Origin of the sequence: Nocardia sp. NPDC046763 (assembly GCF_040645495.1) — a bacterium.
GTDB lineage: Bacteria > Actinomycetota > Actinomycetes > Mycobacteriales > Mycobacteriaceae > Nocardia.
In genome coordinates this window covers 452253-564343 of sequence record NZ_JBEYYI010000001.1, presented here as the reverse complement: position 1 = coordinate 564343, position 112091 = coordinate 452253, and the positions used below count along the sequence as shown (strand labels likewise).

Sequence of the window (112091 nt, the reverse complement as noted above, 5' to 3'; positions counted from 1 at the left end):
GAGTGCGGCAATCACCAGACACCCGACCCCGCCGACCGCGATCGGGGTCCGCTGGCGCGCGGCATGAGTTCCTTCGGCCTGCGCCAAGATTCGTTCGACAGCAGGCGATGGACGTCGTGGTGGCGCAAGTAGAGTCCATAGCGTGACCACCGAATCGAAGAACACGGGCCCGGGGCCCGAGCGGGATGCGGCTTACGATTCGGCGGCCAATCGGGGGAACCTGAGGCCGTCGGACGCACCGGTGCTGGGGCCGCGGCCGGTGCTGCGGCCACATGTGGACACCCACACCGCGCGCGCCTTCCGCCGCCCGAACGGTCAGCACGGCTCGTTCGCCGCGCGGCAGGCGGGTGCCGCCGGGGCGGCACCGCGGGGGGATACCGAGATTCAGAATCGCCCGCCGGACGCGGTGCTGGCGGAGGCGTTCGGTCGTCCGGAGGGTTCGACCGACCTGCTGCAGCGGGATCCGGAGGCCAGGACCGAGGCGGCCGCACCGGCCGCACCCGCCGATCCGTGGCGCGACCCGAACTCGGCGGCGCGCCTGGGCACTCCGGCCGTGGCGCAGGCCAGGCCGCAGGCGCTGACGCCCGGACCCAAGCTGGGCGCCCGGGAGGTGCTGTTCGGTGGCCGGGTGTCCTGGCAGGCGCTGGCGCTGCTCGCGGTCATCGCGGCGGTCATCGGATTGCTGGGCGGGTTCGTCGGGGCGTTCACCGGCTCGTCGGCCTCCGCGCTGACCTCACGCAAGGTGGCGCTGCAGTCCGCGCCCGCGGGCAGCGAATCGCACAATCAGATCACCAAGGTGGTCAATGCCGTCATGCCCGCGGTGGTCACCGTCCGGGCGTGGCTGGGCGACACCGGGTCCACGGGCTCGGGGGTGGTGATCGACGGGGCCGGCTACATCGTCACCAACAACCACGTGATCTCGCTGGCCGCCAATGACAAGTCGGGCAAGGCCAAGCTGGACGTGGTGTTCTCCGACGGCTCGCGGGTGCCGACCCAGATCGTGGGCCGCGACACCAAGTCGGACCTGGCGGTGCTCAAGGTCGATGTGAAGAACCTGGCGGTGATCCAGCTCGGCAATTCCGGCGATGTGCAGGTCGGGGACGACGTGCTGGCCTTGGGTTCGCCGCTGGGCCTGGAGAAGACGGTCACCTCCGGCATCGTGTCGGCGCTGCACCGGCCGGTGAAGGTGGGCGGCGAGGGCACCGACACCGACGCCACCCTGGACGCCGTCCAGACCGACGCCGCCATCAACCACGGCAACTCCGGTGGCGCGCTGGTGGATATGCAGGGCCGGCTGATCGGCATCAACTCGGCCATCAAGTCCGAGAGCGGCGGTTCGGTGGGTCTGGGCTTCGCGATTCCGGTGGATCAGGTCAAGCGGATCTCGCAGGCGCTGATCCGGGACGGTTCGGTGCACCACCCGCGGCTGGGTGTGAGCGCCAAGACCAAGATCGTCGCCAATGACGTGATGAGCGGTGCGGCGGTAGCCGATGTGCAGGCCGGTAGCCCGGCGGCCAAGGCGGGCATCGTGGAGGGCGACGTGATCGTGAAGGTCGGCGATCGCGATGTGTCGGGTCCGGAGGAACTGACGGTTGCGGTGCAGTCGCACGAGATCGGGCAGACCGTGACGGTGCGCCTGATTCGCGACGGGCGTGAAGTTGATGTCCCGGTCACCCTGGAGTCGGACTGAGAGACCCCACCTGAAAGATAGAACGACCCAGAGTTCGCGGCCCGCCCCGGTCTGGACTGCGGCTTGATAGACCTCCGCCTTGGAGCGGGGGAGCGAAGCGGAGGAGAGAAGACCGGGGTCGATGTGCCGGCCACATTGGAGTCGGACCGAGGGACCCCACCCGAAAGATAGGAACGACCCAGAGTTCGCGGCCCGCCCCGGTCTGGACTGCGGCTTGATAGACCTCCGCCTTGGAGCGGGGGAGCGAAGCGGAGGAGCGGAGGAGGGAAGACCGGGGTAACAGGGCCGCGAACCGCCTGGAGCGAAGCGGAAGGCAAAATAGATACAGTGTTCAGCAATATCGGCTGGGGCGAGATGCTCATTCTGCTCGTCGCCGCACTTGTGATTCTGGGTCCGGAGCGACTGCCCGGCGCCGTTCGCTGGACCGCGCACGCTCTCAAACAGGCGCGCGATTACGCCACCGGCGCGACTCAGCAATTGCGCAGTGAGCTCGGCCCGGAATTCGACGAGATCCGGAAACCGTTGGAGCAGTTGAACGAACTGCGCAGTATGAATCCGCGGTCGATGGTTACCAAACACCTGCTCGACGGGGACGACTCGATCCTGAACAGCTTCAGTGACCTGACCAGTTTCGACAAGCCGGTGAGCACCCCGAACAGCGGAAACGGTTACACCAACAGCGGATCCGGCCCAGTTTCGATGCCGAAGGAACAAAAACCGCTGGAGCGCAACGAACGTCCGCCGGTGGATCCGGACGCCACCTGAGATCAAATATGTCGACCGTACTTGACGCATGATGCTGTCCAGCTATCTAGACTGCGCACATGTCGGCCGACGAGGTGGCCCGGGTATTCGCGATCGAGGACAAGGTCGAGCGCCTGAAAGCCGCCACCGAAGGCGTGGCAGCCGCGCAGCAGCAGATCAATGAGCTGACTCGCATCCGCCGCGCCGTCATCCGCGAACTGCATGCCGAGGGCTGGACGTTCGCGAGAATAGGTGCGGCCGCGGGACTTTCCCGCGCCCGCATCCACCAGGTGAGCACCCAGGGGCCAGTACCGGAAGGTTTGTTCTTCGGGCACGGGCCGCTCACCATCCTCACCCCGGACGTCCGCAGTACGACGCGCGCCATCGCCCTCGTGGGCGCGCCCGATGCCGCGGCGCCGCACCGGTTGGTCGAGCTACTGCGGGAACTCGGCTTCACCGCCAATGTCCAGCGCTTCCTGCCGGGCCGCCCGCTCGACCTCGACCGGGACGGCCTGATCGTGCTCGGCGGACCCGAATTGTCGCCCAGTCTGCGGTATCTGGTGGCCGCGGACCCGCGCCTGCGCCGCACGGTGGCGCGCGCCGGACGGGTACGCCGGGGCATCGAGGACCGGGCCGCCCGCCGCGTCTACCGCCCGGGCGGCACCGAACCCTACGACATCGCCTACCTGGCCCGCCTCCCCCGCCCGGACGGCAAGGGCAGCGTGCTGGTCATCGACGGCCTGCACCCGCCCGCCTCGCTGGGCGCGATCCGGTTGCTGGCAACCAGACTCGCGACCCTGCACGAGCGCGCGAGCACCCACCCTTTCTCAGCGGTGGTCGGTGTCCGGTACGACCGCTCCACCGGCGAACCGATCGAGGCCGACCTCCTGACACCGATCTACCGCCACGACCGATAGCCGGATCCATGACCGACACGATGGCAGCGATGGCCGACATGATGGCGCGCAACGGAATTCAGCGAGGTGGCGCGGGCGATGGCAGTGCGCCGCCGCCCGGCCCCTCGAGGTCAGGCGGCGGCCTCCTCCGGGCGGAGGGTGTTCATCGGGGGACGGTCGGCCAGCGAGACTTCGGTGGCGTGGGCGATGAATTCGCCTGCGACCATGGGGAACTGGGTCAGGGCCGCGCCGGAGTCCTGAATTCCGCTGCGACCCAGGACGGTGCCCAGGATCTGGCGGCTCATGACGCCCAGGTCGGCCAGCGGGCGGTTGCGGTGCTGGCGGACACCGAGATTGACCTGGCCGATGCTGGACAGGCCGAGGAGGTCGTAAGTGTCCAGCAGCAGGCCGATTTCGACGCCGTAACCGGGCGCGAACGGCACCGAGGTGAGCAGTTCGCGGGTGCCGGCGTACTCACCGCCCAAGGGCTGCAGCACATTCGACAGTTCGGGGCGCAGTGCGGCCAGCAGTGGGCGGGCCACCAGTTCGGTGACGCGGCCGCCGCCGTGGTGGTCCACCGACTCTCCGGTGCGCAGCGGGCGGCGGTAGTAGGCCTTGACCAGGTGCATGCCGTCGACGGTGAGCAGCGGGCCCAGCAGCCTGGGGACGAAGGCGGGGTCGGGGTCGATGAGGTCGGAGTCCACGAAGGCGATGATGTCGCCGCTGGTGACGGCCAGCGAGCGCCACAGGCATTCGCCCTTGCCGGGGACGGGGTCGAGTTCGGGGACGGCTTGTTCGCGGGTCACCACGGTGGCTCCGGCGGCCTGTGCACGGGCGGCGGTGGCGTCGGTGGACCCGGAGTCCAGGACGACGAGTTCGTCCACCAGCGTGCCGAGCAGGGGCCGGATGCTGGCCACCACGGCGGCGACGGTGGCTTCCTCGTTGAGGGCGGGCAGCACCACCGAGACGGTGCGGTCGCCCTTGGCGGCGGTGAGTTCCGCTACCGTCCAGTCGGGGCAGTCGAAGGTGTTGGTGTTCACCCAGTCTGTTTTCATGCGAGACCTCGCAGGGTACGGGCGGGTGGGCGGTGACCCTGGATGGCGGCGATCATGTCCACCACCCGGCGGGTGTGAGCCACCTCGTGCACTCGAAAGACGCGAGCACCCGCGGCGGCCGACCAAGCAGTCGCTGCCAATGTGCCCTCCAATCGTTCGGACAGCTCGACACCAAGAGTCTCTCCGATGAAATCCTTATTGCTCAGCGCCATCAAGACGGGCCATCCGGTTTTCACAAGAACGTCTATCGCACGCAACAATTCGAGCCCGTGATAGGTGTTTTTGCCGAAATCATGGGTCGGATCGATCAAAATCGAGTCCTTGGCCACCCCTGCCGCCGCAGCATTTTCGGCCGCGGCCACCACCGTCTCGGTGACCTGGGTCACCACATCCGCGTACCGGACCCGGTGCGGACGGGTCCGCGGAATCGCACCCCCGGTGTGAGAGCACACGATTCCTACGCCCAACTCGGCGGCCACGCCGACCAGTTCCGGGTCCGCCCCCGCCCAGGTGTCGTTGATCAGATCCGCACCTTCGGCGATCGCGGCCCGGGCCACGTCGGCACGCCAGGTGTCCACGCTGATGAGCAGATCCGGGTAGCGCTCGCGAATGGCCGCCACGAACGGCACCACCCGGCGGGCCTCCTCGACGTTGTCCACCTCGGCGCCCGGACCGGCCTTCACCCCGCCGATATCGACCAGATCCGCGCCCTCGGCGACGGCCTTGTCGACGGCCCGCATGGCGGCCTCGTCGCTGAACGTCGCGCCTCGGTCATAGAAGGAGTCCGGCGTCCGGTTCACGATCGCCATCACAAGCGCCCGATCCGTCGCCACCGGCTTCCCGCACAATGTCGGCAACGGCGCACACATGCCCTCGACTGTACCGAGGGCTATGGCAGCGCTGCTGGGCAGCCGACCGGAACCGGGCTCCGACCGGCTGCTGTTCAGTTGCCGGGCGCGCGCCCCGCGGCGACGTCGGCGGCGTATTCGGAGTACGCGGGAACGTAGCCCTCGGTGCGGTCCGCGAGGACGTAGAGGGTGCTCTCGTCGTCGGGGGTGTAGCCCTGCTTGCGCAGTTCCACCTTCCGGTTCTTGAAGGTGGAGGTCTGCTCCAGCTCCGGCACCACGCGGATGAACAGCGGCACGGCGTAGGTCGGCAGGTGGTCGTAGAGCACCTTGGCGGCGACCCTGCCGTCGAAGTGCGCACCCTCGTGCAGCGTCACCGCGGCCATGCCCGCCTTGCCGTCGGTGCCGGGGATGTCGACGCCGAAAACGACCGCCTGCGTGACGGAGTCGATGCCGTCGAAGGCGCCCTCGACCTCGGTGGTCGCCACGTTCTCGCCCTTCCAGCGGAAGGTGTCGCCGAGGCGGTCCACGAACGCGATGTGACCCCAGCGCTGATCGCGCACCAGGTCACCGGTGTCGAACCAGCAGTCGCCCGGCTCGAAACCGTCTCGCACGAGCTTGGATTCGGTGGCGGAGGCGTCGGTGTAGCCGTCGAAGGGCGAGCGCGTGGTGACCTTGGCCAGCAGCAGCCCGACCCCGCCCGGCGGCACCCGGCGCAGGCGGCCGTCCGGGTGCCGCAGCGCCTTGCCGGTGGCGTCGTCGTATTCGACGATGGCGAAGGGCAGCGGGGTGAAGCCGGCGGTCCGGGCGACCGAGAAGGCGTTGATGAAGGCGACGTTTCCCTCACTGGCCCCGTAGAACTCGACGATCCGCTCGATGCCGAAGCGCTGCTGGAACTCGTCCCAGAGCTCGGGCCGCAGGCCGTTGCCGACGCAGAGCCGGATGGTGTGTGCGCGGTCGGCGGGCCTGGCCGGCTGGTTCAGCAGGTAGCGGCACAACTCGCCGATGTAGATGAAGGCGGTGGCCTGATCGGCGATGGCCTCGTCCCAGAAGCGGGTGGCCGAGAACTTGCGGCCCAGCGCGAAGGTCGCGCCGCCGGCGATGACCGAGGACAGCGCCACCGTGAGGGCGTTGTTGTGGTACAGCGGCAGACAGCAGTACAGCGTGTCCCGGCCGTCGAGCCGGACGCCGAGCCCGCCGATGCCGGCCATGGACTTGGTCCAGCGCAGGTGGGTCATGACGCTGGCCTTGGGCAGGCCGGTGGTGCCGGACGTGAAGATCAGGTAGGCGCGTTCCTTGGCCGTGATCTGTTCGGTCACAACGGGATTCGAGGCGTCGGCGGTGCGCGCCTCGGCGGCCAGCTGCTCGGACCAGAGCAGGGCGGGCCGGGTCTCGGTGAGAGTGTCGAGGGCGTCGGCGCATTCCTCGCCGATCACGTCGAGCACCGAATTCAGCAGCCCGAAGCTGTGCTGCAGCACCACGTCCCGCTGGTTGTGGTTGAGCAGGCCCGCGGTGGCGCCGAGTTTCACGGTGGCGAGGACGGTGAACAGCGCCTCGGCGCGATTGACCATCAGGATGCCGACCACGTCGCCGCGCTCGACCCCGTGCGCGGCCAGCACCTTCGCGTACCGGTTGACCTCGGCGTTGGCCTCGCCCCAGGTGTACACGCGCCCTTCGAATTTCAGAAAGGGCCGGTCCGGATGCTTGGCCGCGCCGCGCTGGAAGAACAGCCCGATGGATGCCTTGTCGCCGGATTTCACCAGCATGTGCGCGACGTTGCGGAGCATGCCGGGGGCCTGCATCACCATGCTGGGCAGACCGCGGGCCAGGTCGAACAGGCTCACCGTCGATCGGACGTCGGTATTCACTTCGCTGTGCTCCTCGCGCTCACGTACCCCGACGCCCACCCTTACCGATTCGCCCGATCTTGTCGAGTGAAACCAGATGGTTCTCAACGGCCGGGACGCAGCGCCTCGAAAGCGGAGTCGAAGTCCTTGGTCACCAGCACCCGATCGACCGCTTCGCGGCCCGTGTACCCGCGCAGCCGCAGCTCTTCGACCCACTCGAACAGGCCCCCGTAGTGGTCCTGCGGATCGAGCACCACCACCGGCTTGGCGTGCACGCCCAGGTAGGCCCCGGTCCAGGTCTCGAAGAGTTCCTCGAGCGTGCCGATGCCGCCGGGCAGGGTCAGGAAGGCGTCGGCGCGGTCGTCCATGACCTGTTTGCGCTCGCGCATGGTGTCGGTGACGATCAGCTCGTCGGCGTCGGTGTCGGCGACCTCGCGGTGCACCAGCTTCTTGGGGATCACCCCGACGGTCCGGGCCCCGGCGGCCCGCGCCGCCTGCGCGACCGCGCCCATCATGGACACATTGCCGCCGCCGGACACCAATTGCCAACCGCGACGGCCGATCTCGTCGCCCACCCGGGTGGCCAGGTCGAGCGCCACCGGATCGTCCACGCTGGCAGAGCAGTACACGCAGATCGCGTAGGCGTTATTCACCACTGATCCTCCACGCCCGCCTCGTCCAGCTCGCGCCGCGCCTGCGCGGCCTCCACCACGATCCGCACCACCTCGTCCACGCTGTCGGTGACGTGCAGGAGCCCGAGATCGCCGGGGGCGACCTTGGCCGAGCCGAGCAGCGATTCGCGCATCCAATCCATCAGTCCCGCCCAGTATTTGGTGCCGAACAGGATGATCGGGAAGCGGGTGATCTTGCGGGTCTGTACCAGGGTCAGCGCCTCGAACAGTTCGTCGAGGGTGCCGAAACCGCCGGGCAGGCAGACGAAGGCCTGGGCGTACTTCACGAACATCGTCTTGCGCGCGAAGAAGTACCGGAAGTTGATGCCGAGGTCGACCCACTCGTTGAGGTGCTGCTCGAAGGGCAGCTCGATGCCGAGGCCGATGGAGTATCCGCCCGCCTCCGACGCGCCCCGGTTGGCCGCCTCCATGGCGCCGGGTCCGCCGCCGGTGATGACCGCGAAACCGGCTCGGGCCAAGGCACTTCCGATGGCCATGCCGGTCTGGTATTCGGCCGACTCGGCTGGGGTGCGGGCGGAGCCGAAGACCGCCACCGCGGCCGGCGCCTCCGCCAAAGCGCCGAAGCCCTCGACGAATTCGGCCTGGATGCGCAGTACGCGCCAGGGGTCTGTGTGCACCCAGTCGGTCGGCCCGCGCTCGTCCAGCAGATGCTGATCGGTGGTGCCTATCCCCTTCTTGCGATCCCGCCGCAGCATGATCGGCCCGCGGAATCGTGGCGTCTTGGGCGAACGCACACCCTCGTACTCGGCGTCAGCAGACATGCAGGCAGTATCCAATTTGCCCTCCGCTTCGCTACCGGCGGGGTTCGCTGCCGTGTTTAATTTGCCCTCCGCTTCGCTACCGGCGGGGTTCGCTGCCGTGTTTAATTTGCCCTCCGCTTCGCTACGGGCGGGGTTCGCGGCGCTGAAGGTCTCGTTCTTCCCTCCCTCCGCTCAGTCCAGAACGAGCGCTCCGCCTCCCCGCGCTTGCGCCGCGAACCTTTGGATCGGTCAGTGTTTTGCGCCAGTCAGGTAGCTGCGAAGCATTGCGGTTACCTGGGTGACCTGGTCGACGGGCAGGTGCTCGTCGCGCTTGTGGGCCAGGTTCGGATCGCCCGGGCCGAAATTGACGGCCGGGATGCCGCGGGCGGCGAACCGCGAGACATCGGTCCAGCCGTACTTGGCGCGGACGCCGCCGCTGCCGTGCGCGTGCACGATCTCGATGAGGTCCTTGGCTGCCGGATTGGACAGGCCGGGCAGGGCGCCGGGCGCGCCGTCGGTGCGCTCGAAATCCAGTTCCAGACCGGCGAATACCTCGCGCACGTGCTCGGTGGCCTGGTCCAGGGTGCGGTCGGGAGCGAAGCGGAAGTTCACGTCCACGGTGGCCACGTCCGGCACCACATTGCCGGCCACGCCGCCCTCGACGCGAACCGCGGACAAGCCCTCACGGTAGGTGCAGCCGTCGATCTCGACCTCGCGCGCCCGGTAGCTGGCCAGCCGCTCCAGGATCGGGGCGAGACGGTGAATGGCGTTGTCGCCCAGCCAGGCTCGCGCGGTGTGCGCACGCACGCCGGAGGTGGTCAGGCGCACCCGCAGGGTGCCCTGGCAGCCCGCCTCGATCCAGCCGCCGGAAGGCTCGCCGAGGATGGCCAGATCACCCGCGAGCCACTCGGGCAGTTCGCGTTCGATGCGGCCCAGGCCGTTGAACTCGGCCGCGATCTCCTCGCAGTCGTAGAAGATCAGGGTCAGGTCGTGCACCGGCTCGGCCACGGTGGCGGCCAGGTGCAGGAAGACCGCGTCGCCGGATTTCATATCGACACTGCCGCAACCCCACAGCTGCCGTTCGCCGTCCGCGGTGGTCTCGAAATGGCCGGGGACATTGTCGGCGATGGGCACGGTGTCCAGATGTCCGGCGAGAATGACCCGGGTGGGCAGCCCGCGATTGGTGCGCGCCAGCACAGTATTGCCGTGCCGCAGGATTTCGAATCCGGTGGTCTGTTCGTGCAGCGCCGTTTCGACGATGTCGGCGATGACCTTCTCGTTCTTCGACACGCTCGGAATGTCCACCAGCGCGGCGGTGAGTGAAATGGGGTCGGCACTCAGATCGATGGTCACTCGATCCACCATAAAGGAAGGAATAACCCCCGCTCTTCGCACGGCCGCTGCGTTGGCACAAATCGGCACCGCATGCGGTATGAATTCACAGCCCGGTAACGTAGGGGGACGTGAGTACACAGGGAGCATCTGCAGTCGGCCTAGCCACCATCACCGTGAACGGCACAGTCCTGGACACCTGGTACCCGTATCCCAGCCTCGGGACCTTCTCCGCCGACGAGGTCGGCACCGTCCGGCTCGACGCCTCGGATCCCGAATTCGCGAAGTTCGCCGCGTCGGTCGGCTCGGACGAGGCACGCCGCGTGGAGATCGTCGCGGTGCGCACCGTCATCGCCGATCTGGCCGATGCGCCGATCGACACACACGACGCCTACCTGCGTCTGCACCTGCTCTCGCACCGGCTGGTCCGCCCGCACGGCGCGAACCTGGACGGCATCTTCGGCCTGCTGGCCAATGTGGTGTGGACCAACCACGGCCCCTGCTCCAACGAGGAATTCGAGCTGACCCGGCTGAAGCTGCGCACCCGCGGCCCGGTCACCGTGTACGGCGTGGACAAGTTCCCGCGCCTGGTCGACTACGTGCTGCCGTCGGGGGTGCGTATCGCCGATGCCGACCGGGTGCGCCTGGGCGCGCACCTGGCCTCGGGCACCACGGTCATGCACGAGGGCTTCGTCAACTTCAATGCCGGCACGCTCGGCAATTCCATGGTGGAGGGCCGGATCTCGGCCGGTGTGGTGGTCGGCGACGGCTCCGACGTCGGCGGCGGCGCGTCCATCATGGGCACCCTGTCCGGCGGCGGCAAGCAGGTCATCTCGCTCGGTGAGCGCTGCCTGCTGGGCGCGAACTCGGGTCTGGGCATCTCGCTCGGCGACGACTGCGTGGTGGAGGCGGGCCTGTACATCACCGCCGGCACCAAGGTCGCGCTGCCGGACGGCGCGGCCGTGAAGGCCGGTGAGCTGTCGGGCAAGTCGAACCTGCTGTTCATCCGCAACTCGCTGACCGGCGCGGTCGAGGTCCGGCCGCGCAAGGGCACCGGCATCGAGCTGAACGCGGCGCTGCACGCCAACGACTGAATCAGATACGCGAAAACCCCTGCCGGCTTCCGCCGCAGGGGTTTTCGTCATTTCGCGCTCAGTGGTACAGGCCGCACCAGGGCGCCGCGGAGCCGTCCATGACGGGGAACGGGATGCCGCCGGAGTTGCACTGGCCCGAGCCGGTCTGGAACGCCTTGATCAGGTTCGACGAGCCGGTGGACGACGGGTCGAAGGATCCGGTGCCGGTGGGCCCGGTGTTCACCGAGCCGGTGCCGGTGGGGCCGGCGATCTGCTCGGCAGGCTGCTGCACGGGGGTGAGGGGCAGCGCGTCGGCGGTGGCCGCCGCGGCGGGAGCGAGCAGCCCGGCGAAGACGGCGGCGGCCGCCACGGCGGTGCGCAGAGAGGTGTGCATCGGGCGAATCTCCTTGGAACGTGACTATTTCGCTTCACGTAAGCTAGATGTTCGCTCGCGGCCCCGGCGAGACCCCGAAACCTCCGGCACCGGAACTCCGGTGTCAGAGACCGAAGGCGATGACCCGTTCGGGGGTGATGCGGATCAGCTCCGGGGACAGGCCCGGGTACCACGGCTCCACGTCCCGTAACGCCTGTGCGGTGCCGCGGATTTCGAGGCACCGCACCGTCCAGGGGTCCACGGAGGTGACATCGTCGACCACGAAGGCGACCCGCTCCTCCTTCAGCAGATTGCGGAACTTCTGGCTCGCGCCCAGATCGCGTCCGCCGATGTCGATGGTGCCCAGGGCCGCGTTGTAGCGGAAGCCCACCGGGTTGTTCTGCGGTGAGCCGTCGGGGCGGATGGTGGCCAGCCGCCCCAGTCGCTGGCTGTTCAGGTACTCGATCTGGGCGGGCGACAGAGTTGCGGTCATACCGATCACGGTAGGACCTCGAGTGCACTCGAGGTCAAGACAGCAGTTTCTTCTGGACCTTGCCCATGGCATTGCGAGGCAGGCCGTCCACCACGCGCACCTCACGCGGCCGCTTGTGCGCCGAAAGTTCGCCCGCCACATGGGCGATGAGCTCATCGGCGATCGCCGCGCCCGCCCCGGCGCGAAGCACGACATAGGCGACGATCCGCTGCCCCAGATCGTCGTCCGGGACGCCGACGACCGCGGTCTCGGCCACCGCCGGATGCCCCAGCAGCGCGGTCTCGATCTCGCCCGCCCCGATTCGGTAGCCGCCGGACTTGATGAGGTCCACCGACTCCCGGCCCACGATGCGGTGGAAGCCCTCGGCGTCGATGACCGCCACATCGCCGGTCCGGAACCAGCCGTCGGCGGTGAAGTTCTCGGCGGTGACCTCGGGCTTGTTCAGATAGCCGTCGAAGAGCATGGGGCCGCGCACCTGGAGTCCGCCGACGCTCTCCCCGTCGTGCGGCACCGGGTCGCCCGCCTCGTCGCGCAGCCGGGTCTCGACGCCCGCGACCGGGGTCCCGACCCAGCCCGGACGGCGTTCCCCGTCGGGCCGGGTGGAGAGGGTGATCATGGTTTCGCTCATGCCGTAGCGCTCGATCGGGGCGTGCCCGGTGAGCTCGGCGAGCCGCTCGAACACCGGCACGGGTAGCGGCGCGCTGCCGGAGATCAGGATCCGCGCCTTCGCCAATTCCCGTGCGGCGTCGGGATCTTCGGTGATTCGCGACCACACGGTGGGCACGCCGAAGTACATGGTGCCGTGCGCGTCGGCGTACGCCCTCGGGGTGGGCTTGCCGGTGTGAACGAGCGGGCTGCCGGCCCGCAGCGGGCCCAGCACGCCGAGGATCAGACCGTGCACGTGGAACAGCGGAAGACCGTGCACCAGAACATCTTTCGATGTCCAGCCCCACGCCTCGATCAGCGCGTCCAGACCTGCCGCGATGGCGTCACGGCTGAGCATCACGCCCTTGGGCGCGCCGGTGGTGCCGGAAGTGTAGAGGATGAAAGCCGTTGCCTTCCCGGCGGGTTCGGCGTATCGATGCCAGGACCGCGCGTGCTTGCGCACCGGGATCACCGGCAGGTCGGAGCCCTCGGGAGCCTTGCCCAGCCAGGCCTGCGCACCCGAATCCCGCAGGATGTGCGCCAGTTCCGCACTGCCGGAGTCCGGCGGCACCGGCACCACGGTCACCCCGGCGATCAGGCAGCCCACCACGGCGAGCACGGTGGCGACGGTCGGTTCGGCCAGCACGGCCACCCGGCGCGCCTGGGCGACACGTTCGGCGACGGAGGTGGCCGCGCCGAGCAGATCACTGCGCGACAACGTCTCCCCGTCGATGGTGACGGCATCCGGGATATCGGCTCCGGCGGCGATGGCGGCCGGGTTCAGCGAGCTCAGCAACAGCGGCGACACGGGCCCACGCTACCGGAGCCGCTCGGCAACGAATCGCTTGCGAAGCCACCGAGCCGGTTGACAGACGACCGAGTGGGTAAGAAAGTTTCTATATAACCTTCTCAACCGAGGATGTGGTCAACGATGACCAGACCGCTGCACGACCCATTCGACAATCACGCCGCCGAGGCCGCCGCCCCCGAGATCGATCTCCGGAGATATCTCGACGGCGCGGCCGGATTCTTCGGCGCGGCGGCGAATGTCATCATGCAGCTCTCCAACCGCCCGGTCGGATACGGCGTGGTGGAGAGCCCGGTGGAGTCCGGGAACGTCATGGTTCACCCGATCAAGCGGCTGCGCACCACCCTCACCTACCTGGCCGTCGCGCTACTGGGCAACGAGGCGGATCGGGCGGCGTACCGGGAAGCCGTCGACTCCGTGCACAAGTATGTCCGCTCCCGCCCCGGCAGCACGGTGAAGTACAACGCCTTCGACCCCGAACTCCAGCTCTGGGTGGCGGCCTGCCTGTATTGGGGTGCGCGCGACCTCTACGAGCGCATGCACGGCCCGATGGACGACTACGACGCCGACGCCTTCTACCTGCACGCCGCGCGCATGGGCACCACGCTGCAGGTGCGGCCGGAGATGTGGCCCGCGGATCGCGGCGCCTTCGACCGGTATTGGGCCGAGAACCTCGCCGCGACACGCATCGACCCCAAGATCAAGGCGTACTTCGAGGACCTCATCGACCTGAAGATGCTGCCGCGCCCGTTCCAGCTGGCCTTCGGCGGCACACACCGGTTCTTCGTGACCGGGCTGCTCCCGCAACATCTTCGGGACGAGATGGGCATGACCTGGACCCCGCGCCAGGACCGGGCGCTGGCCCGGATACTGCGGGTGGCCGGCGCGGCCGAGTCGGTGGTCCCCGCCCCGATCCGCGCCTTCCCGCTCAACGCGTATCTATTGGATATGCGCCTGCGCCGCAGGCTGGGCCTGCGGCTGGTGTGAATCCCGGTGCGGGTCAGAGGATCCGGAATCCGGGGATGATGTGGTCGCGAGCGAACTGCCGCAGCGCGACGGGATCGTCGAGCGGGATGACCGTCTGCGGCGTCAGTGCGAGCGACAGCGCCGCGCGGGCGATCATCTCGGCCAGCGGTAGCGGATCATATTGCGGCAGTTTGTCTTCCGCCTGCAGGCGGGCGATGAACTCGGCGAGGTAATCGCGGCCGAGCTCGATGACCGGCGCGCCCTGCACGGTCAGATAGGGCAGCACGACCTCGGGTTCGGTCTTGAGCAGGCGGACCAGCAGCTGATTGCCGCGCAGGCCCTCGATGAACGCGATGAACAGGACGGTGATCTGCTCCTCGGCGCTGGCGTCGCGTTCGATCGGAACCCGCACCGCGGCGTCGACTTCCTCGACGAGCTGGCGGGCCTGCCGCAGGCCGACGGCCTGGATGAGGTCGTTCTTGCCCGCGAAGCGACGGTAGAGGGTGGCCAGTGAGAGCCCGCCGCGACGGGCGACCTCCACCATGCTGGTGCGTTTGATGCCGAAGTCCAGGAAGGCCATGAGCGCGGCGTCGAGGACCTTGGCCTGGTTGTGATCCTCGGGGCCGGATCCGCGGACGAGCGGTAGCAGTTTGGCCAGTTTGGCCATGGTCCGGGCCCTTTCCGGTCGCAAAGAAACGGTGAGGCACTAATCTTCGCACATTGACATGGCCACCCCCACGATGAGAAGGTGAGTGGCGAAATTTCTCACACTCTCCTCAGGGCGAGGAGTGACGACGAGGAGCCGAGTCAACGATGACCGCCCCCCTGCGCAAGTTCGACGAGTTCCCGCCGGCCCACGAGCCGATGACCCCCGAATCCGTGCGAGAGCACATCGACGGCGTCACGGCCTTCCTCGGCGGCGCGGCCAATGTCGTCATGCAGCTGTCGCTGAAACCGGTCGCGTACGGCGTCATGGAGAGCGACGTCGACAGTGGCAAGGTGACGCTGCACCCGATCAAGCGGCTGCGCACCACCCTCACCTACCTGTCGGTCGCGCTGCTCGGGAACGAGGACGACCGCCGCGACTACCGCGAGGCCGTGAACCGCTCGCACCGCAGCGTCCATTCCAAGCCCGGTAGCGCGGTCAAGTACAACGCCTTCGACCCAAAGCTCCAGCTGTGGGTGGCGGCCTGCCTCTACTGGGGCGTCGACGACCTCTACCACCGCATGCGCGGCCCCATGAATCCCGAACTGGCGGAAGCCTTCTACCAGTACTGCGCGCGGCTGGGCACCACCCTGCAGATGCGTCCCGAGATGTGGCCCGCCAGCCGCGACGAGTTCTACGTGTACTGGGAGGAGAACCTCGCGACCAAGTCGATCGACGGCCCCACCCGCAAGTACTTCAACGACCTCACCGATCTGAAGATGCTCCCCTGGCCCCTGCAGATCACCCTGGGCGGCCTGCACCGCTTCATCGTCACCGCCCTGCTCCCCCCGCACCTGCGCGAGGAGATGGCCATGACCTGGGCCGCCCGCGACGAACGCATCTTCGCTGGCTTCCTCCGCTCGATCTCCGCGATCTGGACCCGCATGCCCACCCCGATCCGCCTGTTCCCCTACAACTTCTACCTCGCCGACATGCGCCTCCGCCGCCGCCTCGGCCGCCCGCTGGTCTGAACCAACTCTCGGGACAACCCGCGACCGCGATTCTCAGGCGCGGTCGGTCAGGGCTCGGAAAAAGAAGGCGAGGTTTGCGGGGCGTTCGGCGAGGCGGCGCATGAGGTAGCCGTACCACTGGGTGCCGTAGGGGATGTAGACGCGCAAGGAGTGGCCGTCCGCGGCGAGGCGGCGCTGTTCGGCGTCTCGAATGCCGTAGAGCATCTGGAACTCGAAATCGCCGGGGTTGCGGTGGTTTTCGGTGGCGAAAGTGAGGGCGGCGTCGATCATGGCCGGGTCGTGGGAGGCGATCATGGGGTACCACGCGCCGCGAAAGAGGACGTCGAGGCAGCGCAGGTACGAGGCGTCGATCTCGGCGCGGCGCTGGTAGGCGACGGTCACCGGTTCCTGGTACGCGCCCTTGCAGAGGCGGACCCGGGTGCCGTCGGCGGCCAGGTCGCGGGCGCGGTCCTCGGCCTGACGCAGGTAGGTCTGCAAAGCGACGGCGAGCCAGGGGAATTCGGCGCGGGCCTGGCGGACCGCCTCCAGGGTGCGGGCGGTGGTGGTGTGATCCTCGGCGTCGACGGTCACCCAGACGTGGCGCTCGACAGCCTTGGCGCACAGCTTGTGCAGGTTCTCCGCGGCGATGGCCGGACCGTCCTGACCCAGCGATTGGCCGAGCGCCGACAGTTTGACCGAGACCTCGACCCGGGGGATGTCGGTGTGTGCGCCGGGCCCTGTCTGGTCGGCTTCGGCCAGGTCGTCGATGAGCGAAAGATATTCCGCCACCGCGGCATCGGCCTGCGCATGCTCGGTGGTGTACTCGCCGAGGAAGTCGACGCTCACCGCGCGGCCGCTCGCCAGCAGCTCACGCGCCACCGGCACCAGCTCGGCCCGGGTTTCCCCGGCCACGAACCGCCGGACCACCGCGGCGGTGACCGGCACCCGGGTGATGGCGTCCTTCATCCGCGACGATCCGGCCGCGGCCAGAATCGCGGGCCGCAGTGGGTTCATCGCGTCTCCATGTGGGGGTAGCGGTAGTCGGTCGGTGGAACGAAGGTCTCCTTGAGCGTGCGGGGCGCGACCCAGCGCAGCAGGTTGAGGTAGGAGCCCGCCTTGTCGTCGGTGCCGGAGGCACGGGCGCCACCGAAGGGCTGCTGCCCCACCACCGCGCCGGTGGGCTTGTCGTTGATGTAGAAGTTTCCCGCGGCGAATCGCAGTGCGTCCGAGGCGGATTCGACGGCCTTGCGGTCGCGGGCGAAGATCGCGCCGGTGAGGGCGTAGGGCGAGGTCCCGTCCACCACTTCGAGAATCTCGGCGAACGAGTCGGGGGCGCTGTCGTCGTAGACGTACACCGACAGAATCGGCCCGAAGTACTCGGTGGCGAAGGCATCGTCGCCCGGGTCATCGCCGAGCAGCACGGTCGGCCGGACGAACCAGCCCTCGCCGTCGTCGTAGCCACCGCCCGCTGGGACCATGAGCCCCCGGTCCTTCGCCTTCTCGATGGCGGCCACGCACTTGTCGTAGGCGCGGTTGTCTATCACGGCCCCACCGAAATTCGACAGATCGGCGACATCGCCGTAGGTCAGCGACTCCACCTCGGACAGGAAATCCTGCCCCATCCGCTGCCACACCGACCTGGCGACATAGGCGCGCGAGGCGGCCGAGCACTTCTGCCCCTGATATTCGTAGGCGCCGCGAATCATGGCCGTGCGCAGGGCATCCGGGTCGGCGGACGGGTGGGCGAGGATGAAGTCCTTCCCGCCGGTCTCCCCCACCAGCCGCGGATACCCGTGGTAGCGGCCGATATTCGAGCCGACGCTCTGCCAGAGGTACTGGAAGGTGCGGGTGGAACCGGTGAAGTGGATGCCCGCCAGCCGCGGGTCGGCCAGCGCCACCTCCGAGAGCTGTACCCCGTCACCGGTCACCATATTGATGACGCCGGGCGGCAGCCCGGCCTCCTCCAGCAGCTTCATGGTGTAGTAGGCCGAAAGTGTCTGTGTCGGTGAGGGTTTCCAGATGACGGTATTGCCCATGAGCGCGGGCGCGGTGGGCAGGTTCCCGGCGATGGCGGTGAAGTTGAACGGCGTGATGGCGTAGACGAAGCCCTCCAGGGGCCGGTAGTCCATCCGATTCCACACGCCCGCCGCCGATTCCGGCTGGGCCGCGAGAATCTGCCGGGCGAAGGCGACATTGAAGCGCCAGAAGTCCACCAGCTCGCAGGGTGCGTCGATTTCGGCCTGCTGCACCGTTTTCGACTGGCCGAGCATGGTGGCGGCGGCCATGGTCTCGCGCCAGGGCCCGGCCAGCAGGTCGGCGGCCCGCAGCAGAATGGCGGCCCGTTCCTCGAAGGGCACGGCCTGCCAGCCGGGCGCGGCGGCCGTCGCCGCCGCGATGGCCGTGCGTGCTTCATCGTGGGTGGTGTGGGTGTAGGTCCCGAGTGCGTGGCGGCGCCGGTGCGGCATCACGATGGTGTGCCGCTCGCCGCCGCCGGGCTGATGCTTGCCGCCGATGACGAGCGGCACATTCACGGGGTCGGCGGCGAGAGCGGCGAGCCGGCCGGCCAGCAGCTCGCGTTCGCGGCTGCCGGGGGCGTAGGTGTGCACCGGTTCATTGCCGGGAGCAGGGACAACCGTGACAGCGTCCATATCCAAGGCTAACGCGATCGCCGCTGCCCGACCGGAACGAACACGCCCCGGCCGGCCCCGCCGACGGAATTTCTCCGTCAGCGGGGCCGCTTCCTCAGTGGAAGTCCTGCGAAATGATCGTCTCGATATTGCGTTCCGCCAGCGCGGTGATCGTGACGAAGGGGTTGACGGTGGTGAGGCCCGGAATCAGGGAGCCGTCGATGACGTACAGGCCCGGATACTGGGTGAGCCGCCCGTAGTTGTCGGTGGACACGTTCAGCACGCAGCCGCCGAGCGGGTGGTAGGCGAAATCGTCGCCCCAGGTCTTGTATTCGCCGAACAGGTCGGTCCGGTAGATGGTGGCTTCCGTACTGTTGATCTTGTCGAAAATGCGCTTGGCGCAATCGATACTGGGCTGGTTCCAGGCGGTCTGCCAGTTCAGGTCCACGCCACCGGTTCCCGAGTTGTAGGAGAAGGTGCCGCGGTTCGGGTTCTTGGTGATGGCCAGGTACAGGCTGGCGAAGGTCTCGATGCCGGCCGGGAACGGCGACACCTCCGCGAAGGCCGGGCCGCCGCTGTCGGCCCAGTTGTCGATGCCGACGCAGGGGATGCAGGACTGGAGGCTGCCGGTGGCGTCCCAGGCCTGGTTCTGCCGGGCCACCATGACATTGCCGTTGTTGCCCCAGCCGGCGCCGATCGAGTCCGGCAGATTACTCAGCTTGCCGGTGGCCTTCTGCGTAACCAGCAGCTTGCTGGTGCCGACACTGCCCGCCGCGAAGAAGACCTTCTGCGCCGTAACGGTTTTCGCCTTCACGGTATTGCCGCTGGTGTCGATCTGGTTCATCGACACCGAGTAGCCGCCGCCATTGGCCGGCGCCACCGTGGTGACCACGTGCTGCGGCACGATGGTCACCTTGCCGGTGCCCGACGCCGCCGCCAGATAGGTCTTGTCCAGCGAGTTCTTGCCGTAGTTGTTGCCGTAGATGACCTCGGCGTTGAGCGCCGAGCGCGGGGCGGTGCTGGCCTGCTCCTGCTTCATGTAGTTGAAGTCGTAGACGTTGGGCACGAAGGTATACGCGAACCCGGACCGCTGCGCCTGCTTGATGCCGACCCGCGCGAACTGATAGCAGTCCGCGCCCTGGAACCAGGTCTGGTCGATGTTGTTCACTTTCAGCCCGGCATTGGCGCGCGGGTAGTAGGTGCTGTACATCGAGCCGGCGTCCACCGACGGCAGGATGCTGGCGAAGTTCTCCTGCTTGGGCGTCACCGCCATACCACCGTTGACCAGCGAGCCGCCGCCCACGCCGCGGCCCTGGTAGATCCGGATGCCGCTGAACTGCTCGGAATCCAGCACGCCGGTGTAGCTGGAGATGGACTTGTTGTAGGGCGCGCCCATGAAGTGGTTGATCGGCTGGTCGGTCTCGGTACGCAGCCAGAAGGACCGGCCGTCCGGATTCAGCATGTTGCAGAAGACCTTGCCGTCGGACCCGGGCTGGGTCCAGGACATGCCCTTCTCGACCATGATCACGTTCTGCCCGGCCTGCGCGAGCCGCAGCGCGGCGACCGCGCCGCCGTAGCCGGTGCCGATGACCAGAATCGGCATCGTGTCACCGTCATTGATCGATCCCGTGGGTAGAGCTCGAGCCAGAGGCGCCTTCGGTAGTAGCGCAGCCGCCCCTAGAATGACACCTGTTGCAGCTAGGAACCCGCGTCGGCTGACATTGCTGCCATAGACACTCTTGCCGGGGGTTTCATAAGACAGACCACGCACTGAAAGACTCCTCATCGAGTTGCGATGAGAACCTGTTATAGAGGCTGTGAAGTGAACGCGTATCACTTTTTGAGAAAATGCGTGGTCAGCAGACAACGCTGCGACGGGTGGCGAGAGCGCCTGGAGAGAACTTCGAGATTCGAAGAAAAAATATGCGACCCTGACGGGACTCGAACCCGCGACCTCCGCCGTGACAGGGCGGCGCGCTAACCAACTGCGCCACAGGGCCTTGCAATCGCTCGGCCGCCGGGCCTTGCAACGTCGTAGACGCTATCACGGGCCCGGCGGTAACGGGAAATCAGCTGGTCAGACGATCAGCGGCCGCGGTGATTCGTTCGTCCGTCGCGGTAAGGGCAATGCGCACATGCTGATTGCCACGCGGGCCGTAGAACTCGCCGGGGGCCGCCAGGATGCCGCGCTCGGCCAGCCAATCCAGGGTCGTGCGGCATTCCTCACCGCGCGTCGACCAGAGATACAGACCCGCCTCGGAGTCGTCGATCCGGAATCCCGCGCGCTGCAGGGCATCTCGCAGCACGACCCGCCGCGCCCGGTAGCGGTCCTTTTGCTGAACCTCGTGCGCGTCATCGCCGAGGGCCGCGGTCATGGCCGCCTGGATCGGGAAGGGCAGCATCATGCCGGAGTGCTTGCGCACCTCCAGCAACTCCGCCACGAGCGCCGGGTCACCGGTCACGAAACCGGCCCGGTAACTGGCCAGATTCGAGGTCTTGGACAGCGAGTGGATGGCGAGCAGGCCGGTGTGGTCGCCGTCGCTGACCTCGGGGTCGAGGATCGACACGGCGCGGCCCTCCCAGGCCAGCCCCAGGTAGCACTCGTCGGAGGCGACGATGGCCCCGCGCTCGCGGGCGAACTGCACCACCTTGCGCAGATGGTCGACGCCCAGCACCTTGCCGGTCGGATTCGACGGCGAGTTGAGGAAGATCAGCGCGGGCCGCTCCGGGCCGAGCTGCGTGGTGCCGTCGGCGCGCACATAGCGGGTCCCGGCGAGCAGCGCGCCCACCTCGTAGGTCGGGTAGGCGACCTCGGGGATGACGACCAGATCCTGCGATCCCAGGCCGAGCAGCCGCGGCAGCCCGGCGATGAGCTCCTTGGTGCCGATGGCCGGCAGCACCGCCGCCGGGTCCACACCCGTGATCCCGAATCGCCGCTTCAGCGCCGCGACAACGGCTTCGCGCAATTCGGGCGTGCCGTGCGTGGTCGGGTAGCCCGGCACCTCCGCCACCGACGAGAGTGCCGTGCGGATCAGCGGATCCACCGGATCGACCGGCGTGCCGACCGAGAGGTCGACGATGCCGTCCGGATGCGACGCCGCCTTCGCCTTCACGGAAGCGATGGTGTCCCAGGGGAAATCGGGTAGCAGAGCGCTGACCCGGCCACGCGCGGTCAAATGCTCGTCCTATTCGCCGGCCATCGGCGGCAGCGCGGCGATGAACGGCGGGTCGTAGTCGACCTTGCCGACCTTGGTGGCGCCACCCGGCGAACCCAGGTCGTCGAAGAAGTCGACATTGGCGTTGACGTAACCGGCCCACTGATCCGGGGTGTCGTCTTCGTAGAAGATGGCTTCCACCGGGCAGACCGGTTCACATGCACCACAGTCCACGCACTCGTCCGGTTGGATGTACAGCATGCGGCCGCCCTCGTAGATGCAGTCCACGGGGCACTCCTCGATGCACGCCTTGTCCTTCACGTCAACGCACGGTTCAGCGATGATGTACGGCACTGCCGCTCTCCTAGTCTGTCCTCACATGCGGGATACTCCGCCGGAAAAACCCTATCCTGGCCAGCCAACATTACTACTGCACAGCCTGCCCTAACTTCCGACCGCCGCACTCCGGGTGGGTTCGTACCCGCGGTGCAGCGATCGGAAACGCAACAACTGATCTCGCTGCGCCGGGGTACCTCGTCAGGTACCCCCAAAATCGGTTCGGCTCTCGGCCGTTGGCACGGGTTGCCAACGGTGAGCGGCTCTCAGCCGTCCGCCAAAGTCACGGAGAGGCGGGTCCGTGGCACACCGTAGGTGGTGGTGCGCTGCCGGACCGGGCGGCCGATACCCGACGCGATCTCCGTCAGTTCCCCGACCGTCTTGGCTGATCCATGTTCGGAACCGGCCATGCGGGAGATGGTCTCCTCCATCAGCGTGCCGCCGAGGTCGTTGGCGCCACCGTTCAACATGAGCCGGGTTCCGGTGATACCAAGTTTGACCCAGCTGGTCTGAATATTCTCGATCCGGCCGTGCAGCATGATCCGCGCCAGGGCATGCGCGGCGCGATTCTCGCGCACGGTCGGGCCGGGCCGGGAGGCACCCGCGAGGTAGAGCGGGGCGCTCTGGTGCACGAACGGCAGCAGCACGAATTCGGTGAAACCACCGGTCTCGTCCTGGATTCCGCGCAGAACGCGCAGGTGGCCCACCCAGTGCTTCGGATTGTCCACGTGGCCGTACATCATGGTCGAGCTGGAGCGCAGGCCCAGCCGGTGCGCGGTGGTGACGACATCCACCCACGCCGAGGCCGGCAGCTTGCCTTTGGTCAGCACCCAGCGCACCTCGTCGTCCAGGATCTCGGCGGCGGTGCCCGGAATGCTGTCCAGCCCGGCCTCTTTCAGCGCCGACAGCCAGTCGTGCACCGACTGCCCACCGCGGGACGCGCCATTGACGATCTCCATCGGGCTGAACGCGTGCACGTGCATCCCGGGGACCCGAGCCTTGATGGCGCGCACCAGGTCCGCGTAGCCCGTGACCGGCAGCTCGGGATCGATGCCGCCCTGCATGCAGATCTCGGTCGCGCCCTCGACCCAGGCCTCCCAGGCGCGGTCGGCGACCTCGGCCGGGCTCAGGCTGAAGGCGTCGGCATCGCCCTTGCGCTGCGCGAACGCGCAGAAGCGGCAGCCGGTGTAGCAGATATTGGTGAAGTTGATGTTCCGGTTGACGATGTAGGTGACCTCGTCGCCCACGGCGTCGCGGCGCAGCTGGTCGGCCAGCGCGGTCACGGCCTCCAGGGCCGGGCCGTCGGCGGTGGCCAGGGCCAGGTACTGGTCGTCGGACAGGCCCGCGGGGTCCTTCTCCGCGGCGCGCAGGGCGGCCATCACGTCGGCGTCGACACGCTCCGGGGCGGAACCGGCCAGCTCGAGCACCTGCTCACGGATGCTCTCCCAGTCACCGAACGCCCCCAGCGAATCATTGGCAATACCTGCGTCACTGCGGGATTCGGTCAGGCGGCCCTCGGCGTCGATGGCGGTGTGCAGGTCGATGCGGCCGACCGATTCCCAATCCTGGTCGGGCTCCTGCCAGAGCAGGCCGGACGGCTTCACGTCGGCGGCCAGGCCGGTCTTCGGATCCATCAGTGCCGCAACATGTTCGGAAATCCGCGGATCGATCCACGGATGGCCCGCCAGCACGTACTTCGGGTGCGCGGTGATGCGCTCGGTGAGGACGTAGCCGCAGTCGGCGGTGATCTGCGCGAGGGTCTCCAGATTCGGCCACGGCCGTTCCGGATTCACATGATCGGGGGTGAGCGGCGAAACCCCGCCCCAGTCGTCGATGCCCGCCGCCAGCAGCGCCCGGCATTCCTCCAGCGACACCAGATTCGGCGGCGCCTGGATGCGCATCTTCGGCCCCATCAGCAGCCGGGTCACGGCGATGGCGGCACGGAACTCCTCCAGCCCGGCATCCGGACTGTGGCGCATGGCGGTGTTCCGCTTGGCCAGGAAGTTCTGCACGATGACTTCCTGCACATGCCCGAAAGCCTTGTGCACCTTGCGAATCGCGAGAATGGACTCGGCGCGCTCGACCACGGTCTCGCCGATGCCCACCAGGATGCCGGTGGTGAACGGCACCGACAGGCGTCCGGCGTCGGTGAGCGCGCGCAGCCGCACCGCCGGGTCCTTGTCGGGCGAACCGTAGTGTGCCTGACCGGGTTCGGTGAACAGCCGCGTCGAGGTGGTCTCCAGCATCATGCCCATGGACGGCGACACCGGCTTGAGCCGGGACAGCTCCTCCCAGCTCATCACGCCCGGATTCAGATGCGGCAGCAGGCCGGTCTCCTCCAGCACGCGAATCGCCATGGCGCGCACGTAATCCAGGGTGGAGTCGTAGCCGCGCTCGTCGAGCCACTGCCGCGCCTCGGGCCAGCGCTCCTCCGGGCGGTCACCCAGGGTGAAAAGCGCTTCCTTGCAACCGAGTTCGGCACCCTGCCGGGCGACCTCGAGAATCTCGTCCGGCTCCATGTACATGCCCTTGCCCTGCGCGCGCAGCTTGCCGGGCACGGTGACGAAGGTGCAGTAGTGGCAGCGGTCGCGACATAGATGCGTGATGGGGATGAACACCTTGCGGGAGTAGGTGATCGGCAGCACCTCACCCGCGTAGCCGGACTCCCGCAGACCGGCATCGCGCACCCGCGCGGCCGACGCGCACAGATCTTCCAGATCGGCGCCGCGCGCGTGCAGCAGCACCACGGCCTCGTCGAGGTTGAGGGTCGCACCGTCCCGGGCCCGGCGCAGCGCGCGGCGCATCGCGGAATCGGTGGGCACGGCAGTATCGGTGGACACAGCAGTATCGGTGGACACAGCGGAACCATTGCGTATGGCGGAACCCGTGGGCGTAGCCGAACTGCTGGTGGGCCTCGGCGGCAGGCTCGGGTTCGGTAGATCCGTCACGGTCTCGATCATGCGCCATCCATCCGGCTGTTCCGACTCGGGTGCCATGGAACGAGCCAACCTGCCGCCCACGTCCGATATTCCGAGGCGATTATTCGTATCATCGAGTTCATCTATTCAAATTTCAGTTCCGATGAAATAGCCTCGCGGGCGTCCACTTCGCAGAAGAAGAGGGAGAGACCTTCGTGCTCGCGAAAATCCGCCGCGCCGCAGTCGTCGCCGGCCTGGGCGCCACCGCCCTGCTGACCATCGCCACCAGCACCGCCTCCGCATTCGGACCGGTGCCGCCCGCCAATCCGTACCTGGGACCGGTGGGCACCGCGACCATGCACGGCGACGCCGAGGCCTCCGACACCACGCCACTGCCCGGCGTCGGCACCGGCGGCGTCAACGCCGACTTCCACGAGGAAGGCGCAGCCTGCCCGACGATTCTGCAGGGCGCGGACGGCTTCCCGCAGGCGCTGTGCACGAAGATCACCGATCGCGCGCCGGAAGTGCTGCTGCTGGACCCGAACAACGGCAACACCCTCGCGCACCTCGACCTCACCAAGGGCAGCCTGCTCGGCGGGGTCTACGCCTACCTGGACGACCACGACCGGATGGTCACCGTGGACGGCTCGGGCAGCCTGCTGCAGATCGGGCACCAGCGCGGCTCCGACGGCTCGTGGTCACTGTCGATTGCCTCGAAAACTGATGTGACACAGGCGATTTCCGGGCACTGCGGCGGTGGCACCTGCGACTCGGTCAGTTCCGTGTCCCCCGACTACCAGGGCCGGGTGTGGTTCGCCACCGACAATGCCGCGGCCGGCTTCGTCAACCTCGACGGCACCGCGCACTCGATCGTGCTGGCGCCCGGCGAGATCGTGGCCAACAGCATCGCGACCGCGCCCGAGGGCATGGCCGTGGCCACCGACCACGCGCTGTACCTGTTGACAGTCGACGGCAGCGGCAACCCTCGGATCGCGTGGCGGCAGGCCTACGACCGCGGGCCCGCCCGCAAGCCCGGCCAGCTGAGCTGGGGCACCGGCGCGACCCCGACCTTCTTCGGGCCCGGCGACGGCACCGAATATCTGACCATCACCGACAATGCGGTGCCCAAGGAGAACCTGCTGGTCTACGACACGAAAACGGGGAACCAGATCTGCTCGGTGCCCGCCATCGACGGCACCGAGAACTCGCCCATCGGATCGGGCAACAGCGTGTTCGTGGCCAGCACCTACGGCTACCCCTACCCGGCGCTGCCGCCCAACGCGGGGACCAGTCAGCCCGCGAGCGCACCGATTTCGGGCGGCATGACCCGCATCGACGTCACCGGCTCCGGCTGCACCGTGGTCTGGACCAACACCGTGCCCTCCTCGGCGGTGCCGCGACTGTCGGTGGCGGACGGCAAGATCTACACCTTCACCCGACACTCCCTGCTCGGCAGCGGCAGCGGCGCACTCGGCAGTGGCAGCAGCAGCGGCAGCAGTGGCCTCGGCAGCGGCAGCGCGGGGGTGACCGACAACTACAGCTTCGCGGTGATCGACGCCGATACCGGCAAGGTCGACACCGAGCAGTTCGTCGGCGCGACCACGGTGGACGACACCCTCCAGATGGTCGGTACCATCGCGCCCGGGCGAATCCAGTACCAGGGCACCACCACCGGACTGTTCCGGATAACGATGCGCTAGCCGACAAACGGCACATGCAATGTGCCGTCGTGACAACCGATCTCGTTCGGCGAGGGTAACTCGCCGGGTACGACCAGCATTGTTTCGGCACTCGACCGCCGGCACGGTTGCCAGCCGTGAACGGCTCTCAGCCGCCCGCTGAAGATACCGGGAGGCGGTACTGTGCCAGCATGTCCCAGCCCATCGCTCCCGGCGGCATCCTGGCCGATCCGTCGCGGCGTCCCAGCCCACGCGCCAAACTGCTGTGGGCGCTGAGCGCCGCGCTGTCGTGGGTGGTGCCGATCCTCGGAGTGGGGGTCTGGGCGCTGTTCGACACGCACCGCCGCGGCCCGCAGGCACTGGTGTTCGGAATCGTGCTGCTGGCAGCGATATTCAGCATCGTGGCCGTCCCGCTGTGGCGGTACGCCGTGCACCGGTGGGAGATCACCGACGAGGCTGTCTACACCCGGACCGGCTGGTTCACCCAGGAGAGCCGGGTCGCGCCCATCACCCGCGTGCAGACCGTGGACACCTACCGCGGACCGCTGGAACGGCTGCTCGGACTGGCCACCGTCACCGTCACCACCGCCTCCTCGGCCGGGGCCGTGCACATCAGCGCGCTCGCCCTGGCCGACGCGCGCGACACCGTCGCCCAGCTCACCGCCATCGCCGCACAACACCGGGGGGACGCCACATGACCCAGCCGCCACCCCCGGATCCGGACGTGTTCCCGGATTCCTCTCCGACGGAAGTGCTTTCACCGATCACCGCGGCACCGGGGACGGGGACGCCCCTCGGTCCGGACACCGAGAACTGGCAGCGGCTCGACAAGCGCATGCTGCTGGTCCATCCGGTCACCGAGCTCATCCGCTTCATCCCGGTGCTGATCGCCACGCTGGTGGCGGGCGCGAGCAGGGACAATCCCGGGTGGAGCGTGGCCGTGGTGGCGATCATCGTCGGCTTCGCGCTCACCCGCTGGTTCACCACCACCTATCGCATCACCCCCGACAATGTGGAGCTGCGCACCGGACTGATCCGGCGCAAACGACTTTCGGTGCCGCGCAACCGGGTCCGATCGGTCGACGTGCAGGCCGACCTGCTGCATCGGGCACTCGGACTGGCGGTGCTGTCCATCGGCACCGGGCAGCACGCGGAGAAGCGGGAACAGTTCAAACTGGACTCACTGGATGCGAAGCTGGTGCCGGAACTGCGGCTCGCACTGCTGGCGCACACCCGGGCGGGCACGGAATCCGTTGATGCCCGGTCGGTTACGACCGAAGGCGAGACACCGGACGCGGCACCCGGCCACCCGGTCGTGGAAATCGGGCACTGGCAACCGGATTGGGTGCGGTACGCGCCACTCTCGTTGACCGGCTTCGCAATTATCACGCCGGTCGTCGGTCTGGCCTTCCAGTACGGGTTCGCCCAGCTCTTCCTGAGATCCGGCACGGTCCAGGATGTCGGGCATCGCAGCGTGACCGTCATCGCGGGGGTGATCGCGCTGCTCGTCGTGATCCTCGTCGTGGTGGTCAGCCTCGCCGCCTGCGCGCGCTACCTCATGACCTGGTTCGGCCTGAACGTGCTGGACGACGGCAAGACCCTGACCGTGCGACACGGGCTGTTCACCACCCGCCAGACGACCCTCGACCTGGCGCGCCTGCGCGGCGCGACCGTCAACGAGCCCCTGCTGCTGCGCCTGGCCGGAGCCGCCGAACTCGAAGCCATCATGACCGGCACCAGCCCGCGGCAGAAGATCCTGCCGCAGGCTCCCCGCGCCGCCGTGCACCGCACCCTCGCCCATCTGCTGGGCACCTCCGCCGTTCCGGCCGGGGCCACCCTGCCGGTACCCCCACTGGTGACCGTGCCGCTGGTCCCCCACGGTCCGGCCGCCCACCGCCGCCGCTACACCCGCACCCTGGGTCCGCTCGCGGCCATCGCGGCGGTACTGCTCGTCATTTCCCTTGCGGGCGGCCACATCCCGCTCTGGATGTGGATCGCGCTCGCCATCGCCACCCCCATCGGCGCCGCCCTCGCCTGGGACCGCTACCGCGGCCTCGGCCACGCCGTGCTCCCCGCCACCGACGGCAAACCGGCCTGGCTCATCACCCGCAGCGGCTGCCTGGACCGCGACCGCGACTGCCTGGAGGCCCCCGGCGTCATCGGCTGGACGGTCCGCCAGACCCTCTTCCAGCGTCGCGCGGGCGTGGCCACGGTCGTGGCCGCCTCCGCCGCGGGCAAGAAGCGCTACCACGTCATCGACCTGCCGGTCGACCAGGCGTGGTCCCTGATCGACGCGGTCTCCCCCGGACAGCTGGGCAGCCCCGCCGGGCGGTGATCGAAACGGCTGATCGAATGCTCCACCGCCGGGCCGGAATTCGGCAGCGTCAGCCGAGCACCGGGAAGTTCGAGCGAATCACGTTCTGCGGGTCGCGCTCACGCTTGATCGTGCGCAGACGGTCCACGGTCACCGCGTCGAAAGCCGCGGCGGCCGACTCACCGGGGGCCAGGAAGGTGAAGGGCTTCTTGCCCGTCACCAGCGCACCGAACTCCGCCACCAGTGCACTTGTCCTGGCGTGCACCGCTTCTCGCAGGTGGGGCAGACCGAGGCCGAGGGTGGAGACGAGGTAGCGGTCGGACAGCGCACCGCGCGCACCCGCGGCCGGGCGGGCCAGCGCGCCGCCCAGATGGCGGACCTGAATGCTGACCAGCGGTGCGAGGGATTCGCCGAGAATGATCTTCTCCGCCGCCGGGGAAAGGTCGTCGAGGAGCTCGCCGCGGGTGATGGCCGGGCTGGGATCGACCGGCTCCTTGGTGATGTCGCCGAGGTCGGCCACCGACAGGGCGGCCCGCGTGTCGGTGAGCGCGCCGCCGATCCGGTCCAGCGCGGACACCAGGGTCCGGCCCTGCTCCGGATCGCCCAGATAGGCGAGGTCCACGCCCACCATCTCCGGCGCCTGCGGAAACTGGAAGCGGTTGAACCACACGGACAACTCATCGGGGGCTCGAGAAGTCAACTCGCGGAAGGCTTCCCACACCTCGGGCAGCCGATCGGCGGTCCAGGTGATGCGGCCGCCGTACAGTCCCGGCGCGGGGAAGAGCTCGAACTCGAGGCCCGTCACCACGGCGAAATCGCCACCGCCACCGGACAATGCCCAGAACAGGTCCGGATCACTGTCCGCGGTCACCCGGGCCGGGCGGCCCTCGGCGTCCACGATCTCGAAGGCGCGCACCGCGTTCGACGCCCAGCCGTATTTGCGGCCGAACCAGCTCTTGCCGCCGCCCAGCGTGTAGCCGGTCACGCCGACCACCGGATTGCTGCCCGCGAGCCCGGTCAGGCCGTGCGCGGCCGCGGACGCCTGCACCTGTCCCCACCGCACACCCGCACCGACCCGGGCCACCCGCGCGACCGGATCGATCTCGAGCCGGTTCAGCGCACCGGTCCGCAACAGGATCGCGGTATCGATGCCGCCCGCCGCGCCGTGCCCGGTCGGCTGGGTCGCCACCGGACGGCCCACGGCACACGCGTAGCGGACCACGGCCGCCACATCCGCGGCATCGGCGATCTCGGCGACCGCCGCCACCGGCTGCGTCACGGCCAGGCTCCACGGCCGCGCGACCTGCTCGAAGTCCGCGTCACCGGACTCCAGGACGCGGCCCCGGACAGCATTGCGCAGTTCGTCGAATCCCATCGTCTTCCCTCGTTCCTGATCGTGATTGCGATTCACGACGGGGACGAGACAGGGCGCCGAAGTGTGACACCGGGGTGAAAAGGAACCGGAAACGCAGGACGATCCGTTCAGGCTCCGGACCGGGCCAGGCGCACGGTCGCGCGGTAGTAGAGGTACATGCCCGCCGGCAGCAGGCCGCAGATGAGCAGCAGCATGGTCGGCCAGTCACCCATGAGCAGGGCATACCCGCTCGGGCTGAAACCCGCGCAGATCAGGAAACCCAGGACCCACACCAGAATCGGCAGGGCCATCACCCCGATCCGCTTGGTGATCACACCCATGCCCATCACCAGCAGCACGTTCACCACCGCGGCGGCCAGGGCCGTGAGCGGCACCGCGATCGCGCCGTCGGTCGTGCTCGAGGCCAGGGTGCCGGCGGCCAGCACCGGCGTCGGCTCCGGGATGTGGGCCCGACCGGCGTAGATCGGCAGGAACAGCACCTCGAACCCGAGCGTGATCACCGCATCGGCCAGCAGCAGCGTGCCGATCAATGCGGTCAGCACCCCGCGCACCGGTCCCGCCGCCATCACCGCATCGCCCGCCCGGGCGCCGACCGCCGCCGTCACGGCACCGGCGGGAATCCGAGCAGCGTCAGCAGCTGACTCTGCATGTCCACGAAGCCGTAGAGCACCGAGAGGTACAGCTCGTGCTGCCACTCGAAGTAGGGGCGCTGGCTCTCGACGAACGCCGCGATCGCGTTCTGCAGGTCCCAGTTGTACATAGCGTCAGTCTCTCATTCCAGGCCACCGAAAAGATCATGTTCGCGGCCGTCGGGGCCCAGCGGGCCGCGCTCGCCACGCACCAGAATGTAATGCTCCTCCGGCAGCACCGGCTGGGCGACATCGTTCGACAGCGAGAACTCCCGGCCCGAGGGGGCCACCGTAACCTGGGTGGCGTGCGCCCGCAGGGCCGCGCGCTTGGCCGCCAGCACATCCGAGACATCGATCGTGGTGGTCACGGATTCGGCGGGGACACAGGCCAACTCACCCGCATGCGGCAGCCGCCACCCGCGCGGCAGCGCACCCGGCAGCTGTTCCACCGTGCGGCGCTTCAACGACTCGGTGTGCATGGCCAGCACGGTCCGGTCGGTGACCGTCCAGTACACCTTCGGGACCGTCCAGCCCCAGTCCGAGGCGGCGTCGATGGCCGCCATGGTGATCTGGTGCGCACGAATGTGATCCGGATGCCCGTAGCCGCCGCGCGGGTCGTAGCCGATCACCACGCGCGGGCGCAGCTCCAAGATCATCTGCACCAGCGCGTCGGTCGCGGCGGTGCCCGAGTTCACGAAGGCGCGGGGGTTGCGCGCCGACGGCGTCCCGGCCATGCCGGAATCCCGCCAGCGGCCCGCGCCACCCAGGAAATTCGGCACCCCGGCATCCAATTCGGCCAGCGCCCTGGTCAATTCGAGAATGCGGTAACCGCCCAGCTGATCGGCCTGCCCGGCCACCAGATGCGCGTAGTCGTCGCCGATGACCTCACCCTCTTCGCCGAGCGTGCAGGTCACCACGGTGACCGGGAGGCCGCGCTTGCGATAGTGGGCGATGGTGCCGCCGGTGGTGATGGACTCGTCGTCCGGATGCGCGTGCACCAGCAGCAGGCCGTGCCGGGAAGCATCGAGAGGATTCACGGCAGCCTCCGCCAATTGGCGGCATCACCGAAGATGCCGGTCTGAATGGCGCCGCTCAGCGAGGCCCCGTCCACCCGGGGGCCCGCCGCGGCGACCTGGGTGTCCTGCACGATGGGCAGCACCGTCGCCAGCTCCCACAGCTTGGGCTCGGTATCGCCGATCACCTTGCCCACATCGATGCCGCGCAGGGCGGCCTCGATGGCGGGCTGCAGGGTCGGATCGCACACGCCGGAGACATTCGACGGGGACTTCTTGGCCCCGTCCGCGACGGTGGTGTCGGCGGTGTCACCGGGCGGCGCCACCGGCGTGCACCCGTAACGCGACGCCAGCACCGTGGCCGGATCCTCCCCGGTGCGTTCCCAGCCGATCACGGCGTCGACCCCGACGTCGGTCAGCTCCTTGCCGTACAACTCCGAGGCCGTGACACTGCGCACGACGACATCGATTCCGGCACTGCGCAATTGGTCGGCGGCGGTATTGGCCACCGCCAGCGTGGTGGTGTCGCCGTCCACCGCGCCGATCCGCACCGTCAGCGATTTACCGTTCTTGGCCAGCGACCGCGGCTGCGGGGCGGGCGAGGTCGCCGACTGCGTGGCGGGCGTCTCCGCGGCCCGCGCGAATCCGGCCTCGGCCAGTAGCCCGAACGCCTCCTCCTGGCTCAGCCGCGGCGGCTCGGTCGCGACATAACCCGGATCCGAGGGCGAAAGCACCTGTGCCCGAGCCGGTTCCACCCAGCTGCCGGTCTGTGCGCCGACCGTGGCCAGCAGCACCGGATCCATCAGCGCCAGCACCGCACGCCGCACCCGCACATCGGCCAGGTCGCCGCTGCGGCCGTTGAGCGCCAGCTGCATCTCCCGCGACTGCGGCATGGTGGCGGTGCGCACCGACGGAATCGCCGCCAGCTGCGCCTGCAACGCCACACCGCCGTGCACCAGCGCCATCTGCGCGTCCCCGACCCGCAGCGACTCCGCCACCTGCGCGGGAGTTCCGCCGCGCCGCAATAGAATCTGATCCGGCACCGCGGGCTGACCCCAGTACCGGTCATTGCGTTCCAGCAGGATCTCCTCGCGGCCGCGGTCGGCCTGCTTGATGCGGAACTGGCCGCCGGAGATCCGGATGGTGTCGATCAACCCCTGCTCGAAACCCGAGTCCTTGACCAGATGCTGGGGCAGCAGATCCGAGAACAGTTGCCGCCAGGCGGGATACGGCTGCGTCATGGTGACCGTCACCGTCTTGCCGCCCGCCGACGAACTGACATCCGAGATCAGCCGATAGCCCGCGGGATCCACCGTGCCCGGCTGCGTGATCATCTGCTGCCAGAGGTATTTGAAGTCCTCGGCCGCGATGGGCGCGCCGTCGGACCAGGACGCCTCGTTCTTGAGCTGGTAGGTGATGGTGAACGGCTCCTGCGCCGTCACGTCCGCCGACACCATGAGCGCCGGATCCAGAATCCAGTCCGTGCCGCCCGGCACCCCCGGCGTCGGACCGGGCCGGAACGGGCTCGGCAACACCATCGACGCGACCGCCGCCGTTGCCGGCGACTGCTGCGACCGCAGATGCGGATTGAACCCGATCCCGATGTCATCGACCGCGACCACGACCGAGTTCTTCCCCGGCTTGGCCGGCTGCGTCTTCGGACTGTCGGTGGATTCGATGGGCGGTGGCGGATTCGCGGTGCATCCGGTCGCGACCGCCAACAGGGTCGCCACCAACACCAACACCGCGCGCAGCTGTGTCATTTGCCCTCCGCTTCGCTCCGGGCGGATTCGCGGCCCTGAGGTCTCGATTCTTCCCTCCTCCGCTCCTCCGCTTCGCTCCCCCGCTCCGTCGGTCCAGAATCGAGACGGCCGCGAATCATCGCGCGATGGTTCGTGGTGCTGGGTTGCCTGCACAGTCCGCAGCGCGGAGCGCCGTGAACGGAGTGCTCTCGGAGATCCTAGGCGAGCATCGCAAGGGCCGGGCAAAGGCTCTGCCCGGCCCTTGCGCTCGGTTGGTTACTGGGCGGCAGCTTTGTCGCGGGCCTTGCGGCGCGAGATCTCACGCTGGCGGTCGTTGGCGTTCAGGGTGACCTTGCGCACTCGCACGATCTCCGGGGTGACCTCGACACACTCGTCGTCGGTGCAGAACTCCATCGCGCTCTCGAGATCCAGCTGCAGCGGCTTGGCCAGGGTTTCGAGCACGTCACCGGTGGCGGACCGCATATTGGTCAGCTTCTTCTCGCGGGTGACGTTGATGTCGAGGTCCTCGGCACGCGGGTTGATGCCGACCACGTGGCCTTCGTAGGTGTCGGCGCCGGGCTCCACGAAGAACTGGCCGCGGTCGGCCAGCTGGATCATGGCGAACGGGGTGACCGAACCATTGCGGTCGGAGACCAGCGAACCGGTGTGGCGAGCGCGGATCTCACCGGCCCACGGCGCGTAGCCGTCGAACACGGCGTTGGCGATACCGGTGCCGCGGGTCTCGGTGAGGAAGTCGGTGCGGAAACCGATCAGACCACGCGACGGGACGATGAACTCCATGCGCACCCACCCGGCCGAGTGGTTGCTCATCTGGACCATCTTGCCCTTGCGGGCGGCCAGCAGCTGGGTGACGGCGCCCAGGTACTCGTCCGGGCAGTCGATGGTCAGCTCTTCGAAGGGCTCGTGCACCTTGCCGTCGACGGTCTTGGTGACCACCTGCGGCTTGCCGACGGTCAGCTCGAAGCCCTCGCGGCGCATCTGCTCGACCAGGATGGCCAGCGCGAGCTCACCACGGCCCTGCACCTCCCAGGCGTCCGGGCGGCCGATGTCGAGCACGCGCAGCGACACGTTGCCGACCAGCTCCTGGTCCAGGCGCGACTTCACCATGCGGGCGGTCAGCTTGTGACCCTGCACCCGGCCGACCAGCGGCGAGGTGTTGGTACCGATGGTCACCGAGATGGCCGGCTCGTCGACGGTGATGCGCGGAAGCGCGACCGGGTTGTCGACGTCGGCGAGGGTGTCGCCGATCATGATGTCCGGAATGCCCGCGATGGCGACGATGTCACCGGCCACGGCCTCCTCGCCGGGCTGACGCTCGACGCCGATGGTCTTGAGCAGCTCGGTGATCTTCACGGTCTTGACGCCGTCACCGTGCATCCACGCGACGTTCTGGCCCTTCTTCAGGGTGCCGTTGTGGATGCGCACCAGGCCGATTCGGCCCAGGAACGGGGAGGCGTCGAGGTTGGTGACGTGCGCCTGCAGGGTGGCCTTCGGGTCGCCCTTGGGAGCGGGAACGTACTTCATGAGGACCTCGAACAGCTCGTCGAGGTTCTCGGCGTCCGGCACCTGGCCGTTGTCGGGGCGGCTGGTGGAGGCAACGCCCGCGCGGCCGGAGGCGTAGAGCACCGGCAGGTCGAGGGCCAGCTCGGCGGCCTCGGAGGCCTCGTCGTCGAGGTCGGAGGCCAGGTCCAGCAGCAGGTCGTGAGATTCCTCGACGACCTCCTCGATGCGGGCGTCCGGGCGGTCGGTCTTGTTGACCACCAGGATCACCGGCAGCGAGGCCGCGAGGGCCTTGCGCAGCACGAAGCGGGTCTGCGGCAGCGGACCCTCGGACGCGTCGACGAGCAGCACGACGCCGTCCACCATGGACAGGCCGCGCTCCACCTCACCACCGAAGTCGGCGTGGCCGGGGGTGTCGATGACATTGATGACGGTGACCGATCCGTCGGCGTTATGCCGGTGAACAGCGGTGTTCTTGGCGAGAATGGTGATGCCCTTCTCGCGCTCGAGGTCACCGGAGTCCATCACTCGGTCGACGAGTTCGGCACGTTCGGCGAACGCACCGGATTGCCGGAGCATGGCGTCGACCAGTGTTGTCTTGCCGTGGTCGACGTGCGCCACGATGGCGACGTTGCGGAACTCGACAGACGACACGTTTGATTCCTCCTGGTGAAAAAGTCTGTTGCCGACCCGGATGGGTCTCATGCGTGGGGCTGCCTACGACGAGACATGGCGAACTCCACCGGGCATGCGGCGAGCTACACATTACCGGGCGACCTAGGTCACATGGTCAATGGGCGGAGGTTAGGTTATGCTAACCAACATGGGCAAGGTGAAGGCCAAACACGTCTCGGGTCTGAAGCCGAAGAAAAAATGCTGCCGCAAGAAGACGCGGTGCCTGAAATGCCCTGTTGTGATTACGCGGATGAAGAAGGCCGAAGCCGCAGGCTGCTCCGGCAAGGAACTCGAGAAGTGCCTGAAACTCGCGCGGGCAGCCTGAATCCGGAGTACACCGGAGTCATGAGTCCTGCGCTGCTCTCCGACGACGACATCGCCAAGGCCCTCACCGAACTGCCCGAATGGACCCGTGAGGGCGACAGCATCACGCGCACCATCCAAGCCCCATCGTTCCCGGCCGGCATCGAACTGGTGCGCCGGGTGGCCGCTGCGGCCGAGGCCGCCGACCACCATCCCGATATCGATATCCGTTGGCGGCGGGTCACTTTCACACTGTCAACCCACTCCGTGGGCGGTCTCACGAAACGGGATATGGCTCTCGCTCGCGAGATCGATCGACTGAACGCTCAGAGCTGAGCCGCCCGGCCCACATGATCCAGACATAGAGCGCCAGCACGCCGCTCGCGAATACCGTGCCCAGCCAGGACAGGATGCCCGGACGCGAGACGTCCCACATTGTCTTCTGGAGGGTTCCCAGCAGGAACGGCACCCCGACCAGTGTCGTGATCAGCCAGTATCCGGCGAGATGGCGAGCACCGGCGACCTCGGGCAGCGGACCGTAGCGCAGCCACAGGACGCAGTGCACGCCAGGCGAAGAACGCGAGCACGGCCGTCACCAGCACGGCCGCCTTCCACAGCAACCCGGACCCGATGTCGTGGCCGGCCAGGCGGCTGAGCGCGCCGCGCAGCGATTGATTGATCACCGAACCGACCGGCAGGGGGCGATGCGGGTCGCCGGGCAGTTCCCCGAAATATCTACGGGTCTCCTTCGGTGTGAGCAGATAGGTCACACCGATGGTCCAGGCGAAGGCCACCGCCGACCCGATCGCCGCAGGCCATTGTCGGCGGGCCGTGAAGTACAGCCCGGTCACCGCCGGGGTCAGCTTGACGCCCGCCGCCAGACCGACCAATGCGCCCGACACCCACCACCGCGGCCCACCATCAGCTCCAGCGAGATCCACACCACGCCGAACAGTGCCGCGAAAGTGGCCAGCAGCCAGCCGACGGCTACCACGCCGAAAGGCAAGAAGTGCAGCGGATAGAGGAGGAGAGCCGCGAACGGTGGATAGATGAACGGCAGCGGAAATTCTGGGGATCTACTGGAATCGGTCCAGTCGTACAGGTTCCCGCCGAACAGATTCGCCGCCCCGTCGACATAAACGTGCAAGTCCACCAAGATCAGGTTGTTCGGCCCGAAGCACACCCACAGCAGACGGACCAGCACCGAGATGCCCAGCGCGGCAGCAGACAGGCGGAAACGTCGATTCACGGCAAGGACTTTCGGTCGGCTGGATCACCGACCGGAGTTCACGGCTGGCGAATGCGGCTTGCGGCGCGCCGACAAGCGTAGTCACGCAGTCGAATATGTCGCGCACCCCGAAAACTCAGGGCATTGCGGCCCCCCGCGGCAAGATTCATATCACCGTCGGATCGATTCGTCCTCGCGAGATCGATCGACCGCCTGCCCGGCGCCCCGCCGGCCGGCCCGGATGATCCAGACGTAGAACGCCAGCACACCGATCACGTCCACCGCGCCCAGCCAGGACAGAATGCCCGGCCGCGAGATGGTCCAGATCGAGTCCTGGAAGAAGCCCAGCACCCAGGGCACGCCGATCAGCGTCACCACCAGCCAGTACCCGGCCAGCACCCGGGCGCCCGCCGCCTGTCGCAGCGGGCCGTAGCGCAGCCACAGGATGACCGGGAGGAGCCAGATCCAGTGGTGCGACCAGGAGATCGGCGAGACCATCAATCCGAACAGCTGCACGATGATCAGCGTGCCCAGCCGGTCGTCGGAATCCAGTGCGCGCCAGGCGAAGAACGCGAGCACGGCCGTCACCAGCGCGGCCGCGATCCACACCGGCCCGGACACCACGTCGTGGCCGAGCAGGCGACTGAGCGCGCCGCGCAGCGACTGATTGGTCGCCGATCCGACCGGCCCGATGCGATGCGCGTCGCCGAGCAGCTCACGGAAGTACTTGTTGGTCTCACCGGGGGCGAACAGATAGGTCAGCAGGATGGTCCCGAAGAAGACCAGCGCCGACCAGATCGCCGTGAACCAGCGTTTACGGGCCGCGAAATACAGCCCGGTGACGGCCGGGGTCAGCTTGATGCCGGCCGCCACGCCGACCAGCGTGCCCGACACCCACCAGCGCGCGCTGCGGACCGCGATCATGGCGAGCAGCACCAGGAACACATTGACCTGGCCGTAGTCGAAGGTCGAGCGCACCGGCTCCAGCCACATGCCGATCGCCGTCCACGCCACCGCGGCGGTGCGCCAGGACTGTTCACGCATGGCCTCGCGGCCGACCATCATCTCCAGCGCGCACCACACCACACCGAACAGCGCCGCCACCGTGGCCAGCAGCCATCCGATGGCGACCACGCCGAAGGGCAGGAAATGCAGCGGATAGAACACCAGCGCCGCGAACGGCGGATAGGTGAACGGCAGCGGAAAGTCCGGCGTCTTACTGGAATCGGTGTAGTCGTAGAGGTTCCCGCCGAACAGGTTCGCGGAGCCGTCCACATAGACGTGCAGGTCCACGAAGTTCATGCCATTGGGCAGGCACAGAACCCACACGAGACGGGCCAGCACCGAAATACCCAGTGCCGCGGCGGCCATGTGGAAGTGTCGATTCACGGCACTGTCTTTCAGCTCGGGCGGGTCACCGGCCGAGTGCACGGCTGGTGAATGCGGCTTGCGGGCCTCGCGAATGCGGCGTTGCGGCCCCGGCAAGCGTAGTCGTCCAGCGGAATGAGCCGTGCAGCGCGGACCCTCCGCTGTAACATTTGCATCACTGACCCCATCTGCAACACGCATTCTGTTCGGCCGTTCGATAGCGTCAGCTGATCGAGTTCGCCAAGATCACACCGCGGCTGTACAACACGGCGGCCCGGTCCCTAGAGTGACGCGGAGCGATGGCTCCATCGCTGCTAGATGTCCCTGAAGGTAAGGACGGCTACACCAGTGCTTCGCACCCGAGGATCGCGGTTCGCAATGTCCGCATTGGCCCTGGCGGCCTGCGCCACCGTCGCCGTGCCGACGGCCTACGCGAACCCCGCGCCGGCACCCCAGAGCGCGTCGATTCCGATGATCCCCGAAGGGGTTCCGGTCGACGCGCTGGCCTCGCTGATCCCCGCCATCATCGGCGCGGCCACCGGTCCCGCCGATATCGCGGACGCGGGCCCCAAGAACGCCATTCTCGCCCAGGCCAAGCAGCTGCTGGAGAGCAGCAACCTGCCGGCGCAGGTGAAGACCACACTGCTCGCCGTCATCACGTTCCTCGACGGCAGTGGCGGTGGCGGCCCGGACATCCCGAAGGATGGTCCGGTCATCTCGCAGTTCCTGTGGCCGACCATCGGCAAGGGCTGCATCTCCTCCACCGCGGACTCGGTGGGCACCGCGCTGGCCGTCGGCGGTCCGGCGCAGCTGCCCCCGCCCGGGCCGGCGCAGGGCCAGGCCGGTTTCGTGTTCACCGCGCTGGGCACCAAGCAGCCCACCGATGTGCAGCCCACCCCGATGACGGTGCAGTGGCTGAACCTGGACACTCGCGCCACCGCCACCCAGAACCTGACCAATGACGCGCACATCAACCCGGACGGCCCGGCCACCCTGTCGGCCATCGCCAATACCGGTTCCGGTCGTGTGGTCGCCATCGTCTCGGGTTCGCTGACCACCCAGGCCGATCCGGAGGCGCAGCCGATCACCTGCTCGTTCCTGCCGACCATCGGATTCTTCACCGTCGCGTAGCGGACGCCCCGAGGTAGCCGAGAATTTCGCCCCCGTTCCACTCCGCCACTACGCGGAAGGGACGGGGGCGAAATCGTTTGCACGGCCGGTTTCCTGTGGTAGACCGACATCTATGGCCGCTGTGACCAACCCCGTGCAGGGACTGCATTCGCGCCGGTCGATCCTCTCGATCCGTTCGGAGGGATCGATCCTGTCGATCGGCTCGGCCTATTCGATCCTGTCCATCGGCAGCGTGGGTTCGGTGCTGTCGATCGGGTCGGTGGGCTCGTTCGGCTCTCTCATCTCCTCGGCTTCCTTCGGCAGCCTCGGCTCCGCCTTCTCGGCGTTGTCCCGCTGGTCCCTGTTTTCCTGGAACGGGAACGGTGAGGTCTTCGCCGACGGCAGCGGGGACGAACACACCGATCCCCACCTCATGCTCCGGGTCGTCCCCGAGGAGCCGGACCTCGCACTCGACCCGACCTGTCACTGCCAGACCTAACCGGTTGCCTTCAGGGAGAGTCGGGCTACCACCATTGGCCGTACTGCGGGGCCAGTACGGCATTGACGTCCACGGAGACGCCACCGACCTCGCGCTCGTCGATCTCGAATTGGTGCAGGGTGGCGGCGGGGTGGACATACCCCTTCGGGGTGCCCCAATTGTGTTGCCAGAAGAAGGAACACAGGCCCACGTCGCGAATGTTGTCGATGGTCGGCGAGTTCGCGTAGACGCCGGTGCGGCCGTGCCCGATGACGGTCTCCCAGCCGCGCAGGTAAGGCTCGATGAACTGCTCGAAATCATCGTCGCCGGGGTTGTCGTCGATGGCGGCGTAGATGGGCGCGGTGTCGGGCCCGCCCGCGGCCTTGTGCAGGATCAATCCCCGTGCGGCGTGCTTCAATCCGGCCGGGTAGCCGCCACGCCAGTCGGCGGTCTGAGCCTTGCCGAACTGGTAGCAGGAGACCACCGACAGGCCCGCGGCGCGCAGGGCTTCGACCTCGCGTGCGAGCAGCGGTTTGCCTTCCATCCATTCGGCGCCGGGCCGCCGGTCGGAGACATAGCGGATGACTCCGATATGGCCGTCGTCGCTGATGGATTGGGCGGAGGGGACGCCGCCGGCGTAGTCGAGGAGGGTGCCGAGCTGTTGCTTGGCTGCCGCGGTGGCGGGTGAGAGGGTCAGTCCGGCGGTGATTCCGGCGGCGAGAGCCGTGGCCCCGGAGAGGAAGTTCCGTCGATCGACATGGGCAGAACGCATCATGGGCTCCTTCGCACACACTCGCTGGTCGAACATTCCGGTCGTGACGATTGGGAGACGGCGTCTCACCGGTGACCGGTTGGAACTACTGGCGGCGTGCCCGGCGCACCTTCCCCGATGAAAACAAGATCATCCGTGCGCCGGGAGCCCTGAACGTGCCCTCATTTCACCATATTCACATTGGAATCGCCAGACTCATCGAGCACATCGGCACCATATGTCACATCGGGGCGAAACCGGGCGACGACCGGCCGGTGGCGAACAAACAGCTATCGAATTGCTGCGGCCGGGGACCTCAGACGCGCGTCGAGTCCAGCCGGGCGCCCACATCGATGGTCCGGCGCGACACGTCGGCCACCTCGGCCCGCACGACCGTCGCCACCTGGGCAGCGATCTGCTTGCGCATGCCGGCCAGCTTGCCCAGCGCGGCCGCCCGCCAGCCCTCCGCGGTCATCTCCAGATCGATATCGCGGGCACGCGGCGGCACCGCGTCGATGACGATCAGCAACGGATCGGCAGCACGCGCGGTGAGGGCCACCGGCACCTGCAGCTCGGCCCGATAGCGGTTGGTCTTGAGCACGTCCACGGAGATGTCCAGGCTCACCGGAATGGTGAGGTCGAAGCGCACCAGCGCCGGATCATGGGAGTTCGCGTGCGCCGCGGCCGCCGCCGATTCGGCTGCGGCATGGGGCAATTCGGCGATCCGCGGCTCGGGCACAGGGGTGACGGTGACCGGGCCGGCGGCGGCGACCCGGGGCAGCCGCACACTGCCCTGCACCCAGACCTCGGCCTTGTTGCCCGGGCCGGTGCGCAGCGGGCCGACCTCGATGGGCTTGCCCGCCATCGATTCCACGACCTGCCGCACCCGTTCCGTGGTCACGATGCGCGCGAAGAACCGGCGGCCGAATTCGTCATAGCCGATCCACTCGTGGGTGGGCCGCCCGCGGTAGGCCGAGCGGGTGCCGTCCATGATGGCCTGCACGTCGAAGGTGCGGCCGCGTTGCGAATCCGGGTCGGCCAGAATGCCGTTGAGACGATTGGCGACCTCGCGCTGCACCAGTTTGGCGATGGGGTCCAGCAGCAGTTCCCAGGCGCTGCCGATGGCCTGCGCGCGCATGACGAAGCTGACGTCGCGGCCGGTGACCGGGGGAATATCGATGACGATGAGCAGCGGATCGGCGGTGCGGGCATGCATGGCGAGGTCGATCTCCACAACCGCCTCCAGCCGCAGCCGCTGCCCGCCGAGGGTGACGTCGACCCGCAGCTTCACCGGGAGCATGACGTCGAAGTGCACGTGCGGCCCGCGCCGAATCACGGTGGGTTTGCCGATGCTGCCCTTGGCCACGAAACGGGCGAGCCCGGCGGGCCCGATTCCGAAGGGGCCGATGGTGATTCCCCGCCCGGCCACGCTGGAGACCGCAGACTCGATCCGGGTTTCCGTCACCGCCGCCGCCACGAAACGTTCGCCGAATTCGGCGTAATCGATCCAGGTCGGTTGGTCGGACGACGTCATCAGCTACTTTCGTCGGGCGGGGACCCCTGTCCTGCCGATGAGGGGGCAGCAGGACAGGGATCAATCGACGACGCTGCCGGGCGCCGCCGAAACCCATCGTAAGCGGAAGGTGCGCTCAGTTGTACACCCCGCCCCGCGTGTTTCCAGAATGTGGAATCAGCGTGTTCCCAATCACCCGAATCCGACCAGCCCCGATGTGCCGGACGGGCGGAATTTGTGGATGGCGACACCGCCGGATTCACCGGCCTCATTGCCGCCCACCGTGGTGATGGTATACGAATCCGCCGCGATAACGATATTCGTGTGCTGATGGAACACACTGGAATCCGAGTACATCACCACATCGCCGACCCGCGGGAGATATCCGTTGTTCGCCTGCTCGAAACGATGCTGCCACCGGTAGTACTCCTCCATGGTGTACACGCCGGGAATCCGCCAGGATCCGGAATTCGGATTGCTCAACGGTTGTCCGGCCGCCCGCATCACCCAGCTGACGAAGTCGGCGCACCAGGGTTCGGCAATGCCCTCAGAGTATTTGTCCCGGCCGCTCTGTTCCTCGAATTGCTGACGCAGGACATCGACCACCTGCGTCTGCTCGGGACTCAACCCGACGGAATCGACCTCCGGAAAGTCGTGCAGCAGGCGCCCGTCCAGCTCCCGCGGGCCGTAGGACTCCTCGTGCCGGTGCTGCTGCCACCACCGCACGCCGAACACTCCCCCGGCACTCAGCGCCGAAATCACCACCAGCGCAACGGCACCCACCACCAGCCATCGTCGCCGTCTGCGCCGCGGGCGCTCGAGCTCGACTGTCATTCGGCCCTCCCCCGTCCCGGCCGGCCGTCGGCCTTACCGGGTAGGGCGTTCCACCCGGCCGCGGAGTTCCCTCAGGGTCGGTGGACCAGCCGGCTGCGGCCCATCGGACCGAGGCGGCCGGCCTGCACGAGCCCGACACCCTGGGGTGCGAGTTCGGCCAGCTCGGATTGCAGTCTGGCCTCCAGTTCCTCGGCGTCGGCGCGGTGACCGGCGGCCCGCTCGGGGTCGTCGAGGTAGGTGGCCAGCTCGGCGAGGATGTAGTCCATGGGCCCGAGCACCGAAGCGCCGGTCTCCAGACCGCAGACGGTGCCCGAGTACGGCAGCAGCTGCTGGTAGACACCCAGCGCCATGGCCGGATCCTCGAGGGCGATGGCGAGGCGGGCCTTCACTCCGGTGAAGGTGGACCAGAACTGCGGGGCCAGTGAGGGTGCGGCGGCCAGCACGCGACGGGCCTCCTCCGGGCGGCCCGAATGCACCAGGGCCAGTGCGTAACCGTGGATGAACAGCTCCGGTTTGAGGGCGGTGCGCTCGCGCAGATCGTTCAGGTAGACGGACATGTCATTGCGCAGCCAGCCGATGGAGACGGAGATGCCGACGTGCAGTGCATTGGCGTCGCGGGTCGGCTCCGCCGCGCCCTCGCCGGAGTGCGCCACCAGGTCGTCCAGTTCGCCGGAGCCCTTGCCGAGCAGGCGCAGCACCTCATCGGTATTGCCGCGCAACAGTTCCAGCACCATGCCGAAGGGCGCGATGGCGTCCAGCAGGTGCCGTAGCTGTCCATCGGTGGCGTATTCGCCGGCCCGTCCGGCGTGTTCGGCGGCGGCCACCAGGTCGGCGTCGGCCAGAGAGGCGCGGAACAGCAGATAGTGTGCGAGCGCGCGGAATTCGGTGAGTTCGGCCGCGGAGGACACCTCGAGCAGCCGGGTCGCATACCGTTCGAGGTCGTGGGCGCGCAGGAAGCCACCCGCCGCGAAGGCGGCGAACGCTTGCGCGTTGAGGACCGTGCACAGCAGGTCGGGGTCATCGAGCGGTTCGACCAGGGCCATGGCCGCGCCGGCCAGGATGCGGGCCGCCGAGGGTTCCTCGACGGCGCGATCGAACACGGCGGTGACATGCAACAGAATTCGCGTGCGCACCGGCAACGCGGTATCGACGCAGGCCAGGCGCAGCGGTTCGCGGATGCGCGGGTCCGGGGTGTGCCAGTCGTGCACCGACCAGATGAGCGGCGTCGGCCAGCAGGTGACGGCGTGCGCGAGCAGCTCCGTCCCGCCCGGCGATGACGCTGTGCCGCCGAGTGATTCGGCCAGATCGAGCGCTTGCTCGCGCGCCGCCCGCGCGGCGATGTGCTGCCCGTCGTAGGCCAGCGCCACCACCAGCTCGCATCGCGCCTCGAGCACCGCGAGCCGATCCGCGCGTGCGGCTCCCGCGGCGGCGTGCCCGGCGAGATCGTGCAGCGCGAGCACCGATCGCCACCGCCGCACGGCATCGGCTCGCATCCGCCGCTCCACACACCGCCGCGCCGCCGCGCGGACGTATGGCAGGGCCACCGTGGCGGTTTCGGCATCCGCCCCCAGCGCCGCGTGATGTGCCAGCGCATCGATGTCCCGCCCGCGCGGTACGTAGACCGCATCGTGCGCGGAACTCGTTCCGGCATAGGCGAACTCGGTGATCGGGCCGGGGCCGGTGGGGACGACCGTGCCGGGATCGGCGATCACCGCGGCGTCCGGTTCCGTCTGCCCGGTCGACGAGTCCGTGGCCACCTCGTCGGCCCCGCGGAGGGCCGCGAGCGTCCGGTCGGTGCGACGCGTGGCCCTGGGCCGCGGCGACCCGAGGAGCGCCGCGACCAGATGGTCGGCTCCCCACAGCGCGCTGAGCACCCGGTTCCCCGTGCCCGGAAGGTCTTCCGTCCCGGTTCGGGGGTCGGGTCGTCCGTCGTACCGGCCGCCGGGCGCGACCTCCGCGCGGGTCGAGCCCGGTGCTGTCGCCCCGGGTTCCGGGTCGCTGCGCAGGTATTCGAAAGCGGCCCAGTGCATTCGGGTACGGCGCAGGGTGGGGAGGTCGTAGTAGACGGTTTCGCGGACCAGGGCGTGATCGAAGGTGACGCGGCCGGCCCGGTCGGTGCGCAGCAGGCGCGCGGATTCGGCGGTGGCGATCAGGTCGATGACGGTGTCGGCGGGGTGGTCGGCGGACGCGGCGAGGGTGGTGATGTCGCTGTCCTCGCCCCAGACCGAGAGGTGGCGCAGCAGGTCCACGACGTCGGCGGGGAGCTGGCCGATGCGCCGGCCCAGCAGGTCGCGCACGCTGTCGGGCAGGCCGTCGGTGGTGCCCTGGGTGGCAACGAGTTTGGCGAGTTCGCGCACGAACAGTGGGTTGCCGCCGGTACGCCGGCGTAGCAGCTCGACGGTGCGGTCGTCGGGGGCGGCGAGCCCGGCCGCGGCCGCGGCGCGGCGGGTGCCCGCCATGTCGAGGCCGTCGAGTTCGAGGCGGTCGGCGGTGAACAGGGCCAGAGCGGCGGCGGTGTCGCGGACGCCCAGGCCCGCCTCGGTGCCGCGCAGGGTGGCGACGATGAGGATCGGGCGGTCCCGTAGCCAGTTCACCACCTGCCGCAGCACCTGCAGGGTGGCGGTGTCGGCGCCGTGCACGTCCTCGAGCACGATGGCGATCGGTGTTCCAGCCGAGCGTTCGCGGCAGGAGCGGACCACCCGCCGGGCCAGGGTGAAAGCGTCGGCGGCGGTGAAGGTTTCGGGGTCGGCGGCGTCGAGGCCGGTGAGCACCTCGGCCCAGGCCCAGGCGGGCGGTGCGGACTCGACCTCGGGGCAGCGGCCGAACACGGTGGTCCAGCCGCGGTCGCCCAGGTGTGTGGTGAGGACGGTGGCGAGGGTGGTCTTTCCGGCTCCGGCCTCACCGGAGAGCCAGACCAGCCGCACGTGCCCGGCGGACGCGGCGGCGGCGGCGGCCAGCACGGCGGCGCGCTGTGTGGCATATCCGGTGTCCGGCAAGGGTTCCGGATCGAGCAGCGGTTCGGGTTCGGCGGGCCGCGCGGGTGCGGGCGGGGTGACCGTCTCGTTGTCCACCGAGTGGGTGAGGATGGCGGTCTCCAAATCCCGCAGTCCAGGACCGGGATCCACCCCGAATTCCAGGGTCAGGAATTCACGGCTGCGGCGCACCGTCGCGAGTGCGTCCAGCGACTGTCCCAGTCGGTACTGGGCGACGGCCAACAGCCGCGCGCATTCCTCGCGTCCGGGATGCTCTTCCAGGATGGGCCGCAGCGCCAGCACCACCTCGGCGGGCCGGTTCAGTTCCAGCGCCGCCTGGGCGCGCAGTTCGGCGGCGGTCAGCCGCAGGGCCTGCAGGCGGGCGGTCTCCTGTGCCGCCCACGGCATTCCGGGGAAGGATTCGAAGGCGCCGCCGTGCCAGCACGCCAGGGCGGCGTCCAGCACCCGCACCTGTTCCAGCGGGTCGGGTCGCCCGGCGGGGTCGCGCATGGCGGCCTCGTGACCGTGCAGCAGTTGTTCGAAGTGCCAGGAGTCCACTTGGGACGGCTCGAGATTGAGCGCGTAGCCGTGTGATTCGGACACGATGACGCGCGAGTGCGCCCGCCGCGGCCGGTCCGGCTCGAAGACCCGGCGCAGGTTGTGGATGTACACCTGCAGCGCCGCAACGGCTTTGGCGGGCGGGTCACCGTGCCAGAGGTCGTCGATGAGCCGTTCGGTCGGCACCACCCGGCCACCTGCGGCGACCAGTCGTCCCAGCACCGCGCACTGCATGGGCGCGCCCGGAGGCACGCGCTGACCGTCGATGCTGATGTGCAGTGGGCCCAGCACCCCGATGCGTATGAGCGCCATGTCGCTGTGCGACCCCCGTACCCACTTCGAATAAAACCAAACAGGATCCTCTCAATATGACAGAAATTCTGCGGCAGTACCCAGTCTTGTGATGGGGCTTAACTCGATACGAAGACGCTCCGAAGAGTTGTCCCGCACACTGCCTAGAGTGTTCGCCCCCTCCCTGCCGCCGGACGCCGATCTCGCGGTCCTGCACAGCCTTCCGCATCCGGCCTGCCTGCACGACGGTGGCTACGACGTGGTGGCCGCGAACGAAGCCTTCCGGAACCTGTTTCCGGGCACCGGTCCGGGCGCGAACCTGATGACGGCGATCCTGCTGGAACCCATGGCCCGCTACCGGCTGGGCGACTGGGAGGCCGAGGCACAGGTCATGGTGTCGGCCTTCCGGTCCGCCGCCCCCGAGCTGCGGCCGGATCGAGTCGAGGAGATCGTCAACCTGGCGCGCCGCTCCCCGGACTGGGATCGCTTGTGGCACAGCCATGTCGTCCCCCCGGAGCCACGCGAGCGCACGGTGCTGATGAACGATCCGCTGACCCGCCGGGAACGCCGGATGTACGTGCAGACCTTCGAGTTCCAGTCTCCGCAGCGGCCGTGGTGGCTGCTGACGGTGGTGCCGTTCGACTAGCCCGGTCAGGCCTCGGCGGCGGGGACCTCGAACCAGCCGTCCTCGGGTTCGGCATAGCCGTGATACATGAGCGGTATGCGCTGGTCCACGCCGAAGTGCCGATAGACCGCGAGCATGGTGCTACGCACGGCCTGGTCGTGGAAGTCGTCGATGCGCCGCGGGCCGAGCCAGTGTTCGGGGAGCAGTGCGAGCCGGGTCATCTCGTCCGGATCGTCCATGTCCAGGCCGATGGGGCCGGGGTCGACGATGAAGTGATCGTGCAGCACCGCGTGCACACTGTGCGGGTCGTGCTGCCCGGCCGCGAAGGCGCGGAAGCGGGCGCGGATGGCGGGCGAGCCGTGCTCCTGCAGCCACTCGATGAGATGCGGGTTGGGGCGCGGAATCGACCTCCCGGACAACGGTGTCTGCTCCACCAGGTGCAGCACGCTGGCACCGGGCACGCGGGGTTCGGGGACGAGGAAGAGGCTGAGCACCGGGGATCCGGACAGACTCTCGCAGAGGCAGACCTTGGTGCGCATGGGGTCGGTCATGCGCCACTCCTTAACGGGAGGGGTTGCTGGCTTCGTCATCCGAATCGTGCCGGCTCGTCGAGTTACCAGACTCGGACAGATCTCTCCTCGACGCCCGACCGGTGCAACACCCGGAATTATAGTCGCCGGACACCGATCGGACCGACCCGTCTTACGGTCGATCCGGTCGGCCACCCGGTCGCTGTACGGCCCGGTTACGCGCCCACCAGACGGCTGCGCGCGCCCTGCCCGGTCGGCAACGCCGCCAGCTGGCCCTCGATGGTGGCCCGGACAGTCGGCCACTCCTCGTCCAGGATGGAGTAGAAGGCGGTGCTGCGCACCTCGCCGTCCAGCCCGCGCGAGTGCGCGCGCCGCACCCCGTCGCTGGTGGCGCCGAGACGCTCGATCGCCAAGCGGGACCGAAGATTTCGGACATCCGCGCGCATGGCGATCCGCCGCACCCGCCACACCTCGAAGGCGTGCTGCAGCAACAGCAGCTTGGACTCCAGATTGATGCCCGCGCCGCGCGCCTGCGGAGACAGCCAGCTATTGCCGATCTCGGCGGCGTCGGGCACCGCGAGCAGGGGATCTCCGCTCGGCAGGCCGTGCACCAGCGGCCACACCACCGGACCCTGCCAGTAGTCGAAACGGGTGAACCGGGTCGAGCCCAGCACCCGTCCACTGGCGACGGCGATGATGGCGAAGGCCAGCGAGGTGCCCGAGGCATGCCCGGAAAGGGCCTGAGCGACGTATTCCAGCGCCTCGTCCACACCGTGTGGGACAGGCGTGAAGGCGTAGTCGTCTCGGTTCCCCGCAGCAGCCTCCGCGAGCCCCGAGGCATGCTGCGGCGCAAGGGGTTCCAGCCGTACCAGACGGCCGGTCAGAGTTACGGGTACGGGCACGTTCCCTCGATCTTTCAGAAGGGGTCGGGGGCTCGCGTCAGGCAATGGCCGCCCCGGCCACACACTCCGGAATCGACGAACCAGCCCTGGCGCGCCAGTAGCAGCATCGGATAGTGGGATGAACGATAGCGGAACACCAGCGCACCGCGCCGCAGGCGGCATGTAAATTTCATGCGCTCTACCGCGCGTCGCACGGGTTATTTCGCAGGTGTCTTACAGCGTTTGCAGGCACGGCCATCCGCTACCTGCCGGCGACCCCCTTTCGGGCTGCCGGAAATGCGAATACCTATGCGCTGGAAGGTATTACTACGCCGGTCTTCCCCGCCAGAAACCGTCGTGTACCGCCCTTGCGTCCGCAAGCTCGATCGGACCGATGACCGGCAGCGCGCGCTGACCGGCGGCGAATACCGCACGGCAGGGCAGCGCCATGGTCGGGTTCTCGGGATCCGCACCGGTCAGGGCCAAGAGTTGGTCCTCACCGAGTGCATAAACCACCCGCCCGATATTTCCCCAGTAGATCGCCCCGGCGCACATCGCGCAGGGTTCGGTACTGGCGTAAAGCGTGCAGCCACGCAGAAACTCGGCGTCATAGCCGGCGCTCGCCAGCCGCACCAGATTCGTTTCCGCATGTCCTGTCGCGTCGCGCGCGGTGATCACCGTGTTCTCCGCCTCCAGCAACACCCTTCCCCCGGGCTCGGCCAGCACCGCCCCGAATGGATGATTGCCGTGCTCACGCGACCGCCGCGCAATGCCGACAGCCGTCAGCAGATTTTCCATATCCCGCTCGCTGAGCGATTCGACCACTCGAACACCTTGCCACACAGCCACTTCGGCGGCACCGGAGGGGTTCGACGTTCACCGGGCAGCGAGTGGTGGCCACAAACGCGGGCGTCTCTTGCTTTTAGCAGGCACCCCGCCACTTTTAACGCTAGTTCAACTAGTTTTAGGGAGACGGCATGGCGAGCGCGGCAGTTCCCGGGGGTGTTCCCCGCCCGGCTGATTCGCGAACACCAGTGGCACCTGGCCACGGAGTTCAGCAATTGGACGATCGCGGCGGCCCCGGTCGCGGCCGGAACGTCGTCGATGCGGTGATCACGGCCGCGGACCGGAGATCGCACCGTCGAGCAGCAGGTCGACGAGGCGGACACACAGCTGCGGGTCGATCGGTTTCCGGGTGACCAGCGTGCGGAATTGCAGTGGCGCGATCAAGGTTTCGAGCAGCAACCGCGGGTCGGTCCCGGCGGGCAGCTCGCCGCGGTCGATGCCGCGCTCGACGATCGGCCGGGTCAGTTCCAGCCGCGTGGTCCAGAACGCCTCCCGCACGCGCACCCACCGCGGTTCGCCACCGCCGAACGACAGCGCCTGATTGAGCGCCCGGCCGTGCGGCGTGCCGAGGTAGGCCGCGACGGCGTCGAGCAGTTCGTAGAGGTCGGTCCGGATCGCCCCGGTATCGGGCACCGGTATCCGCTGTTCGCTGTAGCTCAGCAGGGTGTCGATGATCAGCTCGTCCCGGCTGCCCCAACGCCGATAGATCGTCGTCTCGTGCACCCCCGACGCCGCGACCACATCCGATACCGCGAACTCGCCGACCCCTTTGTCCGCCAGCACATTCAACGCCGCCTCGAGCACGGCCTCCCGCACCCGGGCGGACCTACCGCCCGGCCGCCGCCGAACCTCACCACCCGTCACCGAACCTCCGCAAACACAAGCCGAACTGGCGTTTAGCAGTGTAAGGCGGGGGGTTGTCGCCGGGAGGTCATCGGCGGAAGATCGATTAGGCAGCTGTTCCGGGTCGGGGGTCAGACCGCCATCGTTCATCGAAGGAACGGAACACAAAAATGAAAACCAGGATTGCCTCGTTAATCGCCGCGACGGGCATCGCCCTGTCGGTCGCCGGGCTGGCCGCTCCTGCCGCAACGGCCGCCCCGCCCACACCTGTGCCGGTCACCGACACCTTCGGCTCGGTCACGTTCTGCTTCGGCATCCCGCTGGGCTTCTTCATCTTCAACATCTGCATCTGACGCGCAGAGCGAGGTCACGGCCCCGCCGTGCACCGCGCGGTGGGCCGCTCGCGCGCACCCGGCTCAGACGTTGAAGCGAAACTCGGCCCCATCGACATCGGTCGGCGGCCGTTGGCCGTCGTTGCTTCCAACACACCCTGATTTTCTCGCGCTACGTCGGGCCGGCCTGGACCCGGACCACGACATCCACCCGATCGTCCGCCCGCCCGGCGACTACGGGATGGACCTGCGCATGCTGCACGACGGCACGATCGACGCCGCCGTCGTCGGCAGCACCATGGCACCCGAAGCGGTCGCCACAGCGGAGGGCTGGCAGGTAGTGGCCTGGGTCGGCGACCTCTTCCGGATCCCTACCGTCGGTGTAGCCGTCGATCCCACCTGTCTCAGCCCTGAGGCCCCCGCTGTCCAGGCCGTCGTACGAGCCCACCGTCGTGCGCTACAGGTGATCCACGACGACGCCGATACCACGGTGCCGTATCTGCGAACCTTCCTCGGCCGGCACACCGCGGACGAAGTCCGAGCCGACTACAAGACTTTCATCGCACCGTATTTCACCACCGACGGCCGCGCCGACCTCACCGTCGGCGATAGCGCGATCACTGCGGTAGCCACCGAACTCGGGGTGCCCGCCACCGTCACCGCGGGCGAGTTCTACCGCACCACCTAGCAGCCGGAAGCGGCGGCGCTGAGACGTATTCGGCGCAACCACAACAGGTTTCACGAAATCAGGCAGGTCGATATCCCATCCGGAAGGACACCTCATGGAACTCGCAGTCATCGGCGGCACCGGACTGATCGGATCGCAGGTCGTCGAGGATCTGAATGCCGCCGGACACCGGGCGATACCGCACTCGCATTCCACCGGTGTCGATGTCATCAGCGGCAATGGATTGAACGAAGCCCTGGCCGGCGCCGACGTCGTCGTCAACTTGACCAATTCTCCGACCTTCGACGACGCCTCTCCGGCGTTCTTCCAGACCTCCATGGACAACCTCCTGACCGCTGCCCACAGCCAGGGTGTCGACCATTTCGTCATCCTGTCGATCATCGGCGCGGACCAAGTGCCGGACCTGGACTACTACCGGGCAAAAGTGTTGCAGGAGAACATCCTGGCGGCCGGTCCGATCCCCTACTCCATCGTCCGGGCCACACAGTTCATGGAGTTCATCGACGCCGTGCTGTCGTGGACCACCGACGGTGACACCGTCCGATTGCCCACGACGCCGATCCAGCCGATCGCCGCGAAGGACGTCGCCGCCGCGGTGGCAGAAGTCGCGATAGGCGCCCCTTTGAACGGCGCCCGCAACATCGCCGGACCCGAGATCTTCCCACTCGACGAATTGGGCCGAATTACATTGGCCCGCAAAGGCGGCGGCCGAACCGTCGTCACCGACCCCACCGCCGGCATGTTCGCCCTCGTCAAAGGTGACGTCCTCACCGATAGAGACGCCCATCTCGCCCCCACCCATTACTCCGACTGGCTCTCCTGATCGATTGCGCGACGAACAGCAACTCCCCTCGGCAACGCACCTGGGTGTGGGACTCGGATATAGCCGACTACACGCCGCCTCCCACACCGATATCGCGCCATCCGCGCAGCTCCTCGGCCTACGGCCGGGATCTCGGCCGCCGGCCCTCCGCATCCCGGGCGGGGCGACCCTGTCGGCTCAGTGGTTGTCGCGATGTCGCTCGATTACGCCCTCGGCAAGCGCACAACGCCGGCGCGGCCGCGGGAAGCAACCTGATCCGGCCCGCGAATCGACCAATCGCCCTGTTGCGCTTCCTCATCCACACGAGCACCGCTCGATTGTGTTGGAAATCCCGCCACATCGCTCACAATTCACTCACCCGCAGTCTCGTTGCCGAACGTACTTCCGAACGCCGATTCGCGGGCGGACCACGGATCTTCAACATGGGACTGCTCGCGTTTGTGACTCGCAGTGGTCGGTGGCGGTGTTCTTGCAGTCCTGGACGACGTTCCGCTGGCCAGTGCTCGGCGTCCTGCATTCGAAACAGCCATCTTCGAACGCAGGACGCCGACGAGGCAGCGAGAGACCGGTGGCTCAGGGGCCGCAGGCGAGGATCAGTCGATCCACAAGCGGGGGTCGTGGGCCTGGATCAGTGCTCGGATGCGAGCTATGGCGTCACCGGACGACTGGGTGGGTAGACGACGCCCGTCGCGCAGTCGTACCGCCACGTCTCCGTTGCCGGCTTCGATCTGGCCGAGAATGAACTGATATGGCGCCAGCCGGGTTTCGCGTACCCTCGCGCCGAGGCTTCCTGCTTCGCTGCTGACCACCTGTGCGCGCAGGCCCGCGCGCAGGCAGCGCTCGAGGAGCTGGTCGGCGGCGGGTTCCTGGGCGTCGGAAACCGGCAATAGCACTACCTGGACCGGGGCCAGCCAGGCTGGGAAGGCCCCGCCGTGGTGTTCGATGAGGTGCGCGACCGCACGCTCGACGCTGCCGATGATGCTGCGGTGCACCATGACCGGCCGGTGCTTTGCTCCATCGGCTCCGATGTAGTGCAGGTCGAACTGCTCGGGTTGATGGAAGTCGACCTGCACGGTGGACAGGGTCGATTCGCGGCCGGCGTGGTCGCTGACCTGAATGTCTATCTTCGGGCCGTAGAACGCGGCTTCGCCCTCGACGGCCTCATACGACATGCCGGATCGGTCGAGCACCTCGCTCAGAATCTTGCTCGCACGCTGCCACATGTCCGGTGCTGCAACGTATTTTCCGCCAGCACCTGGCAGTGAGAGCCGGTAACGAGCGCTGGTGATCCCCATAGCCCGGTAGGCGGAGCCGATCAGTGCCAGCGCGGCGGCAGCTTCTTCGGCGACCTGGTCGAGGGTGCAGAAGATGTGCGCGTCGTTGAGCTGGATACATCGCACTCGGGTCAGACCGCCGAGGACACCGGACAGCTCTGAGCGGTACATGGCGCCGAGTTCGGCGATTCGCAGGGGCAGTTCGCGGTAGCTGTGGGAACGGGACCGGTACATCACCGCGTGGTGCGGGCAGAGGCTGGGACGCAGCACCACCTGCTCACCACCGATGTCCATCGGCGGGTACATGTCGTCGTTGTAATGTGCCCAGTGGCCCGAGATTTCGTAGAGTTCTCGTTTGCCGAGCACCGGCGAGTACACGTGCTGGTAGCCCGCTGCCCGCTCTGCGGTGCGGATGTATTCCTCGAGACTGTGACGCACGATCGCACCGTCGGGTAGCCAGTACGGTAGTCCAGCCCCGATCAGTGGGTCGGTGTCGAACAGGCCGAGTTCCCGGCCCAGTTTTCGGTGGTCGTACACGTAGGTCTTCCTTCCAGTCGAAGGCGGATGACCACACGCGAAAGCCCCGGGCATCCGCCCGGGGCTTTGATCAGAACAGAGTCAGCGCGCCGGGACGTCGTCCGGCGTCGTAGTGAAGTAAGCGCGCTGCACGCCCAGCACGCTACCGCGCAACATTGCGCAACACAATGACAGAGACACACGAACTGATCGAGAACGTCTCGGTTACGAACGTTCACGAGACACATTGGGTCGCTACCAGAACCCCGATTCGACCACGCGGCCTGACTGCTCAGTCTGCCGAAACCCAAAGGGCCCCTGCGTCACAGCAGGGGTCCTTTGCTGGTCGGGGTGTGGCCCCGCGGAGGCAGCTGGGCACCGCGGAGATCGGCGAACCGGGCGATGTAGGTGTGGGCGCGGGACCAAGGGTCGTGCGGGTATTCAGCGCGGGTGCGGTGCCAGTGCCGGGCGCAGAGTTCGTCGAACTCCAGGGTGATCGGCCGGGCCTGGTAGTCCGCGGCGGGCTCGGCGGCGCGGGAGACGGTGAGCAGCTCGTGTTCGAGGGTCCAACCGCAGTGGTCGAAGGCCCAGGTGCCGTCGGAGACGTAGACGTGGCTGGGGTCGCGGGAGTTGGCGGGCCACAAGCCTTTCGGGGTGAATACGTCCGGGTGGATGGCGAGGAAGGCGTAGGCGAGTATGTGGCAGGCACCGGCGGCGAAGAACCATTGGTCGTCCAGGTGCCACGCGAGCTCCTGGTCGAACCGTTCGAGCGGGGTGCGGCGGAAGGTCGCGCACGGAACGTACACGCACCCAGCGTATTCCGCGGCCACACCGTGTTCTACACACCCAACGTCGCCGTACCCCTGCGCGAACTGCGCGACGACATCAAGCAGCTCTACAGCCGCGTCAACATCTGCATCGACCAGCACGTAGCCCCCGGCCGGCGCGTGCACGAGACGGTCGACTACATCGATCTGGTCGTCATCGACGAGTCCGAACGCCTATCACCACGGGCGCACCCGGCGACCGGCCGCGGGGCGCCGATGACGACATGGGCCCCATCACCAGAGCGGCTGCCGGCCACTGATGAACATCCGCACTCCAGCACTTCCCTCGACCGATTACCGGACCGCTCGGAGCAGTCCGACCACACGGGCGACGGCGGCCCGTACCCGCCTCATCACAAACGACCATTTCCACCGTGACGGTCCAACTGCTGCTCAGGCCGAGTGGATCGAAAGAATCTGCGGGCCGATCCACCCGGCCGCCGAGCACGATGCACCGCTCGGAGTCGGCGAAGCGGGGCACCGATTCCGGAGCCGTCCACATTGACCCCGGCCGGATGATCCGAAGTGAGAATGCGGCGCGATAACCGCACCCGGATCCCCGCCACGCTCCACGATCAGCTCACCCGCATCGCACCGTACCGAGATCCTGCGCCGAACGGCCCGAATACCGCGCTGGTGGCACGAATCGAGAGTGCCCAGGCACGGAAGGTCACCGATATCTCGGAATTAGCTACCTTATCGAGATTGTCGTGCAGAATGCCAGACAGAACCGGCCCGACCGGTCGGTGAACCTTAATGGGGTGAAATGACCGATCTGATGGGATCGACCGTGCACGAGCTGCTCGCGCAGGTCCTCGCGCGCTACGGCAGCATCGACGTCTTCATCGCCCGTCTGCACGTTCTGCTGGACACGCCCACAGTCGTGCGCCCTGCCGCGGTGGCGCCCTCGGCCGGTGGCCGGCACCGGCTCGCAGAGCACACGGCCACCGTGCCGACTACCTGAATACCGGTCTCTGCCAGTCCGGAACCCCAGCCAGTTCGGAACCCCAGCGTGGACACCTCGCCCAAGTGCCTGTCCGCTCGCGCAGCCTGGTCATTTTCCGAACACCCGTGCTCTGGCGTGGGGGCCGGTGGCGTATGGAGCGTGAGGTCGCCGGGTGGTGCAAACGGCGGGCGGCCGTTGATCGAGAAGACCGCAACTTCCCACTCTGGCGGCCCGTCCACACCGTACTCTCGAATGGCATTGCCTCACGAGGGAGAAACCCACCGGTTACGAATTCAGGAGGTCGACATGCGAACCCACGACAAGATCAGCACGGGCATGTTCCGCATCGATCTGGACAGATTCTTTGCGGAACAGGTGCGCAACGTGGTGTCAGGTCTCGGCGATGGACACGATGGCCGACAGCCGGAGGCCGAGCAGCGTGAGGTGACCATCACCCGGAACCCGGACAAGAGCGAGGTTTTCGATCGCTGGATCCGGCAGTCACTGAAGGACCCCCTCGGCTCGAGAACGAACATCACGATCACCGAACTGGACAACCATGGGAAGCCCGTCCGGGCGATGATTCTGATAGACGCTTGGACTCGCTCGTGGAACGTTCCCTCGCTCTCGTCCGGCAGCGCTGGGTCAGCGAGCGAGACCGTCACTCTCTCCTGCGAAATGCTGAAAATCGAGCAGCTCTAGCCCGCAGCTGAGAGACACCCCCCACGTTCCCTCCGACCTTTGCACCGCAGCCCGGAGGGCAGCTCAAAGAATTGGCTGACCTCCGGCTGTCGGCGGATACCCCTTTGGTTGGGCGCACAACCGATATCACGCCCCTCGCTTCCGCCGCCCGGGCGGTGTTCGACGATCCTGGCGTCTACACGGTCAACCCCGGCCAGTGGGCCGACGGCGAGGAAGTCCCAGAACTGCTGTGCCACACCGGGGCTCATGCCGGTGATAGTTATGCACTCGCCGGAGATCCAGCGTCGACAGAGGTGTCCGAACTGTCGCCTTGGTTCGCTTTCTCCGATCTGCGCCAAGGCTGCCGCTCGCATCCTATGCTTGATCGGTCTAGGCGTTCCCCAGTGACACGAACATAGGTCGTAATCATCCGAGGATAGGACGCATCATGACAATGAGCTCGGGGATGTTCGAGATCAGCAGCATGGCGAATGGCCAGCGAACGGTCAGTATCAACCTCATTCGCACGGCATGGCAGCGCGTCTACCTGGGAGGGCCGGTAACCTCTTGGGCCGTCAGGCAAGTCGACGACAAGGTGTTCAGCCTCGCCATTGGCGGTTACCCATATACCGGCATCCTCGACGGAAACCTCGTCGCCACCATTTTCGACGACCAGGACCAGGACTGGCGGATCCAATACCAGGACTCCCAGAATGCCTACACCATCGCATCGAGCTCCGACCCCACCCGCGTTTGGACCTTATCGGACCTCGATCCCAGTACCTCCGAGATCTCGTTGAAGCCCCTCGTATCTACCAAATCCATGCCGCCGCAGATCCTGTCCTCTCAGCTGTGGCGACTGAAATCAGCGATCGATTAGGCAATCGCCGTCGCTCCTCTGGCTGAACGCACAGATCGACGCTTTCGTCGCTCGGCTCGACCATGCCGCTCCTCGGGACCCTTCCCGGGTTCTGGTTCTGGACGGTTGTGCCGAAACGATCTGCCGCTAGTCCAATGCTCAGGCGTAATACACAGTCGCACAATGCTGTTCGCGCATTGTCAGGCGTTCGACCGGCAGGAGATGTTCAGCTGTCCAGATCGGTATGGAGGGAGCCAGCAATGAGCGACCGGGTCAGCGGAGTGGTCAGATGGTTCAACCAAGCCCGGGGCTACGGGTACATCAATGGCGACGATGGAAGCGAGGTCCGTATCAGCCGGGAAGCGATCGATGACCTTACGTTCGTCACCGAGGGCATGCGGGTCACGTACGTGCCCTCACTGGAAACTGATGACACGGTGCGGGCCGAGCATGTTCGGGTCGTCGAATAACTCTCTCCCTGATCTTGGCCCGTGCGCTCATTCACCGTTGCGTCGGACGCACTGCCCTGCCGTTTACCGCGCCGACGAAACGACTGCGCCCCCACCCGGCCACCGGATGGGTGAGCACCCGCGAAATGTCCTTCGGCAGCAGGTCCGACGACCGCCCATGTCCGCGCGAGCCGCGAAACCTGTCATGCCGTTGCGCGAAACAGCAGGTCAACGAGTGTGGACAATGCCGCACCGATCGCGTAACTGGATGTTAACCGAATTCGTCGTCGCGTAACACCGGCCCCGACGCACACTGCGGTCATGCAGTTCAGAACACATCCACCCCTCCCGGCCGGGCAGGACGATTTCCGCGATGGGCGGGCGAGGTTTCGCGACCAGTTGCGGGAGGTGCTGCCCTCGGCATCGCAGCTGCTGGCCCGCCGCCTCCATGATGCCCTGCGCGCCGCCCTGCGCGCGGGGGCCTTCGGCAGCGGCAGGCTGCCGGCCGAACCCGAGCTCATGGCCGAATACCACGCGTCGCGCGACGTGGTCCGCGAGGCGCTGGACCTGCTGCGGCGGGCCGGATTGATCGAGCGCCGCCGGGGGATGGGCACGCTGCCGATCCGGTCGGAATACATTGTGACCGGGGCACTTCCACCCGCGGGGTGTTCCCTCGAGGAGCATCTCGCGCTCGGCCGGATCGCGCCGAGGCTGCTGCATTGGGCGTGGATTCCGGCGCCCGAGGTGATCAGCGATCGGCTCACCGGAGTGGACCCCGGCGACGACTGCCTGTGCATCGAATACCTGCTCCTGCTGGATGATCGCCCGCTGGCGATCTTCACCAATTACCTGCGCTCACCCGAGGCGGCCCGTGTCGACCGGGTCGCGTTCGTCGATGACTTCTATTCGCTGCTACATCACGGCGGCGTCGATATCGACGCCTTCGACATCGGCGTGCAGGCCGCACGCGCCGATGACTACACGGCCATGCTGCTGCATGTGATGCCGGGAGAGCCCGTCATGTTGCTGGAGCAGTCGATTCGCAACCGTGACGGCGAGATCGTCGACTATGCACTCGGAACCTGGTGCAGCGACTTCCAATTGCGCATCGACCGGGTCGTGCGCATCGATATGACCGGAACCCTGACCGGCGGACGTTTCCAGGAGCCGAAGTGAGCACCGTCGCGCCAACCATGCAAAGCCTCACCGGCGCCGTTGCGGCCTTGCGGAACGGCGAGATCAGCGCCGCGGAATTGGTCGAACAGGCCACCGCCAATGCCGACCGCCGCGACAGTGAGGTCGGTGTGTTCCTCGCCCGATTCGACGACCGCGCCCGAGAACAAGCCGAACGCGTCGACGCCAAGATCGCAGCGGGCGCACCGCTATCGCCGCTGGATGGAATCCCGTTGGGAATCAAGGACATTCTGGCCCATCCGCACGGCCCGACCACCGCCCAGAGCCTCGTCCTCGATCCCGCCTGGGCGGATTCCGTCGGGCGCGCGGTCGCCGTCGACCGTGTGGAAGCCGCCGGTGGCATCGTCATGGGTAAGACCACAACCATGGAGTTCGCGATCGGAATCCCGGACCCGGACAAGCCATTTCCGGTCCCGCGCACCCCCTGGGACCTGGACTGCTGGGCGGGTGGCTCGAGCTCGGGCTCCGGCAGCGGTGTCGCGGCGGGAATGTTCCTGGGCGCGGTGGGCACCGACACCGCCGGCAGTATCCGGATCCCCGCCGCGTTCAATGGAATCACCGGTCTGAAGCCGACATTCGGCCGTGTCCCGAAATCCGGTGTCGTGCCACTGGGCTACACCCTGGACCACGTCGGTCCGATGGCCCGCACCGCCGCCGACTGCGCCCTGCTGCTCTCCGTCCTGGCGGGCTACGACCCCTCGGATCCCGTCAGCGCCCCGGCGCCGATTCAGGACTATCCGGCAGCGCTGACCGGCGATCTGCACGGCATCACCGTCGGCGTGGACAATCTAGACCGCTATGCCGCGGCAGGCATCGATCGCGAGCAGCCGGCACGGTTCACGGCCGCCCTCGATGAGCTCCGCGAGGCGGGCGCGACCATCGTTCCGGTCGAGATCCCGATGTATCCCGAAGTGGTCGCCATCGACATCGTGGTCATGCTGGCCGAGGCGCACGCCTACCACCGCAGCGATCTGCTGGAGCGGTGGACCGACTACGGCCGCGGCACCCGCATCATCCTCGCCGCCGGCGGAGCCGTCACCGCCGCGGATTACGTTCAGGCGCAACGAGTCCGGCGAATAGCTCAGCATCAGGTAGCCGACCTGCTGGACCGCGTGGACCTGATCGTCACCCCCACCGGCCACCTCGGCGCTCCGCGCCTGGACACCATCGACCAACTCCAGCCGTTGAACGTGCTCGCCTCTCTTCACACTCCGTATTGGAACCCGCTCGGGTACCCGACCCTCGCCCTCCCGATCGGTCTGTCCAGCACGAACACGCCGCTCTCGATGTCCATCACCGGCAAGTACTTCGACGAATCCCTCGTCCTCCGCGCCGGGGACGCCTACCAACGCCGCACCACCCATCACCTCACCATCCCCACCGCCCTCAGGAAAGGCCAATGATGACAACGTGGTCCGAAGCCCCGGAGGAAACCGAGGCAGTCGAGGCCCTCGCCCGCTTCGTCTCCGATCTCGCTGAAACTCTTCACAAAGTCCCCGGCGCCCGATACGCCGACCCGGCGTACTACTTCGTGATCGAAAACGCCCCGGCTCAGCTCGTCGTCCATCAGCCAAGCCGTACCGGCATCGGGGAGTAGCGCGTTCCACAGCGGTGGACGGCTCCGGCGGCTCGAGGCGTTCCGGCCTCCTGGCTACGGTCGGTTCGAGCGAGCTATGCCGCTGACCGCGCTGACAGAACCGTCCATCGCCAGTGCCGGTGGTCCGCTTCGGAATTCGACCTCTTGACGTCGACCAGCAGCGGTGAGCCGACGATCACTTCGCCCAGAACGGGTGAGGCGATCGATGAATATCACTGCTGCGCAACCATTTCCGACCCCTCGGCCCGCTCCCGGGGGTCACCGTCTCCTGGCGGGGTCAAGTTCCGAAGCGGAATAACCGCTGGTCACAAGCGGAGTGGCCGGCGTCAGGTCGGAACACCTTTCCTTCGATCAGGAAAAGCAGGCCTCAATTGCCGTGATCGGCCGAGGCTAGGCGTCCTCGAGGACTTCCGCGAAGGCAATCACTACGCCTCCGGTGGCGTGCTCGACCGTAGCGGCGACAAGGGGACCCGCCTCTGCGGCGGCGGCGCTGGCTGCCGCGTAGTCGGCGAAGTACAGGTCCAGCATTCGATACGCCGGGGTCGGGCTGCCGTCTTCCTTGGGCCAGACCTTCGACGTCTGCAGCCGAGTCAGGCCGGGGAGCTTGCGCGCCAGCGTGAGCTGCTCGGGATAAGCCGCCTCGAAGGCGTCCGGATCTGTGGGGTTGGAATAGACAAAGCTGATCCTGGTGGGATTGCCTTGCTCCGTCATGGCTGACCTCTCGGTTGAATCTCCGGTTTGATACCAGCGAGCGCACCCGCTCACGGTTGTCGACAGTAATTGGAGGAATAGGTAGCGACCATGACCGCTCCGCCAGGAAATCTTGCCAATCGTCCAGCGGCGCACGCCGATTCGCTCGGATCGCCGCAGAAACATGCCGGCCCGGCGGCGCTCGAGGACGCCGTGCTGCGTCTCGACGCAGATAGTCGGTCGGACGACTTGCTCTCAGAGCTGCTCCGGAGCGTCCGCCTGAGCGGAGAACGGATCGCCGCGTACGCTCCGCCGCGGACTTTCTCGATCGGCTTCGCCGATTTCGGCAGCCTGCACATCATCGAAGAGGGCGAACTCGAACTTCGGGTCGACGGAGACCCACACGTCGAGCACGTACGCCGCGGCGATGTCGTCCTGCTCCCCCGCGGCGACTCCCACCACCTCAGCAGCGCAGGCAAGCGCACGCAAGCGATCGCGCACGCCAGCGCCACCGAGAACGCCACCCCCGAGCCGGCCCGCTGGCTCTGCGGAACATTCAGCATCGGCGCCCCGCAGGCGAGCCACCTGTTCGGGAGCCTGCCGTCCGTGATCATCCTCGGCGGCGCCGGCGCCCCAGCGCCCGAAGGGCTCGAAGTCGCCCGCCGGATGCTCGTAATCGAGATGCAATCACCCTCGCAAGGATCAGCGGTCATGATCTCCCGCATCCTCGATCTGATGTTCATCCAGATCATGCGCACCTGGGCCAGCGGCAAGGATGCCGAACCGACCTGGCTGACCGGTGCATTCGACCCGGAGCTCGGTAGGTCCTTGAGCGCCATCCACCGAGACCCCGGCCACGATTGGACAGTCGAGGAACTGGCTCGAGTGTCCAACCTCTCCCGGTCGGCGTTCGCTGCGCGGTTCGCCGCTCGCGTCGGAACGCCGCCGGCCACCTATCTCGCGCACGTACGCCTGGACGCCGCCACCGACCTGCTCCGCGACACCTCCCTTTCGATCCCGCTCATCGCGGAGCGAGTCGGCTACACATCGGAGGCAGCATTCAGCCGCGCGTTCAAGAACCGCTACAGCACGCCGCCGGCTCGTTGGAGACGAGACGTACGAGGTCGCTGATGGACCACGACCGGCCGCGGAACCACCGAGCCTCACGAATCGGAAATCGCGGCAGGTGATGCCCTCGTCGGCGATGCCGGAGTACGGTAGCCGCCGCCCAACATCCGCATATGCCTGCGAGTTCAGGCGGTCATCGCGCCGTAGACGGCCTGCTCGTACAGCTGGGTGAACTTGGTTCCACTGACGGTGATGCAGACCGTGTCCGGATGCGGCTCTCGCGAACATCACTAAACCGGAGGAAAACGGACCGAGGATTCCTTGCGGACGTGCCGCTGCTGGACGGTTGCTGGATTTAGCGGTGCCATTCTTCAAGATCGGCATCCATTGCAGTAGAACACTTTTCACGCCATCACCGTTGGAGGCAGACCCATGTCACCCGTTATTGCTTCGCTCACACCCTCTTTCGGCCCCGGAGCCGGTGGGAACTCTGTGCAGATCACCGGCTCCGGGTTCAGCAATGCCGGTCCTTTGACCGTGCGGTTCGGCGCTACGGTAACCACATTCACCATCGACTCCGATACCGAGATCACGGCCATCGCCCCGTCCGGGACGGGCACGGTGAACGTCACCATCACCGCAAATCTGGACGGCACGAGCAACCCGCTGCCCTACACCTATGGCCCCGGCCTTCTCTATGTCACCGATAGCGCCAACCCCGGCACGGTGTATTCGGTACCGGCAACCGGCGGCCCGGCAACCCCCTTGGCGACCGGACTGAATCAGCCCAGGGGTCTCGCACGTGTCGGTAACACCCTCTACATCGCCGAAGCCGGGGCCAACAGGGTGGTGTCGGTGCCGACAACCGGCGGCCCGGTAACCCCCCTGGTGACGACCGGCCTGAGCGGCCCTAGCGATGTCGTCGTCTCCGGTAGCACCATGTTCATCGCCAACCTCGGCAACGGGACGGTGGTGTCGGCGCCGATCAGCGGCGGTAGCCCCACTCCGGTCGCCATCATCCCCATCGGCGCAGCCGGTATCACGCTTTGAGCTCAGCAGGGCTGCTGAACTATTCACGTGTTGTCCCCGGCCGGCACTGTGATCGGCCGGGGATACTCGCATAATGCGAGGGTGCGGTGCGCTGAAATCGCCGACGATGTGGGGCGACGGCGTAGCGGCGTTTGCCGTGGCCGTCGTGTTCGTAGTACGTCTGCCGCGCGAGCTGTATCCGGCGGCGGCCGAGTTTCGACTTCTTCCAGTGTCTCTACGTCCAACCGGACCGAATCCCCTTCGGAATCCATACTTTTCGACCTAGGGATCAACGGGCTCGACCAGAGCCCACAACTCGCCCGGGACAAGGCATTTCGACAACTCATCGATCACGAACCGAACACCATGCGGCACCCCGCATTCCGAAACCGCAATCACAACTGACGTGAGACACGTTCTTAGAGAGATTCTCTCGAAATTGGGCACGCACGTCGCGAAATCGACTTCAACGCAACATATTTGGTGCACTCACCAGCTTGGAGTGACTTTCGGCCCGTTGGACCCCACGGGCCGACACCACATCCAGGAGTTCAGCGGGGGCGCCGGTCGAGTATCGGGCGGCTCCCCGGACAGATCGAGGCCCGCAGCGGTGATGTCGCGGGCCGCCTGCTGACCGGCCTCGCCGGAGCAGCGGTCACGATCATGCTGCTGTCCAACCGCGTTCCACCGTATACGGCGACAAGCTTGCCATCCCGGAGCCGGACGGTGCGAAGCACGCGGTGAACCATTGATCCGGCTCGCTTTCGGGTGTTGCCAGTTCGGTGCCTTCGAACGCCCACAGAAATACTGGCATTTCATTGCGGGCCGTCATCGATAAGGTCCATTGAGTATTCGATTCCGAAAGGTGAGAACATATGAAGCGCACGGCAATCGGCATGATCGCGATGTCTGGTATCGCACTGGGGGTGTCGCTGGCCCCGGTCGCGGCGTCCGCGCAGGCCCCGACTGTCACAACAGTCGCCGGCTCCCCCGCGACCGGTTCGGCCGCCCTCCCGGGCGTCCTTCAGAACACCCTGTTGGAGTGTTTGGCCAGCGGTTCGGCCAAGGGCGCCGCACCCGGCACGCCCGGCTCCACCGGCTGCCCGCTCTGACACCGAATCCTCTTGCGGTACAGGGGTCTTCGGGCTTCGAAATTCGGTAGACGTGGTCGACGTACATCGTCGGCCGAGTCGGCGCCCGGTTGATCGACGTCGGGCCGGGGTGAGCCCGACCAGGCCCGAGGCCCGGTAGCGGTACAGCCACCGTTGTGCGGTCCGCACCGGGCACGCCTGCCCCGCCCGTCGGGACGGGTCAGCGGCACACCGTCGTCGAGGTGCGGGCGCAGCACCGTGATCGGGAAGTACTGCGAGATGACTGGTACCAACCGGGTCGTCTGGAAGCTCCACACCCCCTGCGCTATGCCGACGGGCAATGGTCCGCGGAGACTACCACTTTGTTCACCTCACAATGCTTCTCCTACGAGCTGTTTCCCCTCGGTCCAAACCTGTACGGGATGAATTCGCCGAGCTGAACGAATTTGCGCTCGAGGATCTTTGGTGGTCATGCGACCTAGTTCACGCAGGGCGCCCCGCCGTCAGAATTGGACTTCACCGGAGCACCGCTCGGCCCCTGGCTGGACTGCTCGTTTCCTCCGCCGGTGTCAGAGCCGCCACCGGGGGAACCGGAACCTGCGCTGGCCACCGAATTCGTGCCGTAGAAAGTCGACTGGATGATTCCGCGAATCGTGTCCGGGTCGACGCGGTTGGCGTCCTCGCCGTTCACGGTGTAATAGCCTTCGATCGGAAGTGTTTGGAAGACCGTGTTACCGCCGGTGAGAGAACGTAATTCCCACGCCATCGACAGCACGTTCCACCGGTCGTCGATGACGACGTCCCGTTTCGCCGCGTCCGTCATGTTGGTCATCTTGATCGGGTCGAGGATCGTGCCGAGGCCGCGGACATTGTGCGATGCCGACGACAGGAACGCCTGCTGCCGGTGGGTACGGTCGAGATCGCCGTTGGGCAGCCCGTGTCGTTGCCGCACGAACGCCAGCGACTGCGCGCCGTTCAGCGTCTGCTCGCCGGCCGGGAACACCGCGCCGGAGTAGTCGGAGTCGTCGACTGCCTGATTCAGACAGACTTTGACGCCGTCGAGAGCGTTGGCGAGATCGTAGAAACCGGCCAGGCTGACCTCGGCGAAGTGGTCGATGGACACGCCGGTGAGGTTGCGGACGGTCTCCAGCTCCAGCTTGCGCCCGGCTTCGCGGCCGATGGTTTCCAGCTGGTGTTGGTTCGTCACGCCCTGCTTGCGCGCGGCCTGCTCGGCGTCGGCTTTGGCATTGCCGTACGCCTCCTTGATCTTCATCTTCCCGTAGCCGGGTACGTCCACCGCGTCGTCACGGGGAATCGAAAACGCCTGTGCCTTACCGCCACCGGCCGGGATATGGATGAGGATCAGGGTGTTGGTGTTGTAACCACCTTCTTCCCCGTCTCCGGCGTGAAGCTGGGACAGAATCGCAGCCGGCAACTGCTGGCCGTTCTGATCGTTGCGGGTGTCCAGACCCATCAGCAGAACGTTCGTGCCGTTGGACGAGGTGGACGCGCCGTCCAGCGCATGCGAGGAGGCCATGGTGCCGGACATCTTCGTGAACAAGTAGACGTAGTACCCGGCCAGCGCCACCACCAACACGATCACCAGCGCCAGCGTCCGACGAATCATCCGCCACCACCGCCGCGGCGAGCGCCGCCGCAATACGGCGGGTGGGCCCGGCGGCCTGGGTGGCGGCGGAGAGGCGGGATTCATAGGCCGCCGCGTCCGCGGGTTCATCGGTGCCTGCCGCCCGGCCGCGGCCGGTGGGCCTGCCGGCCGACGCGGCGCCGGAGAGCCAGGGTTCGCCGGACGCCGCATCCCCGGGTTCATCGGTGCCTGCCGCCCCGCCCCGGCCGGCGGGCCTGCCGGCCGACGCGGCGCCGGAGAGCCGGGATTCACCGGACGCCGCCGCTCTCCGCCTCGTCCCGACCAATCGCCGCTCATGAATCCTCCAATAACGCGGGGTCACCTGCTCAGGCGCACGGCATCGAAGCATTCCCGAGCGAAGACGGGTGTGCGCTCGAACTCCTGCAGCGAGCCGCCTGACCCGCGAATGTACAGCGTGCCAATGTGCGGGACTCACGTGATCCCTTCACCGGGTATCGCCGGCGGATCCTTGATCGTAACGCGGCATGGGCGCCTTCCCAGTGAGGTGAACGGTTCAGCGCCGAGGCAGGGGCCGGCTATCGCTTTACCGCTGCTGTAGTCGCGGGCAGCGTGGTATCTCATTCGGTCCGGCATCGATCGCAACCAATCGAAACCGGGCAGCTGCAAGCACCTCGTGCGGTTATAGCGACCGCTACGGCCGACGACCGATGTACCTGATCGGTGCGCTCGCCGCCGGTACGTGGGGCTTCTTCGCGTTCCCGATGATGGACAGCAGCGAGAACTGGGTCATCCTGACGGCCGTCGTCGTCGGTCTGGTGTTCCATGCCTTCATGTATGCGGGGCAGCCCGCGCTCATGGCGGAGATGTTCCCGACTCGGATGCGGTATTCCGGTGTGTCCCTGGCTCATCAGGTGACAGTGGTGGCTGCGGGCTCGCTTGCGCCGATCATCGCGGTCCGGCTGCTGGACGCCTACGGGTCGTCGGTACCGATCGCTGTCTACCTGGCGGTCGCGGCCGGTGTCACTGTGGTGGCGCTGCTGTTCTACCGCGAGACGCATGGGGTCGATCTGACCGACGTCGATCGGGCCGACGCGGCTCCTCCCCGGTCGCGCAGTGTCGTCGAACCGGCGGAGGTCGCCGCCTGACGGAGGCGGTCTCAGACGAGATTCAGCGCTACGGCGAGGACGCCGAACGTCGCCATGATCGAGGTCACGCCGACGTGCATCCCGATCGACACTCGAATGTCCTTGTAGCGCCAGGCGAACCAGAACCCCGGGAACATGAAGATCACCCGCGACACGAACACCCACGGCGTCCAGAAGTGATAGAGCGAGAACAGGATTGCGCTGGCCACCGGTGCCCAGCCGCCCAGACAAGCGATGCGGGGCAGCAGGAAGCCGCGGAAGTACAACTCCTCGATCAGCGGGAGGGAGATTCCCGTCAGCGGCAGGCAGATCAGCATCGTGGTGACCATGGTCGAGTGTGAGTATCCGCTCATGAATCCGGTGAAGCTGCCCGCGCCGGAGGTGAACGGGACCCAGGTGAAGAAATGGTGAAGCAAGAACCGGTTTACCGGTTCGGTCAGGACACTCAGCACCATCATCCACACGATGAGCGGGATGATCATCGCCACGAGCTTTCCACGCGGGACCGGCCTATCGGTGTAGTGCAACACCCCACGGACGGAGAAACGGCCGTTGAGCTGCCGACCCAGCCACAGCAATCCCAGCAGGATCGGTATCAGAACCAGGCACAGCGCGATCGCCCAGCCGAGAAGGGTCGGGTAGTTGATGGCCTCGATGAACGGCTCACCAATGAGCAGGTAGGCGGCAATGATGAAAGCGCCGGGGAGCAGGTGCAACACGATGGACAGCGGCAGGGAGTGGCGGTCGTTCAGCAGCGACTGGACCATCGCCTGTCGTGTTTTCTCGATGGTGTGCATGATGAAGGCTCCTCGGGCTGTTGATGAATGGGTTTCGATCCGGTGGCGTCGACTCGACCGCGGGACCGGACCGGCCCATCGCTTGAACATCATCGAGCCGCGTACTCAACGTTTGGTCTCGTGAATCGGATTGTCTTGCAGGGCGTTTCACCGTCACCCAGCGAGCGGGGTGCAGCGATCGCGGCCCAGCCCCACCGTGGCCGACATGCGCTGGCTTCGGCGGTTCAATTGACTTGCCGGATGGCTGAATATCCGAGGGCGGCCCCTGCGGTCATCGGTTCGAGGCGCCTCGCTGGTCCGCGGCCGTCTCGCGCACGGCCTCTGCGACGGCGTGGAAGTCTTTGGTCAGGATCTTGGAGTGGTTGCTGGCCACGGTCGCGCTCACGGTCAGGTTCGGGTTGCTGACCAGCAGCGGCTCCAGCGATTCCCGCACCGCCGCCATCTCCTCCTCGGCCGCACCGAGATTCGCGCCATTGGCCACCACGTACCGGACCGGGCCGGTCAGGCGATCCAGCACTGGAGCGAGGGCGGCACAGAGCTGGTTGAGCTCGATATTGACATCGGCGTGCTGGTCGGCGCTCATGCGCGCGGCCAGACCGAACGGACGCAATACCGGCATCATCGGGCCCATCTTGTGGAACATCTTCCGGATCCGCTCGATGTTCTCCTCGTCGGTGAAGCCCCACGGCATCGCGCCGTCGGCCGAAACGACCCCGGCGATGCGGTCGGGGTTGCGGTCGGCCCAGTGCACCGCGACCAGCCCACCGTAGGACCAGCCGACCAGGATCGGCTTCTGCTCGACCCCGCGCGCCGCGAGCACGGCATCGACATCGCGCACACACGCCTCGAACGAGTAGTCCGCCGAGGTCTTCGACTTACCGCGCGCCCGCTCGTCGAAGGTGATGTGCCGGAAGCCGGGACCGAGATCCGCGATGACCTTCTTCCAGTTCTTCTGGGTGGCGTAGGAGCCGTTGAGGTAGACGACAGGGATGCCGTTGCCGCCGGTATCGGTGACGGCGAGGGCGGTGTCCTCGACGGTGACCATGCCGGTCCAGGTCGAGGTGGCCGAAGCGGTGTTGTTGTTCGACATGGCGGGTTGCTCCTTGAAATCGGTTCGTATGAAGTGGCAGTGAGTAATTGGTTGTGGTGTCAGCGGCCTCGGCCGGTGCACGTGACTACTGTCATGGGCTCGCCTGTCATGCCCCTGATATGGACCTGACACGTCCGCTGACACGGTGTTGGTCAGTGGTCGGCGTTCACGAGTTCGATCTCGCCGATCCGGTTCGGGGATTATTCAGCGGCTGCGGTGGTGCGGCCGCGCAGCAGCACCAGGGCGAGGATCGCGGCTGCCGCGACCCCGGCCGCACCGGCCAGGAAGCTGCCCGACATGGCGGTGGTGAACGCGTGGCGGGCGGTGCCGGCCAGCGCGGTAGCGACCGTGAAAGCGGTCCTACCCGGCATGCGGGAACGGCGCGGCGGCCACATCTTCGTCATCACCTCGATGGCCGGGCACACCACCTTCCCCGGACTGGCGTTCTACGAAGGCAGCAAACACGCCCTGGAAGGCATCACCGACACCCTCGCCCAAGAGGTGCCTCCGACTTTGGTGGTGGCCTGCCCATGTTGGGTCGGCAACCTGGCAGGCTCGGGGGCTTACCTTGCGATGGGGCGTGGGTACGGGCTTTGCATCGACAGGAAGCGGATCTCCAGGTCACGATCCAGGTAGTCCATACGACGCTCCCAGAATTCCTGCATGTGCGGTAGTTCGAGGTGGCGGTCGAGGTGGGCTTTGGACTGCCAAACCTCGTAGAACACGAAGGTCGAGGGGTCGTCGGCGTCTTCGTGGAAGTGGTACTCGAGCGCGCCGTCTTCGTCACGCGTCGGGGCGACGAACGATAGGAGCAGCTCTTTGAGTTCGGCGGCACGCTCGGGCTTGGGATGCGCGAGTCCCATGAGGGCGAACGGAACAGGTCCGGTAGGTACGATTCTTGCCATACCTCGGACGGTAGCCAGCGTTGAGGTATGGTGCAAATCGTACCTAGAGGAGGATGAGCAACGTGGCGGATGAGGAGCAAGCGGACGCACCGGAGATGGAACTGGGGCAGGTGCTGAGCGCTCTGGCCGACCGGAATCGTCTCGAAGTGGTGCTCGCCTTGCTGGCCGATGCAGAGGGCACGGAGCGGCATTGCAGCTCGTTCGGGCTGCCGGTTTCGAAAGCGACTCGCACGCACCACTTTCGGGTGTTGCGGGTGGCAGGCCTGATCCGTCAGGTCGATCGCGGAAACAGCAATATGGCACAGCTGCGCAGGACTGAGTTGACGAAGCGGTTCCCGGGTCTAATCGAGCTCCTCACCGCAGAGAATATTCGCCGGACCGCCTTGGCTACCGACTAGCGCGGGTCATCGCGACGGCGAAGGGCCGCAACCTTGGTACGCCGTTCGACGCACTGCAATGGCCGCATACCGCGCTGACCGGACCGGCCAGCTCACTGCGCCGACGAAACGACCGAACCCCCGCCCGGACACCGGACTGCGATATGACGGGTGATGGGAACTTGCGCCGGTCCAGGTCAGGCTGGGTTCGATTGTTGCTCGAGCTCGGCGATTTGGGTGCGGAGCCATTCTTTGTCGGCGCGGCGGGTGGCGGCGCCGAGGGTGAGCATGCCGCGGCGGAATCGATCGGTCATCTCGGCTGCGCGCAGGGGGCGGCCCTGGTCGTAGAACCAGCTGGCGGGTTGTTCGTAGAAGGTGAGCCGGCGGCGTAGGACTGCCGCCTGTTCGGCCGGGTCGGTGAGGTAGCCGAGGAAGGCGAGGAGGGTGAAGAAGTTGTTGCGGTCGGTTATCTCCAGGTCGGATGGGGTTCGCAGGCGGCGCAACAATTCCGCCCGGCCGGCCTCGGTGAGGGAGAGCAGCTGCCTGCCGGTCGCGGGGTCGGTCTGCTTGTCGAGCAGTCCGGCCACGCGGAGGCGGTTGATGGCGGGGTAGAGCGCACCGTCGCTGACCGGCCGGATGTGGCCGGAAAGTCCGGAGATGCGTTGCCGCAGCTCGTAGGCGTGCATCGACTCCTCGTAGAGGAACCCCAGAATGCTCAGCTCCAGCATGCGCTCACCCTACCCTCGAATCGACTTACCTCTAAAAGAGTTGCCTCGATTAGAGGCTCTCTATTAGAGTCAGCCCTCATGACCGAGTACCTCACTACCCCTGATGGAGTTCGCCTGGCCTACATCGATTCCGGCGGGCCCGGCAGCCCGGTGCTGGCGCTGCACGGCGCCTACGGCCGAGGGCGTGGCTGGATGCCTTTGGCGCATCGGATGAACCGCCGGATCATCGCCGTCGACCAGCGCGGCCACGGGCTGTCCGATAAGCCCGGCGACTATTCGCGCACGGCGTACGTGACCGATGCCGCGGCCGTCATCGAGAAATTGGGCCTGGGCCCGGTGCCGGTCATCGGCCACTCCCTGGGCGCCATCAACGCCTACCAACTGGCAGCGCAGCGCCCGGAACTGGTGGAATCCTTTGTGGCCATCGACTTTCCGGCGGTAGCCGGCGCATTCGAGGATCCCTGGCTCGACGAGCTGCCCGAACGGTTCGCGAGCCTGCACGAAATGCGTGACACCATAGGGCGATTGAGACGACCGGACGCGCGGTTGCATTTCCAGGAAAGCGCGGTGGAAGACGAGCGCGGCTGGCACTTCCTGTGGAACACAGCGGATGTGCGAGCGGCGAAGCGTGGCGTCATCGGCGACTGGTGGTCCGACTGGACAGGCAGCCCGCACCGCGCGCTGCTGCTGCTCGGCGGCGACAGCACGGTGGTACCTCCGGAGCACGCCCGGGAAATGATCGAGCGCCGACCCGGCACCGAGCTGGCGGTGATCGAAGGCGCCGGTCACGATCTCTACATCAGCCACGTGAACGAGACCGCCGAGATCATCGGCAATTTCCTCGCCTGATACTGCAACGAGCCGGCGTCGCCAGTTCGTGGACGCGTCCCCGAATGGGTTGAAACGACAGTGGATACACTTGGCCGTGCCGCTCACCTTTCCGTCGCATGCGTTGGCAGTGGTCCCGTTGAAAATCCGGTGGCCTCGTCATCTGGATGGTGTCGCGTTGGTGGTCGGCTCAGCGGTTCCCGATGCCTCCTATCCTGTGGCAGGGTTCTTTTCGATGCCGGAGACGCATGCACTACCGGCGTTGCTGTGGTGGTGCCTACCCATGGGAATCGTCGCAACGGTGGTGATCCGTTGGGGTGCCGCGCAGATTGCCGCACATCTACCACGGCTCGGGGCGTTCGATCTGCCCGCCTATGGCGTACTCGGTGCCGTGCGATATCGGTGGTATGTCACGGGATACTCGATTCTGATCGGTGCGTTCACTCATATCTTCTGGGACGGGTTCACCCATGATCCGGCCGGCGGGCATGGCTGGGGAGTAGCCAGATTCCCCGTGCTGTTGCAGCCAAGTCCGCTCGGCAGGCCCTGGTGGTACCTGCTGCAGCAGACATCGACCCTGGGCGGTGGGGCACTCGCGGTCGGGTTGTTCTACTACATCGGCCGGCGCGGACTGCTGCGAGCCTGGCACGGTGACCCACCGGCCACCCGGCGCGCACCGAGACGGTTCTGGCTGGCGGCCGGACTGGTCGCGGTGTTGACCTTGTCGTTTATTCCGCTGATGCCCTTGGCATTTCAACCGTTCGTGTTGGGAGTCCGGCTGCTCTATGTAGGGGCGCTGTCGTTGCTGGCAGGCGCAGCGTCGATGCGCCTGGCGGGTCGTGAACCCCACAACGCCGACCTCGCCGACGCCGACGCCAGCAAACCAGACCTCGGCGTTCACGGTGTCGAAGACGACATACCGAGGCGCTGAGACCTCGAGACTCGCCGATGCTGATCACCGACAAGCCCTCGGATTCCGCACACCATCAGAAGCACTCGATGAGGTGTTGCGATAACCGCCTGAGGCCGCACCGCATACCGCGCTGACCGAACCGGCCAGCCCGCGGCGCCGGCAGAAACGACTGAGACCGACCCTCCGGGCACGTCGACGGTGAAGTTTGCCGACGCGGAGCGGATCGGCCAGCGGCGAGGGTCGGGAGTACGGACGGATGCGGTAGCTCCGTGCACAAAGGCTCGGGCTACCGTCCCGTCTTATTCACTGGAGTCGTGTGTGTGTCCCATCTGGTAGGGGCAGAGCCGAATTGGGTGTGGAACCATCGCGAGAAGGCGCTGAGTTCGGAGAAGCCCAGATCGCCGGCGATCTCGCTCATGGTCCGGTCCTGTCTTGCGACATAGCGTTGCGCCAGGTCGATCCGTACGGTCTGCAGGATCGAGGAGAATGTTTCGCCGGTCCGGGTGAGATGCCGGTGCAGGGTGCGGCGGTCCATGCCCAGGCTGCGGGCGACCTGGGCTGCCGAGCACCGTTGCGTCGGCAGCAAGGATTCGATCACGCGTCGCGCGTGATCGGCTGTGGTGTCGCCTGGGAGGGCGAGCGATTGCAGGTATTGGCGGGTGTAGGGGCGCAGGAGCGGGTCGGCCAGGGGGTTGGTGGCGTCGAGGTCGCGGGCGTAGAAGACGATGCCATCGAATTCGCAGCCGAAATCGATGGTGTCGCCGAGCATCCGGTGGTAGACGTCGACGGCGGCGGGCGCTGGGTGGGTGAAGCACACCGTGACGGGTTTCCAGTCCTCGTGCAGGAGATCGCGCAGGATCTGGCAGATCGCGGCGACTGTCAGCTCGATCGCCTGCCGCCCCGGAGTGATACCTGGTGCGGCCTGTACGCGTATCGTCGCCAGACCATTGACTTCGGTCAAACGGTTATGGAGAGCTTCGTTGTGCAGGTTGCCGTGGCGCAGCATGATTTCGAGCGCGCTGCGGACATCGGGTTCTTCTCGGGCGATCAGGCCGAGCGGACCCAGGGTCTTTATGCTGCGCGCGGCGGCCAGTCTGAGCCCGAAGTCTTCGCAGGTGGTTTCGGCGGCCGATAGTTCCAGCAGTTGATCGATGGCCTCGACCGAGACCCAGCCGTCGGTGTTGGCGACCGCGGCCGGGTCGATCCCGACGGTGCGCATGAGTGGTTGGGGGTTGAGCCCGAGCGACAGGGCCAAGTCCACATATCCGTTCAACACGGCGCTACGCACCATCAACATGCTGGCGACACCTCCTGTCTCAAATAATCAAACATATGCCCCGCGTAGTCAAGTTTCTATGCCTTTTCGGCGTTAGCGTGTCCTGCATCACGCCGTATGGAGCGGCGGTGCACCGCAGGAGTTGCTTTGACTATCTCGCCACCGAGGCCGTCCACGCCGGTCGTCGATCACATGCGTGCCAGCGGTACCTGGAATCCGCTGTGGGACAACCTGTATGAGTGGGACCCGGAGTGGACCGAGCAGTTCATGGCGATGGGGTCTACGCCGGTCCGGCGGGGAGTGTTCTCTCCGCAGTTCATCGAGCTGCTCAGCATCGCCATCGATGCCGCGTGCACGCACATGTACTCCCCGGGTGTGCGCCGGCACATCCGGGCCGCGCTCGAGCTCGGTGTTACTCGCCAGGAGATTCTCACCGTCCTGGAAATGGTCAGTGTGCTCGGCATCCACGCCTGCAACATCGGCGCACCGATCCTCGCGGAGGAACTCGAAGCATTCGAGCGCCGGTCACGAGACCAGAGCGAAGACCGTCCCGAACAAACCAACTGAAAGGACTCGATCATGCATTATCTCGATGATTCGCTGCTGCCGGAGAACCAGGAAAAGCTCGTCATTCAGGTCGCCCCGTACGGTCCGGAATTCCTGCCCGGGGATTCCGACGACATCCCGGTGACGATGGACGAGCAGATCCAGAAGGCGGTGGACTGCTACAACGCCGGCGCGCAGGTGCTGCACGTGCATGTGCGCGAGGAGGATGGGCACGGGTCGAAGCGACTCGAACTGTTCAACGAAATGATGGGCCGCCTGCGCGAGGCGGTGCCGGAGATGATTCTGCAGGTCGGCGGGTCGATTTCGTTCGCGCCGCCGGAAGGCGCCGACCAGGCGAAATGGCTGGACTACGACACCCGCCACCTGCTGGCCGAGCTGGATCCGAAGCCTGATCAGGTCACCATCGCCATCAACACCAGCCAGATGAATATCGTCGAGTTGCTCAGCGACGACGACATCGCCGGGACCTCGATACAGAACCCCGTGCTGTACAAGGCATATCGCGACATGGTGGTCGAGGCCGGACCGGAGTTCTACATCGAACACCTGCGGCGTCTTACCGCCGCGGGTATCCAGCCGCACTTCATGCTCGGCAACCTGACTCAGCTCGAGACCGTGGAACGTCTGATCCGCCGCGGTCTCTACACCGGTCCGCTGGTGCTGAACTATGTCGCCATCGGCGGCGGTGCCGCGGGTACGCACCCGGCGGATCTGATCGAATTCATTCGCCGCACCCCGGACGGTGCCGTGCTGACCATCGAGACGATCATGCGCAACGTGACGCCGATGTGCACGATCGCGATCGCGCTCGGCCAGCACGTGCGGGTGGGCATCGAGGACAACCTGTGGGGCCGCAAGGGTGAGCGCCGCACCTCGGTGGAGCAGGTCGAGCAGATGGTCCGCATCGCCGACGAACTCGGCCGCGATGTCGCCTCCTGCAAGGAAGCACGCGACATCTACCTGTTCGATGAGGTCTACAGCGACACCGACGACGCGCTGGCGAAGATCGGATTCCCACCCAACCGCAAGCCGGGCCAGCTCGGCTTCCTCCACCACGCCTGATCGGCACCCCGGGCAGCGTGCGGCTGCACAGCGCGGTACGCCGCGCGCTGCCCCCTTTTTCCTTCTTTCTGTCGACCGGCCGCGCTCATCCGGTCATTGCACAGTTCCGCCAGGCTCGAGGAAGCGCCATGGACCTTCACACCACGCCCGCAGACCCTACCGCCGGCGCATCGACGACGACGCTGGGCCGCTCCCGGATCTTTCCGTGGGTCGTATTCGCCCTGACCTTCGGGCTGATGCTGTCGGACTACATGTCCCGGCAGGTCCTCCCGGCGGTGTTTCCGTACTTGAAAACACAATGGGAACTGTCGGATTCGCGGCTGGGCGCCCTCACCAGCGTCGTCGCATTGATGGTTGCGTTGGGTACGGTGCCGCTGTCGCTGCTGGCCGACCGCTGGGGACGGGTGCGCAGCTTGTTGATCATGGCGACCTTCTGGAGTGTCGCCACCCTGCTGTGCGCATGCGCCAGCAACTTCGGCCAGATGCTGGGCGCCCGTTTCCTGCTCGGGGTCGGTGAGGCCGCCTACGGCAGCGTCGGCGGAGCCATAGTGCTCAGCGTTTTCTCACCGCGGTTGCGGGCCTCGGTCAGCGGAGCCTTCCTCGCCGGCGGTTCCTTCGGCTCGGTCCTGGGAATCGCCCTGGGCGGGGTGATCGCCCGCCACATCGGATGGCGCTGGACCTTCGCTGTGATGGCGGTCTTCGGTCTGGTGCTGGTGGCCGCGTTCCGGCTGCTCGTGACCGAACGTGGCCTGCAACGCCACCACATCGCTGATGACGCCGTTGCGCAACAAGATTCGGGGCCAGTCGTGCGGGTACCGCTGTCGAGCCTGTTCTCCACCGTGTCGGTGTGGTGCGTGTATCTGGCCGGGGGCCTGCAGCTGCTCGTGTCGGCGGTGCTGATGGCCTGGCTCCCCAGCTTCTTCAACCGCTCCTACGGGATGACCCCCGATCGCGCCGGTCTCACCGCTGCGGCGTATGTGCTGTTGATCGGGGTCGGCATGGTCGGCTGCGGCATAATCGCCGACCGGGTCGCCCGCACCGAGCCCGCTCGCCTATGGAGCATCACGGCGGTGTATTGCGTGGTGTCGCTCGTCGTGCTGATGGTGGCCTTCCAGCTGCCCACCGGCCCCGCGCAGCTGATCGCGCTCGGCATCGGGGCACCGTTCGTCGCCGGTTCGACCGGCGCGATGTCCTCCCTGATCGTCGGCCTCACCCACCCCAGCCTGCGCGCCACCGCATTCGGAACGGTCACGTTGTGTAACAACATCTTCGGGCTTGCGGCCGGTCCGCTGGTCGTCGGTATTCTCGCCGACCACTACGGGCTCGCCACCGCGCTACAGCTGGTGCCACTGGCCTACCTCGGCGTCCTCGTCGTCGCGGTCGTCGGCAAACGCGCCCACCCGGCCGGACTGCACCGGCTGGCTCGGTTGCAGACCGTATCGCCATCGGCTTGACCGGCCGATCCGCACGGCCGATCGGCCGGTCACCGTTCACGAACACCATGAAGGTTTGTCATGCTCAATTTGTCTGTGTTGCTGGAAGATTCGGCTCGCAACAGCCCACATCGGGACGCGGTCGTCGCCGCCGGTGATCGCCTCACCTATGCCGAGGTGGACGCCGCGGCCAACCAGGTCGCCAACCTGCTGGTCGCCCGTGGCATCGCACCCGGTGACAAAGTCGCCCTGTCGTGCCCCAACCTGCCGTGGTTTCCGATCATCTACTACGGCATCCTCAAAGCAGGCGCGGTCGTGGTCCCGCTCAACATCCTGCTCAAGGACCGCGAAATCGCCTACCACCTCGACGATTCCGACGCCAAAGCCTACTTCTGCCACGACGGCACTGCCGACCTGCCGATCGGCGACTACGGCCGCGCCGGCTTCGACCAGGCACCCGGATGCGAACACCTGTTCCGTATCGACACCCTTGCCCCGCAGCACGACGGCACCGCCGACGGCCTGTCCGCAACACTGCGGCCCCAGCCCACCGAGTTCGCCACCCGAGTCCGGGAAGCGAGCGATACCGCGGTGATCCTCTACACCTCGGGCACCACCGGCAGACCCAAGGGCGCCGAACTGACCCACGCCAACATGCTGCTCAACGCGTTCACCGCGAACCGGCAGTTCGACAGCCACCCGAACCGTCACGACCGGCATCTGCTGGTGCTGCCGCTGTTCCACACTTTCGGTCAGACGGTGAACATGAACGCCGGATTCTCCGTCGCCGCCACCCTGGTACTGACCCCCCGCTTCGATGCCGCCGCAGCACTGGCGCTGATGCAGACCGAACAGATCACCGTGTTCGCCGGCGTTCCCACCATGTACTGGGGCCTGCTCAACGCCCTCGACGACACCGAAACCATCGACATCGACGCCATCGCTGGGTGCATGCGGCTGGCCGTCTCCGGTGGCGCCGCATTACCGGTGGAGATCCTCACCCGGTTCCGGCAGCGGTTCGGCATCGACATCATCGAAGGCTACGGTCTGTCGGAAACCGCCCCGATGGCCTTGTTCGGCAGTGCCGAGCGTGGTCCGCGCCCCGGCTCCATCGGGACACCGGTATGGGGAGTGCTGGCCCAGCTGGTCGACGAAGACTGGAACACCCTCACCGGTAGCCATGTCGTCGGCGAGATCGCCGTTCGCGGCCACAACGTCATGAAGGGCTACTACAAGCGGCCCGACGCCACCGCCGAGGTCATGCGGGACGGCTGGTTCCGCACCGGCGATCTGGCCCGCCGCGACTCCGACGGCTTCTACCACATCGTCGATCGCGCCAAAGACCTGATCGTGCGTGGCGGCCTCAACGTCTACCCCCGCGAGATCGAAGAAGTCCTCATGACCCACGAGGCGGTGTCACTGGCCGCTGTCGTCGGTATCCCGCACGAGAGCCACGGCGAGGAAATCAAGGCCTACATCATCCCCGCTCCCGGCGCCCAACCGACCGAAGACGCCCTCATTGCCTGGGCCAAAGATCAGATGGCCGCCTACAAATACCCCCGCCACATCGAATTCGTCCAAACACTGCCGATGACCGCCACCGGCAAAATCCTCAAACGCGAACTCCGCACCCACAACTGACGCCCGCATTTGCGAAAACTCCAGCAGTACAACAGATTTCGGACCGACAAAAGGAGAACATCGTGACATTGCAAGGAAGAACAGCTGTGGTCACCGGGGCCGCCCAGGGATTGGGCAAGGCGATCGCGCTGGCGCTGGCCAGCGCCGGGGCCGACATCGTCGCCTGTGACATCCAGGACGACAAGCTGGCCGATCTCACCGAGGAGATCCATACGCTGGGCCGGGCCTGTCTGCCTGTGCGCTGCGATGTCTCCGATCCGGTCGCGGTGGACCAGATGTTCGCCGAGGCCGCCGACTGGTTCGGCACGGTGCACATCCTGGTCAACAACGCGGCCATCGTGCCGTCGTCACCCGCGGACACCGAGCGCCGCAACCTGCACTACGCCTACCTGACCACTCCCATCGGACGCCGCTCGCTCGGGATCACCAGCAGCCTCACCGACGAGGACTGGCTCAAATGGTGGGATGTCAACGTCCACGGCGTGTTCTACTGCACCCGCGCCGCGCTGCGCTACATGGAACCACAGCGCCACGGCCGCATCGTCAACATCAGCTCCATTGCCGGTATGTCCGCCGCCAGCGCACACAGTCCCGGCTACTCGGCCGCCAAGGCCGCCGTTGCCAGCCTCACCAAAACCGTCGCGCTCGACGTCGCCGGAGCGAACATCCTGGTCAACGCCATCGCCTGTGGCGGTGTACTGACCCCGCCGTTCCAGGCATACCTCGATAACGCCACCCCTGAACAGAAGAACAGCCTCTACCAGATGATCCCCGTCGGCCGCCTCGGCACTCCCGAGGAGTACGCCTCCCTCGCCGTGTACCTCGCCGGCGACAACCACTACCTCGCCGGTCAGATCATCAGTCCCAACGGCGGAGCCGTCATCTGACACCGCGCGCGAAGCCGGTCCGCAAGTTTCCTGGAGCAGCACCATGAACCACACCACCACACCCGTTGTCGTGATCGTCCCCGGCCTCGGCGATCACGGCGGCAACCACTGGCAGAAGCGGCTCGCCGCAACACATCCCGGCACCCACACCGTGCGCCGGCCGCCGGGCGACGCGCGACTGAACCGCGACGCATGGGTGACCGCACTGGACACCACCCTGCGAGAAATCCCGCATCCGGTCGTGCTGGTCGCCCACAGCGCCGGCGTGCTCACCACCGTGCACTGGGCCCAGCACCCCACCCGCGACATCCACGCAGCCCTGCTGGTCACACCACCGGATTTCGAAAACCCGCTCCCGGACGGCTACCCGACCACCGACCAGCTCACAGCCCACGGTTGGAACCCGATCCCACGCCGGCAGTTGCCGTTCCCGAGCATCCTCGCCGCCAGCAGCAACGACCCGCTCGCCGCCCGCCGACGCGTCGCCGGCCTGGCCGAAACCTGGGGCAGCCGCCTGGTCGACCTCGGCCCCGTCGGGCACCTCGACCCCGCCTCCGGCTACGGACCGTGGCCCCAGGCCGAACGACTGCTCCACGAGCTGACCGCCACCGCCGACACGTAACCGGACTCCCCCCGACGACGGTCTATCCGATGCCCCCGACGATCGGCGTAGAACCGTCCCTCATCGGCGCCACCGCGGTCGGCCGGCCACTACGTACGCCGGCGCCCGCGAGAGTGGCGTCCACGCCAGCCCATCTACGGACAAGACTTCAACGTTGTCGTAGGCGCGCACCCGTTCCGACAGGGTGTTGTAATGCCGCCCGGCAGGTTTCTGCGCTTTTCCTCGGCCTCTTCCTGTCGTTTCCGTTCTTCCCAGTAGCAATCCACCAGTACTTTTCCCTCAAATACTCTTTCATCGCTGAATTTGGCACGGAGAAGGCCTGACCCGTGACATTCATGTGCAACAACCTGAAGGTCTCCAGATCCGGCTAATACGAATGGAAGTACCGACCGATCTGTTAATCCGCCGAGCGGCGTGAGGTTTCGAACCGCGGTCGAGGACCGACTGGTCCTGCCTCGCTGAATTCGGACAACACGATGTCCTTCGCACACACGACATTCTGAATCAGTCGACCGACGGCCGAATTCTGCAGGCGCGCCGGCTGATTTCAGCTACGCGAGGAGTGCCCTGCAGTTCGGGTGATCGAGCGTGGCATACAGATGAGTTTCGATCTGAACGCGACACGAACATGTTGGAGATGGCACCGGAGCCATCACGTCCGGCGATGCCACTATGCCGGCACCTAGCACCACCGACGGGTTCGAATCATCAACAAGCGCCGCCCATCCCACGCCCCTGTTGAACCCCGCGTCCTCTCCAATGCCGTCGCCCACGAGCTGTTCGAAAGGCTCCTCGAAGACCACGACACCGCTGGCGCACCATCAGCATGTTGGCCCTACTTCCTGTCCCGGAAAGTCAAAAATTCGACCCGGATTGTCAAGATTTGAATCGTTTTTCCGGCTTATCGTGTCCTGCATCACGTCGCTAGCCAACGACTATCACAGTGCCGATTACCGCGGCCAGCAAGATCCTCGAACGCGAACTCCGCGTCCAACTCTGAAGCCACACACCGCGTGGTGCCTGGCGACCATCCCGACAGCACAACATGCGTGAGGAGATCGCCATGACATTGCCCGACAAACCAAGAATTGCCGCCACCACGAAACCGGGGCCTACTCCGGTGCTCCACCTCCCTAAGAGCACAGTCCCCCGACGGGCTGTGCCGATCTCACCGATGAAGTTGAGGAACACCATGAAGATGAGGAAAACCGCTGCGACCGCCATCCTCGCGGCAACAGCCATCGCTATCACCACCGCCACCGCGAACGCCGCACCCCAACCCGGCGACCAACCACCGAACGCCGTGCACTACGAAGTGCACCGCGACGGCGGTTCCGCCGTCCTCACCACCACCGACGGCACGCTGAAAATCATCGACGACCAACTGGTCCTCACCGACCACAACGAGCAACCCGTCGCCGCCATCCCGCTCACCTACCAGATGGACAACACCGCTCACCCCATCGACGCGCACATCGACGGCACCACAGCCACCCTGACGCCGTCGAAAGACAACCCCCGGCCGGTCCAGGCCGTCAGCCGCGACCAGATCATCCCGGTCGACAAAGCCGCGCAGATCGCCGAATCAGTCAACCCGCGCGACGCACAAGCCCTCGGCACCTTCGCCCAGCGAGTCACGATCGGCGCCGCCGTAAGCGCCATTCTCGGCGCGGTACTCGGCGGCGGAATCGGCTGCCTGGTCGGCGGCGCAGCCGGTGCCGTGCTGACCAGCCCCGTCATCGTCTTGCTGGCGCCCTTCGTCGGCGCCACCATCGCAGGCTGTGTCCTCGGCGCGGCCACCCTCGGCGCGGTCGGCTCGATGGCCGGCCTCATCCTCGCGGGCGGACCCATCACCCTGTTCGCCGCCTTCCAATACTTCTCCACCATCCTCTCCCCGTGCCCGCCCGACGTCCCCGCCTGCAAGGACCCCATGCAGCCCGCAGCACCCGCGAAATAGGGCTCCGCTCACACTCATTGAGGATCTCCGTGCTGATCGCCGGGAGCGACCGGCAAGTCGGACCGAGGCGTTGCGAATGATCACCGTCATTCACAACGCCGAAGGCCCGAAATACCTGGTGCACGGCACGGTACCGCTGACCTCGGCCGATGGGATAACCCGGTGCTGGTGCTGCCCGACCACCGCTCGCGGGCAGCACCAGGCCAGACCACAATCGATCCGGCGTTACTTGCTCGAGCCGAGACCGCCAAGCCGTCGCCAGTCGTCGAATCATTTTCCGGCGGCGAGCATTTCGGTGAAGCCGGCGTTGTCGGTGCAGTATCTGCCGACGGCCAGTTTCATACCGGCCTGTTCGATGCGCTCCTCTTATGCGGCTGCCCACCATCAGGATTGGTGCTGGTTCAGCCAGTTCGTCGATGAGCGCCAGGATGTCGTCGGCGAGAGCGACGTCGTCGTAGGAGCCGAAGCCGGCATCGCTGTCACCGTGCCCACGGATATCCATGATCGCCACCCGGCACCCGCGCTCGATGAGCATGGGCGTCAGGTGCCGATAACCCTGCCGAAGTTCGCCCCAGCCGGGTGCGCAGATCACCAAAGGTCCTCTGGTGCCGATCAATTCGTAGGCGATGCGCCCTTCGGCCCGCCCAAAAAGCTAGATTGCATAGCTTAAAAGCTAGCTCTTATAGCTTTGATGGCAAGGGATCACCCGGAAGGTCTGACCATGGTCAAGACACCGGCTCGGGATCAGCCGATCTTGGTCGTATGGCCATCCATCGGTCAGGCGTGAGAATGGGGATTCACGATGCGATTGAGCGCCGCCAGATCCGATTGCAGGGCGTAGAAGGTGCGCAGGGTGACGGCAAAGGCGACAAGCCCACCGACACAGAGAGCTACCATCGAGCCGATCACCGTGTGCTGCTGTTGCGGAGTCAAGAACATCAGCCCTAACGGCACGCCGATCAGCGGAACCGATGCCGCCACACCGAGGTACACGCGGCTGCGTTGGATCAGCCGATGCAGCCGGGTGGCGTCGTCGGGAGAGAGGTGCCCGGTGGCGACCAAACCCGGGTAGTACCAGCGCAGCACGAAGAAGGTGGCCGGAAAGTACGTGTACACGACCGCTACCGTGGCTGCGACGAGGCTCGAGGCGATCAGATTAGCCAGCAGCCCGCCCGGCAGCGGCCCTAGTGACAGCAGTTTCACCAGGAAGATGCCCATGGCCAGGATCCATCCGATGAACGCGACTGCCGCGATCCGGTCGCCGCAGGCGAGGGTGTCGGCACGCGCACGGGCGAGGGTGGTCTCGTCGAAGTGTTTGCCGCGGCGCAGGCCGTCGGGCACTAGGAAGACGTTGCGGCACCAGTACAGCAGTCCGGCGATGGCGACCGGATAGGAGATCGCGATCACCACGTAACCCAGGTGGGTCAGCCGCCCGGCAGCCTCGGAACCCAGTTCGAGTTGGATCAGCCGGACGTTGTGCGCCGACAGGTACAGTCCGGCCGCAACCTGGCCGAACATGGTTGTCGGAAGCACCACCGGAATCGGCCGCATGCGCAACCGTGCCCGCAGGCTGTGTGCGGGCGGGTCGACCAGGTCGCGGGCGGCCCGGTCCTGGCTCAATTCGAGCCGCTGGGCCAGTTCGGCACCGCTGGGGTAGCGGTCGGCGGGGTCGGGCGCGAGGCAGGTGAGCAGTGCGTGACGCAGTAGGGCCGGGCAGTCAGGGGGCAGCTCGGCCTCCAGAGTCGCGTCGATGGGCCGGCGGCGTCGATCGATCATCGCCTGCAGCGATTGCTCCGATTCGCCGGCCCCGTCCCCGTCGTCGAACGGTCGCAGTCCGGTGAGCAGTTCCCACAGGACCACCGCCAGTGCGTAGAGGTCGCTGCGGGTGTCCAGATCGGCGGCAGTGGTGGCCACGTTGGGGTGGCAGGCCTCGAGTTGTTCGGGGGACATGTAGCGCAGGGAGCCGCCGAAGTAGGCGACGGGGTTCGCACCGGGCAGATGCCGGCTGAAGCTGATGTTGAAATCGGCCAGTTTGGGCTGCCCGTCGGCGGTCAACAGCACATTTGCGGGTTTGATGTCGCGGTGCAGCACACCGTGGCGATTGGCGTAGTCGAGTGCGGCGGCCAGCCGGGCGCCCAGCCAGGCCACGGTTTCCGGCCAGGTGAGCTGTTCCAGTTCCGCGCGCGCGGGCGAGGGCTGCGGCTGGAGCACGCCCGTGGTCGTGGTGGCGGCGTCGATAGCCGCCAGCAGCAGCTTGCCGCTGCGTCCGGCCCGTGGGGTGCGTTGCAGCAGTCGCAGCACGCCCAGCAGGGTGCCGCCGGGCACGTACTGCATGTACATCAGCTTCAGATGCTGTTCAGTGATCTGACGCTGATCGAAGACGCGGACGATATGGTCGTGGTCGAGCTGGGCCAGCGTCTGCGGTTCGGCGCCGCGGTCGCGGGAGATCTTCACAGCTACCAGTCGGCTCAACGATCGCTGCCGAGCCAGGAATACGCGCGCGAACGCGCCTCTGCCCAGCGGCAGCAGCAGATCGAAATCGTCGACGGATGCGCCCGTATTGATGGAGTCGAGAGCATCGACTGCCGTGGGGTCGGCCAGCAGCGTGCTGCGCAGGCCGCCGACATCGAAAGTCTCGGTGATGCGGGCCATTTGGGTCGGATAGTCGTGCTCGTACTCGGTGAGGTCGATGTCGTTGCGACAGCTGCGGGCACTGATCTCCTCGTAGATGAGATCCGGCGGCAGCGGGGCAGTGCCCAGTTCCGGGAACTGTTCGCGATAGTCGGCAAGGCGCGGCGCGTCGTCGCTGCGCCGCCACCGTTCGTGCAGATCCACTTTGATCAGTTCGATCAATGTGGTCCGCCGCAGCGCGGGCTCGGCCGGCAGGTGGATCGACAGATCGGGTGGTTCGCTCGATGAGTGCCAGTCCTCGGCGAACTGGGCAACCAGAGTCGTCAACGCGGTCTGCGTTGCAGTCGCGCGGGCGGCACCGGGGTCGAATGCGCTCGCGCCGAGGTCCTTATCCATCGTCGCTCGCCTCGAAGCGGTTGATCCCGCCTCCCCAACAAGGGGTATTGGATCCCTCAGGTGGATGATCGGCACTTCATCAACAGCCTTACACCGTTGCCGCCCAGCTGTCCACCCCCTGCCAAGGAGCCATGAAAAACTCGCGGCGACAACAAATCACAGGTACCGGGGCGATCGTGATGACTGGTAGACCGTTGGCCTCCGCATCTTTCGCAGGTGGTCGAGGCGCAGGGCAGGGGTCGGAGTGCCCTTGGATGTGTTGCGCGACGCCGAGCGTGCATTGTGTCCTGCACCTTCGAACACCCGGATCCGAGTACCGCCGACACGGACAGGTGGTGAGTGAACGGTCTTCGCTGGCGTCCCCGCGGTCGCATCCCCCGGTGACGGATCGGTCGAGGAACGCTTCGAAGGCGCGAGTCGCTATCCACCAGACGCGCTCAACCGCACTGCTGCGTCGTAGAGCGAATGGGCATGCAGTTCGAACAGTGAGACGAGATCGACGCTGTCGCCGCCGATCTGTTTGGCGATGAACAGTCCGTCCGCGGCAGCCAGCCCGTACGTGGTCAACAAGGCCACAGACTCATCGGGCAACTCCGGAGCCAACTCGCGCAGCGTGGCGGCAATCTGCCCGCATGCCCGATCGCGCACCTGCAGGAACATGCGGCGGGCACTCACCTCGACCGGCCGGTTCTCGAGGGTGAGCATCAGGCCCAGCCGCAGAAAGTCCGGCGAATCGAGCAACGCCTTGGCGACCTGCATCGACAGGGCCGCGAAGCGCTCACGCGGGCTGTCGCCATCGGGCATCACCCACCCGGAAAGCCAGGTGCCGAAGCTGCGTTCGATGACCGCGGCGATCAAATCGTCCTTGTCCTGGAAATGCCAGTAGATCGAACTGGCGGGCAGGCCACTCTTCTTGCTCACCAGCGCGATGCTCGTGCCGTCGTAGCCACGTTCGGCGGCCACTTCCACGGCCGCGTCAAGGATGCGGCGCCGGGATTCCTCGCCATTGGCACGCCGCCTGCGGGGCGTCTTCTGCTCGGCCACGGACTTCTCCTCGGGTCGACGAAATGTGGGTTGACTCACACGCAACACCATCTTACCGTAGTGATCACTACAGGAACAGTTCCTGGTTTGGCGGCACGATCCCCGCCGACACATTTCACTATCTGACGAGAGGTCCCGACGTGGCCGATATCCCGCTTTACGACGTCGCCGTCATCGGTTACGGCCCCACCGGTGTGACCGCCGCGAACATGCTCGGCCGGATGGGCTTGAAAGTTGTTGTCGTCGAACGTAGTTCGGACATCTACCACCGGGCGCGTGCGATCTCGACCGACGAGGAGGTGCTGCGGATCTGGCAGCAGGTCGGCCTGGCCGACCGCCTGCAGTCGGACATGCTCGCCGGTAGCACCGCAGCCTTCGTCGACGCGCATGGTGAGCCGTTCTTCGAGATGACACCGGTGTCGCACGGGTCGGGTCACCCGCCGCAACAGTTCATCTACCAACCCGCGCTCGAGAAGGTGCTGCGCGCCGGGGTGCAGCGGTTCCCGAATGTGGAGGTGCGGCTCGAGCACGAATGCCTGCGCGTGCTGCAGGACGGCTCCGGGGTCGAGCTCATGCTCGCCGATCTGCGCCAGGATGCGTTCGAGCGTGTGCGGGCGTCCTATGTGATCGCCGCCGACGGCGGCGCGAGCCCCACCCGCGCCCAGCTCGGTATCGGCTACGAGGGCCGGACCTACGCCGAACGGTGGGTGGTCATCGACACCAAGGTCCTGCAGGAATGGCCCGGCCACGACCGGTTGCGGTTCCACTGCAACCCGGCACGGCCCACCGTCGACTGCCCGACGCCGCTGGGTCATCACCGGTGGGAGTTCCCGGTCCGCGACGACGAGGACGAGCAGGAGCTGGTCACCGATGCCGCGATCTGGCGGGTGCTGAACCACCAGGGCATCGACGACACGCAGGTGAAGATTCTGCGGGCGGCCGTGTACAGCCACCATGTGCGCTTCGCCGATCGCTGGCGGGTGGGCCGGGTCTTCCTCGCCGGCGACGCCGCCCACGCCATGCCGCCATGGATCGGCCAGGGCATGTCCGCCGGCGTGCGTGATGTGGCGAACCTGTGCTGGAAACTCGGCGCGGTGCTCGACGGCGCGCTTCCGGAGTCGATTCTCGACTCCTACCAGACCGAACGCCTGCCGCATGTGCGAGAAGTGACCGACCGCGCCGTCAAGGTCGGGCGCCTGATCACCCAGCACCACCCCACCCTCGCGATGCTGCGCGACCGGTTCTTCCGCATCGCCATGCAGGTACCAGGTGTCCCGGAATGGCTGCGAGATCACCGCTGGATCCCCGACGCCTTCCACCCGCACGGCTTGATCGCCACATCCCAGGCGATCAAGTCCGCGGCGGCGGGCTGGCTCGTCCCGCAACCGTGGGTGCTCGACGCGGGGGGCAGCCGCGAACGTCTCGACGACGTACTCGGTGCCCGATGGACCATCCTGCATCTCGGCACGGCCGATGCCTGGCCCGGCTGGCGCAACGCCGGCGTGCCAACGCTCCGCCTGGCCCCGCCCGGGACCGCCCCGGCCACCGACACCGTCGTCGACCTGGACGCGACGCTGCTGCGGTGGATGCGCGCCAAGGGCGCCACCGTGCTGGCCATCCGCCCCGACGGCGTCGTCTACGCCGCGGCGGGCCCCGACACCAACCTGGCCCCGCCCCCGCCCGGCCTGACCATCCGCCCTGATCTTCTGCCACGAAACGGAGAACTCGTATGACCCGCACAGCACTGACCGAACGCACGGTGAGCGTCGGTGGCAAAGACATCTACTTCGCGGAAACCGGCCAGGGACCCGCGGTGGTGTTGCTGCACGGCGGCGGCCCCGGCGCGTCGGGAGTGTCGAACTATTCACGCAATATCGACGCGCTAGCCGCACACTTCCGGGTGATCGTGCCGGACCTGCCCGGCTACGGGCGCTCCAGCAAGGGTGTGGACCAGTCCGACCCGTTCGGCTATCTCGCCGACAACATCCGCGGACTGCTCGACCGCCTCGATCTCGACCACGCCCATCTGGTCGGCAACTCCTACGGCGGAGCCTGCGCCCTGCGCCTGGCGCTGGACACCCCCGACCGGGTCGGGAAGATGATCCTCATGGGTCCCGGCGGCATCGGCCTCACCCGGGCCCCGCTCACCGCCGGGCTGCGGTCGCTGATGTCGTACTACACCGGTACAGGTCCGTCACGTGACAAGCTCGAAGCATTCATCCGTGACTACCTCGTGTTCGACGGCACGGAGATCCCCGCCGAGGTGATCGACGACCGCTATCGCTCGAGCATCGACCCGGCCGTGCTGGCCGATCCGCCGCTGCGTCGCCCCTCCGGACTGCGCGCCCTGTGGGGGATGGACTTCACCCGGGACCGGCGGCTGCGCACCCTACAGACACCGACCCTGGTGATCTGGGGTGCAAACGACAAGGTCAACCGCCCCAGCGGCGGACACATGCTGGCGAAAACCATGCCCCACTGCGACCTGCTGCTCACCGCGAACACCGGCCACTGGGTGCAGTGGGAACGCGCCGACTTCTTCAACACCGTCACCACCGCCTTCCTCACCAGGAGCACACGATGAACACCGCCGATTCCCTGTTCGGATCCGTGCACCTCGGATACATCGTCATCGAGACCAACCGGTTCGACGACTGGCACCGCTTCGGACGTGACGCCATCGGCCTGCACACCGATCGACTTTCCCACCACGCCATGCGATTCCGGCTCGACGACCACGAATGCCGCTTCCTGCTCCAGCGCGGTGACGCCGAGGACGCTACCGCCCTCGGCTGGCAGATCGACGACCACCAATCCTTCGACCGGATCGTCGCCCGCGTACGCGACCGCGGCGTCCCCGTCACCGAGGGCACCGACGAGGAAACCGCCCTGCGCGGCGTCGAACGCCTCCTGCGCTTCCCCGGCCCCAAAGGAATCGACCAAGAGATCTTCACCCGCGCCCGCACCACCAGCACACCACTCGAGATGAGCAGCACCGGATTCGTCACGGGCGCTTCCGGGATCGGGCACGTCGCCATCACCACCACTCAGCCGCAGAAGCTGCGCGGCTACTACGACACCGTCTTCGACGCCCGCCTGTCGGACTACATCGACGAAACCATCAACGGCGCCAAGATCAAGATCCGCTTCCTGCGCGTCAACGAACGCCATCACTCGATAGCGATCGCCGCCGTGCGCGGACTGCCCGTCGACCCGGTCCGCACCCGCATCCAACACCTCAACATCCAGGTCGCCGAACTCGACGACATGACCCGCTCCTACCAGCGTGTCAAAGAACTCGGCTTCGACATGGCCCTGGGCGTCGGCCAGCACACCAACGACCGCGAACTGTCCTACTACGCGACCACACCGTCGGGCTTCGAATGGGAGCTCGGCTGGAACCCCATCGTGGTCGACGAATCCACCTGGGAACCGACCACCCACCGCGGCATCAGCATCTGGGGCCACACCCCCGAAGGCCAGACCATCATCGACAAACTCACCCAATTCAAAACAGCCGCACTGTCCCTGCGCCACCACGAAGAAACCGTCCCCGCCCTCAGCGGAGCCGGCATACCCGACTAACAGTTTCCGCCCGCCCCACATTGTTCTTCTCGGACCAGGAACCGCGTCGATGCGATCTGCCGACGTTCCACCTCACCCGCACAACCACCAGGGCGGGCCTTCGGGCTCATGCTGACTGGCCTGCCCAGCTGTCCTCGGCTGGCACCGTCAGGGCGGTCAGCTCCTGCGGTAGTGGGTGGGACGATCGCGGGCCGGTCGCGGGCGGCGAGCAGCAGCGCTACAGCCGGTCGCGCCGAGAATCGCGGTGGAGATGGCCCGGCGAGGTCACATGTCGTCGACCAGCTTGATGAGCTGACGGCTGAGCCCGGTGATCATGGCGCGCTGATCGGGGGTGAGCTCACGGAAGGCGCGCAGCTGGCGTTCGCGCAGGCGGCTGCGATGCTCAGCGAGCAGGACGGCGCCGGCGTCGGTGAGCGCGACCTGGACGCGGCGTTCGTCACCGGGCGTGCGGGTGCGGGTGACGATGCCGTCACGTTCGAGCTGCTTGAGCATGCGGGTCGCGGTGGGAGTGGCGACATCCGCGTGCTCGGCTATCTCGCCCACGCCGAGAGCACCGTGGTCAGCGAGCGCCTCCAGCAGCTGGATCTGCGACAGCGACAAGGCAGGGCGGCCCTGACCGGCCAGTCGGCCCCGAGTGCGGCGGACGGCACCGAGAAGGTCCTGTACCGCCCGAGTGAACTCCTGAAACTGCGGGTCATCGGCCTGGGGCAGCCCGTGAGCTGCCGGTTCGGTCGCGGAGCGGTCGCCTTGCGCTGGTGGAATCACGAACCTACGATAGCAGCAAGCTAATAATTAGCTTGCTAAATAAATTGAGACCTCGGAGGGAAACCGCCATGACCAGCCCCGCACGCATCGACACCCACCACCACATCGTTCCGCCGCTCTACCGTGACTGGCTGCTCTCCCAAGGCGAGACCGCCGGCGGCCTGCCCGTCCCGACCTGGGACGTCGACACCGACCTCGCCTTCATGGACAGTCAGGGCATCCAGGCCGCCGTACTGTCGGTCTCCACCCCCGGCACCCACCTCGGCGACGACACCGAGGCCCGCACCTGGGCCCGCAAGGTCAACGACTACGCCGCCGAGATCGTCAAGGACCGCCCCGGCCGCTACGGCTTCTTCGCCACCCTCCCGCTGCCCGACGTCGACGGCGCCCTCGAGGAGGCCGCCTATGCCCTCGACCAGCTCGGCGCCGACGGCATCATCCTGCTCGCCAACCACCGCGGCACCTACCTCGGCGACCCATCCTTCGAGCCGCTCATGGCCGAACTCGGCCGCCGCGGCACCACCGTCTTCGTCCACCCCGCCGAGCTGCCCGGCCCACTGGTCCCCGGCGTCCCACCCTTCGCCGCCGATTTCCTGCTCGACACCACCCGCGCCGCGATGAACCTCGTCCTGTCCGGCACCACCACCCGCCACCCGGACACGACGTTCATCCTCTCCCACGGCGGCGGCTTCCTCCCCTACGCCGCCCACCGCATCAGCCTCACCCTTGAGGGCTACCAGCAGATCACCGGCGTCGAATCCGTCATGCACCGCGAGACGATCCTCGCGGAACTGCGGCGCTTCTACTTCGACACCGCCCTGACCGCCAACCCCGACACCCTGCCCACCCTGCTCACCTTCGCCGACCCCACCCGCATCACCTTCGGCAGCGACTTCCCCTACGCCACCCCCGAGATCTCCGCGTACTTCACCCACCAGCTCGACGCCTACCCCCTCGACAACCACCAGCGCACCGCCATCGACCATCGCAACGCCGAAGCTCTCTTCCCTCGCCTCGCCCGCTGACGAACAATCCCTCGCTGTTAGGGACCGGCCCGTAGGTAGAAGCATCCGATGAGTTCAATGAGCGAACGACCACACTGGGAGCCTGCCCCTTCAGTAACCTACGGAACCGTAACCTACGGTACCGTAACAACCATGGCGATATCGGATGTCAAGGAATATGCGCACCTCACCCCGGAGGACATGGAGGCGATCGGAGCGGAACTCGATGCGATCCGGCGTGATATCGAGTCCTCGCGTGGTGAACGCGACGCGCGATATATCCGCAATGTCATCCGTCTGCAGCGTGCTCTCGAGATCGGCGGACGTGCCGTGCTGTTCGCCAGTTTCCTGCCGCCGGCCTGGCTGGCGGGTGTGGCATTGCTGAGCACCGCCAAAATCATCGAGAACATGGAGATCGGCCACAACGTCATGCACGGGCAGTGGGACTGGATGAACGATCCGGAGATCCACTCCTCGACGTGGGAATGGGACAACGCCGGCCCGTCCGAACACTGGAAGATCACCCACAACTACCTGCACCACAAGTACACCAACGTGCTGGGCATGGACGACGACATAGGGTTCGGGCTCCTGCGCGTGACCCGGGACCAGCGCTGGTCGCCGTTCTACCTGGGCCAGCCGGTGTACAACCTGCTGCTGCAGATGTTCTTCGAGTACGGCGTCGCGATCCAGCATTTGGAGCTGGGCAAGGTCGCCAAGAAGAAGTGGGCCAAAAACAGCCCGCAATGGAAGCAGTTCCACTCCGACCGCCACACCGTGCTGAAGAAGATCCGCAAGCAGACCGCCAAAGACTACCTGATCTTCCCGCTGCTGACCGGTCCCGCTTTCCTCTCGACGCTGACGGCGGACCTCACCGCCAACATCGTGCGCAATATATGGACCAATGCGGTGATCTTCTGCGGCCACTTCCCCGACGGTGCCGAGAAGTTCACCAAGTTCGACTGCGACAACGAGACGCAGGGCGAGTGGTATCTGCGGCAGATGCTCGGTAGCGCCAACATCTCCGGCGGCCCGCTCCTGCACTTCATGACCGGCAACCTCTCCCACCAGATCGAGCACCACCTGTACCCGGACCTGCCGAGCAACCGCCTGGCCGCGATCGCGGTACGGGTCCGCGAGCTATGCGAGAAATACGACCTGCCCTACACCAGCGGGGCGCTGCCGCTGCAGTACGCCAAGACGTGGCGCACGATCTTGAAGCTGTCGCTGCCCAACAAGTACCTGCACCGCACCGCCGACGACGCCCCCGAGACCAAGTCCGAGCGTGCCTTCGGCGGCCCTGCCGCGATCGACCCGACCACCGGCCGCCGCCGCGGCCTGCGCACCGCCCTGCAACAAGGCCGACGCCGGATCACCCGCCGCCGTTGATCCCGGTCCCGAGCCCGCCTCGGCACCTCGGTCTTCCGTCGTTGCGGAGCCGCGGATCGTGGTGCCGACGGCATCGGCCGCCGACTACATCTATTCGATGTGCCCGGGGATCGCTTCTAGAGCCGCGACCTTCGCCACAGACGCATCGATAGATAAGGGGGTAGTGACTGGTAGGGACCAGTGGATCGGTATTCCAGGCCGAGGTGATGGTCAGCCGGACAGGTATGAGCACATAGATCAGGCCGTCGTGGCGTTGTCCGTCTGGATTGTGATTGGCCGTGCGGAGGTTGGCGGCTCTGGCTGATCCGTTCAGTGCGATCTCGATGAATTCGGCGTATGTCGCGGTCAGTCCTTCGAGTACGTAGCGGGGATTGAAGGCGACGGTCACTAGGATTTCTTCGCTGAACGAGAGGGCGCGCCACATATCCGGGGCACCGAGACTGCCTCAACCCGGCGAAACAGGACATCAGCACCCGATCTAATGCCGACTAACCGAACAGCGGTTCCTGCCAGTCCAGGAAGCCCGATTGTCAGGGTTCGGTTTCCACAGACCCTGAGGACGAGTCCTGGGGGCCGCCACGGCGATCTGTGGGGAGCGCACAGCCAAGATGGGCAAGCCGTGTTCGCCGGCCATGCGGCCGACCCAGCGGAAGAACTCCAGCGTCGATCCGGCGAACATCCGGCGCACACGGTCCTGGCAGGCACGTACATCGCGGCCGGGCAGGAAGTCGCGGGTGCCGATCTCGCCGCACCCGCACCCGCAGGGCCGTTCGCGGAACTGCGCCTCCTGCGCGAGGTCGCAGTAACCGACCGGGTTCTGCGAGGCATTGACCACCGGATCGGGTTTACCGATCCACTCGTCACCCCTGATCTCCAGTAGGCGCGCTTATTGTTAGCGTCAGCAATTACTTACACAGGAGGTCTCGCTGTGCCGCTACGTTCGATCCTCACCGCCACCCTGATGCTGGGTGCCGCCGTCAGCGCGGTTCCCGCGGCGGCCGACCCGCCGGACGCGTCGGCCCCGACAGTGTCGACGGTGGAGTCGTCGTACCCCACGACACATGGGCCGCAGGCCATGACCGTCTACTACCCGGGCGATCCGGCCGCGGTGCACGACGCGCCGGCGGTGGTCATGGTGCACGGCGGCGCCTGGGTCGTCGGATCCCGCAGTCTGCTCGACGCGGTCGCGCGGCAGACCGCAGCGGCCGGATTCGTCGTGGTCAACATCGAATACGACATGTCGGCGACGCCGCGGTATCCGCGCGAGATCGCCGACGTGCAGGCCGCGATCGACTACGTGCACGCCGATGCCCCGCACCTCGGCGTCGACCCGGATCGGATCGGCGGGCTGGGGACCTCGGCCGGCGCCAACCTGATCATGCTCGCGGCGACCACCCGGCCGGATTCGCTGCGCGCGGTCGTCGGCTGGTCGGGCCCCTACGACCTGACCACGGACGCTCCCGGCAACAGCGGCGTGCTCCCGGCCGTCCTGTACCCGAGCTGCGCGCCCGGCACCGCGCCATGCACCGCGATGGCCGCCGACGCCTCTCCCATCACCCACGTCGCCGCCGGTGACCCACCCGCATTGTTGTTCAACTCCGACCACGAACTGGTCGCGTTGTCGCAGCTGACCCGATTCGCCGACAGGCTGCGCGCCGCCGGTGACCAGGTGCAGACCCAGATCCTGCCGGGCACCCGACATGCCTCGCAATACGCCGCCGACGCCACCGAACCGTCGATCGCCTTCCTACGCAGCCAGCTGTAAACCCTGCACCCACGATCCGGACAACGCAGGGCCGCAACATAGTTCACCCATCCCTGCCCAGCCTGCGAGTGTGACCAACGTCCGACCGTCCCCAGCAAGACACCGCGGCAGCCCGACTTCGTCGGGACGGTTGGGTTGTCGGACTCCCGTTCGACAACGTCCCGTTCTGCCGCATGGCGCGCTGACCAAACCGGCCAACGCGCGGTGCTGCGGACACGACTGAGCCCCCACCCAGACACCGGATGGGGGCTAAGCAAAGTCTCTACCAGCAGCGATATACGCGCTGCCCTACTTCTTCGGAGCGGCTCAGACGTTGAAGCGGAACTCGACCGAGTTCCGAAGTAGAATAACGTGATGCCGATCGTTCCAGTCCGCGCGGCGATCTACCTCCGCGTCAGCCTCGATCACACGGGCGAGGGGTTGGCGGTCGAGCGTCAGCGCGAGGACTGCCTGCAGATCGCCGAGTCTCGCGGCTGGTCGGTAGTCGAAATCTATACGGACAACAGCGTCTCGGCATTCAGCAAGGTCAAGATTCGTCCTGAGTATGACCGAATGGTCGAAGACTATCGAGCCGGTCGGTTCAACGCATTGGTCACGTGGGACCTCGATCGCCTCACCCGGCAGCCTCGGCAACTCGAAGATTGGATCGATGCTGCGGAGAGCCAAGGGCTGCGGTTGGTAACCGCGAATGGCGAGGCCGACCTCCAGACTGATGGCGGACGGATGTATGCCCGAATCAAGGCCGCGGTCGCCCGGGCTGAGATGGAACGCAAAGGCGCCCGGCAAAGTCGCGCTCACATCCAACGAGCAGCCAAGGGCCGTCCGCCGCGAGGCGTTCGAGCGACGGGGTACACCCTCGATGGTGAGATCGTCCCTACCGAGGCCGACGCTGTGCGCGAGATCTTTAATGCCTTCGCCAACGGATCCTCGCTGAGGGCAATCGCCGCAGCGCTATCGGGAGTGACACCCGTTGTCCGACCCATCGGCGACAAAACAATGGTGCAGGATCTACCGCAGTCCGTGCCTGTGCTGCCAACTCGCAGCGGTCGGCCATGGAATCCCTCGACGATCACCGACATGCTCCGGAATCCACGGTATGCCGGCTGGAGCATGCTCGACGGCGCCATCGTTCGCGACGCGGCAGGCACTCCTGTCCGAGGGCAATGGGACCCGATTGTCCCCGATGGCGTTTGGCTGGAAGTCCAGCGGCGCCTCGATGACCCTGCCCGAAAGTCGAATCGTGTTGGTACCGAACGCCGCCACCTGGGCTCTGGGCTCTACATGTGCGGCATCTGCAACGCACTGGTGAGGGCGCACAACGACCGGTATCGGTGCGCCGGCCACCTCATGCGCTCGCGGGCGCAGATAGATGACATGGTTCTCAAGTACGTACGGGGACGGTTGGCAAAACCTGATCTTGCAGATCTCCTGGTTCAGCAAGATGACGAACGAATCGCTTCGATCGCGGACCAGCTTCAGAAGGAACGCGACCGAATCGTGCGTGCCAGAGCGGATTACAAGAGCGAGTTGATCGATGGGAACTTCTACAAAGAGATCAGATCAGAGGCCGAGGCCGAGATCGGGCGCCTTGAGGCGGAACGGATCGATCTGGCTGTCGGCACGGCAGTATCGGCGATCCTCACAGCCCCCTCCCCCGTGGATGCCTTCAACAAGTCTGATGATCTCGCGGCACGACGAACCGTAATCAACCTCCTTTGCGAGGTGCGCCTACTCCCAGCACCCCGCGGGCGAAAGGCGTTCGACCCTAGAACCGTTCGGATCAAGCCGAAGTAGCCGATCGTGCTAGCCAGCCAGCCCGGCCGGCGACGGCGCTCTCACTACCCACTACACGCGCTGCTTGAATCCGGGCACTACGCTTTGTCGATGGCGAAGCGCAGTAAACCACGCAAGGCCCAGCGCACGGCATCCAGCAGGCCGGTGCTTGCACGCGAACTGTTCACAGAGCTGAACGCGACCTTCTACCAGGATGATCCAAGTGAGTACCTGCTCACCAAGATCGAAGCACTCACTCTGATGCTCGCCCCCGATGAGGCTCTTGCTCCCGCTTACGCGGCTGAGCGGCAAATCGGCATTGCTCGCTTCGGTGGAATGCCGGTGCGATCACGTATCACTCGCGAGCGCTACGTCCGGACTGAGTGCATTCTCGTCCTTCATCACACTTGCGAGACTCTGCTGCGACTGTACTTCGCGCATACGGAGAAACCGGACTGCCCGTGGCTCGGCATGGCAGCATCTGTGAACTTCGCCGAGTTCAAGGACAAGGTTGCCAGGGCACTCGATACTGGGTTCGAACGTGACGCCGTGGCGCTTGTCTTTCTCGGCGGCATTGACCCGCGTGACGCCGTTCTACGCGTGGACGATCACCAGTTCGACGACGGAGTGCGGGCATTCCAGGCGCTCCTGGCGATCGCGGCGGAGACTGTGTTGTCCGAGTCCTTCCTCTACAACGCCGCCAAGCATGGACTAACCATTGTGCAAAGCGAGGACAGCACTCGGTTCGGTTTCAGTTCGCCCGACGGCGAAGGCATGCCGCTTCACTCCGGCCCGCAGTTCGCTTACCTGCACAAACCTCAGTATCCCGGCGCGCAAGGACAACCCGAGTGGCACATGTCGATGACCGGCCCCCTTCCTGACCGGGATATCGCGGTATCACTCTTGATCCAGCGGGCAATGGCGTCGCTGTGGAACGTCGCGAGGCGCCGGTACCTGGGGCAGAGCGGTGAGGTGTTCCTTATCTCGACCACCGCAGTGGACGACGCCGTGTTTGGTGCCGTGGTCGAAGCGGGCCAGCACGTACGCACCTACACGCTCGAACTGCCGAAGAAGGACAACGACGGCAACTTCCTCGCAACCGATCACAGGTTCACCGCACAGCGGATTCCGGACGATGCTGTCTGGAAGCCGGGTGCGTCGGCGACCAGCCCCACATGGAAGCGCGTCGATCTGCCTGCCCGCCAGCGCGATCGGCAAATCGTCAGTACCTCGAAACGCCGGCTGCTTCCGATCTCGCCCACCTGGTCATCGCGCGTCTGATACCCGGCCGGTCCACTATCTGCCGCCTCCAAAAGACTGGCGAGAGAGGCTGATTCAGCTGATCGGATCGCGCGGTCGTTAACCAAGCTCGGTAGACCGATAAACCGGCCGATACGTCCCCTGCCCCTCTGGGCGGCCTCCCCGCCGGAGGCGATGCTCTTCCGCGGCCTTGGGCCGTGCGGTCTTTCGGTCTCAGAGCACGCGGCCCTGTCCTGCTGTCTGTCCCTCCGGTATGGCCTGCCCCCAGCGGGCCGCGCCCGAACCCGGGTGTCCAGGGTGGCGCTTGCGCCATCGGCTTGCCGACGCCCGTCAGGGCGCCCTGGACGCCCGGGTTCTGGTGTGGCTCGCTTCAGGGCTGGCCATACCGGAGGGACAGGCAGCACCCGCGCGCCGGACCGCGCGAGCATCGCTCGCGGAACAACGGCTGATCTCCTGCACTCGCACAGCATTTCGGTTCGCGTCCGAAGTCTGGCGCACCACTGCCTGACCGCCGGCCGCGTTATGAACCGGTCACGGCACACGAACCAGGCGCAGAAACCGCCGCGTCCGCGCACGAGGTGCCCAGCAAGCCGGAGGTGACCCAACTTAGGGCCGCTGGCAATAGCGTGGCGAACAAAGGCCGTTCACGGCCGACTTCGACACGCTAGCCCGGCCCGGAACCACCTACCCAACGCAACATAACCACCCAACTCAACCACCCACACAACTCATCGATTCTCCCCGGATACCTACCCTCACCTACCACCAAAAAGAGTCCCACCACCCACCCAATGGAGAGCACATGCACACGCAGTGGGTATGTGCTCTCCATTGGGTGGGTGGTGGGACGGACACCCACGAAAACCCAGCTCAGGGTAGGTATCCGGGGAGAATCGACCTCGGTGAAAAGTCGTGAATGAAATTCATGACTTTTCACCGACCGTTTCGCGAGGTTCGCCGCGACCGTTTCCCGACCGTTTCTTGACCTTGATCGGTTGACCGGGTGATTGCCTCACGGCCCACGATCGCCGATCCACGAGGGCCTGCGGCCCGCTCCCTCAGCGGTGATTGTGTGCCACCTCCGGGACCGCCTCAAGCACGAAGGCGCCTGCGGCGTCGCTCCGCGATGGCCTGCGGCCACCTTCGCGCTTGACCCGGTCCCTGCGGCGGCAAAGACGCTTTCGGAGGGAGCGGGCGAAGGACGGGCTATCAGTAGAGACACCGACCACGGACACGAATAAGCCCCCGACCAGTCAGGTCGGGGGCTGGGTTTCGCCGCGGGCTACGCGGCAGGCGGGATGTAGGTTCCGCCGTCGTACTCGCGGCCGGATCCGTTCTTGGCCTTGCCGAGGAAGGTGAACCGCTCCAGGCGGCCACCGGGTGCCACCGCCTTGACGTTGGCCTTGGCCAGCGCGGCGTTCAACGCGGCCTTCACGTCGCGGTCCAGACGCAGGAACCGCTGCCCGTCGTCGTCCTCGTCGTCCTCGGCGTCGGTCTGGAAGATCAGTACCGAGTCCATGACCGCGGGCCCGGCCTCGACGGTGGACGGCTTGCGGTCTACCCAGAACAAGGGCTTTCCGTCCACGGTGCGGTGACGGCGTTCGGCGCCGATGATTTCGCCGGTCAGCTGGTCACCCAGCTGCACGTCACGCCCGAAAGCGTTGCGCGGGCCCTGCGCGCCGGCCAGGTCCGCGTTGATCAGATCGAAGTCCGACATGGTCATGATGTCCTCCTGAGAAATGCTGTGGTGAAGGGGAATTGGCGGGGCAGGCTCGCTGCCTGCCCCTTGGGCTCCGCCCGGGTGGTGCGAGGCTCGCGGGTCAGAGGGTCTCGATCGCTTCAGCGACGCCGCCGGCGCCCTTGACGCGGGAGGACCACCGCCCGACACACTCCCGAACCACCCCGGCAGCCGGTCAGCGAACGAACTGGAGCACCACCCCCGCCTCATCGATGGCGGCCGAGTCGCCGTGTTCGGCTTTGAGCCGCTTCACGACCTTGCCCGCGTAGCCGTACGACAGACCGGTCGCTGCGGCGATATCGCGCAGGCTCGCGCCGGCCGAATGCATCGCCCAGATAGCCGCATCCCGATCCGCCGGAGACACCTCCGTGTCCTCGACGAGCCCGGGAGTGTGTCCTGCGCTGTGTCCTGGAGACGGCAAGGACACAGCGGCTGTGTCCTGGGTGTGTCCTGCGGCGGGCGAGGACACAGCCGAGGACACGGGGGTGTGTCCTGAGGACACAGCAGGAGACGGGGCTCGCGGAGCCTCGAAATCCGGTGCGGGCGTGGTTCGCTCGGCGCTGCCTGCGGGGGCCGTGTTCTTGAGTGCCTGGCCGAGTACCTCGATCAGGATCGTCAGGCCGTGCATGACGGCCATCGCCGCGATCGGGGCCGCGCCCGCGACAGTCGCGGCTGCCCAGCCCTTGATGGTGCGTTCGGGCGACATCCAGGCGTGTGCGCCGTTGCCGACCAAGGAGACCAGCTCCGACATGGCCAGCATCCACCAGAAGAACTTGCGCTGACCGGGCTCGACGTCCGCGCCGCCCTTCTCGCGGCGCTTCAATACGACCAGCGCGATAGCGGCCTGGATCAGCGGCCCGTCCACGATGACCGGCGCACCCCACGCCAGCCACGACGTGATGCCCGCAGCCTGCGACAGCCCGTGCAGGGCGATAGCTGACCATCCGCTCGCGGCGGTCAACACCGAAATCACCATGATCAGCGCCGCCGTCTCGACATGATCGCGCCCGGGCCGGTTCTGCCGCATTGTGTCCTCCTCTGTGTCCTCGAATCGGTTCGGTGTGTCCTCCAGCCGCCCGGCTGTGTCCTGCCGGGCCGGGAGCGTGTCCTGCTGCGCGCCAACCGGATCGGAAGGACACAGCGAAGGGTCGACAGCCTCGGCGAAGGACACGGCGGGCGGATGGTCAGCGGTGCTCATCGGTCGAATCCCCCCCAGCTCATTTCCAGTGGGTCGTCCAGGGTCTCGGGCACTCCCGAGAACTCGGGCGCTTCCAGCACGCTGCCGATCAGGTCCGGGCAGTCGTAGGCCACCTCGGCCACCTCGTCGCGATCGAGCGGCAACTCCTCACAATCGGACTGCTCGGGAGCTTCCGGGGCCTCGGGAGCCTCCGGCCGCTCCGCTGCTGCCCGGCGCTGCGGGCTGCCGTAGCGCTGCTCGGGCGGAGTGCGCCGGACCAGCTTGGCGACCGCCTCGTCCCGCTGGCCTCGCGCGGTGTCGCGGTCTTGTTCAGCGCGCTCTGCCCGGGTCCGCAATCCGCGGATCTCGTCCTTGAGATCGCGCCGATCGTCGGCGATCCGGTTGTCCTCGTGCAGCTGCTCCCGCAACGAATCACGCTCCTGGCGCACCGCATCCAAATCGGAATCGGGATCATCAGGAACTACCGGAGCCACCGGAACGGCTTCGTCCCACGCCTGCCGCGAGTCCCTGAGATCTGGAGCCTCGGGGGCTTCCGGGATCGGCGTCCCGTCCGAGAACGCATCGTCGCGGTCGGGAGTCTCGGGTGCCTGCGGCGCACCGTGTTCGGGGCGCTCGGGCACTGCGCGGGCCCTGCGCTCGTCGGCGTACGCGAGGCTGCCGCCGTTGACCCACCAGCGCGCGAACCACTCGTGTTTGTCGAGGTTGTCACCGAAGCGCTTGTCCATCTCGGCGACCACGTTGTTCATCACGGTCGAATCCCGGTCCGCCCACGCGGTATCCATGTCGCGCTCGATGTTCGCGTGCTGGTCGAGGATCTGGTCGCGGAACATCAGCCACTCGCCCTGCCGGTCCGGGTGGACGTGCTCCTGGACGAAGTTGCTCCAGTCCCCGAAGTTCCTGCGGAAGTGTTGACGCATATCGGCATCGAGGACATACGGCACCTGTTCGGGGCGCTGTCGGTCCTTCGCCGACCACCGCGGCGGCTTCAACAGAGGATCGGTGTCCTGCCGGTGCTGATCCGCCAGCTGCCGGTATGCCTCCCGCTGGTCGGGGGTCGGGGCGGGCGGCACGCCGCGGCTCTCACGCAGCCGGGCCTGTGTGGCACTGGCCCGCCCGATCAGACCCGGCTGAGGCTCCGGCATCGCCTGCCGCTGCGGGGATTCCGGCGTTTCGGGAGTCTGCGGCGGCTGGAGACCGCTCCAGCGTTCGAACTCGGTCCGGTCGGTCACCGCGGCCCAGAGGCTGCGGTCCGGGCGCTGCCCGAGCTTGGCCTCGGTCTCGGTGACGGCCAGAATCTCGCGGGCCCGGGCACGCGCTTCCGGATCGAGCACTTCGTTGTGGTCGAGGGCGAAGCGGACGTGCTCGATGTCCTCCGACCAGCCGCTCTCCTCGCTGATCTCGTGGAAGGCGTAGCGCCCGATCCGCTCGAACTTCGCTTCGTACGCGGCGCGGTTGTGCGGCGCATGGTGTTTGAACCAGTCGGCTTCGCTCATGGTCCACACGCGCCCGGATTCACCGATGGAGTGGATCTGGTCACCCTCGCCGATGTTGCTGGCGCGCACCGAGTTCCACGAGTTCCAGGGCGCCTGCCGGTCTTCGCCGAGATCCTCCATGCCCGGCACCGACAGCTCCGGCGGGATGGTGCGGTCCCGCGCCCGATCCATGGTGAGCTGACGGAAGTGCTCGTAGCGGCGGTCCAGATCGCCGTCGATGTTGGCGTACAGGCCATGGATGCTGTCGATGGCGTACCCGCGCACCCGGTTGTTCGCGTCCAGCGGGACGGCCCGGTCCCACACGGTGATGCTGACCGGGATGTGGGGTTCGGCGGTCCAGGCCATCTTGCGCTGGACCCAGTCGTACCCGGAAGACGGGTAGCCGAAGGCCCGCACATGCGACTTGCCCGGGTTGCCCTCGTAGTCGAGCAGGAACATGAACCGGTCGGTGGCGTCGGGATCGACCGGTTCCCAGCCCGCCGGCGGATTCAGGAACTCGCGCCGCTGCCGGTCCTCGATCTCGGGGAAGTCGTGCCCCCACCGCCGGTAGTCGTCGGACAGGACGTGATCGACGTGCCCGTCCCAGGAGTTGATGCGGTAGCAACGTTCCAGATCCCACTGGCCCTGACGCTCCATCCACCGCCGATTCGCCTGCCTCTCCGGCGCCTCCGGCACCTGAAGCTGGAACTGCACCTCCGACCAGTCGTCATACGACATGCCGGACCCGATGATGCGGTCGTTGATCTCGCGGTCCAGCCGCGCCAGGTTGCGCTGATGCCCGGTGGCCATCTGCTCGGCGTCTCCGGCGAAGTGCGCAAGGTCGGTGCCACGCTCCCGTAGGCGCTCGGCCAGAACCTCGGCGTTCAGCGCCATTTCGTGGCGCTCGGCGATCAGGTGCCGCAGCTCCTCGCGCGACTGCTGCGGAGTCTTCGGCGTCGCGGGCCGGTCGGGCTGCGGGCGATGCCCGGTCCGGCCGCGCTCGGTGATCCCGAGCCGGATCCGGGACAACCGCTCGGCTGCACGCGCTTTCAGCACCGCGACACCCGACAGCGGCCCGGTGCGGACCTTGACCTCCTTGGCCCCGGGCCGCCACGCCTGATGCGCGGCGGTCAAAGCCCGCACCGCCTGGCCGCGCTCGGCGGCCGAGAACAGGGGCGAAGTGGTGATGACGCGCTCGATCTGCTCGCGGTCGCGCAGCAGCTCCCACTGCCGGCGCATGTGCTGGTCGTAGCTGGCGCCCGGGTTCCGATGCCAACTCAGCATGTCCTTGCGGTGCTGACCGACCCGGGTCTCCAGATCCTTGTACAGGGCCTCGCGGTCGGTCTTGCGCTGCTCGCCCTCGGCGCGGACCTGCTGGCGCAGACGGATTTTCGCGGTCCACCGCTGGTCACGGTCTGCCAGATCCATCTGCTTCCACACCCCGCGCGGCACCTTCGTGGCGTTCGGGTTCGCGCGCCGCCACTGCTGGAACGCGTAGACGGCGGCGCTGCCGAACTTCGACAGCTCGCGGGTGATCTCGTCAACAGTCTTGTCGGACATGGTTTCTACTCCTCGGTGAAGGTGGCGAAGCGGATGACGCCGTCGATGGCCCAGAGGGCCGCGATCGGCGTGGGGACTCCCAGCACGTCGGTGATCTCGCGCCAGGACATGCCGTCGAGCCAGTCGCGGGCGATGGATACGCCCAGTTCCTGCACCGCTTCGGTGGCGGTGAGCGTGCAGCGGCCCCAGTTCAGGGCAGCGGTCGGGATCCGCGACGAGAACGGGCGACCACGCGCGGCCCGGCGAGCCTCGATGTACCAGTCCCGCAGTGCCTGCTCACGACGAGCTTCGATGTCGTCGGCGCAGGTCTCCAGGAACGCGGCCAGGCCACCGCCCCAGCCCTGATGGACGAACGAGATCACCTCCTCCGGCGACAGGGCCGCCAGTTCGGCGGAGGTGACCTCGGGCCACTCGCCGAAGTCGTTCTTGCAGACGAGCAGCCAGTCACGGGCCACGCTCACGACAGCCGCATCAACGGCTGCCCTCTCGTAATCAATACTGTTGCTGGACAACGGTTTTCCTTCCAATCGGGGTTACTGAAATACGGAAATACGGAGGTCAGATGTCGTAGTCGCCGCTGTCGGCCAGCGCGAACAGGGTGCGGACGGGAAACAGGACCCCGTGCGTGCGGGCGATCTCCCACCCGCAGTGCTCGTCCTCGAAGTCGGTGTGCGGGTGATCGACTGCCCAGCCGGACACGCCCCAGAGCGGGCACACGTCGAACCAGAGCACGCCGATCAGCACGGACACTTGGTCGCCGCCGACGCAGAAGGTCAGACCACGCAGGCACAGCTCGATGCACAGCACTGCCCGGCGTATCCGCTGCGGCCACACACGCACGCACCGGGTGAGGCTGAACTTGTTGCGGCTCATCGGATCTCAGCCCTTCCTGGTCAGGCGGTCGCGGGCCGCTGGGCGGCCTCGGGATCGGCGCGGTGCAGCAGTCGAGAAACTTCCGAGAAGGCGACGGTCAGCCAGTCCCACACGGTCACCGCGGCACGGCTGATCAGGGCGGCGGTGGCGCGGGGGCCGGGGCGGCCCAGGCTGATCCAGAATCCGAACAGCGCCCAGCCGATGCTGTAGACGCGCAGCGGACCGGTCAGCGGCGCGAACAACAAGGCCAGGAACAGCGCGGTCCCGGCCATCGCGGGTGTCCAGCGCCGGACGGTGTCGCGGGCGGTTTTGGCGCGTTTGATCTGGGGTTTCACCCGGGCTTCGAGCTTGCCGCCGGACGGGGTGATCGGCTGGGGCATGCGGGCGATGGCCTGGTCGGCGTCGTCGACGGCGGCCAGTTCCGCGGCGAAGCGGCCCACCAGGACCTCGTTGTCGGCGTTGTTCGGGTCGATGCTCATGGTCAGGCTGCTTCCGGGACAGGGGCCGACTGCGCGGCCTCGGGGTTGGTGGATTCGGCGAGCCCGCGCAGGGGTCGCACGCTGGCGGGGTCGAGTTCCTTGACGTGCCCGAACGTGGCCCGCCCGCCAACGACGTGCACGATGTCGCCCTTCTCGAAGGAGGCGAGGATCGCGGGCGGGGCGATGAAGGTCTCTTCGGGCTGTACGTTGCCCTCGTCGCCGTGGCGGACACCGCCGATGAGCTTGCGGGACTTGGCGAAAGTGGTTCGGGTGCCGAGCTTCTCGGCCAACCGGCCCGCGCTGTAGGAACGCATCACGAACACCCCGCCGGAGCAGGAGTCGATGAGCCGCTCGCGGGCATCGTCGTTGGGGCCCAACCCCATCCAGGACTGGGTGAACCACCCGGATCCGCAGTTCGCCGACCGCAGCAGCTCCACGGTCCGCGCGGCGCCCTCATCGCCGCACACCTGGGCGAACTCGTCGACGAACAGCTGCACGGTGCGGCCGTGGTCGGTGCCCGCGAGCGCGAAAATCATCGCGATCAGGCCCGCGAACTGGGCCTTCGCCAGGATCGGGGCGGTGGTGCCTTCCAGGCAGCAGTACACGACGTCGAACTCCGACAGATCCCGGTCACCGTCGAGCGAGTCGCCCAGCTCCCGGAACAGGGTCGACATGGTCGAGCGCTCCGACAGCAGGACCGGGGTGCTCCTGCCCTCGTAGGTGACCGTGTTGATATCGCTCAGCTCGCCCTCGTGCCCGGCCCACCCGGTGACCAGCACCTTCTTGTTCATGCGACGCAGGAACTCGGTGCGGCTGCGCGGCGGGTTCTCGCCCGGCCCAAGCCCTTTCACCGGGTCGGGCATATCGACGATCAGGTGCAGCAGCGTCTTGCGCTGACCCAGGTAGTACGCCTCGGCCGGGTCCATGTTGCTGGTGTCGACTCCAGCGCCGATGAGAGCCTCGAACCGGGTCCGCATCTCCTCGGCCTCGCCCATCCAGATGGACAGGTGCACCTCGTCGGGGAACACAGCGATCCGCTCACGCGGGATGCCCATCGCCAGCGCGCCCTCGACGATCTTCTCGGCGTTGCGGCGGGCATCCTTCGCACCCTTGAGATCGAGAATGATCGCCAGCGGGCGGCCGGAACGCTCTGCGCGCCACCACTGTTGATGCATCCGCCACGCCGTCGCCCAGAAGGTGAAGATCATGCGGTTCATGGCGGTGGTCTTGCCTGAGCCCGGGCCGCCGACTGCGGCGAAGTGCTCGCGGAAGTGCAGCCAGTCCACGGTGAACAGGTCCTGGTAGCGGCCCGTCAGGTGCCCGGCACTGGATTTGGCCGGCGCGACGCTCGTGCGCCGCGCGGCCCGGCCGATCACCATCTTCGGGTTCAGCGTCCCGTGGGTGAGCGGTAGGCTCGGCATGGCAGCGGCGGGTCGCGGCGGCCATTTCACGCTGCTGGCGGTGCCACACCGCGCGCATCGTGCGGTCGATGGACTTGCGCCCACGCGCCTCCAGGATGTGGGTGTAGTGGGCTGCGGCCATCGCCGCGACCGCCCACCCGGTCGGTACCAACACCACTGCCGCGCTGGTGATCCCGGTGATCGGCATCCCGGCCAGTACCTCGTGCGCGCCGCGCAGTACATCGTCGTGTGGGCCGGACCAGCCCTCGGCAACCACAGCCGCGCCCGGGATCGATGCGGACCCGAACGCCATGTTGCGCAACTGGACCGGTGTCCACGTGAACAGCCACGACGCCGCCAGCGCCGCCACGCCGACACTGGCGATCGTGGCGCCGAATACCCCGGCGACCTGCAAGCCTTGCGCCGCGTCGTGCAACGACAGCGACGGGATGTGCTCCAGGAAGTTCAGATGCTCGGCACCGTGGATCGGCGGAGCCTGCGGCGTGATCTGCGGAATCTGATGCCCCGCACCCGGATCCGGGCTGGACTGCGCCATCAGGACCGGGCAGTCATGGTCGGTGAAGACCGGAGCGCAATCTGTGGCCTGAGTCGGAGCCGGGGCGGCGATCGGCACAAGGGTGTTGCATTCGGCGCGGAAGTCGATGATCGGCGCGCAATCGGCCGGACGGTCGGTGAATTTCGAGGTCATGACGCTGCACCTCCAGCAGCGGGAAGGTCCGCGTCGAACTCGACAGCGGGATGGAAGAGCTTGGATGCGTTGTTGGCCCGCACTTCCGGGCCGTCGAGACGGGGCGTGATGTGCTCGGCAGCGGACCGGACCCGGGCCAGCACGTCATCGGAGCCGCAGTAGTAGATGAGCTGGGCCGCGCCGGCGTCCGCGGCGGCTTCGTAGGCGGCCTGCATGGTCGCCCGGGCTTCGGCGGAGCCCTTGCGGGTCAGTTCCACCTCGATCGCGTGCAGATGACCGAGGTCATCGACCCAATGCCCGTCGTGCAGATGCGGCATCGACTCACCCGGACGGGTCCGGAATCCGTTGCGGTGCCGCAGCACCCGCTCCGAGATCCAGCCGTCCTCGCGCTTGCCCGCGGCCAGATGCAGCCGCAACCGGGCCAGCGCGATCGTGTGGGCGGCCATCATCGGGGACGGAAGCCATTCCGGGACACGGAAACCCAGCAGCGCCGACGCGGTTTCCTTCTCGACGACCACCCAGAACGCGCCAGGAACCGGCCGCAGGTTGTCCTCGATGAGCCGCCCGGCCTTCCGCCACCGCTGCGCGACCCGGTAGGCGTTGGCCTCGCTGGAGCTGGGACGAGCAGCTTTCGAGCGGCCCATCGGCCACAGCGTCAGCAGCTCGCCCAGCAGATCGACGGGCACACCGCCCATCTGGGCGACCCACAACAGCCCCCAGATGTCGCGGGGCCCCAGACGCGCGCTCATCGGTCGAATCCCGACCACTCGGGCACCGACCACGCGCCGGTCACCTCCATGTCGAAGGCGTCCGGCCGGGCCGGGGCGGGCAGCGTGTGCTGCGGCTTCGGGTGCCCGTGCTGGGCCCGCGGGGCACCGTGCCGGTCGATCGCGGAGGCCGTGGTCAGCCGCTCCATGTCCGCGTCGTAGACGTGCATGGACTCGCGGTCCAGCAAGCCCTCGACCAGGCGGCCCATGGTCGCCATCTCGCGGTTCTTGGCGGCCAGCGCTTCACGCAGCCGGTCCACCTCGCTGGTCAGGGCCGCGAACCGGGCGGCGGACAAGTCCGCAGCGGGCCCGGCCGGGCGCACATCGAAAGTGGTCATCGGTCGAATCCCTCCCAGGCTTCGGGCATTTCGGGAACATCAGGGGTGGTCGCGGGGCTGCCGGGGCCGACGAGCATCTCGCCCGACATCAGCCACTGGCCCGGCACACGGCCCGGGGTCTGCAGCTGCTGAGGCTCGGGGCGGTCCACCCAGATCCGGCGGTCGGTATGGCCCAGCCGCTTCGCGGCCTCGGACAGATGCGCAATCTCGGTAATCGGCGTCAGCGCCGCCTCATCCGTTCTGCCACTGGTAGAGCGCTCCGAACGGGGAAGATCCACCGCCGGTGTGACCGACCGCGTGTGCGAGTTTCTGCCGCTCAAGCGGCGATTCGCGCTCATCGGTCGAACCCCTGCCATGCCTCGATCTCGGGGACCTCGGGGACCTCGGGGACCGGATCGATGCCACGGCGCTCCATCGCCGCTTCGGACTGGGTGCGATGCCCCCGGGCCAGCGACTCCAGCTCCGCGGGCGTGGCCGGGCGCTTCGGCACCGCGTCCTCGACCCGGTACAGGTAGGCGGCAAGCGGTTCCCGACTGCCACCACGCGGCCGGATCACCTGCGCCGCAATGTCTTTCTTGTCACGGGGCCGCAGCGGCGGCTCATGCTTCGCCAGCTGACGCTCGGTCTCACCCAGCCCAGACGGCGCGGTGCCCCAGTAGTAGGTGGGCACACCGAACTTGCTGCCATCCGGATCCGGAAGATCCCGCGTCCGCGCGTCCTTCGGGCCGATCACCGGACCACCCCCAGCTGCGGAGCGTGCGCAAGCTGCTGCGGCGCAACGCAATCCGCACGATGGCCGACCTCATCGGCACGGCAGATGTTCGGCGACGGCGTGTAGGACTGCTGATCAATCCACGCCGCCGTGCACCCAACCATCGCGAACAGCAACCCAACGGCCAGCAGCGCCAGCCGAACCGCCACCGGGAGCAAGGACAGGCCATCACCGAGACCCCGCAGCACCGCCGCGTCCGTACGCACTACCGGCCCGATCATCGCCGCGCCCCCGACCGGCGCGGTCGACGCCGCCAAGCGGCCCACAGCACCATCAGGAACACCACCACCAGCGCGGTGCTCGGCGACACGATGACCAGCAGAATCGCCAGGATCACAGGAATAGCCAGGATCTCGGTCGCGAACCTCATGCCGGATCACCTCCGACAGGCAACGCCGCGCGCGACTCGATGACGGTCGCGGCCATCGCGTCCGCGATGCCGGCGCCCAGCAGATCGTGGAGCAGGGCAGCCTGTTCCAGCGTCAGCTGCATCGACATACGACCCCGACCGGGGTAACCATCGTTCACCTCGACGCAGACCCGGTCGATGTGGGCGGCGTACACCACCCGGAACGAACCCCACGTCGACGTGTGCACACAGATCTCGTCGGCATCGACCGCGTCCCCGAACTCGTCCAGCTGAGACACGTGATTGCCCATGCGGTCGCGCATCACGCTGCACCCTTCGCTTCCGTGGGGATGCTGAGGAGTGCAGAGAGTTTGGTGCGCACGGCTTCCGAGATCGGCGGAGCCTCGGCCACGAGCTTGGCGACATGCTCGGCGACGTCAGCCTGATTCCGGTTCCATCCACCCGCCTGCTTACGTCCAGTGCTGGCGCTCATGCCGCACCGCCTTGACCAAGCGGTCGCACCAAGGCGAGCACCTGGTTGCGGTCGACCTTGATCAGTCGCGGGCCGACGCGGTGCCCCTCCAGGAGACCCTCATGCGCCCAGCGCCGAACCGTGTTGGGGTGCACTCCGGCCAGCTGCGCCGCATCTCGCAAGCTGATCAGCGCTCGCCGGCCACTGCCGGAGTGGTGTCGTGTGGTCATGAATGTTGCTCCTTGAGTGCGTAGGTTCTGTGTATACATAGGAGCGTATACGCAGCTGCGTATACGCACAAGACCTACCGCTAGAACTGGAGCAAGTACGCAAATAGGGCCTGATCAGCGACTGATCAGGCCCTACTCGAAGATGTGAAGCGACTGTCTACAACGTGGCGTCACCCACCGGGAAGAGCGCCATGCGGAACGAGAACGCCTGGTATCGGTCCCGTGGATACGAAACGTCCGACGTCATCAGCAACCGGTCGCCCTCATCCAGGAACCGTTGGCGGATGGTCGTGACCGGATCGCCTGTCGGCGTCTTGAGCCATTCGGCGTGTCGCGCTTCGGGGACCCGCTCGGCGAGAGTCTCCTCCAAGTAGGCGGCTCTGGGTTCCGATTGACCGGGCAAATGGTACGTATCGGAGATCGAGACTGGCTGACCCCCCGCCGCCGCTCGGGTCACGACATATACCAACTCGTCGCCGGCGTCGATGCCGAAGATCTCGGCCTGCTCGGCGCTAGCCTGAACCCGTTCAACCTCTCGTTCGATGCTGACGGGCCGGTCGGATTCGTTGCCGTAGGTCGTTTCCGGAGCCTCCATCTGACGCTCCGGTGCGAGCCGAACGAGGTTTGGGCGGTCGAGAACGTACGTCCCGCGACGCTCCACTTTCCGAACGAGCCCCCACCGATGCAGTTGATCTACAGCCTTGCGGACAACGATCTCAGATACGTCATTTTCGCTTGCAATATCGGCATAGCTAGGCAGCCAAGTCTTTGAAGGGATTGCGCCAGAACGTATTTCACGTGCAAATTTGTTCGCTATCTGGACATACTTCGGCTCGGTCATCGACCAGATGTCCCTTCTCTTCGGGGGGAGGCGCAAGTGCCGCCTATGTATACACAGGGAGGATACATCAAACGACGCAGTATTCCACACTGAATCGGGGCTGACTCGACCTCGAATCGATCATGCGCGCCGAATCCAATATTGAGCCACATCGGTCAGGTTCCACCAAGATGTAAACATGGGGTCTACGGCCAACAACTCCCATTCGTCACGTAGCGCACCAAAGAATTCATCGGTCGCATTCTTGCCGCCCTGCAATTCCCCGACATAGATCAGACTATTGCCGCCAGCACTACTGAACCGTTTAAGCGAATCAATCGCCATTCCGTCGCCCCACCCGGGGGGCCAGCAAAGAAACAAGGTTCTCCCCGAGACGTCTGATGTACCGTATAGGTTCGCGAGGTCGCGAAGGT

At 66.9% G+C, this 112091-nt stretch carries 116 protein-coding genes, 1 tRNA gene and 3 pseudogenes (2 of these 120 cut by a window edge); 53 read left to right on the top strand and 67 right to left on the bottom strand.

Annotated elements, in window-relative coordinates; translation table 11 throughout:
- The 4 genes from ABZ909_RS02745 to ABZ909_RS02730 all read left to right on the top strand — a co-directional run.
- On the top strand, positions 1-132 hold the 3' portion of the coding sequence (locus ABZ909_RS02745; RefSeq protein ID WP_354833623.1) for a hypothetical protein. 273 nt of this gene lie to the left of the window's left edge; only the last 132 of its 405 coding nucleotides appear in the window; the start codon falls outside the window, past its left edge; it ends in the stop codon at positions 130-132.
- Between the two features lie 10 nt (positions 133-142).
- Positions 143-1690 carry a trypsin-like peptidase domain-containing protein gene (locus tag ABZ909_RS02740; protein ID WP_356995863.1) on the top strand — a complete coding sequence of 516 codons (1548 nt, stop codon included), beginning with the start codon at positions 143-145 and terminating at the stop codon, positions 1688-1690.
- 327 nt (positions 1691-2017) lie between these two features.
- Complete coding sequence (gene tatB, locus ABZ909_RS02735) at positions 2018-2455, top strand: Sec-independent protein translocase protein TatB (protein ID WP_356995862.1); 438 nt, start codon at positions 2018-2020, stop codon at positions 2453-2455.
- A gap of 59 nt (positions 2456-2514) precedes the next feature.
- Positions 2515-3351 (top strand): hypothetical protein, encoded by an 837-nt coding sequence (locus ABZ909_RS02730; protein WP_354833617.1) that lies wholly within the window; start codon positions 2515-2517, stop codon positions 3349-3351.
- Between the two features lie 110 nt (positions 3352-3461).
- On the opposite strand, the gene ABZ909_RS02725 is transcribed toward ABZ909_RS02730, so the two are convergent.
- The 6 genes from ABZ909_RS02725 to dapE form a co-directional block, all read right to left on the bottom strand.
- Positions 3462-4385 (bottom strand): glucosyl-3-phosphoglycerate synthase, encoded by a 924-nt coding sequence (locus tag ABZ909_RS02725; protein ID WP_356995861.1) that lies wholly within the window; start codon positions 4383-4385, stop codon positions 3462-3464.
- On the bottom strand, positions 4382-5254 hold the full coding sequence (gene folP / locus ABZ909_RS02720; protein ID WP_356995860.1) for a dihydropteroate synthase: 873 nt from the start codon (positions 5252-5254) through the stop codon (positions 4382-4384). The genes ABZ909_RS02725 and folP overlap by 4 nt, the downstream gene beginning before the upstream one ends.
- A gap of 74 nt (positions 5255-5328) precedes the next feature.
- A complete protein-coding gene (locus ABZ909_RS02715) occupies positions 5329-7098 on the bottom strand; it encodes a long-chain-acyl-CoA synthetase (protein ID WP_356995859.1) in 1770 nt (589 codons plus the stop codon).
- An 83-nt stretch (positions 7099-7181) separates the two neighbouring features.
- Entirely contained in the window at positions 7182-7733 is a 552-nt protein-coding gene (locus tag ABZ909_RS02710; RefSeq protein ID WP_356995858.1) for a TIGR00730 family Rossman fold protein, read from the bottom strand.
- On the bottom strand, positions 7727-8530 hold the full coding sequence (locus ABZ909_RS02705; protein ID WP_356995857.1) for a TIGR00730 family Rossman fold protein: 804 nt from the start codon (positions 8528-8530) through the stop codon (positions 7727-7729). Before ABZ909_RS02705 ends, ABZ909_RS02710 begins: the two co-directional genes overlap by 7 nt.
- Before the next feature lie 228 nt (positions 8531-8758).
- The gene (gene dapE / locus ABZ909_RS02700; protein ID WP_356995856.1) at positions 8759-9862 is read right to left on the bottom strand and encodes a succinyl-diaminopimelate desuccinylase; all 1104 of its coding nucleotides are present in this window, start codon (positions 9860-9862) and stop codon (positions 8759-8761) included.
- A gap of 110 nt (positions 9863-9972) precedes the next feature.
- Between dapE and dapD the strand changes: the two genes are divergently transcribed.
- Positions 9973-10935, top strand: coding sequence for a 2,3,4,5-tetrahydropyridine-2,6-dicarboxylate N-succinyltransferase (dapD, locus tag ABZ909_RS02695; protein ID WP_356995855.1), 963 nt, complete (start codon positions 9973-9975; stop codon positions 10933-10935).
- A 58-nt stretch (positions 10936-10993) separates the two neighbouring features.
- On the opposite strand, the gene ABZ909_RS02690 is transcribed toward dapD, so the two are convergent.
- From ABZ909_RS02690 to ABZ909_RS02680, 3 genes are all read right to left on the bottom strand, one after another.
- Entirely contained in the window at positions 10994-11308 is a 315-nt protein-coding gene (locus ABZ909_RS02690; protein WP_356995854.1) for a hypothetical protein, read from the bottom strand.
- Positions 11309-11411: 103 nt separating this feature from the next.
- Positions 11412-11780, bottom strand: coding sequence for a PPOX class F420-dependent oxidoreductase (locus ABZ909_RS02685; protein WP_356995853.1), 369 nt, complete (start codon positions 11778-11780; stop codon positions 11412-11414).
- Between the two features lie 34 nt (positions 11781-11814).
- Positions 11815-13224 carry an acyl-CoA synthetase gene (locus ABZ909_RS02680; RefSeq protein ID WP_356995915.1) on the bottom strand — a complete coding sequence of 470 codons (1410 nt, stop codon included), beginning with the start codon at positions 13222-13224 and terminating at the stop codon, positions 11815-11817.
- Positions 13225-13356: 132 nt separating this feature from the next.
- On the opposite strand from ABZ909_RS02680, the gene ABZ909_RS02675 reads away from it, so the two are divergent.
- Positions 13357-14220, top strand: coding sequence for an oxygenase MpaB family protein (locus ABZ909_RS02675; RefSeq protein WP_356995852.1), 864 nt, complete (start codon positions 13357-13359; stop codon positions 14218-14220).
- 13 nt (positions 14221-14233) lie between these two features.
- On the opposite strand, the gene ABZ909_RS02670 is transcribed toward ABZ909_RS02675, so the two are convergent.
- The gene (locus tag ABZ909_RS02670) at positions 14234-14866 is read right to left on the bottom strand and encodes a TetR/AcrR family transcriptional regulator (protein WP_356995851.1); all 633 of its coding nucleotides are present in this window, start codon (positions 14864-14866) and stop codon (positions 14234-14236) included.
- A 146-nt stretch (positions 14867-15012) separates the two neighbouring features.
- Between ABZ909_RS02670 and ABZ909_RS02665 the strand changes: the two genes are divergently transcribed.
- On the top strand, positions 15013-15876 hold the full coding sequence (locus ABZ909_RS02665) for an oxygenase MpaB family protein (protein ID WP_356995850.1): 864 nt from the start codon (positions 15013-15015) through the stop codon (positions 15874-15876).
- Between the two features lie 33 nt (positions 15877-15909).
- Here the strand turns inward: ABZ909_RS02665 and ABZ909_RS02660 are convergent, their stop codons facing one another.
- From ABZ909_RS02660 to ABZ909_RS02630, 7 genes are all read right to left on the bottom strand, one after another.
- Positions 15910-16869 carry a proline dehydrogenase family protein gene (locus ABZ909_RS02660; protein WP_356995849.1) on the bottom strand — a complete coding sequence of 320 codons (960 nt, stop codon included), beginning with the start codon at positions 16867-16869 and terminating at the stop codon, positions 15910-15912.
- Positions 16866-18503, bottom strand: a complete 1638-nt coding sequence (gene pruA, locus ABZ909_RS02655) for an L-glutamate gamma-semialdehyde dehydrogenase (protein ID WP_356995848.1) — start codon at positions 18501-18503, stop codon at positions 16866-16868. Before pruA ends, ABZ909_RS02660 begins: the two co-directional genes overlap by 4 nt.
- 94 nt (positions 18504-18597) lie before the next feature.
- The gene (locus ABZ909_RS02650) at positions 18598-20085 is read right to left on the bottom strand and encodes a GMC oxidoreductase (RefSeq protein WP_356995847.1); all 1488 of its coding nucleotides are present in this window, start codon (positions 20083-20085) and stop codon (positions 18598-18600) included.
- A 323-nt stretch (positions 20086-20408) separates the two neighbouring features.
- Positions 20409-20482: transfer RNA gene (locus ABZ909_RS02645), tRNA-Asp, on the bottom strand.
- A gap of 69 nt (positions 20483-20551) precedes the next feature.
- Entirely contained in the window at positions 20552-21658 is a 1107-nt protein-coding gene (gene dapC / locus ABZ909_RS02640; RefSeq protein WP_356995846.1) for a succinyldiaminopimelate transaminase, read from the bottom strand.
- A 9-nt stretch (positions 21659-21667) separates the two neighbouring features.
- Positions 21668-21991, bottom strand: a complete 324-nt coding sequence (gene fdxA / locus ABZ909_RS02635; RefSeq protein ID WP_356995845.1) for a ferredoxin — start codon at positions 21989-21991, stop codon at positions 21668-21670.
- Between the two features lie 248 nt (positions 21992-22239).
- Complete coding sequence (locus ABZ909_RS02630; protein WP_356995844.1) at positions 22240-24933, bottom strand: bifunctional FO biosynthesis protein CofGH; 2694 nt, start codon at positions 24931-24933, stop codon at positions 22240-22242.
- Positions 24934-25106: 173 nt separating this feature from the next.
- Here ABZ909_RS02630 and ABZ909_RS02625 point away from each other — a divergent pair, with 173 nt between their 5' ends.
- The 3 genes from ABZ909_RS02625 to ABZ909_RS02615 all read left to right on the top strand — a co-directional run bounded on the left by ABZ909_RS02625 (position 25107) and on the right by ABZ909_RS02615 (position 28905).
- Positions 25107-26591 (top strand): hypothetical protein, encoded by a 1485-nt coding sequence (locus tag ABZ909_RS02625; RefSeq protein ID WP_356995843.1) that lies wholly within the window; start codon positions 25107-25109, stop codon positions 26589-26591.
- A 170-nt stretch (positions 26592-26761) separates the two neighbouring features.
- Positions 26762-27268, top strand: a complete 507-nt coding sequence (locus ABZ909_RS02620; protein ID WP_356995842.1) for a PH domain-containing protein — start codon at positions 26762-26764, stop codon at positions 27266-27268.
- The gene (locus tag ABZ909_RS02615; protein WP_356995841.1) at positions 27265-28905 is read left to right on the top strand and encodes a PH domain-containing protein; all 1641 of its coding nucleotides are present in this window, start codon (positions 27265-27267) and stop codon (positions 28903-28905) included. The genes ABZ909_RS02620 and ABZ909_RS02615 overlap by 4 nt, the downstream gene beginning before the upstream one ends.
- 49 nt (positions 28906-28954) lie before the next feature.
- Here the strand turns inward: ABZ909_RS02615 and ABZ909_RS02610 are convergent, their stop codons facing one another.
- The 6 genes from ABZ909_RS02610 to typA form a co-directional block, all read right to left on the bottom strand.
- Positions 28955-30259 carry an FAD-binding oxidoreductase gene (locus ABZ909_RS02610; protein ID WP_356995840.1) on the bottom strand — a complete coding sequence of 435 codons (1305 nt, stop codon included), beginning with the start codon at positions 30257-30259 and terminating at the stop codon, positions 28955-28957.
- Positions 30260-30366: 107 nt separating this feature from the next.
- Complete coding sequence (locus ABZ909_RS02605) at positions 30367-30864, bottom strand: hypothetical protein (protein WP_356995839.1); 498 nt, start codon at positions 30862-30864, stop codon at positions 30367-30369.
- Positions 30861-31019 carry a hypothetical protein gene (locus ABZ909_RS02600; RefSeq protein ID WP_326306468.1) on the bottom strand — a complete coding sequence of 53 codons (159 nt, stop codon included), beginning with the start codon at positions 31017-31019 and terminating at the stop codon, positions 30861-30863. The genes ABZ909_RS02605 and ABZ909_RS02600 overlap by 4 nt, the downstream gene beginning before the upstream one ends.
- A gap of 12 nt (positions 31020-31031) precedes the next feature.
- Positions 31032-31925: an N-acetyl-1-D-myo-inositol-2-amino-2-deoxy-alpha-D-glucopyranoside deacetylase gene (gene mshB, locus ABZ909_RS02595; RefSeq protein ID WP_356995838.1), complete on the bottom strand. Its 894-nt coding sequence runs from the start codon at positions 31923-31925 to the stop codon at positions 31032-31034.
- The gene (locus tag ABZ909_RS02590) at positions 31922-33664 is read right to left on the bottom strand and encodes an ABC transporter family substrate-binding protein (protein ID WP_356995837.1); all 1743 of its coding nucleotides are present in this window, start codon (positions 33662-33664) and stop codon (positions 31922-31924) included. Before ABZ909_RS02590 ends, mshB begins: the two co-directional genes overlap by 4 nt.
- 255 nt (positions 33665-33919) lie before the next feature.
- Entirely contained in the window at positions 33920-35818 is a 1899-nt protein-coding gene (gene typA / locus ABZ909_RS02585; RefSeq protein ID WP_356995836.1) for a translational GTPase TypA, read from the bottom strand.
- A gap of 169 nt (positions 35819-35987) precedes the next feature.
- Between typA and ABZ909_RS02580 the strand changes: the two genes are divergently transcribed.
- Together ABZ909_RS02580 and ABZ909_RS02575 are read left to right on the top strand one after the other, a co-directional pair.
- Positions 35988-36164 carry a hypothetical protein gene (locus tag ABZ909_RS02580; RefSeq protein ID WP_356995835.1) on the top strand — a complete coding sequence of 59 codons (177 nt, stop codon included), beginning with the start codon at positions 35988-35990 and terminating at the stop codon, positions 36162-36164.
- A gap of 20 nt (positions 36165-36184) precedes the next feature.
- On the top strand, positions 36185-36478 hold the full coding sequence (locus tag ABZ909_RS02575) for a 4a-hydroxytetrahydrobiopterin dehydratase (protein WP_356995914.1): 294 nt from the start codon (positions 36185-36187) through the stop codon (positions 36476-36478).
- On the opposite strand, the gene ABZ909_RS02570 is transcribed toward ABZ909_RS02575, so the two are convergent.
- From ABZ909_RS02570 to ABZ909_RS02560, 3 genes are all read right to left on the bottom strand, one after another.
- Entirely contained in the window at positions 36469-37044 is a 576-nt protein-coding gene (locus ABZ909_RS02570; RefSeq protein WP_356995834.1) for a glycosyltransferase 87 family protein, read from the bottom strand. The genes ABZ909_RS02575 and ABZ909_RS02570 overlap by 10 nt on opposite strands.
- On the bottom strand, positions 37002-37391 hold the full coding sequence (locus ABZ909_RS02565; protein WP_356995833.1) for a glycosyltransferase 87 family protein: 390 nt from the start codon (positions 37389-37391) through the stop codon (positions 37002-37004). The genes ABZ909_RS02570 and ABZ909_RS02565 overlap by 43 nt, the downstream gene beginning before the upstream one ends.
- A gap of 150 nt (positions 37392-37541) precedes the next feature.
- The gene (locus ABZ909_RS02560; RefSeq protein ID WP_356995832.1) at positions 37542-38759 is read right to left on the bottom strand and encodes a mannosyltransferase; all 1218 of its coding nucleotides are present in this window, start codon (positions 38757-38759) and stop codon (positions 37542-37544) included.
- A 357-nt stretch (positions 38760-39116) separates the two neighbouring features.
- On the opposite strand from ABZ909_RS02560, the gene ABZ909_RS02555 reads away from it, so the two are divergent.
- On the top strand, positions 39117-39869 hold the full coding sequence (locus tag ABZ909_RS02555; RefSeq protein ID WP_356995831.1) for a hypothetical protein: 753 nt from the start codon (positions 39117-39119) through the stop codon (positions 39867-39869).
- A 112-nt stretch (positions 39870-39981) separates the two neighbouring features.
- Positions 39982-40347, top strand: coding sequence for a hypothetical protein (locus ABZ909_RS02550; protein ID WP_356995830.1), 366 nt, complete (start codon positions 39982-39984; stop codon positions 40345-40347).
- Positions 40348-40372: 25 nt separating this feature from the next.
- Here ABZ909_RS02550 and ABZ909_RS02545 read toward each other — a convergent pair whose 3' ends face one another.
- The 4 genes from ABZ909_RS02545 to ABZ909_RS02530 form a co-directional block, all read right to left on the bottom strand.
- On the bottom strand, positions 40373-41098 hold the full coding sequence (locus ABZ909_RS02545) for a DUF1906 domain-containing protein (RefSeq protein ID WP_356995829.1): 726 nt from the start codon (positions 41096-41098) through the stop codon (positions 40373-40375).
- Positions 41099-41393: 295 nt separating this feature from the next.
- Positions 41394-42611 (bottom strand): hypothetical protein, encoded by a 1218-nt coding sequence (locus ABZ909_RS02540; protein WP_356995828.1) that lies wholly within the window; start codon positions 42609-42611, stop codon positions 41394-41396.
- A 171-nt stretch (positions 42612-42782) separates the two neighbouring features.
- The gene (locus ABZ909_RS02535; protein WP_356995827.1) at positions 42783-43424 is read right to left on the bottom strand and encodes a CHAP domain-containing protein; all 642 of its coding nucleotides are present in this window, start codon (positions 43422-43424) and stop codon (positions 42783-42785) included.
- A 71-nt stretch (positions 43425-43495) separates the two neighbouring features.
- On the bottom strand, positions 43496-47266 hold the full coding sequence (locus tag ABZ909_RS02530) for a BTAD domain-containing putative transcriptional regulator (RefSeq protein WP_356995826.1): 3771 nt from the start codon (positions 47264-47266) through the stop codon (positions 43496-43498).
- Between the two features lie 148 nt (positions 47267-47414).
- On the opposite strand from ABZ909_RS02530, the gene ABZ909_RS02525 reads away from it, so the two are divergent.
- Positions 47415-47891 carry a hypothetical protein gene (locus ABZ909_RS02525; protein ID WP_356995825.1) on the top strand — a complete coding sequence of 159 codons (477 nt, stop codon included), beginning with the start codon at positions 47415-47417 and terminating at the stop codon, positions 47889-47891.
- 5 nt (positions 47892-47896) lie between these two features.
- On the opposite strand, the gene ABZ909_RS02520 is transcribed toward ABZ909_RS02525, so the two are convergent.
- The 4 genes from ABZ909_RS02520 to ABZ909_RS02505 all read right to left on the bottom strand — a co-directional run bounded on the left by ABZ909_RS02520 (position 47897) and on the right by ABZ909_RS02505 (position 50991).
- Positions 47897-48421 (bottom strand): hypothetical protein, encoded by a 525-nt coding sequence (locus ABZ909_RS02520; protein WP_356995824.1) that lies wholly within the window; start codon positions 48419-48421, stop codon positions 47897-47899.
- A gap of 194 nt (positions 48422-48615) precedes the next feature.
- Complete coding sequence (locus ABZ909_RS02515) at positions 48616-49302, bottom strand: GNAT family protein (RefSeq protein WP_356995823.1); 687 nt, start codon at positions 49300-49302, stop codon at positions 48616-48618.
- Positions 49303-49608: 306 nt separating this feature from the next.
- On the bottom strand, positions 49609-50106 hold the full coding sequence (locus tag ABZ909_RS02510; protein ID WP_356995822.1) for a nucleoside deaminase: 498 nt from the start codon (positions 50104-50106) through the stop codon (positions 49609-49611).
- Between the two features lie 288 nt (positions 50107-50394).
- A complete protein-coding gene (locus ABZ909_RS02505) occupies positions 50395-50991 on the bottom strand; it encodes a TetR/AcrR family transcriptional regulator (protein WP_356995821.1) in 597 nt (198 codons plus the stop codon).
- 149 nt (positions 50992-51140) lie between these two features.
- Here ABZ909_RS02505 and ABZ909_RS02500 point away from each other — a divergent pair, with 149 nt between their 5' ends.
- The 3 genes from ABZ909_RS02500 to ABZ909_RS02490 all read left to right on the top strand — a co-directional run bounded on the left by ABZ909_RS02500 (position 51141) and on the right by ABZ909_RS02490 (position 52813).
- Positions 51141-51323 (top strand): hypothetical protein, encoded by a 183-nt coding sequence (locus ABZ909_RS02500; RefSeq protein WP_356995820.1) that lies wholly within the window; start codon positions 51141-51143, stop codon positions 51321-51323.
- A 121-nt stretch (positions 51324-51444) separates the two neighbouring features.
- Positions 51445-51990, top strand: coding sequence for a hypothetical protein (locus ABZ909_RS02495; RefSeq protein ID WP_356995819.1), 546 nt, complete (start codon positions 51445-51447; stop codon positions 51988-51990).
- A gap of 94 nt (positions 51991-52084) precedes the next feature.
- Positions 52085-52813 (top strand): NAD(P)H-binding protein, encoded by a 729-nt coding sequence (locus ABZ909_RS02490; RefSeq protein WP_356995818.1) that lies wholly within the window; start codon positions 52085-52087, stop codon positions 52811-52813.
- Between the two features lie 593 nt (positions 52814-53406).
- Here the strand turns inward: ABZ909_RS02490 and thrS are convergent.
- Both thrS and ABZ909_RS02480 read right to left on the bottom strand, forming a co-directional pair.
- Positions 53407-54624: a threonine--tRNA ligase gene (gene thrS / locus ABZ909_RS02485; protein ID WP_356995817.1), complete on the bottom strand. Its 1218-nt coding sequence runs from the start codon at positions 54622-54624 to the stop codon at positions 53407-53409.
- Positions 54625-54926: 302 nt separating this feature from the next.
- Positions 54927-55409: a hypothetical protein gene (locus ABZ909_RS02480; protein ID WP_356995816.1), complete on the bottom strand. Its 483-nt coding sequence runs from the start codon at positions 55407-55409 to the stop codon at positions 54927-54929.
- A gap of 27 nt (positions 55410-55436) precedes the next feature.
- Here ABZ909_RS02480 and ABZ909_RS02475 point away from each other — a divergent pair, with 27 nt between their 5' ends.
- The 8 genes from ABZ909_RS02475 to ABZ909_RS02440 all read left to right on the top strand — a co-directional run bounded on the left by ABZ909_RS02475 (position 55437) and on the right by ABZ909_RS02440 (position 61156).
- Positions 55437-55808: a hypothetical protein gene (locus tag ABZ909_RS02475; protein ID WP_356995815.1), complete on the top strand. Its 372-nt coding sequence runs from the start codon at positions 55437-55439 to the stop codon at positions 55806-55808.
- Positions 55809-56196: 388 nt separating this feature from the next.
- Positions 56197-56394 (top strand): hypothetical protein, encoded by a 198-nt coding sequence (locus tag ABZ909_RS02470; protein ID WP_356995814.1) that lies wholly within the window; start codon positions 56197-56199, stop codon positions 56392-56394.
- A 288-nt stretch (positions 56395-56682) separates the two neighbouring features.
- Positions 56683-57078 (top strand): phage tail protein, encoded by a 396-nt coding sequence (locus ABZ909_RS02465; RefSeq protein WP_356995813.1) that lies wholly within the window; start codon positions 56683-56685, stop codon positions 57076-57078.
- A 427-nt stretch (positions 57079-57505) separates the two neighbouring features.
- On the top strand, positions 57506-57937 hold the full coding sequence (locus tag ABZ909_RS02460) for an I66 family serine proteinase inhibitor (protein ID WP_356995812.1): 432 nt from the start codon (positions 57506-57508) through the stop codon (positions 57935-57937).
- 239 nt (positions 57938-58176) lie between these two features.
- The gene (locus tag ABZ909_RS02455) at positions 58177-58386 is read left to right on the top strand and encodes a cold shock domain-containing protein (protein ID WP_356995811.1); all 210 of its coding nucleotides are present in this window, start codon (positions 58177-58179) and stop codon (positions 58384-58386) included.
- A 300-nt stretch (positions 58387-58686) separates the two neighbouring features.
- Positions 58687-59541 (top strand): GntR family transcriptional regulator, encoded by an 855-nt coding sequence (locus ABZ909_RS02450; protein WP_356995810.1) that lies wholly within the window; start codon positions 58687-58689, stop codon positions 59539-59541.
- Positions 59538-60962 carry an amidase gene (locus ABZ909_RS02445; RefSeq protein ID WP_356995809.1) on the top strand — a complete coding sequence of 475 codons (1425 nt, stop codon included), beginning with the start codon at positions 59538-59540 and terminating at the stop codon, positions 60960-60962. Before ABZ909_RS02450 ends, ABZ909_RS02445 begins: the two co-directional genes overlap by 4 nt.
- The gene (locus tag ABZ909_RS02440; protein WP_356995808.1) at positions 60959-61156 is read left to right on the top strand and encodes a hypothetical protein; all 198 of its coding nucleotides are present in this window, start codon (positions 60959-60961) and stop codon (positions 61154-61156) included. The genes ABZ909_RS02445 and ABZ909_RS02440 overlap by 4 nt, the downstream gene beginning before the upstream one ends.
- Positions 61157-61546: 390 nt before the next feature.
- Here ABZ909_RS02440 and ABZ909_RS02435 read toward each other — a convergent pair whose 3' ends face one another.
- Positions 61547-61867 carry an EthD family reductase gene (locus ABZ909_RS02435; RefSeq protein ID WP_356995807.1) on the bottom strand — a complete coding sequence of 107 codons (321 nt, stop codon included), beginning with the start codon at positions 61865-61867 and terminating at the stop codon, positions 61547-61549.
- Positions 61868-61957: 90 nt separating this feature from the next.
- Between ABZ909_RS02435 and ABZ909_RS02430 the strand changes: the two are divergent.
- From ABZ909_RS02430 to ABZ909_RS02415, 4 genes and pseudogenes are all read left to right on the top strand, one after another.
- A pseudogene (locus ABZ909_RS02430) lies at positions 61958-62551 on the top strand (cupin domain-containing protein); the annotation flags it as partial.
- 6 nt (positions 62552-62557) lie between these two features.
- A complete protein-coding gene (locus ABZ909_RS02425) occupies positions 62558-62977 on the top strand; it encodes an AraC family transcriptional regulator (protein ID WP_356995913.1) in 420 nt (139 codons plus the stop codon).
- Between the two features lie 369 nt (positions 62978-63346).
- A pseudogene (locus ABZ909_RS02420) lies at positions 63347-63535 on the top strand (IPT/TIG domain-containing protein); the annotation flags it as partial.
- Positions 63536-63964 carry a hypothetical protein gene (locus ABZ909_RS02415; protein ID WP_356995920.1) on the top strand — a complete coding sequence of 143 codons (429 nt, stop codon included), beginning with the start codon at positions 63536-63538 and terminating at the stop codon, positions 63962-63964. It abuts the pseudogene before it with no gap.
- A 640-nt stretch (positions 63965-64604) separates the two neighbouring features.
- Here the strand turns inward: ABZ909_RS02415 and ABZ909_RS02410 are convergent.
- Positions 64605-64775 carry a hypothetical protein gene (locus ABZ909_RS02410; RefSeq protein ID WP_356995806.1) on the bottom strand — a complete coding sequence of 57 codons (171 nt, stop codon included), beginning with the start codon at positions 64773-64775 and terminating at the stop codon, positions 64605-64607.
- A 43-nt stretch (positions 64776-64818) separates the two neighbouring features.
- Here ABZ909_RS02410 and ABZ909_RS02405 point away from each other — a divergent pair, with 43 nt between their 5' ends.
- Positions 64819-65055, top strand: a complete 237-nt coding sequence (locus ABZ909_RS02405) for a hypothetical protein (protein ID WP_356995805.1) — start codon at positions 64819-64821, stop codon at positions 65053-65055.
- Between the two features lie 457 nt (positions 65056-65512).
- On the opposite strand, the gene ABZ909_RS02400 is transcribed toward ABZ909_RS02405, so the two are convergent.
- On the bottom strand, positions 65513-66661 hold the full coding sequence (locus ABZ909_RS02400) for an LCP family protein (protein ID WP_356995804.1): 1149 nt from the start codon (positions 66659-66661) through the stop codon (positions 65513-65515).
- A 662-nt stretch (positions 66662-67323) separates the two neighbouring features.
- On the opposite strand from ABZ909_RS02400, the pseudogene ABZ909_RS02395 reads away from it, so the two are divergent.
- Positions 67324-67785: pseudogene (locus ABZ909_RS02395) on the top strand (MFS transporter); the annotation flags it as partial.
- Between the two features lie 11 nt (positions 67786-67796).
- On the opposite strand, the gene ABZ909_RS02390 reads toward ABZ909_RS02395, so the two are convergent.
- From ABZ909_RS02390 to ABZ909_RS02380, 3 genes are all read right to left on the bottom strand, one after another.
- Positions 67797-68582 carry a CPBP family intramembrane glutamic endopeptidase gene (locus tag ABZ909_RS02390; protein ID WP_356995803.1) on the bottom strand — a complete coding sequence of 262 codons (786 nt, stop codon included), beginning with the start codon at positions 68580-68582 and terminating at the stop codon, positions 67797-67799.
- A gap of 271 nt (positions 68583-68853) precedes the next feature.
- On the bottom strand, positions 68854-69672 hold the full coding sequence (locus tag ABZ909_RS02385; RefSeq protein WP_356995802.1) for an alpha/beta hydrolase: 819 nt from the start codon (positions 69670-69672) through the stop codon (positions 68854-68856).
- Positions 69673-69872: 200 nt separating this feature from the next.
- The gene (locus tag ABZ909_RS02380) at positions 69873-70076 is read right to left on the bottom strand and encodes a hypothetical protein (protein WP_356995919.1); all 204 of its coding nucleotides are present in this window, start codon (positions 70074-70076) and stop codon (positions 69873-69875) included.
- Between ABZ909_RS02380 and ABZ909_RS02375 the strand changes: the two genes are divergently transcribed.
- A complete protein-coding gene (locus tag ABZ909_RS02375) occupies positions 69979-70308 on the top strand; it encodes an SDR family NAD(P)-dependent oxidoreductase (RefSeq protein ID WP_356995912.1) in 330 nt (109 codons plus the stop codon). The genes ABZ909_RS02380 and ABZ909_RS02375 overlap by 98 nt on opposite strands.
- Here ABZ909_RS02375 and ABZ909_RS02370 read toward each other — a convergent pair.
- A complete protein-coding gene (locus tag ABZ909_RS02370; RefSeq protein WP_356995801.1) occupies positions 70236-70577 on the bottom strand; it encodes a putative quinol monooxygenase in 342 nt (113 codons plus the stop codon). The genes ABZ909_RS02375 and ABZ909_RS02370 overlap by 73 nt on opposite strands.
- A gap of 53 nt (positions 70578-70630) precedes the next feature.
- On the opposite strand from ABZ909_RS02370, the gene ABZ909_RS02365 reads away from it, so the two are divergent.
- Positions 70631-70975 carry a helix-turn-helix transcriptional regulator gene (locus ABZ909_RS02365; protein WP_356995800.1) on the top strand — a complete coding sequence of 115 codons (345 nt, stop codon included), beginning with the start codon at positions 70631-70633 and terminating at the stop codon, positions 70973-70975.
- Between the two features lie 176 nt (positions 70976-71151).
- Here the strand turns inward: ABZ909_RS02365 and ABZ909_RS02360 are convergent, their stop codons facing one another.
- Positions 71152-71682, bottom strand: coding sequence for a PadR family transcriptional regulator (locus ABZ909_RS02360; protein WP_356995799.1), 531 nt, complete (start codon positions 71680-71682; stop codon positions 71152-71154).
- 78 nt (positions 71683-71760) lie between these two features.
- Between ABZ909_RS02360 and ABZ909_RS02355 the strand changes: the two genes are divergently transcribed.
- Both ABZ909_RS02355 and ABZ909_RS02350 read left to right on the top strand, forming a co-directional pair.
- Positions 71761-72531, top strand: a complete 771-nt coding sequence (locus ABZ909_RS02355; protein WP_356995798.1) for an alpha/beta hydrolase — start codon at positions 71761-71763, stop codon at positions 72529-72531.
- Between the two features lie 76 nt (positions 72532-72607).
- On the top strand, positions 72608-73441 hold the full coding sequence (locus tag ABZ909_RS02350; protein ID WP_356995911.1) for a DUF4184 family protein: 834 nt from the start codon (positions 72608-72610) through the stop codon (positions 73439-73441).
- Between the two features lie 268 nt (positions 73442-73709).
- Here the strand turns inward: ABZ909_RS02350 and ABZ909_RS02345 are convergent, their stop codons facing one another.
- On the bottom strand, positions 73710-74720 hold the full coding sequence (locus tag ABZ909_RS02345) for an AraC family transcriptional regulator (RefSeq protein WP_356995797.1): 1011 nt from the start codon (positions 74718-74720) through the stop codon (positions 73710-73712).
- Positions 74721-74846: 126 nt separating this feature from the next.
- On the opposite strand from ABZ909_RS02345, the gene ABZ909_RS02340 reads away from it, so the two are divergent.
- The 7 genes from ABZ909_RS02340 to ABZ909_RS02310 all read left to right on the top strand — a co-directional run bounded on the left by ABZ909_RS02340 (position 74847) and on the right by ABZ909_RS02310 (position 82868).
- Positions 74847-75266 carry a carboxymuconolactone decarboxylase family protein gene (locus ABZ909_RS02340; RefSeq protein WP_356995796.1) on the top strand — a complete coding sequence of 140 codons (420 nt, stop codon included), beginning with the start codon at positions 74847-74849 and terminating at the stop codon, positions 75264-75266.
- A gap of 12 nt (positions 75267-75278) precedes the next feature.
- Positions 75279-76328 carry a 3-keto-5-aminohexanoate cleavage protein gene (locus tag ABZ909_RS02335; protein WP_356995795.1) on the top strand — a complete coding sequence of 350 codons (1050 nt, stop codon included), beginning with the start codon at positions 75279-75281 and terminating at the stop codon, positions 76326-76328.
- A gap of 128 nt (positions 76329-76456) precedes the next feature.
- Complete coding sequence (locus ABZ909_RS02330; protein WP_356995794.1) at positions 76457-77782, top strand: MFS transporter; 1326 nt, start codon at positions 76457-76459, stop codon at positions 77780-77782.
- Between the two features lie 60 nt (positions 77783-77842).
- The gene (locus tag ABZ909_RS02325) at positions 77843-79402 is read left to right on the top strand and encodes a long-chain fatty acid--CoA ligase (protein ID WP_356995793.1); all 1560 of its coding nucleotides are present in this window, start codon (positions 77843-77845) and stop codon (positions 79400-79402) included.
- A gap of 62 nt (positions 79403-79464) precedes the next feature.
- The gene (locus ABZ909_RS02320) at positions 79465-80289 is read left to right on the top strand and encodes an SDR family oxidoreductase (protein ID WP_356995792.1); all 825 of its coding nucleotides are present in this window, start codon (positions 79465-79467) and stop codon (positions 80287-80289) included.
- 43 nt (positions 80290-80332) lie between these two features.
- Positions 80333-80911 (top strand): alpha/beta fold hydrolase, encoded by a 579-nt coding sequence (locus tag ABZ909_RS02315; protein WP_356995791.1) that lies wholly within the window; start codon positions 80333-80335, stop codon positions 80909-80911.
- 1198 nt (positions 80912-82109) lie between these two features.
- A complete protein-coding gene (locus ABZ909_RS02310; protein ID WP_356995790.1) occupies positions 82110-82868 on the top strand; it encodes a hypothetical protein in 759 nt (252 codons plus the stop codon).
- Here the strand turns inward: ABZ909_RS02310 and ABZ909_RS02305 are convergent.
- The 3 genes from ABZ909_RS02305 to ABZ909_RS02295 form a co-directional block, all read right to left on the bottom strand.
- The gene (locus tag ABZ909_RS02305; protein WP_356995789.1) at positions 82762-83460 is read right to left on the bottom strand and encodes a hypothetical protein; all 699 of its coding nucleotides are present in this window, start codon (positions 83458-83460) and stop codon (positions 82762-82764) included. The two genes, ABZ909_RS02310 and ABZ909_RS02305, sit on opposite strands and share 107 nt — an antisense overlap.
- Positions 83461-83645: 185 nt before the next feature.
- Positions 83646-85895, bottom strand: a complete 2250-nt coding sequence (locus ABZ909_RS02300; RefSeq protein WP_356995788.1) for a serine/threonine-protein kinase — start codon at positions 85893-85895, stop codon at positions 83646-83648.
- A gap of 420 nt (positions 85896-86315) precedes the next feature.
- Positions 86316-86939 carry a TetR/AcrR family transcriptional regulator gene (locus ABZ909_RS02295; RefSeq protein ID WP_356995787.1) on the bottom strand — a complete coding sequence of 208 codons (624 nt, stop codon included), beginning with the start codon at positions 86937-86939 and terminating at the stop codon, positions 86316-86318.
- Between the two features lie 140 nt (positions 86940-87079).
- On the opposite strand from ABZ909_RS02295, the gene ABZ909_RS02290 reads away from it, so the two are divergent.
- Genes ABZ909_RS02290 through ABZ909_RS02280 form a run of 3 tightly spaced genes read left to right on the top strand, consistent with a single transcriptional unit; the run spans position 87080 to position 90524 of the window.
- Entirely contained in the window at positions 87080-88672 is a 1593-nt protein-coding gene (locus tag ABZ909_RS02290) for a bifunctional 3-(3-hydroxy-phenyl)propionate/3-hydroxycinnamic acid hydroxylase (protein ID WP_356995786.1), read from the top strand.
- Complete coding sequence (locus ABZ909_RS02285) at positions 88669-89523, top strand: alpha/beta hydrolase (RefSeq protein WP_356995785.1); 855 nt, start codon at positions 88669-88671, stop codon at positions 89521-89523. Before ABZ909_RS02290 ends, ABZ909_RS02285 begins: the two co-directional genes overlap by 4 nt.
- Positions 89520-90524, top strand: a complete 1005-nt coding sequence (locus tag ABZ909_RS02280; RefSeq protein ID WP_356995784.1) for a VOC family protein — start codon at positions 89520-89522, stop codon at positions 90522-90524. Before ABZ909_RS02285 ends, ABZ909_RS02280 begins: the two co-directional genes overlap by 4 nt.
- Positions 90525-90788: 264 nt before the next feature.
- On the opposite strand, the gene ABZ909_RS02275 is transcribed toward ABZ909_RS02280, so the two are convergent.
- On the bottom strand, positions 90789-91289 hold the full coding sequence (locus ABZ909_RS02275) for a MarR family transcriptional regulator (protein WP_356995783.1): 501 nt from the start codon (positions 91287-91289) through the stop codon (positions 90789-90791).
- A gap of 68 nt (positions 91290-91357) precedes the next feature.
- On the opposite strand from ABZ909_RS02275, the gene ABZ909_RS02270 reads away from it, so the two are divergent.
- From ABZ909_RS02270 to ABZ909_RS02245, 6 genes are all read left to right on the top strand, one after another.
- Positions 91358-92314 carry an amidohydrolase family protein gene (locus tag ABZ909_RS02270; RefSeq protein ID WP_356995782.1) on the top strand — a complete coding sequence of 319 codons (957 nt, stop codon included), beginning with the start codon at positions 91358-91360 and terminating at the stop codon, positions 92312-92314.
- A gap of 132 nt (positions 92315-92446) precedes the next feature.
- Complete coding sequence (locus tag ABZ909_RS02265) at positions 92447-93682, top strand: fatty acid desaturase (protein WP_356995781.1); 1236 nt, start codon at positions 92447-92449, stop codon at positions 93680-93682.
- Between the two features lie 619 nt (positions 93683-94301).
- Positions 94302-94562 (top strand): hypothetical protein, encoded by a 261-nt coding sequence (locus ABZ909_RS02260; RefSeq protein WP_356995780.1) that lies wholly within the window; start codon positions 94302-94304, stop codon positions 94560-94562.
- A gap of 48 nt (positions 94563-94610) precedes the next feature.
- On the top strand, positions 94611-95447 hold the full coding sequence (locus ABZ909_RS02255) for an alpha/beta hydrolase (RefSeq protein WP_356995779.1): 837 nt from the start codon (positions 94611-94613) through the stop codon (positions 95445-95447).
- A 354-nt stretch (positions 95448-95801) separates the two neighbouring features.
- Positions 95802-97241 carry a recombinase family protein gene (locus tag ABZ909_RS02250; RefSeq protein ID WP_356995778.1) on the top strand — a complete coding sequence of 480 codons (1440 nt, stop codon included), beginning with the start codon at positions 95802-95804 and terminating at the stop codon, positions 97239-97241.
- Between the two features lie 90 nt (positions 97242-97331).
- Positions 97332-98501 carry a hypothetical protein gene (locus ABZ909_RS02245; RefSeq protein ID WP_356995777.1) on the top strand — a complete coding sequence of 390 codons (1170 nt, stop codon included), beginning with the start codon at positions 97332-97334 and terminating at the stop codon, positions 98499-98501.
- Positions 98502-99762: 1261 nt separating this feature from the next.
- Here the strand turns inward: ABZ909_RS02245 and ABZ909_RS02240 are convergent.
- From ABZ909_RS02240 to ABZ909_RS02210, 7 genes are all read right to left on the bottom strand, one after another.
- Entirely contained in the window at positions 99763-100203 is a 441-nt protein-coding gene (locus ABZ909_RS02240) for a hypothetical protein (protein WP_356995776.1), read from the bottom strand.
- Positions 100204-100393: 190 nt separating this feature from the next.
- Positions 100394-101416: a DUF2637 domain-containing protein gene (locus ABZ909_RS02235; protein WP_356995775.1), complete on the bottom strand. Its 1023-nt coding sequence runs from the start codon at positions 101414-101416 to the stop codon at positions 100394-100396.
- On the bottom strand, positions 101413-104448 hold the full coding sequence (locus ABZ909_RS02230; protein WP_356995774.1) for a hypothetical protein: 3036 nt from the start codon (positions 104446-104448) through the stop codon (positions 101413-101415). The genes ABZ909_RS02235 and ABZ909_RS02230 overlap by 4 nt, the downstream gene beginning before the upstream one ends.
- Before the next feature lie 5 nt (positions 104449-104453).
- Positions 104454-104960 carry a hypothetical protein gene (locus ABZ909_RS02225; protein ID WP_356995773.1) on the bottom strand — a complete coding sequence of 169 codons (507 nt, stop codon included), beginning with the start codon at positions 104958-104960 and terminating at the stop codon, positions 104454-104456.
- Between the two features lie 46 nt (positions 104961-105006).
- Entirely contained in the window at positions 105007-105321 is a 315-nt protein-coding gene (locus ABZ909_RS02220) for a hypothetical protein (RefSeq protein ID WP_356995772.1), read from the bottom strand.
- 20 nt (positions 105322-105341) lie between these two features.
- Positions 105342-105800: a hypothetical protein gene (locus tag ABZ909_RS02215; protein ID WP_356995771.1), complete on the bottom strand. Its 459-nt coding sequence runs from the start codon at positions 105798-105800 to the stop codon at positions 105342-105344.
- A gap of 2 nt (positions 105801-105802) precedes the next feature.
- Positions 105803-107221, bottom strand: coding sequence for a hypothetical protein (locus ABZ909_RS02210; RefSeq protein ID WP_356995770.1), 1419 nt, complete (start codon positions 107219-107221; stop codon positions 105803-105805).
- Positions 107222-107397: 176 nt separating this feature from the next.
- Here ABZ909_RS02210 and ABZ909_RS02205 point away from each other — a divergent pair, with 176 nt between their 5' ends.
- Positions 107398-107721, top strand: a complete 324-nt coding sequence (locus tag ABZ909_RS02205; protein ID WP_356995769.1) for a hypothetical protein — start codon at positions 107398-107400, stop codon at positions 107719-107721.
- 184 nt (positions 107722-107905) lie between these two features.
- On the opposite strand, the gene ABZ909_RS02200 is transcribed toward ABZ909_RS02205, so the two are convergent.
- The 11 genes from ABZ909_RS02200 to ABZ909_RS02150 all read right to left on the bottom strand — a co-directional run.
- Positions 107906-108658, bottom strand: a complete 753-nt coding sequence (locus ABZ909_RS02200; RefSeq protein ID WP_356995768.1) for a hypothetical protein — start codon at positions 108656-108658, stop codon at positions 107906-107908.
- Complete coding sequence (locus ABZ909_RS02195) at positions 108655-109014, bottom strand: hypothetical protein (RefSeq protein WP_356995767.1); 360 nt, start codon at positions 109012-109014, stop codon at positions 108655-108657. Before ABZ909_RS02195 ends, ABZ909_RS02200 begins: the two co-directional genes overlap by 4 nt.
- Positions 109011-109352, bottom strand: coding sequence for a hypothetical protein (locus ABZ909_RS02190; protein ID WP_356995766.1), 342 nt, complete (start codon positions 109350-109352; stop codon positions 109011-109013). The genes ABZ909_RS02195 and ABZ909_RS02190 overlap by 4 nt, the downstream gene beginning before the upstream one ends.
- On the bottom strand, positions 109349-109747 hold the full coding sequence (locus ABZ909_RS02185) for a hypothetical protein (protein WP_356995765.1): 399 nt from the start codon (positions 109745-109747) through the stop codon (positions 109349-109351). The genes ABZ909_RS02190 and ABZ909_RS02185 overlap by 4 nt, the downstream gene beginning before the upstream one ends.
- Positions 109744-110043 (bottom strand): hypothetical protein, encoded by a 300-nt coding sequence (locus tag ABZ909_RS02180; RefSeq protein ID WP_356995764.1) that lies wholly within the window; start codon positions 110041-110043, stop codon positions 109744-109746. The genes ABZ909_RS02185 and ABZ909_RS02180 overlap by 4 nt, the downstream gene beginning before the upstream one ends.
- Complete coding sequence (locus tag ABZ909_RS02175) at positions 110004-110156, bottom strand: hypothetical protein (RefSeq protein WP_356995763.1); 153 nt, start codon at positions 110154-110156, stop codon at positions 110004-110006. Before ABZ909_RS02175 ends, ABZ909_RS02180 begins: the two co-directional genes overlap by 40 nt.
- A complete protein-coding gene (locus ABZ909_RS02170; RefSeq protein ID WP_356995762.1) occupies positions 110153-110458 on the bottom strand; it encodes a hypothetical protein in 306 nt (101 codons plus the stop codon). Before ABZ909_RS02170 ends, ABZ909_RS02175 begins: the two co-directional genes overlap by 4 nt.
- Positions 110458-110628 (bottom strand): hypothetical protein, encoded by a 171-nt coding sequence (locus ABZ909_RS02165; RefSeq protein ID WP_356995761.1) that lies wholly within the window; start codon positions 110626-110628, stop codon positions 110458-110460. Before ABZ909_RS02165 ends, ABZ909_RS02170 begins: the two co-directional genes overlap by 1 nt.
- A complete protein-coding gene (locus ABZ909_RS02160) occupies positions 110625-110837 on the bottom strand; it encodes a helix-turn-helix domain-containing protein (RefSeq protein WP_356995760.1) in 213 nt (70 codons plus the stop codon). The genes ABZ909_RS02165 and ABZ909_RS02160 overlap by 4 nt, the downstream gene beginning before the upstream one ends.
- A gap of 157 nt (positions 110838-110994) precedes the next feature.
- The gene (locus ABZ909_RS02155; RefSeq protein ID WP_356995759.1) at positions 110995-111678 is read right to left on the bottom strand and encodes a GntR family transcriptional regulator; all 684 of its coding nucleotides are present in this window, start codon (positions 111676-111678) and stop codon (positions 110995-110997) included.
- Between the two features lie 120 nt (positions 111679-111798).
- Positions 111799-112091, bottom strand: the 3' portion of a protein-coding gene (locus tag ABZ909_RS02150; protein ID WP_356995758.1) for a hypothetical protein. Its footprint extends 559 nt past the window's final position; 293 of the gene's 852 nt are visible here — the last part of the coding sequence; the start codon falls outside the window, past its right edge — the gene reads right to left on this strand; its stop codon occupies positions 111799-111801.

Excerpts from the sequence above, each read along its gene's own strand:
- ABZ909_RS02410 (WP_356995806.1), bottom strand. The coding sequence starts at position 64,775 with ATGACGGCCCGCAATGAAATGCCAGTATTTCTGTGGGCGTTCGAAGGC.
- ABZ909_RS02315 (WP_356995791.1), top strand. The coding sequence starts at position 80,333 with ATGAACCACACCACCACACCCGTTGTCGTGATCGTCCCCGGCCTCGGC.
- ABZ909_RS02200 (WP_356995768.1), bottom strand. The coding sequence starts at position 108,658 with ATGAGCGCGCGTCTGGGGCCCCGCGACATCTGGGGGCTGTTGTGGGTC.
- ABZ909_RS02195 (WP_356995767.1), bottom strand. The coding sequence starts at position 109,014 with ATGACCACTTTCGATGTGCGCCCGGCCGGGCCCGCTGCGGACTTGTCC.
- ABZ909_RS02500 (WP_356995820.1), top strand. The coding sequence starts at position 51,141 with ATGAAAACCAGGATTGCCTCGTTAATCGCCGCGACGGGCATCGCCCTG.
- ABZ909_RS02155 (WP_356995759.1), bottom strand. The coding sequence starts at position 111,678 with ATGACCGAGCCGAAGTATGTCCAGATAGCGAACAAATTTGCACGTGAA.
- ABZ909_RS02440 (WP_356995808.1), top strand. The coding sequence starts at position 60,959 with ATGATGACAACGTGGTCCGAAGCCCCGGAGGAAACCGAGGCAGTCGAG.
- pruA (WP_356995848.1), bottom strand. The coding sequence starts at position 18,503 with ATGGACGCTGTCACGGTTGTCCCTGCTCCCGGCAATGAACCGGTGCAC.
- ABZ909_RS02405 (WP_356995805.1), top strand. The coding sequence starts at position 64,819 with ATGAAGCGCACGGCAATCGGCATGATCGCGATGTCTGGTATCGCACTG.
- ABZ909_RS02365 (WP_356995800.1), top strand. The coding sequence starts at position 70,631 with ATGAGCAACGTGGCGGATGAGGAGCAAGCGGACGCACCGGAGATGGAA.
- ABZ909_RS02615 (WP_356995841.1), top strand. The coding sequence starts at position 27,265 with ATGACCCAGCCGCCACCCCCGGATCCGGACGTGTTCCCGGATTCCTCT.
- ABZ909_RS02545 (WP_356995829.1), bottom strand. The coding sequence starts at position 41,098 with ATGCGTTCTGCCCATGTCGATCGACGGAACTTCCTCTCCGGGGCCACG.
- ABZ909_RS02270 (WP_356995782.1), top strand. The coding sequence starts at position 91,358 with ATGACCAGCCCCGCACGCATCGACACCCACCACCACATCGTTCCGCCG.
- ABZ909_RS02520 (WP_356995824.1), bottom strand. The coding sequence starts at position 48,421 with ATGACCGACCCCATGCGCACCAAGGTCTGCCTCTGCGAGAGTCTGTCC.
- ABZ909_RS02325 (WP_356995793.1), top strand. The coding sequence starts at position 77,843 with ATGCTCAATTTGTCTGTGTTGCTGGAAGATTCGGCTCGCAACAGCCCA.
- ABZ909_RS02230 (WP_356995774.1), bottom strand. The coding sequence starts at position 104,448 with ATGTCCGACAAGACTGTTGACGAGATCACCCGCGAGCTGTCGAAGTTC.
- ABZ909_RS02675 (WP_356995852.1), top strand. The coding sequence starts at position 13,357 with ATGACCAGACCGCTGCACGACCCATTCGACAATCACGCCGCCGAGGCC.
- ABZ909_RS02580 (WP_356995835.1), top strand. The coding sequence starts at position 35,988 with ATGGGCAAGGTGAAGGCCAAACACGTCTCGGGTCTGAAGCCGAAGAAA.
- ABZ909_RS02335 (WP_356995795.1), top strand. The coding sequence starts at position 75,279 with ATGCATTATCTCGATGATTCGCTGCTGCCGGAGAACCAGGAAAAGCTC.
- ABZ909_RS02435 (WP_356995807.1), bottom strand. The coding sequence starts at position 61,867 with ATGACGGAGCAAGGCAATCCCACCAGGATCAGCTTTGTCTATTCCAAC.
- ABZ909_RS02220 (WP_356995772.1), bottom strand. The coding sequence starts at position 105,321 with ATGAGCCGCAACAAGTTCAGCCTCACCCGGTGCGTGCGTGTGTGGCCG.
- ABZ909_RS02610 (WP_356995840.1), bottom strand. The coding sequence starts at position 30,259 with ATGGGATTCGACGAACTGCGCAATGCTGTCCGGGGCCGCGTCCTGGAG.
- ABZ909_RS02380 (WP_356995919.1), bottom strand. The coding sequence starts at position 70,076 with ATGACGAAGATGTGGCCGCCGCGCCGTTCCCGCATGCCGGGTAGGACC.
- ABZ909_RS02385 (WP_356995802.1), bottom strand. The coding sequence starts at position 69,672 with ATGTCGAACAACAACACCGCTTCGGCCACCTCGACCTGGACCGGCATG.
- ABZ909_RS02450 (WP_356995810.1), top strand. The coding sequence starts at position 58,687 with ATGCAGTTCAGAACACATCCACCCCTCCCGGCCGGGCAGGACGATTTC.
- ABZ909_RS02245 (WP_356995777.1), top strand. The coding sequence starts at position 97,332 with ATGGCGAAGCGCAGTAAACCACGCAAGGCCCAGCGCACGGCATCCAGC.
- ABZ909_RS02705 (WP_356995857.1), bottom strand. The coding sequence starts at position 8,530 with ATGTCTGCTGACGCCGAGTACGAGGGTGTGCGTTCGCCCAAGACGCCA.
- ABZ909_RS02400 (WP_356995804.1), bottom strand. The coding sequence starts at position 66,661 with ATGATTCGTCGGACGCTGGCGCTGGTGATCGTGTTGGTGGTGGCGCTG.
- ABZ909_RS02170 (WP_356995762.1), bottom strand. The coding sequence starts at position 110,458 with ATGCGCGACCGCATGGGCAATCACGTGTCTCAGCTGGACGAGTTCGGG.
- ABZ909_RS02210 (WP_356995770.1), bottom strand. The coding sequence starts at position 107,221 with ATGCCGAGCCTACCGCTCACCCACGGGACGCTGAACCCGAAGATGGTG.
- ABZ909_RS02530 (WP_356995826.1), bottom strand. The coding sequence starts at position 47,266 with ATGGCGCTCATACGCATCGGGGTGCTGGGCCCACTGCACATCAGCATC.
- ABZ909_RS02465 (WP_356995813.1), top strand. The coding sequence starts at position 56,683 with ATGCGAACCCACGACAAGATCAGCACGGGCATGTTCCGCATCGATCTG.
- ABZ909_RS02190 (WP_356995766.1), bottom strand. The coding sequence starts at position 109,352 with ATGAGCGCGAATCGCCGCTTGAGCGGCAGAAACTCGCACACGCGGTCG.
- ABZ909_RS02535 (WP_356995827.1), bottom strand. The coding sequence starts at position 43,424 with ATGACAGTCGAGCTCGAGCGCCCGCGGCGCAGACGGCGACGATGGCTG.
- ABZ909_RS02460 (WP_356995812.1), top strand. The coding sequence starts at position 57,506 with ATGACAATGAGCTCGGGGATGTTCGAGATCAGCAGCATGGCGAATGGC.
- ABZ909_RS02455 (WP_356995811.1), top strand. The coding sequence starts at position 58,177 with ATGAGCGACCGGGTCAGCGGAGTGGTCAGATGGTTCAACCAAGCCCGG.
- ABZ909_RS02630 (WP_356995844.1), bottom strand. The coding sequence starts at position 24,933 with ATGATCGAGACCGTGACGGATCTACCGAACCCGAGCCTGCCGCCGAGG.
- ABZ909_RS02600 (WP_326306468.1), bottom strand. The coding sequence starts at position 31,019 with ATGTACAACTGGGACCTGCAGAACGCGATCGCGGCGTTCGTCGAGAGC.
- ABZ909_RS02665 (WP_356995850.1), top strand. The coding sequence starts at position 15,013 with ATGACCGCCCCCCTGCGCAAGTTCGACGAGTTCCCGCCGGCCCACGAG.
- ABZ909_RS02310 (WP_356995790.1), top strand. The coding sequence starts at position 82,110 with ATGAGGAAAACCGCTGCGACCGCCATCCTCGCGGCAACAGCCATCGCT.
- ABZ909_RS02165 (WP_356995761.1), bottom strand. The coding sequence starts at position 110,628 with ATGAGCGCCAGCACTGGACGTAAGCAGGCGGGTGGATGGAACCGGAAT.
- ABZ909_RS02670 (WP_356995851.1), bottom strand. The coding sequence starts at position 14,866 with ATGGCCAAACTGGCCAAACTGCTACCGCTCGTCCGCGGATCCGGCCCC.
- ABZ909_RS02555 (WP_356995831.1), top strand. The coding sequence starts at position 39,117 with ATGTCCGCATTGGCCCTGGCGGCCTGCGCCACCGTCGCCGTGCCGACG.
- ABZ909_RS02550 (WP_356995830.1), top strand. The coding sequence starts at position 39,982 with ATGGCCGCTGTGACCAACCCCGTGCAGGGACTGCATTCGCGCCGGTCG.
- ABZ909_RS02660 (WP_356995849.1), bottom strand. The coding sequence starts at position 16,869 with ATGAACCCACTGCGGCCCGCGATTCTGGCCGCGGCCGGATCGTCGCGG.
- ABZ909_RS02730 (WP_354833617.1), top strand. The coding sequence starts at position 2,515 with ATGTCGGCCGACGAGGTGGCCCGGGTATTCGCGATCGAGGACAAGGTC.
- ABZ909_RS02725 (WP_356995861.1), bottom strand. The coding sequence starts at position 4,385 with ATGAAAACAGACTGGGTGAACACCAACACCTTCGACTGCCCCGACTGG.
- folP (WP_356995860.1), bottom strand. The coding sequence starts at position 5,254 with ATGTGTGCGCCGTTGCCGACATTGTGCGGGAAGCCGGTGGCGACGGAT.
- ABZ909_RS02540 (WP_356995828.1), bottom strand. The coding sequence starts at position 42,611 with ATGACGTCGTCCGACCAACCGACCTGGATCGATTACGCCGAATTCGGC.
- ABZ909_RS02470 (WP_356995814.1), top strand. The coding sequence starts at position 56,197 with ATGACCGATCTGATGGGATCGACCGTGCACGAGCTGCTCGCGCAGGTC.
- ABZ909_RS02160 (WP_356995760.1), bottom strand. The coding sequence starts at position 110,837 with ATGACCACACGACACCACTCCGGCAGTGGCCGGCGAGCGCTGATCAGC.
- ABZ909_RS02355 (WP_356995798.1), top strand. The coding sequence starts at position 71,761 with ATGACCGAGTACCTCACTACCCCTGATGGAGTTCGCCTGGCCTACATC.
- ABZ909_RS02620 (WP_356995842.1), top strand. The coding sequence starts at position 26,762 with ATGTCCCAGCCCATCGCTCCCGGCGGCATCCTGGCCGATCCGTCGCGG.
- ABZ909_RS02360 (WP_356995799.1), bottom strand. The coding sequence starts at position 71,682 with ATGCTGGAGCTGAGCATTCTGGGGTTCCTCTACGAGGAGTCGATGCAC.
- ABZ909_RS02650 (WP_356995847.1), bottom strand. The coding sequence starts at position 20,085 with ATGCCGATTCTGGTCATCGGCACCGGCTACGGCGGCGCGGTCGCCGCG.
- ABZ909_RS02215 (WP_356995771.1), bottom strand. The coding sequence starts at position 105,800 with ATGAGCATCGACCCGAACAACGCCGACAACGAGGTCCTGGTGGGCCGC.
- ABZ909_RS02300 (WP_356995788.1), bottom strand. The coding sequence starts at position 85,895 with ATGGATAAGGACCTCGGCGCGAGCGCATTCGACCCCGGTGCCGCCCGC.
- ABZ909_RS02590 (WP_356995837.1), bottom strand. The coding sequence starts at position 33,664 with ATGACACAGCTGCGCGCGGTGTTGGTGTTGGTGGCGACCCTGTTGGCG.
- ABZ909_RS02490 (WP_356995818.1), top strand. The coding sequence starts at position 52,085 with ATGGAACTCGCAGTCATCGGCGGCACCGGACTGATCGGATCGCAGGTC.
- ABZ909_RS02235 (WP_356995775.1), bottom strand. The coding sequence starts at position 101,416 with ATGAGCACCGCTGACCATCCGCCCGCCGTGTCCTTCGCCGAGGCTGTC.
- ABZ909_RS02330 (WP_356995794.1), top strand. The coding sequence starts at position 76,457 with ATGGACCTTCACACCACGCCCGCAGACCCTACCGCCGGCGCATCGACG.
- ABZ909_RS02575 (WP_356995914.1), top strand. The coding sequence starts at position 36,185 with ATGAGTCCTGCGCTGCTCTCCGACGACGACATCGCCAAGGCCCTCACC.
- ABZ909_RS02685 (WP_356995853.1), bottom strand. The coding sequence starts at position 11,780 with ATGACCGCAACTCTGTCGCCCGCCCAGATCGAGTACCTGAACAGCCAG.
- ABZ909_RS02175 (WP_356995763.1), bottom strand. The coding sequence starts at position 110,156 with ATGAGGTTCGCGACCGAGATCCTGGCTATTCCTGTGATCCTGGCGATT.
- ABZ909_RS02280 (WP_356995784.1), top strand. The coding sequence starts at position 89,520 with ATGAACACCGCCGATTCCCTGTTCGGATCCGTGCACCTCGGATACATC.
- ABZ909_RS02425 (WP_356995913.1), top strand. The coding sequence starts at position 62,558 with ATGATCTCCCGCATCCTCGATCTGATGTTCATCCAGATCATGCGCACC.
- ABZ909_RS02265 (WP_356995781.1), top strand. The coding sequence starts at position 92,447 with ATGGCGATATCGGATGTCAAGGAATATGCGCACCTCACCCCGGAGGAC.
- ABZ909_RS02345 (WP_356995797.1), bottom strand. The coding sequence starts at position 74,720 with ATGTTGATGGTGCGTAGCGCCGTGTTGAACGGATATGTGGACTTGGCC.
- ABZ909_RS02250 (WP_356995778.1), top strand. The coding sequence starts at position 95,802 with ATGCCGATCGTTCCAGTCCGCGCGGCGATCTACCTCCGCGTCAGCCTC.
- ABZ909_RS02690 (WP_356995854.1), bottom strand. The coding sequence starts at position 11,308 with ATGCACACCTCTCTGCGCACCGCCGTGGCGGCCGCCGCCGTCTTCGCC.
- ABZ909_RS02370 (WP_356995801.1), bottom strand. The coding sequence starts at position 70,577 with ATGGCAAGAATCGTACCTACCGGACCTGTTCCGTTCGCCCTCATGGGA.
- ABZ909_RS02240 (WP_356995776.1), bottom strand. The coding sequence starts at position 100,203 with ATGACCATGTCGGACTTCGATCTGATCAACGCGGACCTGGCCGGCGCG.
- ABZ909_RS02390 (WP_356995803.1), bottom strand. The coding sequence starts at position 68,582 with ATGCACACCATCGAGAAAACACGACAGGCGATGGTCCAGTCGCTGCTG.
- ABZ909_RS02285 (WP_356995785.1), top strand. The coding sequence starts at position 88,669 with ATGACCCGCACAGCACTGACCGAACGCACGGTGAGCGTCGGTGGCAAA.